Origin of the sequence: Fibrobacter sp. UWB16, assembly GCF_900215325.1 — a bacterium.
Lineage (GTDB): Bacteria > Fibrobacterota > Fibrobacteria > Fibrobacterales > Fibrobacteraceae > Fibrobacter.
The window spans coordinates 346,029-461,371 of sequence record NZ_OCMS01000003.1 but is presented as its reverse complement, the minus strand read 5'-3'; the positions used below and the strand labels follow the sequence as shown (position 1 = coordinate 461,371).

Annotated in this window: 71 protein-coding genes (2 of these 71 cut by a window edge); 31 read left to right on the top strand and 40 right to left on the bottom strand. The window is 48.9% G+C overall.

Annotation, left to right across the window (positions count from 1 at the left end):
- Window positions 1-989, top strand: partial view of an acyl-CoA dehydrogenase family protein gene (locus tag CRN95_RS11660; RefSeq protein ID WP_014545690.1) — the 3' portion only. Its footprint begins 724 nt before the window's first position; 989 of the gene's 1,713 nt are visible here — the last part of the coding sequence; its start codon lies off the left edge, out of view; it ends in the stop codon at window positions 987-989.
- Between the two features lie 83 nt (window positions 990-1,072).
- On the opposite strand, the gene CRN95_RS14845 is transcribed toward CRN95_RS11660, so the two are convergent.
- Window positions 1,073-1,225: a hypothetical protein gene (locus tag CRN95_RS14845; RefSeq protein ID WP_159462313.1), complete on the bottom strand. Its 153-nt coding sequence runs from the start codon at window positions 1,223-1,225 to the stop codon at window positions 1,073-1,075.
- A 427-nt stretch (window positions 1,226-1,652) separates the two neighbouring features.
- Between CRN95_RS14845 and CRN95_RS11650 the strand changes: the two genes are divergently transcribed.
- From CRN95_RS11650 to CRN95_RS11640, 3 genes are all read left to right on the top strand, one after another.
- A complete protein-coding gene (locus CRN95_RS11650) occupies window positions 1,653-2,528 on the top strand; it encodes a TIGR02172 family protein (protein WP_097020992.1) in 876 nt (291 codons plus the stop codon).
- Between the two features lie 2 nt (window positions 2,529-2,530).
- Entirely contained in the window at window positions 2,531-3,160 is a 630-nt protein-coding gene (locus tag CRN95_RS11645; protein ID WP_073424915.1) for a GNAT family N-acetyltransferase, read from the top strand.
- Window positions 3,161-3,231: 71 nt separating this feature from the next.
- Complete coding sequence (locus CRN95_RS11640; RefSeq protein ID WP_097020991.1) at window positions 3,232-3,870, top strand: DUF4230 domain-containing protein; 639 nt, start codon at window positions 3,232-3,234, stop codon at window positions 3,868-3,870.
- Window position 3,871: 1 nt separating this feature from the next.
- On the opposite strand, the gene CRN95_RS11635 is transcribed toward CRN95_RS11640, so the two are convergent.
- The 6 genes from CRN95_RS11635 to CRN95_RS11610 form a co-directional block, all read right to left on the bottom strand.
- Window positions 3,872-4,945: a hypothetical protein gene (locus CRN95_RS11635; protein WP_097020990.1), complete on the bottom strand. Its 1,074-nt coding sequence runs from the start codon at window positions 4,943-4,945 to the stop codon at window positions 3,872-3,874.
- 80 nt (window positions 4,946-5,025) lie between these two features.
- Window positions 5,026-6,126 (bottom strand): hypothetical protein, encoded by a 1,101-nt coding sequence (locus CRN95_RS11630; protein ID WP_097020989.1) that lies wholly within the window; start codon window positions 6,124-6,126, stop codon window positions 5,026-5,028.
- A 178-nt stretch (window positions 6,127-6,304) separates the two neighbouring features.
- Complete coding sequence (gene tsf, locus CRN95_RS11625; protein ID WP_014545687.1) at window positions 6,305-7,186, bottom strand: translation elongation factor Ts; 882 nt, start codon at window positions 7,184-7,186, stop codon at window positions 6,305-6,307.
- 1 nt (window position 7,187) lies between these two features.
- The gene (gene rpsB, locus CRN95_RS11620; protein ID WP_015731872.1) at window positions 7,188-7,928 is read right to left on the bottom strand and encodes a 30S ribosomal protein S2; all 741 of its coding nucleotides are present in this window, start codon (window positions 7,926-7,928) and stop codon (window positions 7,188-7,190) included.
- A gap of 204 nt (window positions 7,929-8,132) precedes the next feature.
- Window positions 8,133-8,942, bottom strand: a complete 810-nt coding sequence (locus CRN95_RS11615) for an alpha/beta fold hydrolase (protein ID WP_097020988.1) — start codon at window positions 8,940-8,942, stop codon at window positions 8,133-8,135.
- 12 nt (window positions 8,943-8,954) lie between these two features.
- Window positions 8,955-9,653 carry a DNA alkylation repair protein gene (locus tag CRN95_RS11610; RefSeq protein WP_097020987.1) on the bottom strand — a complete coding sequence of 233 codons (699 nt, stop codon included), beginning with the start codon at window positions 9,651-9,653 and terminating at the stop codon, window positions 8,955-8,957.
- A 149-nt stretch (window positions 9,654-9,802) separates the two neighbouring features.
- Here CRN95_RS11610 and CRN95_RS11605 point away from each other — a divergent pair, with 149 nt between their 5' ends.
- Entirely contained in the window at window positions 9,803-10,579 is a 777-nt protein-coding gene (locus tag CRN95_RS11605) for a hypothetical protein (protein ID WP_097020986.1), read from the top strand.
- Window positions 10,580-10,660: 81 nt separating this feature from the next.
- On the opposite strand, the gene ileS is transcribed toward CRN95_RS11605, so the two are convergent.
- Entirely contained in the window at window positions 10,661-13,846 is a 3,186-nt protein-coding gene (gene ileS, locus CRN95_RS11600) for an isoleucine--tRNA ligase (protein ID WP_097020985.1), read from the bottom strand.
- A gap of 359 nt (window positions 13,847-14,205) precedes the next feature.
- Between ileS and CRN95_RS11595 the strand changes: the two genes are divergently transcribed.
- Both CRN95_RS11595 and CRN95_RS11590 read left to right on the top strand, forming a co-directional pair.
- On the top strand, window positions 14,206-15,600 hold the full coding sequence (locus tag CRN95_RS11595; protein ID WP_097020984.1) for a sugar porter family MFS transporter: 1,395 nt from the start codon (window positions 14,206-14,208) through the stop codon (window positions 15,598-15,600).
- A gap of 113 nt (window positions 15,601-15,713) precedes the next feature.
- Complete coding sequence (locus CRN95_RS11590; RefSeq protein WP_097020983.1) at window positions 15,714-16,985, top strand: polysaccharide deacetylase family protein; 1,272 nt, start codon at window positions 15,714-15,716, stop codon at window positions 16,983-16,985.
- 220 nt (window positions 16,986-17,205) lie between these two features.
- Here the strand turns inward: CRN95_RS11590 and CRN95_RS11585 are convergent, their stop codons facing one another.
- Together CRN95_RS11585 and CRN95_RS11580 are read right to left on the bottom strand one after the other, a co-directional pair.
- Window positions 17,206-19,389, bottom strand: a complete 2,184-nt coding sequence (locus tag CRN95_RS11585; RefSeq protein WP_235003011.1) for a glycosyl hydrolase family 8 — start codon at window positions 19,387-19,389, stop codon at window positions 17,206-17,208.
- A 145-nt stretch (window positions 19,390-19,534) separates the two neighbouring features.
- Window positions 19,535-21,745: a response regulator gene (locus CRN95_RS11580; RefSeq protein ID WP_159462312.1), complete on the bottom strand. Its 2,211-nt coding sequence runs from the start codon at window positions 21,743-21,745 to the stop codon at window positions 19,535-19,537.
- A 306-nt stretch (window positions 21,746-22,051) separates the two neighbouring features.
- On the opposite strand from CRN95_RS11580, the gene CRN95_RS11575 reads away from it, so the two are divergent.
- Together CRN95_RS11575 and CRN95_RS11570 are read left to right on the top strand one after the other, a co-directional pair.
- Entirely contained in the window at window positions 22,052-23,581 is a 1,530-nt protein-coding gene (locus CRN95_RS11575; RefSeq protein WP_097020981.1) for an HD-GYP domain-containing protein, read from the top strand.
- 15 nt (window positions 23,582-23,596) lie between these two features.
- A complete protein-coding gene (locus tag CRN95_RS11570) occupies window positions 23,597-23,947 on the top strand; it encodes an Hpt domain-containing protein (RefSeq protein ID WP_097020980.1) in 351 nt (116 codons plus the stop codon).
- Window positions 23,948-23,999: 52 nt separating this feature from the next.
- Here the strand turns inward: CRN95_RS11570 and CRN95_RS11565 are convergent, their stop codons facing one another.
- Window positions 24,000-26,384 carry a hybrid sensor histidine kinase/response regulator gene (locus CRN95_RS11565; protein ID WP_097020979.1) on the bottom strand — a complete coding sequence of 795 codons (2,385 nt, stop codon included), beginning with the start codon at window positions 26,382-26,384 and terminating at the stop codon, window positions 24,000-24,002.
- A 116-nt stretch (window positions 26,385-26,500) separates the two neighbouring features.
- Window positions 26,501-27,649 carry an acyltransferase gene (locus CRN95_RS11560; RefSeq protein WP_097020978.1) on the bottom strand — a complete coding sequence of 383 codons (1,149 nt, stop codon included), beginning with the start codon at window positions 27,647-27,649 and terminating at the stop codon, window positions 26,501-26,503.
- 154 nt (window positions 27,650-27,803) lie between these two features.
- Here CRN95_RS11560 and CRN95_RS11555 point away from each other — a divergent pair, with 154 nt between their 5' ends.
- The gene (locus tag CRN95_RS11555) at window positions 27,804-29,321 is read left to right on the top strand and encodes an HD-GYP domain-containing protein (protein WP_097020977.1); all 1,518 of its coding nucleotides are present in this window, start codon (window positions 27,804-27,806) and stop codon (window positions 29,319-29,321) included.
- A 351-nt stretch (window positions 29,322-29,672) separates the two neighbouring features.
- On the opposite strand, the gene CRN95_RS11550 is transcribed toward CRN95_RS11555, so the two are convergent.
- The 12 genes from CRN95_RS11550 to CRN95_RS11490 all read right to left on the bottom strand — a co-directional run bounded on the left by CRN95_RS11550 (window position 29,673) and on the right by CRN95_RS11490 (window position 60,722).
- On the bottom strand, window positions 29,673-33,308 hold the full coding sequence (locus CRN95_RS11550; RefSeq protein ID WP_097020976.1) for a response regulator: 3,636 nt from the start codon (window positions 33,306-33,308) through the stop codon (window positions 29,673-29,675).
- A 409-nt stretch (window positions 33,309-33,717) separates the two neighbouring features.
- Window positions 33,718-35,487, bottom strand: a complete 1,770-nt coding sequence (locus CRN95_RS11545) for an endo-1,4-beta-xylanase (RefSeq protein ID WP_097021065.1) — start codon at window positions 35,485-35,487, stop codon at window positions 33,718-33,720.
- 349 nt (window positions 35,488-35,836) lie between these two features.
- Window positions 35,837-37,663 (bottom strand): endo-1,4-beta-xylanase, encoded by a 1,827-nt coding sequence (locus CRN95_RS11540; protein WP_088630396.1) that lies wholly within the window; start codon window positions 37,661-37,663, stop codon window positions 35,837-35,839.
- Window positions 37,664-38,092: 429 nt separating this feature from the next.
- The gene (locus CRN95_RS11530; protein ID WP_097020975.1) at window positions 38,093-39,970 is read right to left on the bottom strand and encodes an endo-1,4-beta-xylanase; all 1,878 of its coding nucleotides are present in this window, start codon (window positions 39,968-39,970) and stop codon (window positions 38,093-38,095) included.
- A 197-nt stretch (window positions 39,971-40,167) separates the two neighbouring features.
- On the bottom strand, window positions 40,168-41,826 hold the full coding sequence (locus tag CRN95_RS11525; RefSeq protein ID WP_097020974.1) for a carbohydrate-binding protein: 1,659 nt from the start codon (window positions 41,824-41,826) through the stop codon (window positions 40,168-40,170).
- A gap of 358 nt (window positions 41,827-42,184) precedes the next feature.
- Window positions 42,185-45,187 (bottom strand): glycoside hydrolase N-terminal domain-containing protein, encoded by a 3,003-nt coding sequence (locus tag CRN95_RS11520; protein ID WP_097020973.1) that lies wholly within the window; start codon window positions 45,185-45,187, stop codon window positions 42,185-42,187.
- 498 nt (window positions 45,188-45,685) lie between these two features.
- Complete coding sequence (locus CRN95_RS11515; RefSeq protein WP_097020972.1) at window positions 45,686-49,180, bottom strand: glycoside hydrolase family 2 TIM barrel-domain containing protein; 3,495 nt, start codon at window positions 49,178-49,180, stop codon at window positions 45,686-45,688.
- Window positions 49,181-49,456: 276 nt separating this feature from the next.
- Window positions 49,457-51,523: a family 43 glycosylhydrolase gene (locus CRN95_RS11510; protein ID WP_097020971.1), complete on the bottom strand. Its 2,067-nt coding sequence runs from the start codon at window positions 51,521-51,523 to the stop codon at window positions 49,457-49,459.
- 18 nt (window positions 51,524-51,541) lie between these two features.
- Window positions 51,542-54,139 (bottom strand): carbohydrate-binding protein, encoded by a 2,598-nt coding sequence (locus CRN95_RS11505; protein WP_097020970.1) that lies wholly within the window; start codon window positions 54,137-54,139, stop codon window positions 51,542-51,544.
- Between the two features lie 263 nt (window positions 54,140-54,402).
- Complete coding sequence (locus tag CRN95_RS11500; protein ID WP_097020969.1) at window positions 54,403-56,295, bottom strand: carbohydrate-binding protein; 1,893 nt, start codon at window positions 56,293-56,295, stop codon at window positions 54,403-54,405.
- Between the two features lie 240 nt (window positions 56,296-56,535).
- Entirely contained in the window at window positions 56,536-58,032 is a 1,497-nt protein-coding gene (locus tag CRN95_RS11495; protein WP_097020968.1) for a carbohydrate binding domain-containing protein, read from the bottom strand.
- A gap of 347 nt (window positions 58,033-58,379) precedes the next feature.
- Window positions 58,380-60,722 carry a family 43 glycosylhydrolase gene (locus CRN95_RS11490; protein WP_097020967.1) on the bottom strand — a complete coding sequence of 781 codons (2,343 nt, stop codon included), beginning with the start codon at window positions 60,720-60,722 and terminating at the stop codon, window positions 58,380-58,382.
- Window positions 60,723-61,053: 331 nt separating this feature from the next.
- On the opposite strand from CRN95_RS11490, the gene CRN95_RS11485 reads away from it, so the two are divergent.
- Entirely contained in the window at window positions 61,054-62,556 is a 1,503-nt protein-coding gene (locus tag CRN95_RS11485) for a prolyl oligopeptidase family serine peptidase (RefSeq protein ID WP_088630407.1), read from the top strand.
- 480 nt (window positions 62,557-63,036) lie between these two features.
- Here CRN95_RS11485 and CRN95_RS11480 read toward each other — a convergent pair whose 3' ends face one another.
- The 8 genes from CRN95_RS11480 to CRN95_RS11445 form a co-directional block, all read right to left on the bottom strand.
- Complete coding sequence (locus CRN95_RS11480) at window positions 63,037-64,677, bottom strand: sialate O-acetylesterase (protein ID WP_235003010.1); 1,641 nt, start codon at window positions 64,675-64,677, stop codon at window positions 63,037-63,039.
- Between the two features lie 199 nt (window positions 64,678-64,876).
- Complete coding sequence (locus CRN95_RS11475; protein ID WP_097020966.1) at window positions 64,877-66,499, bottom strand: sialate O-acetylesterase; 1,623 nt, start codon at window positions 66,497-66,499, stop codon at window positions 64,877-64,879.
- A gap of 74 nt (window positions 66,500-66,573) precedes the next feature.
- On the bottom strand, window positions 66,574-68,637 hold the full coding sequence (locus CRN95_RS11470) for a carbohydrate-binding protein (RefSeq protein ID WP_235003009.1): 2,064 nt from the start codon (window positions 68,635-68,637) through the stop codon (window positions 66,574-66,576).
- 608 nt (window positions 68,638-69,245) lie between these two features.
- Window positions 69,246-71,438 (bottom strand): carbohydrate-binding protein, encoded by a 2,193-nt coding sequence (locus tag CRN95_RS11465; RefSeq protein WP_097020964.1) that lies wholly within the window; start codon window positions 71,436-71,438, stop codon window positions 69,246-69,248.
- 186 nt (window positions 71,439-71,624) lie between these two features.
- Entirely contained in the window at window positions 71,625-73,847 is a 2,223-nt protein-coding gene (locus tag CRN95_RS11460) for a carbohydrate-binding protein (protein WP_097020963.1), read from the bottom strand.
- A 190-nt stretch (window positions 73,848-74,037) separates the two neighbouring features.
- A complete protein-coding gene (locus CRN95_RS11455) occupies window positions 74,038-76,266 on the bottom strand; it encodes a carbohydrate-binding protein (RefSeq protein ID WP_235003008.1) in 2,229 nt (742 codons plus the stop codon).
- A 122-nt stretch (window positions 76,267-76,388) separates the two neighbouring features.
- On the bottom strand, window positions 76,389-77,609 hold the full coding sequence (locus CRN95_RS11450) for a hypothetical protein (RefSeq protein WP_088630414.1): 1,221 nt from the start codon (window positions 77,607-77,609) through the stop codon (window positions 76,389-76,391).
- A complete protein-coding gene (locus CRN95_RS11445; protein ID WP_073424853.1) occupies window positions 77,606-78,472 on the bottom strand; it encodes a DUF4423 domain-containing protein in 867 nt (288 codons plus the stop codon). Before CRN95_RS11445 ends, CRN95_RS11450 begins: the two co-directional genes overlap by 4 nt.
- A gap of 370 nt (window positions 78,473-78,842) precedes the next feature.
- Here CRN95_RS11445 and CRN95_RS11440 point away from each other — a divergent pair, with 370 nt between their 5' ends.
- Window positions 78,843-79,334 carry a hypothetical protein gene (locus CRN95_RS11440; protein ID WP_141099855.1) on the top strand — a complete coding sequence of 164 codons (492 nt, stop codon included), beginning with the start codon at window positions 78,843-78,845 and terminating at the stop codon, window positions 79,332-79,334.
- Between the two features lie 69 nt (window positions 79,335-79,403).
- Here the strand turns inward: CRN95_RS11440 and CRN95_RS11435 are convergent, their stop codons facing one another.
- Complete coding sequence (locus CRN95_RS11435; protein ID WP_097020961.1) at window positions 79,404-80,594, bottom strand: FKBP-type peptidyl-prolyl cis-trans isomerase; 1,191 nt, start codon at window positions 80,592-80,594, stop codon at window positions 79,404-79,406.
- A gap of 72 nt (window positions 80,595-80,666) precedes the next feature.
- Here CRN95_RS11435 and CRN95_RS11430 point away from each other — a divergent pair, with 72 nt between their 5' ends.
- Together CRN95_RS11430 and CRN95_RS11425 are read left to right on the top strand one after the other, a co-directional pair.
- Entirely contained in the window at window positions 80,667-81,230 is a 564-nt protein-coding gene (locus CRN95_RS11430) for a hypothetical protein (protein ID WP_088630417.1), read from the top strand.
- Window positions 81,223-83,391: a PorV/PorQ family protein gene (locus tag CRN95_RS11425; protein WP_088630418.1), complete on the top strand. Its 2,169-nt coding sequence runs from the start codon at window positions 81,223-81,225 to the stop codon at window positions 83,389-83,391. Before CRN95_RS11430 ends, CRN95_RS11425 begins: the two co-directional genes overlap by 8 nt.
- Before the next feature lie 156 nt (window positions 83,392-83,547).
- Here CRN95_RS11425 and rsmG read toward each other — a convergent pair whose 3' ends face one another.
- A complete protein-coding gene (gene rsmG / locus CRN95_RS11420) occupies window positions 83,548-84,315 on the bottom strand; it encodes a 16S rRNA (guanine(527)-N(7))-methyltransferase RsmG (protein ID WP_235003007.1) in 768 nt (255 codons plus the stop codon).
- An 82-nt stretch (window positions 84,316-84,397) separates the two neighbouring features.
- On the opposite strand from rsmG, the gene CRN95_RS11415 reads away from it, so the two are divergent.
- From CRN95_RS11415 to CRN95_RS11395, 5 genes are all read left to right on the top strand, one after another.
- Window positions 84,398-85,735, top strand: a complete 1,338-nt coding sequence (locus CRN95_RS11415) for a hypothetical protein (RefSeq protein WP_097020960.1) — start codon at window positions 84,398-84,400, stop codon at window positions 85,733-85,735.
- Window positions 85,736-85,915: 180 nt separating this feature from the next.
- Window positions 85,916-86,305: a hypothetical protein gene (locus tag CRN95_RS11410; RefSeq protein ID WP_097020959.1), complete on the top strand. Its 390-nt coding sequence runs from the start codon at window positions 85,916-85,918 to the stop codon at window positions 86,303-86,305.
- A gap of 54 nt (window positions 86,306-86,359) precedes the next feature.
- A complete protein-coding gene (locus CRN95_RS11405; RefSeq protein WP_097021064.1) occupies window positions 86,360-87,058 on the top strand; it encodes an epoxyqueuosine reductase QueH in 699 nt (232 codons plus the stop codon).
- A gap of 26 nt (window positions 87,059-87,084) precedes the next feature.
- Complete coding sequence (locus CRN95_RS11400) at window positions 87,085-88,083, top strand: FISUMP domain-containing protein (protein ID WP_097020958.1); 999 nt, start codon at window positions 87,085-87,087, stop codon at window positions 88,081-88,083.
- A 76-nt stretch (window positions 88,084-88,159) separates the two neighbouring features.
- Window positions 88,160-90,610 carry a YgiQ family radical SAM protein gene (locus CRN95_RS11395; protein WP_235003005.1) on the top strand — a complete coding sequence of 817 codons (2,451 nt, stop codon included), beginning with the start codon at window positions 88,160-88,162 and terminating at the stop codon, window positions 90,608-90,610.
- A gap of 260 nt (window positions 90,611-90,870) precedes the next feature.
- On the opposite strand, the gene CRN95_RS11390 is transcribed toward CRN95_RS11395, so the two are convergent.
- Window positions 90,871-91,740 carry a 50S ribosomal protein L11 methyltransferase gene (locus CRN95_RS11390; RefSeq protein WP_097020957.1) on the bottom strand — a complete coding sequence of 290 codons (870 nt, stop codon included), beginning with the start codon at window positions 91,738-91,740 and terminating at the stop codon, window positions 90,871-90,873.
- A gap of 84 nt (window positions 91,741-91,824) precedes the next feature.
- Here CRN95_RS11390 and CRN95_RS11385 point away from each other — a divergent pair, with 84 nt between their 5' ends.
- A complete protein-coding gene (locus CRN95_RS11385) occupies window positions 91,825-92,883 on the top strand; it encodes a Fic family protein (RefSeq protein WP_097020956.1) in 1,059 nt (352 codons plus the stop codon).
- Between the two features lie 530 nt (window positions 92,884-93,413).
- Here CRN95_RS11385 and CRN95_RS11380 read toward each other — a convergent pair.
- The 3 genes from CRN95_RS11380 to CRN95_RS11370 are packed head-to-tail and all read right to left on the bottom strand — an operon-like array spanning window position 93,414 to window position 97,169.
- Window positions 93,414-94,418: a hypothetical protein gene (locus tag CRN95_RS11380; RefSeq protein ID WP_097020955.1), complete on the bottom strand. Its 1,005-nt coding sequence runs from the start codon at window positions 94,416-94,418 to the stop codon at window positions 93,414-93,416.
- A gap of 15 nt (window positions 94,419-94,433) precedes the next feature.
- Entirely contained in the window at window positions 94,434-96,599 is a 2,166-nt protein-coding gene (locus tag CRN95_RS11375; protein ID WP_159462311.1) for an AAA family ATPase, read from the bottom strand.
- A gap of 54 nt (window positions 96,600-96,653) precedes the next feature.
- Window positions 96,654-97,169 (bottom strand): hypothetical protein, encoded by a 516-nt coding sequence (locus tag CRN95_RS11370; RefSeq protein WP_097020953.1) that lies wholly within the window; start codon window positions 97,167-97,169, stop codon window positions 96,654-96,656.
- Window positions 97,170-97,586: 417 nt separating this feature from the next.
- On the opposite strand from CRN95_RS11370, the gene CRN95_RS11365 reads away from it, so the two are divergent.
- The 7 genes from CRN95_RS11365 (at window position 97,587) to CRN95_RS11335 (ending at window position 107,218) form a co-directional block, all read left to right on the top strand.
- A complete protein-coding gene (locus CRN95_RS11365; protein ID WP_097020952.1) occupies window positions 97,587-99,326 on the top strand; it encodes a class I SAM-dependent DNA methyltransferase in 1,740 nt (579 codons plus the stop codon).
- A gap of 12 nt (window positions 99,327-99,338) precedes the next feature.
- Window positions 99,339-100,490: a restriction endonuclease subunit S gene (locus CRN95_RS11360; RefSeq protein ID WP_097020951.1), complete on the top strand. Its 1,152-nt coding sequence runs from the start codon at window positions 99,339-99,341 to the stop codon at window positions 100,488-100,490.
- 9 nt (window positions 100,491-100,499) lie between these two features.
- Window positions 100,500-101,156, top strand: coding sequence for a hypothetical protein (locus CRN95_RS11355; protein ID WP_145993993.1), 657 nt, complete (start codon window positions 100,500-100,502; stop codon window positions 101,154-101,156).
- Complete coding sequence (locus tag CRN95_RS11350) at window positions 101,157-102,059, top strand: hypothetical protein (RefSeq protein ID WP_097020949.1); 903 nt, start codon at window positions 101,157-101,159, stop codon at window positions 102,057-102,059.
- A gap of 8 nt (window positions 102,060-102,067) precedes the next feature.
- Window positions 102,068-102,901 (top strand): hypothetical protein, encoded by an 834-nt coding sequence (locus tag CRN95_RS11345; protein WP_097020948.1) that lies wholly within the window; start codon window positions 102,068-102,070, stop codon window positions 102,899-102,901.
- 275 nt (window positions 102,902-103,176) lie between these two features.
- Window positions 103,177-103,644 (top strand): polymorphic toxin type 50 domain-containing protein, encoded by a 468-nt coding sequence (locus CRN95_RS11340; RefSeq protein WP_074209206.1) that lies wholly within the window; start codon window positions 103,177-103,179, stop codon window positions 103,642-103,644.
- Window positions 103,645-103,903: 259 nt separating this feature from the next.
- Entirely contained in the window at window positions 103,904-107,218 is a 3,315-nt protein-coding gene (locus CRN95_RS11335) for a type I restriction endonuclease subunit R (protein WP_097020947.1), read from the top strand.
- 144 nt (window positions 107,219-107,362) lie between these two features.
- On the opposite strand, the gene CRN95_RS11330 is transcribed toward CRN95_RS11335, so the two are convergent.
- Complete coding sequence (locus CRN95_RS11330; protein ID WP_015731915.1) at window positions 107,363-108,430, bottom strand: glucokinase; 1,068 nt, start codon at window positions 108,428-108,430, stop codon at window positions 107,363-107,365.
- A gap of 206 nt (window positions 108,431-108,636) precedes the next feature.
- On the opposite strand from CRN95_RS11330, the gene CRN95_RS11325 reads away from it, so the two are divergent.
- The 4 genes from CRN95_RS11325 to CRN95_RS11310 are packed head-to-tail and all read left to right on the top strand — an operon-like array spanning window position 108,637 to window position 114,875.
- Window positions 108,637-109,395 carry a 1-acyl-sn-glycerol-3-phosphate acyltransferase gene (locus CRN95_RS11325; RefSeq protein WP_097020946.1) on the top strand — a complete coding sequence of 253 codons (759 nt, stop codon included), beginning with the start codon at window positions 108,637-108,639 and terminating at the stop codon, window positions 109,393-109,395.
- Window positions 109,396-109,397: 2 nt separating this feature from the next.
- Window positions 109,398-111,851, top strand: a complete 2,454-nt coding sequence (locus CRN95_RS11320) for a ribonuclease R family protein (protein ID WP_097020945.1) — start codon at window positions 109,398-109,400, stop codon at window positions 111,849-111,851.
- A 3-nt stretch (window positions 111,852-111,854) separates the two neighbouring features.
- Window positions 111,855-112,766 carry a hypothetical protein gene (locus tag CRN95_RS11315; RefSeq protein WP_097020944.1) on the top strand — a complete coding sequence of 304 codons (912 nt, stop codon included), beginning with the start codon at window positions 111,855-111,857 and terminating at the stop codon, window positions 112,764-112,766.
- Window positions 112,767-112,790: 24 nt separating this feature from the next.
- Window positions 112,791-114,875: a histidine phosphatase family protein gene (locus tag CRN95_RS11310; protein ID WP_097020943.1), complete on the top strand. Its 2,085-nt coding sequence runs from the start codon at window positions 112,791-112,793 to the stop codon at window positions 114,873-114,875.
- A 6-nt stretch (window positions 114,876-114,881) separates the two neighbouring features.
- On the opposite strand, the gene CRN95_RS11305 is transcribed toward CRN95_RS11310, so the two are convergent.
- A protein-coding gene (locus CRN95_RS11305; RefSeq protein WP_097020942.1) for a hypothetical protein crosses the window boundary here: on the bottom strand, window positions 114,882-115,343 show its 3' end. Its footprint extends 465 nt past the window's final position; the window shows 462 of its 927 coding nt (coding positions 466-927); its start codon lies off the right edge, out of view; it ends in the stop codon at window positions 114,882-114,884.

The window sequence follows — 115,343 nt, the reverse complement described above, 5'->3', positions numbered from 1 at the left end:
GTGACGGTGGCGTTGACGTTCGCCGCATCGAAAACAAGCTCGGTATTCACGGAAGCCCGACTTGCGAACTTGTCTACAAGAACGCCAAGGCTGAACTCTGCGGCCGCCGCAAGTTCGGTCTCATCAAGTACGTGATGGCCCTCATGAACGGCGCCCGCCTCGGCATTGCCGCTCAGTCTGTGGGTATCAGCCAGATGGCTTACAACGAAGCTCTCGCCTACGCCAAGGACCGTAAGCAGTTCGGCCAGGCTATCGTGAACTTCCCCGCCGTCTACGAAATGATCTCGAACATCAAGGCTCGCCTCGATGCAGGTCGCGCCCTCTTGTACCAGACAGCTCGTTACGTCGATATCTACAAGTGCCTCGAAGACATCGAACGCACGCGCAAGCTCACCGACGACGAAAAGAAGGAACTCAAGCTTTACCAGAAGCTCGCTTCCGCTTGCACGCCGCTTGCGAAGGGCATGAACTCCGAATACGCAAACCAGAACAGCTACGACTGTATCCAGGTTCACGGCGGTTCGGGCTACATGCTTGAATACGCTTGCCAGCGCCTCTACCGCGACGCTCGTATCACCTCCATTTACGAAGGTACGACGCAGCTCCAGACGGTTGCAGCACTCCCGCACATCACCACCGGCAGCTACGGCCTCATGCTCGAAGAACTCGAAGCTATGGACGTTCGCCCGGAATACGAAAGCCTCAAGGCTCGCGCCAAGGCTATGGACGAAAAGTACAACGAAGCTATTGAATACGTGAAGTCCGTTGAAAACAACGAATTCACCGACCTCTGCAGCCGTCACTTGTACGAACTCGCCGCCAACTGCGTGATGACCCAGTTGCTCCTCCGCGACGCCACCAAGGCACCGGAACTGTTCGACAAGAGCATGAAGGTGTACCTGAACCTCGCCGAAGCCGAAGTCGCAAAGCACTACAACTTTGTGAAGAGCCTCCGCGTGGAATCGCTCGAAAGCTACAAGCAGGCTTAAGCCCGCAAGATGTCATCCCCGCGAAGGCGGGGATCTCCCTTTACAAAAGAACCTCGGTGATAAACCGAGGTTTTTTCTTTAATTCACAAATCGGAGAAAACATCTTCCATCGGTTTTCCACGGTCTTCTATAGCATCGGCATAACCGCGTTCCATTTTGCGTTCGAACTCTTCGTCTGTTTCTAATAGAGCATCGCAACGCAGTTCATCGCTTGTATTATTTTCAGCATCACTCATACAACAACTACTTGGGAAAATCCCTAAAATAAAAACGTCTCCCACTGGGACACATCAACGAGAGGTGCGGGGAGTCCTGTCGCTACAAATATACCCCCATTTATCATTACACGCAAGAGGGCTTGCATTACGAAAAGGCGCAGACTCAATTGGAGCAGCGTTGTTTCTTTTCTAGGGGCGGGTGGGCGGGACAAGCCGGGCGTTGCGGGCTGGCGTCTGAAGCCCGCAGTGGGGGTAGCGTAAGACCCGACGATGTGTTTTTGACAGATAGAGGCGATGCCCGCTCGGTGGCGGGCATGACATGCCGCATTTTGCACTTGTAAGTCGGGGCTGAAGCGAGGGGGATTCTTCCCCCTTCAAAAAAATTCCATCCCGCGCGCTATCATGCGAAAAATTGTATAGCTTTATAAATAGATGGAGAAATTTTATGGGAGCGAACAACGAATTTCAGAAGATTGATCTGAATGATTACATCCAGACGGGCGAAGGCGGGACTGCGCTCGCGTATACGCATAGGAACGGCAAATCGCTTGCAAAGTTGTACAATCCGGATTTTGACGCAAACACAATAAAAAATGAATTTTGGGCATCGCGGACGGCTTTCGAGTTGGGCATTTCTACACCGGAACCGTTTCGTTTGATTACAGACGGCAAGCGTTTTGGCGGGGAATACGAGCTCATTGAAGGCAAGCGTTCTTTTTCGCGAATCATTTCGCAGGAGCCCGAACGGCTAGAAGAGATTTCCTTGGAATTTGCACGCATGGCACGAGAGCTTCATGCGACAAAAGCAGATACTTCGCGGCTCAAGTCTTACAAGCAGATGATTACGCAGTTCTATTCCGAAAAGGTTTTTGTACCGGAAGACTACAGAAAGCGCATCCTAAAATTTTTGGATAAAGTTCCAGATACTGAGACTTGCCTCCATGGCGATTTGCAGATTGGTAATGCCATCACCGACGGAAAGAGGACTTTCTGGATTGACTTGGGTGGGTTCGGATACGGAGCTCCGGAATGGGACCTTGCACTTATGTGGAACTTGGCGCACATGCCAGATGCAGACAAACTAGACTTTCTATTTCATTTGCCGTCTGAAACGATGAAGGCCCACTGGAACATTTTCTTTTCGGCCTATCTCGGGACTAATGACAAACAGCAAATCGAAGAAGCGACCCGTCGGCTTCCGCTATTTGCTGCAGCGAAAATTCCGTACATGTTCGGAATAGCGTTCCATAAAAATGTGCCCGAGGAATTTTTCGCTCTTCTCACTCAGATGTTGGACCAGTCAGACACAGGTAAGGAGTAACCATGAAACTCGAATTCGGTTTACAGACTCGCGAGGAACTCGACGAGGCGAGCGCAATTATGGCCAGGGCATACGAGGATTACGACTATGTCACACTCTATTTCCGTGATGCAGAAAAAAGCCGAAAGGGGGTGCAGATTTTTATGAACTGCGTCCTAAAAGCAAATTATGGAAAAGCAGATTTACTGGCAGCGCATCGGGACGGCAAGCTGGTTGCCCGCGCAACACTGGAGGCACCCGGCTTCAAGAAACCTTCCGCATTCCAATACATCATACACGGTTTTTGGCGAGTATACCTTAACACGAAATGGAGCGAAATCAATGGATTCGTGGCCATGGACGAAGGCGCCAGCAAGCCCTGCCACGATTTTCAGAAATCAGGGCCGGACATCTGGTATCTCAGCATGCTCGAAGTAGACCCGTCTGCACAGGGGCAGGGCGTCGGTTCGCAATTTTTAACTTATATAGAAGATTATGTACGAGAACGCGGCGGCAAGCAGTTGGCGCTATTCACAAATTCAAAAGAAAACCTCGCTTTTTACAGCAAGCGAGGCTACGAGGTCTTCCACGAATGTGAAATTGAGCACGACGGCCGAAAAATCGGCAGCTGGAGCATGAAGAAGACACTATAGACGAAAGAAATGATGACAAGAAAAATCCGATGAGCTTTATCTTTCGCATCTTTTTTGCATAAATTTATAGCATGAAACCCGCTCTGAAAATAATTGCAATTTTGCTCATCATTTGCGTTACAAGTGTAACGACTGCGCTTGTCATGAAAAAGCTGTACTCCGACACAAAACGGACGAGCATCACAAGCGAGTTTGTGGAGCAGCAAATTAGCGAGATTTCGGAGCTTGCGACCCTCCACCACCACTACCGCAAAAACGCAAACTACCAAGACGCGAAAAAACTCCTCGAATACATGCCCGACTGGAGAATCAACAAATCCATCAAGGAATTTTCGCTTGTTTATCAGGGCGATGTCAAGCTGGGTTACAATTTGAAGGACATCAAGATTCTTGTCGAGCCGAACACGCAAAGCATTTTTATTTATCTGCCGGAGCCCAGAATTCTAAGCCACAGCATCGATTTCGAGAGCATCCAGATTCTTTGGGAAAAGCAAGGCTGGTTCAACAATATCCGCTTCGAAGACTTCAAGCAGTTCTTTATTTCTGAACAAAAGAAATACGAACAGGAGAACAGCGCCGAACTCAAGCGCAGAGCCCGCGAACACGCGATGAAGTTAATCCAGTTGCGGCTCGGGACAACCATCGAAAGCGGCTACAAGGTCAATCTGGAACAGCGCGACCACGTGCAAGAAATCCCGATTTCAGAATAAATCAATCTTCGCTTAATTCTGTCGGCTTTTCGCTGTCGAGAATGCACCAAACATCGCTCTGTCTATACCTATGAGGTTCAGGACGGCATAACCTTGCGAACATATATTTCGACAAGCCCATATTGCGTTGGATACATTTAGCGCCTTCGTTATAGTGCTCAATAAAGGCTCTACAAGATTCTGCCGGGGTTATCCCAGGGGCAGCTTTATAACCCAATTTGGTACAGGTTTCATTTTCAAAGATCCATGTCTTTTCGAAATCAGTGATTTTCAGATTGTATTTTTCAATGAAAATGGTATCCACATAGTCGGAGTTCGGATTTGCGCCGACAAAGGTCACCATTGAATCGTCCTCGAACCAGCTCTTTTTCCAGCCATGAATAGTCGTATCTTGAGCAGGCGGAACATAGCTGGGATTTTTCACTGTCCACTGAGTAATTGTAGAATCGGTCAGTTTATTCAGAATCAATAGGGATTCATACACTCCATAATAGAAGGTGTCTGCGCCAACCGTAATTTTTTGTGAGTAGGCATACTCATCTCTATGGCAGTCCCCCCATTCATAGGTAGAACAGTACTGATATTCAGTAAACAGAAGTGAATCATTTTGTTCGATAATTATATATTGATACGGTGCATTAGTTATATAACCACCGCCCAATTCTCCTTCCGGTTCATCGATGGTGTAGCAATAGCCATCATCTTCAGGCTGGACCCAGAAAGCGTCCTTTACTTTTTCGCCAAAGATTTCTTTAAAATAGGTCGAATCCTCATCTTCTAGAAGAGGTCCATAGTGATAAATATCGGGTTCAACGCCCGTGGTATCGAAAGGCAGCTTATCGAAATGCGTTTTTTTGGCAGTCGTATCTTGAAGAGGCAATTCCTCGGACGAGGAACTTTCAGTCACATTTTGCGAAGAGGAACTTATTACAGAGGCTTCAGAAGATGAACTTTCCGTGCTGACTTGCGGCAGGTTTTGTTCCGGAGCCTGAACCGAATTAGAATCATCATCACAAGCAAAAAGAGCTAAAGAGACAAGCCCCGTTACGGACAAAGACAAAAACTTTTTCAGCATAAAATTCTCCCGTTTCACAAAATATAATTTATTTAAAACTTTAATGGATGGGGCTAAAGCCCCATGACGCCGAGACTTTCCTATTCATCCGCGGTTGGCATTTCGCTATCGAGTATGCACCAGACGGTGTAATGGTCTATTTTACTTGGACGGCACAATCTAGGATAAACGCCTTTGGGAGTTTTCATGTTGCGGGCGGTGCAATCGACAAAACTATTGCGGTAATTTTCCCAGTCCTTGCACTGTTCCTCCGGAGTTCTCGCAGCGTCACGTACAAAATCTTCGGTCGTGCAAGTTTCATTTTCAAAAATCCATGTACTGCCCCAATCCGTAATAGTCAAGCCGTACTTTTTAATGGAAATTGTATCGACATAACTTGAATCAACTTTATTCGCAACAGATGTCACCATGGTATCTTTTTCGAAGACGCTTTTTTTCCATGTACTTGGCGTAGTTTCCTTGGGTTCATAAGACGGATTTGTGGCAATCCAAATAGTCATCGTCGAATCCGTCAACTGCGTTAGCTGCAACTGCTTTTCAGATACGCCAAAGTAGTATTCATCATCTCCGACCTTAATTTTTCGCGAGTATGCTTCCGCATTTTGGCACGATCCCCAAATTGGGACATTTCTGCAATTCCGGATATTCGAGAACATAAGCGAATCCTCTCGAACGACAAGTACGCAATTCGAAACATCACGAACGCCCATATAATCTGTAACGATTTTGCCGTTTTCATAAACATGCATGACCATGCAGTACGGATTAACTATTTCATCGGTCGTGATGAAATGTCCAAGGAACTGACCTGCTTTTTCTCTGGTTTCATTCGAGAATGTATCCGGGTCGATCGTATATTTTATAAGCTGAGGTCTGATTCCCGTCGTGTCAAAGGGAAGCGTTTCGGATACAGAGCTTTGCAATACAGATTCTTCGGACGAAGAGCTTTCTGCCACATCTTGCGATGAAGAACTTGCAGCCGAATTTTGTGAAGAGGAACTCTCCACTGACGTTTCGAGCGAAGAGGAACATATTTCAGAGGCTTCAGAAGAAGAACTTTCCGTGCCGACTTGCGGCGGGTCTTGTTCCGGTGCTTGGAACGAATTAGAATCATCATCACAAGCAAAAAGTGCGAGAGCGACATAACCCGTTAACGCGAAAGACAAGAACTTTTTCAGCATAAACTTCTCCTGTTTCACAAAATATAGTTTATTTAAAACTTCACTGGATCCTTCGCTACGCTCAGGATGACGCTGAAGTTCAATAAAAAAACTGGCCGCCCCGCGAGGGACGACCAATTTAATTTTCGATCTGGATCCTATCGCCTCTATCGAGGCTCCAGGATGACAGCAGGCGAACTTAGTTACCGCGTTCGAAGCGGATGAAGTTCACGACCTTCAAGCTGGTAAGGCCGAGCTGCTTTGCAACGACTTCCTGGAGGTAGTCCTTGACAGAGAGCTTCTTCGGGTTCTTTTCAGACATGAAGAATTCCTGGTCTTCGAGAACGATTTCCTTAAGGACCTTAGCCACGCGGCCATCAATCTGGCGCTGCATGAATTCAGGCTTGGTCTGCTTGCCAGAAGCTTCGATCTGAGCCTTGGCAATTTCCTTTTCCTTTTCGATCGTTTCAGCCGGAACTGCAGCATCGTTCAATGCAACCGGAGCGAATGCAGCGGCCTGCATAGCGATGTCCTTAGCAGCCTGCTTGAGAGCAGCTTCGTCAGCAGAGCCTTCGAAAGCGAGTTCAGTGATAACACCGATCTTGCCCTTCATGTGGCTGTAAACGCCAAACACGGAGTTCGGGACCTTCTTGATTTCTGCGAACTTGCGGAAGTCAATGTTTTCCTGAATCTTCACGAGGACGTCCTGGAGGCGGTCATTGATCTTGACGCCATCGACGACAGCGTTCTTGAGATCTTCGACGGAAGCGATATCCTGCGTTTCAACAGCCTTGGTGGCCATAGCAGCGAGGGCAACGAAGTCGTCGTTGTTGGAAACCGGTTCAGTTTCGCAGGTGAGTTCGAAAGCGGCAGCCTTGTCAGCAGTTTCGATAAGGTAAACGCGGCCTTCCTTAGCAGCCTTGTCTGCGCGCTTTGCAGCGACAGCAGCACCGTGCTTGCGGAGGAGTTCAACGGCCTTGTCCATGTCACCGTCAGTTTCGACGAGTGCCTTCTTGCACTGCATCATGCCGACGCCAGTCTTCTGGCGGAGTTCGTTAACGAGGGAAGCGGTAATCTGCATATTACTTGTCCTCGCCGTTGTCGAACTTCTTCACTTCTTCCTTGGATTCCTTCTTGTCAGCAGCGACGCGCGGCTTGACGTTAGCAGCGATGTAGTCCACAATGAGCTTGAGGGACTTCACAGCGTCGTCGTTTGCCGGAATCGGGTAGTCCACGAGGGTCGGATCGACGTTCGTGTCGCAGATGCCGATGATAGGAATGTGGAGACGGCGAGCTTCTGCAACAGCGATCTTTTCGTGAGCGAGGTCAGTCACGACGAGAAGGCCCGGGAGGTTCACCATTTCACGGATACCACCGAACACGTCGAGGAGCTTGGCGCGTTCACGAGTCTTGTCGAGGACTTCCTTCTTGGAGAGAGCCTGGAAGGTGCCGTCCTGTTCCATGGTGTCGATCTTGTCAATCTTCTTGATGGACTTGCGGACAGTCTGGAAGTTCGTGAGCATACCGCCCAACCAACGGTTGGTGACGGAGAACTGGTTGCAGGTAGCAGCAGCGTCGAGCACGCACTGACGTGCAGTCGGCTTCGTGCCAACGAAGAGCACGGTCTTGCCAGATTCAGAAATCTTGGCAGCAGCCTTAGCAGCTTCTTCGAGGAGGTCACGAGTCTTGGAGAGGTTGAGAACGTAGATGCCGTTCTTTTCTGCCAAGATGTACGGTTTCATTTTCGGATTCCAGCGCTGAGTCTGGTGACCAAAGTGGGAGCCTGCAGCAAGCAGATCTTCGACGGAAGGCAAATTAGCCATAGTATATTTTCCTTTTCGGTTGTTACTACCCGGACTGCAATTAAGCCACAAAGCGAAGTCAATATTAATTGTACCGCGCCACCGAAGCGACTCTTGCAAGCCGGTGATTGTTTACGCCCAGGCGATATTGTCTGGACGGGGGTAAATTTAGAAAAAACGAGTCAAGGGTTCAAGTGCGCAAAAACGGGAAAAGGGCGTTATAGCCTACCCCTTCAAGAATTCCAAAATCCTTGCACGGTAATCCGGAGCTTCGTCATAAGCTGCGTGGCCGTAGTTCTCGTAAACGTAGAGTTCCGTCGGCACACCATTTTTCTGGAGCACTTCGGCAATTTCGCGAGAAGCGATGACGCCCAAGACCTGGTCGAGTTCGGCACCCAAAACGAGCGTCGGACATTTGAGCTTTTCAAGTCCTGCAAAAGCATCGTATTCGAGGCAAGCGCAGGCAAGTACGCAGAAGCGAGCCATATCCTGTTCGGTCGCATTCGTATTCATGCGCATCAGGCTCTTTTTGTACTTGCGGATTGTTTCAGCAGAAAAAACTTTATCTATAAAATTCGAGCAAAGGGCTTCGATATCGCGAGCTTCGGCGAGGCGTTTCCATTCCGTCATCACCGCGCGAGACATATCGTTCAAGCGAGCAGCACTACAACCAAGCGCCAAGCGTTCAACCTTCTGCGGGTATTGTTCAGCAATGATTTGCGAAATCATGCCACCCTGAGAAATTCCAATGAAGCAGGCGCATTCAATGCCAAGAGCATCCATCGCTTCGGCAGTATCAGCCGCCATCTGTTCCATCGGATACGATTCACCGAAATTCTTTTTGCGATCGAACATGTAGACCGTAAAATCGTCTGCGAATATCTTGTACGAATCCACCACCATCGAGGCAAGGCCCATCGTACTCTTGAGACTCATCCCCGGTAACAACACGAGCGTACGCGCGCCTGTGCCAAACTTGAGGTAGTCCATTTCAAAATTGTCAGTTTTTACGGTCTGTACGGTATAATCAATCATATTTTAAAGATACTATAATTTTAAGGTTTTCAGATACGCTTTTTGCTCATCCGTGATGCGATAGCTTTCAATCGCCTTCTGGATAGTCTTGTTATGCGTCCATGTATCGAGCACATGTTTTTCAATGAACGGGAGTGTCGCCTCGTACTGCTTGGCAAGCGCAGTCGCAAAGAACCACGCGACCATCATGTTGAGATAATATTCCCCACTGCGGATTTTCGAAACCCATTTCAAAAATTTCGGGTCAAAGTCATCGTCTAAAAAGAACGACATCAAAGTTTCGATACCAAAGCGGACAGTGTAAACGTCCGTCACGGGAGCACTCATCCAACGTTCAACATCTTTCAAAAGTCGCTTGCGGTTCGCGGCCTTTGCAAAAACTTTCGGGCGCATCTGGTCGCAAGTTGCCCAGTTATCCACATACGGCAAGAACGCATCGATGTGCGACACGCAATCATCATAATCCTTGATTAGAGACAAAATAAACGCATGGATTTGATTTTCGTCGTAATACTTGTGCGGGAGCGTGGTCAAGAATTTTTCCACATCGGAGTGGTTAGCATATTCCTTCGCAATGGCGCGCAAGTCGGGAGTGCGCACGCCGATAATCGTCTTTGCATCCGTCGTCGGGATCAGCTTGCTATGGAAAGCCTTGAACTTCAAATCCTGTTTTGCGAAAAGTGCTTTTTGAATTTCGTTGATGATAGACATAAATTCTCCTCGAACCACAAGATAAAAATTTTCTGAAACGACATTTTATGACACTCGATATTTGTATATTAAGTTTTAGATTTATGCATAAATACACATACATGCATAAATCTAAAAAAAAATAGGATTACATTAGCAGGAGGCTTCCCATGACGACCATCAGAATAGACGACACAAAACCATTCCCCAACTTCTTAAAAGAATCGGAAAACAGACGCGAATCAGCCCTGGATTTCTTCAAACGCCAATCGAACGGCCTAAAGCTGATCAGTGATGAAATGGAACAGGAGAAAAAGGAACAAGACGAGATTCGCGAAATCCAGAAAAAAAGCTTCGAACGCAAGCGCAAGCTGTTCTATGACAATTTGGACCTTATTTTGCGGCATAAGGACGAAATTCTTGCATCACCTCGGTATGCAAATATCGACGTGCACTACGCCATCAAGGGTGGCGGTCTTTACGTGGGCCCACTACAGACTTCAAGGCGATTCTGCATCGCAGGCAGCATCGTTACCGTCAACCTCAGGTTAGCAACGCTCCTCCGCATTTGGGAAACCGACCAGTTCCGCGTGGACTGTTCATGCGGCGGGACCGCCCTTATCCGCAGCTTTACAGGTTCACCGCTTTCAGGAGGCTCGCAAGCAACATCGTATTGTCCCGAATGCAAAAAAGAAACGCGCGTTGCGAACCGCAATTTCGGCAAGTATTTCTGGTTTCTACAGACCAGACTTTCCGAAGATGTCGAAACTGTCGCGAAAGATTTCATCAGCAAATGGGCACTTGCCGAAGTAGAATACGAGAAGAAGATTGCCGAAGGCAAAACAATAGACCCGAAACCCGGAGCCGAATTTCACGGCGATGGGCAATACGGCAACCTAGAAACAATGATCCAAGAGCTCAAGCTTAAGGAGTTCGAGGAAGGTTAATTCATTTTTGCTAGACAAAGGAACAAAAAAAGAGGCGCCCCGTTTGGAACGTCTCTTTTAAATTGCGTGACTTTCGCCTTATTAAGCGCGGACCGTCGTGAAGCTAAATGCTTCCCCGTCGGCATCGTTGGCTTCGAGGCCATCGGCAGCGGCAGCCCAAGCAATCTTCACAGCTTGCGTCTCTCCGGCGATGTAAGCCTCGTTCTCCGCAACAGCCTGCTTGAAGACGTCACTTGCAGAGAACAGCGTCACTTCGATCTTGTCGGTGATGGCGTAGTTCTGGTCCTTACGGCGGTTCTGGATGCGGTTCACGAGTTCGCGGGCCACGCAGGCGCGGCGGAGTTCGTCCGTAATCTTCAAGTCCAGAGCCACGGTGAAGTGCTGGTTGGCTTCCACAGCCATACCGTCGGCCACGATGCGGTTGAGCATCAGGCAGTCGGCACCGACTTCACCAAAGTCGAACTTGATGGTTTCACCATTCTGCAGAGCCTTGATTTCATCGACGCTCAACGAATTCAGCTTAGCGGAAATCACCTTCATGTTCTTCGCGTAATCCGGACCCTTCGCCTTGATAGCAAGGAAGTTCGGCTTAGCGGAGAGTTTCACGAGCTTCGTCTCATCTTCGAGGAACTTCATTTCGCGAACGTTGAGTTCTTCGAGGATCAAGTCCTTCATCGTTTCAGCAACATTCTTTTCTTCGGTGCCGTGAGCAACCACCGTCATGCTAGCAATCGGCATACGGTTCTTTACGTTGTTCGTTGCACGAATCACACGGCCCATTTCGACCATGCCACGCACCATGGCGATGCGTTCCACGAGCTTTTCGTCCATGAGGGACTTGTCGGCGCTGGGGAATTCGCAGAGGTGCACGCTCACCGGAGCGTTGGCATCGACTTCGCGAACGAGAATCTGGTAGATTTCTTCGGCGAGGAGCGGGAGGAACGGAGCGAGAATCTTGGAGAAGTCTACGAGCACCTTGTACATGGTTGCGTAGGCGGCGTTCTTGTCGCCATCGTTTTCGGACTTCCAGAAACGACGACGGCTACGGCGCACGTACCAGTTCGTAAGGTCATCGACTGCGGCAATCACGGCGGGCACCACGTTGTACAGGCGATAAGCCTTCATTTCCACTTCGACCTTGGCAGCGAGATCCTGCAGCGTAGCAAGCATCCAGCGGTCAAGTTCATTGTCGCTCTTCACTTCCTGACCCGGCTTCCACGTGAGCTGGCCCTTGGCGGCGTCAGCATTGTGGTTCGAGACAAAGAATGCAACAGCGTTCCAGAGCGGCAACATCACCTGCTTCACGATGCCCTTCACGCCTTCTTCACTGAAGCGGAGGTCTTCGGCCTTCAATGCAGCGGAGTTGATCATGAACAAGCGAATAGCGTCGGCACCCGTGCGTTCGATAAGGTCGTTGGGGTCCGGGTAGTTGCGCTTGGACTTACTCATCTTGGAACCGTCTTCGGCCAAGATAATACCGTTCACAATCACGTTCTTGAATGCCGGCTTCTGGAACAAAGCGTTCGAAAGCACCGTCAGCGTGTAGAACCAACCGCGGGTCTGGTCAAGGCCTTCGGCAATGAAGTCTGCCGGGAAGCTGCGTTCCACGAGTTCCTTATTTTCAAACGGGTAATGGCGGCTTGCATACGGCATAGAACCGGATTCAAACCAGCAGTCGAAAACTTCCGGCGTGCGGCGGTAAACCTTGCCGTCCTTTTCAATCGTGAGCTTGTCCACAAAGTGCTTGTGCAAGTCGTCGAGCTTCACGCCGGTGAGCTGTTGCAATTCTTCGATAGAGCCCACGGCAATCATGTCGCCATCGTCGCTGAGCCACACCGGAATCGGCGTACCCCAGAAGCGGTTACGGGAAAGGTTCCAGTCGCGGGCGCCTTCGAGCCACTTGCCAAAGCGTCCATTCTTGATGTGGTCCGGCACCCAGTTCACGGTCTGGTTGTTTTCGACCATCCATTCCTTCAGAGTCTTGGTCACGCCGTCCTTGCTCGTGACAGGGGCGTCAATCTTCAGGAACCACGTCTTGAGGGCGCGGTAAATCAGAGGAACGCCGGTACGCCAGCAGTGCGGGTAGCTATGGACAATCACGTCCTGCTTGAACACGCGGCCCTGTTCCTTGAAGAAGCGGATAATTTCCTTGTCGGCTTCCTTCGCACCGAGGCCCTTCCACATCGGGACCTTGTCCGTGAACTTGCCTTCGGTATCGAGCGGGTCAAAAAGGCCGAGGTCGAGTTCAGCACCCTTCTGGAAGTCTTCTTCACCGAAGGAAGGAGCGGTATGAACGGCGCCGGTACCGTCTTCGGTACTCACGTAGTCGGCGGGGTAAATCTTGTAGTGGCGGGACAGCTGGTCCGGCGTCACGAATGCATCGGAAATGCGGGAAAGCGGTTCGTAGTCCTTGCCCACGAGTTCGGACCCCTTGCAGGTATCCACGATGTTCGGGTTCTTGAAGTAGGCGGCGGTACGGCTTGCGGCAATCCAGTACTTCTTTCCGTCCTGTTCCACCAGGTTGTAGTCCATGTCCGGGCCCACAACGATGCAGAAGTTGGAGTACAACGTCCACGGGGTAGTCGTCCACACGAGGATGCTCGTGTCCTTGAACTTGGCTTCGTCCGTGTTAAGCGGGAAGATGAGCGTCAGAGACGGGTCCTGACGGTCCTTATAGCCTTGGTTCGTTTCGAAGTTCGAAAGCGGAGTAGCGAGAGCCGGGCTGTACGGCTGGATGCGGTAGCCCTGGTAGATGAGACCCTTGTCGAAGCACTGCTTGAACACCCACCACACAGATTCCATGAAGTTCTTGTCCATGGTCTTGTAGCCCTTGTCGAAGTCCACCCAGCGGCCCATGCGGCGAACGGTCTTCTTCCATTCGCTCGTGTACTTGAGCACCTTGCCGCGGCAAGTTTCATTGAACTTGTCGACACCGAGCTTCTGGATTTCGGCAACGCCAGCGAGACCGAGTTCGTTCTGCACGAGAGATTCAATCGGAAGTCCGTGGCAGTCCCAACCGAAACCACGCGGAACCTTCTTGCCCTTCATGGTCCAGTAACGCGGAACGATATCCTTGATGGTACCGGCAAGCAAGTGACCGTAGTGCGGAAGGCCCGTTGCAAACGGAGGGCCATCATAGAATGTGTACGGTTCGGTTTCCGGACGGCTGTCAAGCGACTTCTTGAAACTTTCGTCCTTGTCCCACAATCCGAGCACGCGCTCTTCGATCTGCGGGAAGGTCTCTTCTTTCTTTACTTCACGAAACATGATTGAACCTCAGGGGCAAACACCCCACATTAAATTTTCGAGAGCAAATTTAGAAAATAGCAAAAAATACGGCAATGCGCCACCGTCCCAAAGCGGTCAAAAACAGCCCCACACCTCACCCCCATTACTCCAAAATAAATCCACATTTTTTGCAAAAATTTTGCGCATTGTAAGAAAATTATATATATCTATTTACAAATAGGACGGGAGCAGTGAAGCTACAACTTTCGACTTATGTAAGAAAACCGTTAGTCCTTTTTGGACTATCGAGATCAATTGTAAACCTTGAATTTACAATTTCTTGATAGCTATATTAGCGGCTAATCCATTTGAAAAAATCAAAAAACAGAGGTACGAAAATGGCAGTAGAAGACAATTACAAAGTTGGACATGTCATCATGATAACCCTTTCCGCCGCCATCGGAGGGTTCCTATTCGGTTTTGACTCGTCCGTGATTAACGGCGCCAACGTTGCACTTAAAGGTTACTTCAATTGTAACGACATGCAGCTTGGTCTTGCGGTTTCTCTCGCATTGATTGGCGCTGCCATCGGTGCATATTTCGCCGGCCGTCTGGCAGATAAATTTGGACGTGTACGTTGCATGCTCGCAGCGTCCGTCCTTTTCTTTATCAGTGCAATCGGTTCCGGTCTCCCGTTCACCATCTACGATTTCATCGCCTGGCGTGTCATCGGTGGTGTCGGTATCGGTGTGGCATCCATCATCGCCCCGATTTACATTGCCGAAACTTCACCGGCGCATTTGCGTGGGCGACTAGGTTCCATGCAGCAGTTCGCCATCGTTATCGGTATCTTCGTGGCGCTGCTTTCGAACTACATCATCGTCCGCATTTCGGGTTCCGCAAGCAACCTGATTATGGGCATTGAATCCTGGAAGGTGATGTTCTGGGTCGAAGCTATCCCGGCATTCCTCTACGGTGTCGCCGCCTGGCAGCTCCCGGAATCCCCGCGTTTCCTCGTGAGCAAGGGCCGTATGGAAGAAGCAAAGAAAGTCCTTTCCATGATTGCATCTGTGGGCATTGCTGAAAAGGCTCAGGAAATTGAAGACTCCTTCAAGACTCACAAGCCGGCTATGCTTTCAGACCTTCTCGAAACGGTCGCTGGTAAAAAGCGCATCGCTCCGATTGTCTGGGCAGGTCTCGGTCTTGCCATCCTCCAGCAGCTCGTGGGTATTAACGTGATCTTCTACTATGGTTCCATGCTTTGGCAGAGTGTCGGTTTCGGTGAAAGCGACGCCTTCCTTACGAGCGTGATTTCCAGTGCTATTAACTTGACCATGACTATCGCTGCTATTCTCCTCATCGATAAGATTGGTCGTAAGCCGCTCTTGCTCATCGGTTCTGCAGGCATGACGCTAACGCTTGGCATTCTCGCGTGCTGCTTCATCTTCGGTTCCGACGCAAGCGGCAACCTCGTTGGCAATAGCGGTATTTTCGCCCTCCTCGCAGCAAACTTCTACGTGGCATTCTTTGCCGCTACATGGGGTCCGGTGATGTGGGTGATGCTCGGCGAAATGTTCAACAACCGCATTCGTGCCGTGGCTATCGCAATATGCGGCCTTGCCCAGTGGGGTGCAAACTTCTTGGTCAGCTGGTCTTTCCCGGTTCTCGTCGGCAAGGACGGCATCGGCATTGGCCCGACCTACTTGATTTACACGACTTTCGCAGCAATAAGCTTTGTGTTCGTCGCCAAGTTGGTGAACGAAACCAAGGGCAAGAAGCTCGAAGCCATGTAATCACAAGATTTGCTATAAATCAGCCCATCGAAGGTCTCGGATTTTCCGGGACCTTTCCTTATATAACTATTTTGATTTTTATTGGGTATTTTAATTGTTGTTGGACTAGGATTATGAATTACAAAACATTAGCACTTACTTCTGGACTCGCATTCGGACTCGCAGGCATTACCATGGCAAACCCCATCAAAACCATTCCCTGGAACGGCCATGTCGGTGCCGTAAGCTTCACTTTCGATGACGCCCTCGAAAACCAAATTGAAAATCTAAAGCCTGTGCTAGACAAGCTGCCCGATGTGCATGTCACGTTTTTCCTCACTAGCATGGGAAGCGGCTATAGGCAAAAGGCCGACGGTTTTGCGGCACTCGCAAACAACGGCCATGAAATAGGCAACCACACCGAATCGCACGGACATTTGACTTCGATTAGCGACAACAGCGAATTGGAAAAAGAAATCGTCCAGTTCGCCGAAGACATCGAAAAGACACTCGCAGAGAACGGAGCCAAAATACACGTGATTTCATTCGCCACTCCGTTCTGCGAAAACAACGCCAAAGTTAAAGACATCATCAACTCGCGACACTTCATCAACCGCGACTGCGGTTGGCACGGTCGTAATGAATGGGACGTGGAACCGGACTGGTTAAGCCTCAAGGCCAAAATCTGGACGCGTTCAGGCGCCACGGTAGAAGAAATGCTATCGTCGCTTGACACGGCGGCCTTCATCGGTAACTTCGAAGGGGCGAATCCGTGGGATGTTCAAGTGAAAGGCGGTTCCTGGCTCGTCGTCTTGAACCATGGCGTCACGGACGACCAAGGCGACGATTACGCCATCGACCCCGCGGATATCGAAAAGCAATTCAAACACGCCATCGAAAACAATCTTTGGGTAGCCCCGTTCGGCACCGTAGGCGCCTACTACCGCGCCCACTTTATCGTCGATGCCGCAAAAGAGACTTCAACAGACGACGGCTTTACGGTAGAATGGGCCATTCCAAATGAGCACATGCCCGCAAGCATCCCGCTCCGCGTGAACATCGACACCAAAAGCGTTAGTGAAAATGCAATCGTAGAACAGGGCGGTAAAGCTATCAAGCGCGAAAGCGACGGCAGCTATGTTATCGAATTCACGGAAAAGAGCCTCAAAGTTCGAAAGCCAAAACCTGGCGAGAATCCCGATTCGGTAACGTCAATTCCGGGTTCAGCGACACGCGCACTTGCAACGGCCCCAAACTACACAAAGTACACGCTTTTTGACCTGAACGGGAATGATCTTGGGAACGTCAGTAGCTTTGAAGTGCCAGCGAAATTTCCAAAAGGCACATATATCATCCGCGCCGAAGCGGCCGGTCAAACGCCTTTAATCAAAAAAGTTCATCGATAGCCTTCTTGACCTAACGAAAATACAAGAAATAACTGGATCCTTCGGGCTTAAGCCCTCAGGATGACAGGCCGGAATGACAATGTGAAAAGAATTGTGTAAGACGCCCCCGGCACCCTTCGACTGCGCTCAGGGCAGGCTCCAGGATGACAGGCCGGGATGACAAAGCAAAAAGCCGAGGCATTCGCCTCGGCTTTTCGCTTTTTAGGAATTCAAAGTTGAATTACTTGACGTTGACGCGGTTCATTTCGGAACCAACGCGAACGATGTAAGAACCCGTGGTCGAGACGCGGACCGTCATGTTGCTGCTCATGAGCATGCCACCGGCAATTGCCTTGCCCTGCATGTTGTAGACAGCGAACACGCTACCAGCCTTAGCACCGTTGATTTCGACCTGCATGCCGTTTGCGCGGACGCTGAAGGTCGGCATCATGGAGACCTTGTAGAGGCTGACCGGCTTGATTTCCACGCCAGTGAGCTTGACCGGGTCAATAGCAGTCTTGCTTGCATCGAGGAATTCGATAGCCTTGATGGAGATTTCACCGAGGCCACCCTTAGCATCCTTGACTTCCCACTTGAGACCCTTGATCTTCTTGATGATTTCAACACCTTCCGGAGCATTGTTTCTGCTAACCCAGTCGAGGATATCGATTTCGAGGCCAGCACCAGCACCCTTGAAGCCGTAGTCGCTCGGGGTCATATCGTAGAGCACTTCCTTGTAGTCTTCAGAATTGTCGACATAAACGCCCGGTTCAGAACCAGCACCAGCATTTTCGACCTTCTTTTCTTCGTTTTCATCCGTGATGGTATTGAGGATTGCCATGCGGATCGGGCCAGTAGACTTAGCCGTCACGCGGATGTACTTAATGCCGAGAGCAGAGAAGTCCACACCGCAGCTCTTGTCCTTCTTGCAATCATCCTTCTTGAAGGAAACGGCGATACCAGCAGACGGATACTTGAGGGTACCAGCAGCGGCAGCTTCCGCAGTCCATTCCGGTTCCGGACCAATTTCCATAGAAGCACGAGCAATGACAGTGCCGTCATCCAATCTGTAAAGCGGAGAATCGCCAGAATCCGGGACCATCTTGGTTCCGATACCGAGCTTGTCGTGGTATGCACCCCAGTTCCAGAGACCAGAAACGCCCACAGTCGTATCACCGAATGCCATGTGTTCACCGTCGCCTTCCTTGATGGACGGAGCCTTGCTCGGATCCGGAGTGAACGGAGTGAAACCAGTGGTATTGTAGAGGTTAGGCATGTTACCCGTCACGAGGAGGAGGTAAATCATGTTCAAAGTTGCCGGATAGTACTTTTCACCGGCGACAGAGCCTTCACCGCAACCCTGAGCGGTAGAGCAGCTCTTCTTTTCCTTGAGAACCTTGTAAACGGTACCGAGATAAGTCTTTGCTTCAGCACTTTCGATAGAAGAAGTAGCGAGGCCAAGACCACCAGAGAACGTAGAAGAAACAAAGTTGCGAATATCGCTTTCATCAGCATAGTACTGACCGCCATCGTACTTATAGCCCGAATTTACACCACTAGCAGTGCGGGTTTCCGGGATGAGCCATTCCACAACTTTCTTGTTGAAAGCCTGAGCCTTGGTATCACCGTACCAGTAATAAGCCATAGCCATACGCCACGGAGTACGGGCAGCGTCATCGTAGAAACCGATATCGTTAGAAACGGCAGCAGACGTCAAAATCGGCTTGTGAGAATTCCAGTCGCACCAGTCCGGAACGAGACCAGTCTTAGAATCCTGGCAACCGTTCAAGTCAGTGTAAGCCTGGGAGATGACGCTAGACCAAGAACCGCCAGCAACATCCTGGAAGAGCTGGAAGTTAGCAGTCGTTGCATAGCTCGGGTTGAAACCGTCATTCCACTGGTTACCCGGCTTAATCTTGTTGCTTGCGATATCGTTGGAAGCAATCCAAGAAATGAGGGACTTACCTGCTGTGAGGTAAGAAGCGTCATTCCACTGCTTGGATGCCATCACGAGAGCAAGAGCAGCGTCGAAGTCAGCGTCAGATGCAGTACCAGTACCGCCGCTGCAACCGATACGCCAGTTCATACCGCCATTGGCACCAGCGCTGTTGCCAGTCCAAGTCTTATAAAGATTCTTGAAAACATCCTGATCGTCCATGTAGACGGAAATCAACATACCATATGCAATAGCTTCGGAAACAGTAGAGCAAGTTCCTTCCGGAGCGAGCACCCAACCATTGCTAGCCTGGTACCAAGCCTGTTTCCACAGCTTATAATGTTCCTTGATCATGTCCGTATCGGCATATTCAATGATATGACCGTGCGGGTACTTCATGTTCTGCGGGAACGGGAACTGTCCTGCAGCAGAAGCCGTCACTGCAGCAGCTGCAGCAACGCCAAACATAACTTTTGCCAAATTCTTCATATGAATTCCTTTTAAAAAAAAGATTTCACCCATCCAAGTTAAAAGATAGTTTGATAGCATATAAAAAATCAACCCTTCTTTTGTAAAAGGATTGACATAATGCGGTAAATCACATCAAAAGTGTTCTTAAAATGTTCCTAAACTACTATTTTTCGTTAATTTTTCTTTGCATTAAAGAATACATTGATTCAAAGACTTTCGCAACAACGATCGGCTTTGCCAAATGATCATCCATTCCCGCGGCCAACGACTTTTGCCGATCTTCTTCAAACGCATTTGCCGACACCGCAATAATCGGAATTTTCGCCTGCGGGAAAGCTTGGCGAATTGCCCGAGTCGCCTCATAGCCATCCATGACAGGCATTTGAATATCCATCAGGATACAGTCATAATAATCAGGGGCGTGTTCCTTGACTTTTGCCACAGCTTCCAAACCATTTTCGGCAATTTCGACCGTCATCTGCGCATCCTGCAAGAAATCCAGGGCGACTTCCCTATTAAATTCATTATCTTCAACAAGCAAGACGCGCTTACCTTTCAGGAAATCCCCAACTTCAACAGAATTGTGTTCGCAGCCGTCAATGGAAACATCGCTTTCGGTCGCAATCTTGAACTGGGTCCGCACACGTACAGTAGTGCCAAGCCCAACCTCGCTCTGGATGGAAATTTCAGCGCCCATCATATCGACAAGGTGCTTGACAATAGACATGCCAAGGCCAGTCCCTTGCACACCGCTCTGCGTCGAAGACTGCTCGCGAGAGAATTCATCATAGATGTGGTCCAAAAACTCCTTGGACATGCCAAGGCCATTATCGCTTATTTCAAAATCATATACAGCATAGCCATCGACTCGGCAAGGCAATTCCTCAATCGTAAAAACAACGCGTCCGCCATAAGGCGTAAACTTTTGGGCATTCGAAATAATGTTATATAGAATCTGGCGCAAGCTACTGACATTCGCTATTACAAATTTATTCTTGATGACCGAGAAATCCCAAATAAATGAAATATTCTTATGATTCATCATGGGCATGCAGCCCTCGCAAAATTCAGTCATGCAAGAGGTAATGTTCATCATGCGTTCTTTCAGCAAAACCCGTCCAGACTCAATTTTTGCCATATCCAGAACTTCTTCAATCAGCTGGAGCAAATATCCGCCCGAAATACGGATCTTTTTCAATGCATCCAAGACATCCGTCTTGTTTTCGAGATGGCGTTCGGCTCGTTCCGAATAGCCGATAATGGCGTTCATCGGCGTACGAATATCATGGCTCATGTTGAGCAAGAACTTCGACTTCGCCTCTTTAGCTTCTGCCGCAAAGGCTTCGGCATCGCGCAACCTGGAATCCAGCACTTCTTGACGATTTTTCAGTTTGCGCCTGACCGCAATCCAGACGAGAGAGGCAATCAGGGCTAGCCCAAGAATTCCCAAAACGGCACCAAACACGGCAGCAGCATGAGAGTGAATTCGCAAAAGCTCTCCGGAATAATTCGGCATACGGAACCCCGCATACTTGACTACATATTCACGCATGCTCTTTGGCGAAAGCATCAAAACGCCCTTTGTCAGGATAGACGCAACTTCACGTGGAGCATCACGCGGCACAGCGATACGCATCCCGTAAAGCAAACTATCGTAACCGTCGAGCACTAGGTCCCGCAAGTACAACGGAGTAAACACCCAGCCGTCATCGCCACCGGCCATGCCATAATGACCATCAAGGACAATATGCCATTTTTTTATTTTCGTCACATTGTCCGTATCGTTTGCCGCCGGTACCACAAATTCATATTTCAGGTCATGCGGACGCGCAATTTCAGCAAAAATATCTAAAAGGATTCCCTTGGCGACCCCGTTTTCTATGTAAGCATACGGAGCCTTGGCATTTTGTACGGTCACCTTGAGCGTTCTATTTTGGCGAAGAAAATCCTTCAAGTAAACACGTTCACGCTCGTTAAAAACTGAATACGCCAAATTTTCAGAGCCATAATATTTGAGGTAAAGCCTATTTTTCCAGTTCGGATCCACCATATCCATTTGGCGGATGCCATAATTGATTTCATCGAGCAGTACCTTATCGGACTTGCGGACGACGATATAATTGGAGTCCGGTCCCACCGGCAACGAATAGTCAAAAGGAGTTCCATCCTTAATTTTTTTCTGCGCCGACGAGACTAGATCAATTTCACCGTTCCGGAGCATCTCCAACATATCATCCCAGTTTTTGTCGTAGCCGACAAACTCGTAATTCAAGTCTGCAAACCGGGATATTTCGGAAAGCAATTCATAACCGTAACCACTTTTTTGGCCATTCGACAAGATTTCGTGATAGCCAGAATTAGCGAAAAACCCCACTTTTACAGATCGTGGAGAGGCGCATGCATAACTAACCAGCAGCAGGGCAAACAAAAAAATCAGTTTTTTCGCACGCATAAACATTAGCCCGCCTAAGCTTATTACATTTATATTACAATATATATACAATTTTTATATATATTGCAATACCGATTAATTTTGAATACTACAATTTGGTCTAATAAAACCTCAAAAACAGTGATTATGAGCAACAACCCCAAAGAAGTTATAATTTTCTTACGTTCCGTTTTTAAAATTATATACATTTAAAATGTATTGTATTTGGGAGCTAAAGGAATGTGTGGTATGGTTGAAAAGCGACCTCTTATACTGATTGTTGACGATGTGGCTTTAAATAGAGCCCTGTTATCGGACATACTCAGCGACAAATACAATATTATCGAAGCGGAAAACGGCAACGAAGCTTTGCTTTTACTCAGGGAAAAGACCTCTGAAATTTCGCTCGTGCTACTCGACATGGTCATGCCCGAAAAAGACGGCCTGGAAGTGCTCGCTATCATGAACAAAAACGGTTGGATCAATGAAATACCGGTCATCATGATTTCAGCAGAAAACGCACACGCCCTGATCGAAGGCGCCTACATGCTCGGAGTCACGGACTTTATTGCACGACCTTTTGACGAGATGGTTCTCAAAAATCGCGTGAACAACACCATCCGCCTGTACAAAAAGCAAAAAAGTCTCTCCGACCTCGTTTTAAACCAGATTTACGAAAAGACGCGCAACAACAGCATGATGGTGACCATGCTGAGCCATATCGTGGAATTCCGCAATGGAGAAAGCGGAATGCACGTGCTGCACATCAACACCATCACAGAAATGCTTTTGCGAGAGCTCCTGCACCGCACAAAAAAATACCAGATCAACAGAAACGACATCGGCATTATCTGTACGGCATCGTCCATGCACGACATCGGGAAAATCACAATCCCCGATGAAATCCTGAACAAGCCAGGCAAGCTCACGCCAGAAGAATTCAACATCATGAAAGGGCACACAATCAATTGCGCCCAGATGCTGAATGCAGTGCCGGTCGGTAACGACGAGCCCCTGATGAAATACGCCTACGAGATTTGCCGTTGGCATCATGAACGCTGGGACGGCAGGGGTTATCCGGATGGACTCAAGGGCGACGAAATCCCCATAGCGGCACAGATTGTTTCTATCGCAGACGTTTACGACGCGCTCACGAGCGAACGTTGCTACAAGCATGCATTCACTCACGAAAAAGCGCTCGAGATGATCCACAACAACGAATGCGGCGTGTTCAATCCGGTTTTGATTGAATGCCTTGATGCCATCGCTGACAAGCTTGTTGTCTCGCTCCAGACATTCGACTGGAGCAAGCAGGCAGACAAGGACTTTTTCTACATCGCCGATGCGATGATGAACGACCACAAGTACCCGATTTACAACCAAGCGTTTAGGCAGTTCATTGACGAGCGCAAGAAAAGCCACTTCTACGAGTCCATGATAAACGGCATTCTTTTTGAATACACTTACTCGCCTTCGGTCATTAAGCTTTCGCCAAAAGCATCACAATTGCTCGGGCTTCCAAAGACAATCGTTGACGAAGATGGCAACATAGGCAGCCTTGCACATGACGCAACAGCAGACGAAAACCTGTTGAAAATCAGGAAAATCCTGCACCGCAAAACCGCCCCCAAGGACAAGCCGGTCCTTATCAAACAAACTTTCAACATAGACGGCAAGAGTACCCCTTGCACAGTCAGGTTGCTTCAGATCTGGAACCAATCGACAAAAGAAAATCCCGTACTCGAATCCGCTTATGGACACATCGACATTTTACATTAAGGTTAGGATGAACTTATGACACTCTCTGAATTTTACAGCTCTCTCGGTGAATCGTTGAACGAAGTTCTTGAAAGACTCCGCATGGAATCTCGCGTTGCAAAATATTTGGGACTTTTTTTGAACGACCCGAGCTTTAACGAACTCAAAACAGCCTTTGCAAACAATGATGCAAAGACTGCATTCCGTGCAGCACACACGCTTAAGGGCGTTGCCGCCAATCTAGGGCTGAACAAGCTCTCCGCATCGAGTAGCGAACTCACCGAAGACCTGCGTCCGGAAGCATTCACCGCAAACTCGCAAGCACTCTTGGAAAAAGTCGAAGCGGACTACAATGTTGCAGTCAATGGGATAAAGCAATTGGAATAATTATTTAGATTCACTGGATCCTTCCGCTTTCAGCGTCAGGATGACGGAGACGTTATTTCTTGAGATATTTTTTTAACGAGTCTTCGAGTTGGGCAATGACGATGGGCTTTGCCAAATGTCCATCCATGCCCGCTTCAAGGGACTTACGACGGTCTTCATCAAATGCATTTGCAGAAAGCGCAATAATCGGAATGCGCTTGTCCGGGAACATCTTGCGGATGGTGCGTGTCGCTTCAAAGCCATCCATCACCGGCATCTGGATGTCCATCAAAATGCAATCGTAATAGTCCGGGCCTTTTTCTTTTAAACGTTCTACAGCGATAGAGCCGTCTTCGGCAGATTCTACGACGACACCTGCACTTTCCAAAATATCCTTGGATATTTCGAGATTCAGTTCGTTGTCCTCGACAACTAAAATCTTGAACCCTTCGAATGAAACAGGCTCTTCTTCCGAATGAGCAAAACGCACCTGTTCAACATTTTCGGGATGTTCCTGAATGCGCATCGGGATACGGATAGTAAACTTGGATCCCTCACCCACCTTGCTTTCCACTTCGATAGAGCCTTCCATCATATCGATAATGCGCTTGGTAATGGCAAGCCCAAGGCCAGTTCCCTGCTGCTTACTCACCGTAGAAGTCCGCTCGCGGGAGAACTCGTCAAAAAGGTGCTGCTGGTATTCGGCGCTCATGCCGATTCCCGTATCCTGAATGACAAACTGGTATAGTCCAAAGCCTTCGCGATCCGATGGGATTTGGCATACGTCAACAGTGACCGAGCCGCCCGACGGCGTATATTTCACCGCATTCGAAACCACATTGATAATCACCTGGTTCATGCGCAGAAAGTCTACATACACATAGGCATTCGTGATATCGTGGTGACTGAACTCGAAATGCACGTTTTTCTTTTCGGCAAGGGAACGGAGCATCGGAACATAGTCTTCGCCATTCTCGTTCAAGTTGACCGGATTCAAGTCCAGTTCCACCTTGCCGCTTTCAATGCGCGACATATCCAGCACATCGTTGATCAAGGACAAAAGGTGTTCACTCGAAAGTTTCGACTTGCTGAGGCAATCCAGCGCCTTGGCCTTGTCATCAATATTCTTGACCGCCATATCGGTAAAGCCAATCATCGCGTTAAGCGGCGTGCGGATGTCATGAGACATGTTGAAGAGGAACGCGCTCTTCGCCTTGTTTGCAAGTTCGGCTTTTTCAAGGCTCGCCATTTCGCGTTTTGTTTCGGCATCGACGCTATGGAAACCGGCAATTACATGGTTCTTGAAATTTTCGTCCTTGACAAATTTAATCTGGTAATAAACATCTTCACCATTGACCTGCAATCTGAAGTTGACGAAGTACATGTGTTCATGTTCGACCATGTCAAGTACTTTTGCAGGTTCAGTCGCGGCGCAGAACGATTCGCGATCGCTCGGGTGAACAACGGTATTAACAAGCACTTCCAGACGTTTACCGAAGTTGTCGATTTTGGACCACCCCGGAACCATCTCATCAAACATGGGGTCAAAGCGGTAATGCACCTCGGAAAGAGTCTCGTAATCCACGTACACCACGCAGCCGAAGTCATCGGACAAGCCTGAAATCACAGCCATGTCGCGGTTTGCAATCGCCTTGCGTTCGGCCTTGGCGGATTCCTCTTCATCGACGTTTTCAAGCGTCACGACGATGTGATTTTCTGAATCAGGAGTCTTCGCCGCTTTTAAACGGTAATATACTAGACGCCCGTCAAACGAAAAACGGAAAGAGACAGACACCGCTCGGTCTTTTTCCAAGCCGTGCAACAGCTTTTCCTTGTCTACAAAATTCTTGACTGCATCCCAGTCTTCCCTGTACACAACCTTTTCAAGAGCCTGTTCAAAACCCACAAAAAAGTCATTGCAGTTCTTGGCATCGAGAGTCTTCACGACACCTTGGGCGTTAAATTCAATGAACGAGTTGTCGTTGATATCGACGTAATAAATATTATCGAAACCATCGCCAAGCGTGTTTGCAATATCGGAATACTGGTCGAGTTCGCGCACGTGCATCTTGAATTCGACCTGTTCCGTCACGTCGGTGCAGCAGCCTTCAAGACGCATGCCGCGCGTGTACTTGTCATTGCGCTTGCCATGATTTTGCAGGAATATGACCCCGCGCGACTGGTGGTTCCAGGCGTACTCCAGTTCGGACATTTCACCGCGAGTCATCTGGTCCACAAATTCAGCATAAGCCTCGTAATATGAGAGGTCTACGTTATTGCACCATAAATTGTAGAGGTCTTCGGGGAGCGTTTCTTCAGGGAATCCAAGAATCTGGAGAAGAGCTTTATCGGCATACATTCGTGGAGGGTGACCTTCATCGACTTCGATCGTCCACAAGCCGACGCCTGCACTCGATAGAATCGCATGAGTCAATTCTGACGATTCAAGACAGTCCATGATTTGTTGATCCTCCAACAAGAATTCCCTTCCAACGGGCGTCTCCAGTCGCCCTAGTGTATAAAATACACATATTTTTAGGACTTGTTTGAGAAAAAACGAATAAAGTCTCGGATTTAGGCCTTTGCTTTTGCTTTTTTACGGCGCCAGATTTTAAATTCCATGTAAAGTGTGCTGACCGTATAGACAAAGAGGAGCAAAAGGATGGTATTCTTCGGACGGTTCAGGTTGCAAATGCCCCATGCAAATGTAATGATGGGCAGATGGATCAAGTACGGGTAGAAAGACGCACGGCCAACACGACGCACAAGCGGGATGCAGAAGAATCTCGCCAAGAAGCCCTTGCCCGAAAGAAGGCTCACCACAAACATGCCGTAAATGAAAATCGGAAGGCTGTGGTGGATAAAGTAATTATACCCAGGGTTAATATCAGGACGCATGAGGAAGAGGCTTCCGTAAAGTGCGAGGAGCAAAAGCGCCTGAGCAACGCCACTTACATAATCCTTTTTAAAGACCTCAAAAACGCCCTCGTTGTAAAGGCGGTAAAGCACCATGCCAAACAAATATTCAAAAACGCGTACAGGCGCAAACATGTGGAAAAAGCGGTACTTGGCATCGAAACCATCAAACCATAAATTGCCCGAATTGCCATATACAACCGCCCAAAAAATTCCCGGAACAAACACACCGCCAAAGAGAATCCAGAGCGTACGACGGTTCTGCTTGATAAGCCAACGGCTGAACCACGGCGTAATCGCATAGCAGAGGAAAAAGCTCGTAAGAGACCAGGACGGTTCATTCAACTTCATGCCAAGATCCGGGGCGATCGACCACGTGAGCGTTAGGTGCATGAGCAAGCTCCGCCACGGGTGGAACATCTTAGCTAATCCCGCCGAAGCACAATCACCAATTTCGGAAAACGCAGGCAAATGCGTGTAGCCACTCATCTTGAACACAATCAGCACAAACATGAGAAGCGTCATGAAGAAGTGCAAGCGGTAAAGTTTTGCGATGCGACTGAACATGAACGGGATCACCGGAATGCTGCGTTCCGGGTCGCTATACTTGCTTGCAAAGAGGAAACCGGCCAACACGTAGAAGATGCCCGCAGCAAAGGCAGGCGCCGAGATAATGGGCATCACCCACTTGCAATCGGACATGTACATAAGGGCGTTAGAACTGCCCAAATGGAGCATGACAATATTCAGGCTTGCGAGGAGACGGAGACCGTCTATTGCGGGGAAGTAATTTGCTGGTTTCGGCATTTCGAGAAAAATTTAGAAAAACATGGTGATTTTGCGCAAATGGAAGGGGTATTTTGATTTTTCAAGAGATAAAACGCCCTTTTTCGTTACATTTTTCTTAAATTAGAGAGGTACAACCACTTAAGAAAGAGAAAATAAAATTGGTGCTTCGACCATGAGCAACGAACGTGCAAAAATTTTGATTGTCGATGATGACGCCATGAACAGAGTCGTACTTTCGGATCTGCTCTGTGACGAATATGATATCATCGAAGCAAAAGACGGTGACGAAGCCATCGAGATTCTCGGTACAAAAGCCAAAGATATTACGCTTGTCCTGTTGGACATGATTATGCCCGGGCGCGATGGACTCGAAGTTCTCGAAGTCATGAACGATAAAGGATGGATCAAAGGAACCCCAGTCGTCATGATTTCGGCAGAGACATCTACGCCACAAGTAGAAAGAGCATTTTCGCTCGGCGTGACCGACTTTATTTACCGCCCGTTCGACCAGATGGTCGTGCAAACGCGAGTCCGCAACACAATCAATCTATACGTGAAACAGATGCAGCTTTCGGAACTCGTAACTGACAAGATTTACGAGAGAACTCGAAACAGCGACATGCTGATTTCCATTCTGAGCCACATCGTTGAATTCCGTAACGGCGAAAGCGGCCAGCACGTCTTGCACATCAAAAAGATTACCGATATTCTTTTACGCGCGCTCCTCAAGCGAACCAACGAATACAACATCACCGAAGAAGAAATCGGCACCATAGCAACGGCTTCTTCGATGCACGACATCGGGAAGATTACAATTCCTGACGAAATTTTGAACAAGCCAGGCAAGCTCACGAAAGAAGAATTCGAAATCATGAAGCAACACTCCATGAACGGCGCCAAGATGCTTGACGCCATCCAGTTCTTCAAGAACGAGCCTCTGATGAAGTTTGCTTATAACATTTGTCGTTGGCACCATGAACGCTGGGACGGCCGCGGCTACCCCGACGGCCTCAAGGGTAATGAAATTCCTATCAGTGCACAGGTTGTCTCTGTTGCCGACGTTTACGACGCACTTACTAGCGAACGTTGCTACAAGAAGGCGTTCAGCCACGAGAAGGCTCTTGAGATGATTCGCAATAACGAATGCGGCGTCTTCAACCCGCTCCTCCTGGAATGCCTCGGCGATGTCGCCGACACGCTGCCTAAGGAACTGAACGACCAACGCACGAGCAAGTTGAGCGATGCGGACTTTGCTAAAATCGCACGTTCCATTTTCGAAAGTACCGAAGACACAGAAAGCCACATTTTCCAGCAATATGTCAACGAGCGTAAAAAAAGTAAGTTCTTTGCATCACTGCAAAGAGGAGTTACGTTCGAATACACGTATGAACCGCCCCTACTCAAGCTTGAAGCAAAAAATGCAAAGGCATTGAGTTTCCCGAAGACTATGGTCGAGCCCGAAAACAACAGCGAATTCTGGAACATCTTCGGGCGCGAGAATTGGGATGAATTTGTAAAGTTGTTGCACGATCCGCAGCTGAACAATGATTCGTTTACGTTCAACAGCGAAATGCGAGTCAAAGGCGAAAAGCGCCCGTGCAAGATTAAAGTCCAACAGTGCTGGAATAGGCGCGACCCGGAGCACCCAGAGCTCATTTCGGTGTACGGGAATGTAGAATTTATTAAATAATGGCGATCCCGGCACAGAGGCCGGAATGACAACGGAGCCGAGCGATGCAGAAATATGCTTGCATGTTTCTATATCCGAGGCGAACAAGTCAAGCCCCGTTAGGGGAATGACATTGTAAAAAGCACGGGCATGACAATGCGCGAGAATTTATCCTAAGAATTTACGAAGGACTTTCTTGAGTTTTTCAACGTCAATATTAAATAATGGCGATCCCGGCACAGAGGCCGGAATGACAACGGAGCCGAGCGATGCAGAAATATGCTTGCATGTTTCTATATCCGAGGCGAACAAGTCAAGCCCCGTTAGGGGAATGACATTGTAAAAAGCACGGGCATGACAATGCGCGAGAATTTATCCTAAGAATTTGCGAAGGACTTTCTTGAGTTTTTCAACGTCAATGGGCTTTGCGACATGCTCGTTCATGCCAGCATCAATTGCCGCCTTGCGGTCTTCTTCAAACGCATTCGCAGTCATCGCTATAATCGGGACATTCTTGAAGTAATCGTCGCGCAAAGACCTAATCTGGCGAGTGGCTTCGAGGCCATCCATCACAGGCATCTGCACATCCATCAAAATCAAGTCATAGGCGCCCTGCTTTGCCATTTTGAGCATTCCTAAAGCGACACAGCCGTCTTCGGCACAATTAACAACAAAGCCCAATTCTTCAAGGACGCTTTGTGCAATTTCACGATTGAGCTCATTGTCTTCGACAAGAAGGATTTTCTTACCGACAAAATTCTCAGATTTAACGCACTCCACTTTCACATCGTCTTTCAGAACACCTGTGGCACGGGCCAAGACATCATGCATTTCCGTGAGGAATAGCGGTTTGCTTATAAACGCAGTCACACCCGCTTCGCGCGCACTTTTTTCAATGTTTGCACTGTCATAGGACGCCATGAGGATAATCGGATTATCGCTCCCCGGAATCATGCGCAATTGTTCCACGGCGTCAATACTTTCCATATCGAGCAACAAGTCGTCAAGAACAATGACTGAATAGCATTCGTGACGGTCAACAGCTTCTTTTGCACGCAGCACCGCTTCACGGCCATACATCGTCCATTCTGCGCGCATTCCCAAACGGCGCAGAAGGTTTGTAGCGCTGGAGCATGCATTGTAATCACTAGCGACAACGAGAGCGCGAGCATTCTGCAACGCTTCGAGATTCGTCAAATCCGCAGAAGTATCCTGGATTTTTAGTTTCAGATGAATGATGAATTCCGTTCCCTGATTAGGGGCGCTCACAACATTTATGGAGCCTCCCATCATATCAACAATTTTCTTGGTGATAGACATTCCAAGCCCAGTCCCTTGCGTCTTGGAAATCGTTGAAGTGCGTTCGCGTTCAAACGGTTGGTACAGGACTTTCAAGAATTCCGGACTCATGCCGATGCCATCATCCTTGACATGGAACTCGTACGTTCCCGTTTTTTCATCGCTAGCGGTCTGACGGACAAACACGTGGATATTACCGCCCATCGGCGTAAACTTGACCGCATTTGAAAGCAGGTTGATCAGCATCTGATGCAAGCGCAGCTTGTCACAAATAACAAGTTCGTTCTCGATATTGAACGTATCCATGTAAAGTTTTTGCTGTTTTTCACTCGCCTGACCTAAGACAATCGTATTCAGGTCATGCATGATTTCGGACAAGTTGCAGTTTACCTCTTCAAGGCGAATCTTGCCCGACTCAATGCGGCTCATATCGAGAATATCATTGATGAGCGAGAGCAAATGCGTACTCGAAACGACAGTCTTGTTCAAATAATTCTTGACCAGCACAGGGTCATCCAAATTATTCAGCGCAAGGTTTGTAAAACCGATAATGGCATTCATCGGCGTGCGGATGTCATGTGACATGTTCGAAAGGAACATCGTCTTTGCGTTGTTCGCCTTTTCGGCCTGCACAAGAGCCTGTTCCAGAAGTTTCTGCTGTTTCTCAAGTTCCTGCTTCTGTTCAGCAATCTTTGCATCCAGTTCCATCTTTTGAGCGGTTATATTGTCAATGAACATGAACGCCATAATAAAGGTCAACGGCACGCCATTTCTACGTTCCAGGACAAACGTCGTCACGCGACGCCATTCACCCTTGAGCGCACGGTAGCTGTACTCGCGCTTATCGACATCTGCCAAGTATGAACGCATAAAATCAACGTTCGCCATGTTTTCCCAAGTTTCGCGGAACTCCGGCAAGACCTCCTTGCTGAACTCAAGAATAGCGCTACTGTACTTGATAAAGCCGCCATAAGTTTTACCTTTCTCGTAAACCGCCGATTCACGGATACTGCGGACAGTATCGTCTTCGAGATTCACAAAATAAACGCCAAAATAATCTTCATAAAGCTTGCTATCAACATAGCGGTTTAGAATTTCGGCATCCTTGTCGGCAAAACAAACTACAACAGCACGCGGCGTTTCATTTTGCGAACCGACTTTCACGAACTTTATCTCGCTAAAACGGGTTCCTCCAGTATCGTATTTTCTGTAGTGCGCTATAAACGATTTTTGGCCTTCAAGCAATTTCTTGATATGTTCAATAGAAGCAAAATCACCAATTCTTTTCTTATCAAGTTCATGGACAAATCCATCGACATACGACTTGAACACTTTAGAATAACAATTATCGTGTTGATACAGCTTTCCGTAATTGACTTCGGCATAGTCGCTCACCGTGTAAGGAGTGAACGTATCCGTATCAAGATCAACATAGTAGACCGAGGTGAATTCCGTCGCAAGCACATTGATAATGTCGAAGTTGCGTTCCATGTTGCGTTCGCGCTCTTTACGGGCAAGGACTTCCTTGTGGATATTGGCAACAGCGATAATAATGTGGTCATCAGCAGCTTTGGACCAAAGGGCCTTAAGGCGGTAGTATTGCGGCTCGCCATTGACCATAAGCCTATATTCGGTTGAAAAGGTTTTGTCTCCCTCAAGCTGGGAGAGCAAAAAATCCTTATTCATGACCGAAGTCAACCGTTCAACATCTTGCGGGTAGATAATCTTCTTGATGTCTCTCGTACATTCTTCGAAAAAGTTTTGGCGGCTCATCAGGAGCTTGAGCTTGATATAGCTACTTTCCTGGTTGAACACGTCGTACGAATTGTCATTCAAGTTCACATAGTAAATAATTTCGTACTCAACGCTCAACGCATTTGCAATTTCGGAAAATTCGCGGTTCATCACGTCCGAACGTTTTTCTTCGTCGCGGTCTGCAATGCCAAGCACTACCACAGGCGATTTTTCATCGGAAACCCGGACGAATTTCATCTGGAAATAGCGGCCATCGCGATTCTTGTAGTCCACCTCGAAGTGGCTCTGCCTTGAAAACCTTTCGCGAATGCTCTCAATAGACGCCAATGTCAAGACTCGCTTGGCATCTTCGCTACTTACAATTTCTTTGGCATATTTCTCTAAAGCCTCGGAATAGAGCATCTCGCCGCGGAGCTCTTTTTCAAAAATGCGTGCCGTCTGCGACTTGACATAGGAATGCATTTTTTCCGAATCAAGATCGATGCGGTAAAGTGCATTGAATTCCATGGCAAGGGCCTGGATGACGCGGTAGCCTTCCTCGACCTTCATGCGTTTACGGATTTCGTCATCGACATTCAAGAAGCAGATGGCCATGTGGTCTTCATCGCGGCCACGGGTAACCTGGAGCTTGCAATAGCGTTCCTTGCCGGTCACAATTTCACGCACTACAAACGAGAAACTGCTTTCTTTTTTAAGGCGGCCACGGACATAAGCTACAGATAGCATATCCTTCAGCACATCGCGGTCATCGGGATGGACATCTTCGGAAATAAACTTCTGGAGGGCAGATACGGCATTTTCGCCATTGCCATACTTTTTTTCAAGGCCTTTTTTGCAATAGTAAACGACATACGAAAAATCCAGCAAATTGACATAATATGCGGAAATGAACTGTTCGTAAAATATTTCCGAGAACAGTTCAGCGTATGCAACCTGATTTTCACTATCACTCATAATTGCTCCCTTTCTGCAATTAATTAAAATACATCAATTTTATGGATTAAGGTAATATGAGCCCTAGAAAATCCCGAATTTTCAGTTTTTTTGCTTTTTGTCACACAACGAGAGGGAGAAGTCCTCCCCATACGCGGATCATGACTACTAAGCAGCATAGCTGCAAGTAGTCAAAGAGATCAAGTCGGGCATGACACATATGGCAATTCCGGAATAACGAGAATTCAAGAAATAACTGGATCCTTCGCTTCGCTCAGGATGACAGGCCGGAGTGATAGGCCGGGGTGACAGGTCGAGAATGACGTATTTCGGGGTGACACTGCAAAAAAAGAACCTTCGAGGGGGGAACCTCGAAGGCCTTTGGGTGTAATAGGCTCCCTATTGGGGAGTTATGGATTAGGAATTCTAGTTAGCGGGCGACACGGACCGACTTTACTTCACCATTCTTGACAGAACGGAGCATATAGACGCCCTGGACCTTGATGGCACTCGTGTTCTTGAGCGTTGTCACAGCTTCGTCCATGGTATAAGCACTCATACGACCGATACGAACACCATTCACGTCAAAGACGTAGTAGTCGCTGACTTCCGGGTATTCGTAGCGGATCTGAGTCTGGATAGCGATAGGCGGTTCATCACTATCGCCCTTTGTGAAGTTGATATAGTCGATATCGAAGTATTGTGCCGTCACATCCAAACGGAGAGTATGCTTACCGGCCGGGAGCGTCACCTTTTTCTTCACGTCAATGAAATCATCGTAGCTTGTGCCAGTCACATCGAATTCGCCGACAGACTTTCCATCAATGGAGAGCTTAAAAGAGCCTGATCCATTTGCGGCAACAGATGCCGTAGCCGTGTAGTCGCCCGCGTCCGCGATGTCGACAGAGTATTCCAGCCAATCACCAGTCGTATTATAGCCAACAATGTTTCCAGTCGCCTTCTTGTAGATATCGACATCCGCCGCATCGCTCTTGCGGTAATCGGAATCACCATGGTTTTCCGGGTCGCCATCGCTGTAAGTAACATTGCTTACGCCATCCGTTTCACCGACGCCGGTAATATCAAAGTCTTCAACTTCAATCTTGCCCGGGATTGCCAAAGCAGAGCCCTTGAACGGCTTGCGCGGCACCGGCTCAGGCGGGACATACGGAGCAAAAAGGCCCGTATTGTCCTTACCGTCCTTGAGGTGTTCCTTGAAATACTGCTTGAGCCAGGTCATTGCCGGACGGTCGCTACCATTCTTGATAAGACCGGAGTTTCCGTTCGTAGTCCAGGTAGCACCGTAGATGTAGCCCCAGAGGGTAATGCCCGCGACCTGCGGAGATTCCCAGAATGCGGGAATCTGTTCGGAGTAGCGCTGTTTCTGCTGGTTGTCGTTATCCGTACCGATATCGTATTCGGTAATGAAGAGCGGCATCGGTTCGCCCTTGGCATTCTTGACGCTATTCTGGATCTTGTTCAAGGCGCTCTTGAAATCGTTGGCGTTCATGTCGGTCAAGTCATGGGCCTGCTGACCATAAGCATCGACCGGAGCTCCCTGCTTCACGAGCTTGTTCACGAGGTCGATACCTTCGTTAATCTGCCACCTGAACGTGTTATAGTCATTATAGATAAGGATAGCCTTCGGCCAACGTTCGCGCGCCATCTTAAAGGCAGTCGCCACGAATTCGTAGTTGCCGTTATCGCCGCCGAGAGCAGGAATAATATTATTGTTTCTGCCATAACCGGAATGGTAGCTGCCACCCGACTTGATAGCTTCATTCACCACGTCAATCATTTCGAGATCGGGGTAATGAGCGGCAACGGCATCGAACCATGCGGTAATCGCCTTCTTGGTTTCGTCCGTGCTAAGGCCATTGAGCCAGTTCGGGTACTGGGAGCCCCACACAAGAGCGTGGAACTTGAACTTGCCACCATTCTTTTTTGCCCAGTTATAGCAAGCACCGCAGCCCGACCAATTGTAACGACCGCGAGTGCCTTCGATGGACGCCCACTTGCATTCGTTTTCGGCGGTAATCTGGTTCCAGTAAGTCCCGAAATCGGACTGAACCTGGCCGCGAGTTGTAATATTTCCTAGAAACTTTGCACCGCCATCGACCATGCCGGGGCCTGCAAACGAATTAACTGCTCCACCCATAAGTGCAGCATACAATATACCCTTAATGAAATTTGATTTCATTTCCAACCATCCTCTTAGGTTAGTACTCTAACACCACTATAAACTTATTCTCAGTTTATCCAAATAGGAGAAAATTTATCATTGCCAAAATGTCTAGATGGAGATGCCCGGTCAAGCCGGGCATGACAAAGTAATAGGAAGATTGAAAAACGAGATGGTGACCCCGGCACGGAGGCCGGGGTGACAGGCCGGGGGGACAAAGCAATCGCAAGTGTGTATGCCGCCCCCACCCGGAACGGAGGCCGGGGTGACAAAGTACAAAAAAAGAACCTTCGAGTGTTACCTCGAAGGCCTTTGGGTATTTAAGGCTCCCCGTTTGGTTTAGGGGAGTTATGGATTAGGATTCCTTTTAGCGAGAGATACGAACAGACTTCACAGCGCCATTCTGGACGGAGCGGAGCATGTAGATGCCGTTGTTCTTGACTTCGTTAGAGCTCTTGAGAATCTGCATGGCTTCGTTCATGGAGTATGCGTTCATACGGCCAAGACGGACACCATTTGCGTCGAAGACGTCGTAGCTGCCAATTCTCGGAGCCTGATACTGAATCTTCTGGTTGATGGAAATCGGCGGTTCATTGCCACCACCCGGATTATCGGCAACTTCGCCCTTCACAAAGTTGATGTAGTCGATGTCGAAGTACTGCTGGGTCACATCGAGGCGGAGCACGTGCTTACCGGCCGGGAGCGTCACCTTCTTCTTCACGTCGGAGAAGTCGTCGTAGCTTGTGCCAGTGACTTCGAATTCAGCGAGAGACTTGCCATCGAGGGAGAGCGTGAATGCGCCCGTGCCTTCGGTAGCAACAGAAGCGATTGCGGTGTAGTCGCCAGCTTCGGCAATGTTGATGGTGTATTCGTACCAGTCACCCGTAGTGTTGTAGCCGAGAGCAACGCCAGTAGCCTTCTTGTAAAGGTCTGCACCGGTATCCTTGCGGTAGTCGGAGTCGCCATGGTTTTCGGAATCGTCGCCATAGGATTCGTTGCTCGTACCGTCTTCGTTCTTGCCCTGGCCCGGCTTATCGAAATCTTCGACTTCAATCTTGCCCGGAACAGCGAGAGCTTCGCCCTTGAACGGTTCCTGCGGAACAGGGTCAACCGGAGTGAGAACACCAGTATTGAGGCCAGTCGTGTTCACGCCCTTGTTGCTCTTGAGGTACTCCCTCATCCACTTCAAAGCGGCGCGGTCCTGGCCATTCTTGACAATGCCGGAGCAGCCACTCGCAGTGCCGTTACAGTCGAGCCAAGTGCGACCATAAATGTAGCCCCAGATGGTAATGCCGGCAATGTGTTCGTTTTCCATGAAGTGAGAAATCTGTTCGGAGTAGCACTGCTTCTGGATATTGTCGTCGGTAGTTGCAATGTCGTATTCGCTGATGAACATCGGGGTCTGGGTCTTGTCCCAGATTTCCTTGAGAACACTCTTGAGCGTATTGATGCTCAAGCAGGAGCCACCACCACCAGTACCACCAGCGCCACCGCCCTGGCTCATCATGTCGTGGGCCTGCAAGCCGTATGCGTCAACCGGAGCACCGTTTTTCTTGATGGTCTGGATAAGCTGAATGCCCTGATCCTTGTTCCACTGAACCGTGTTATAGTCGTTATAAATGAGGATAGCCTTCGGCCAACGTTCGCGCGCCATCTTGAAGGCGGTCGTTACGAACTGGTAATTGCCACCATTATCGCCACCGAGTGCCGGAATGATGTTGTTGTTCTTGCCATAAGGAGAATGATAGCTGTTGTTGCCCGTGCGGATAGCTTCGTTCACCACGTCGATCATTTCGAGATCGGGGTAATGTTCCTTGACCGCATCGAACCAGGCGGTAATCGCCTTCTTCGTTTCGTCTGTGCTAAGGCCATTGAGCCAGTTCGGATACTGGGAGCCCCACACCAAAGCGTGGAACTTGAAGTGACCCCCGTTCTGCTTTGCCCAGTTATAGGCAGCATCGCAGGCACCCCAGTTGTAACGGCCACGAGTACCTTCGACGGAACCCCACTTACAGCCGTTTTCGGCCGTAGCCTGGTTCCAGAGCGCAGTAAAGTCTGAGCCGACACTATTACTCTGGGTAATGTTACCAATGAACTTGGCTGCGCCATCGGCAAGGCCTGGACCTGCGTAAGAACTTACTGCGCCACCCAAAAGTGCAGCAGCCAATAAACCTTTCAAACATTTTGATTTCATATTCCACATCCTCATAGGTTAAGAGTCCCATACAACCATTATAAACATATCTTTGTTTTTAAAAATTGCCCCAAAAAGTCCAAAATTTATCATTGACAAAATGTCCATAATGGAATTTTTACAAAAACATGTTTTTTAAGTTAAAACCTTTTAAAATTCCATTACTATTCAAAAAGTACGTCATGCGGGCGGGGCCCCAGCTCGGAGTTGCGAAGGCCGCACGGGCCCCTCCCTGCACCCTCCCCATCCTTGGCCGACGCTTTATTCTCACAACGACAATAAGCAATCATTTAATTACACAAAAATCTCGCATTATACCGAAAAAAAATGTTTTGTAATTAACGCAAAAAAAGGACCTTCGAGGGTGAGCTCGAAGGCCTTTGGGTATTTAAGGCTCCCCCATTCGGGGAAGTTATGGATTAGGATATTTTAACGGGTCACGCGGACGGACTTTACCATGCCGCTCTTGACGGAACGAAGCAGGTAGATTCCCTGGACCTTGATGGCGCTCGTATTCTTGAGGGTCATCACGGCTTCGTCTACGGAGTAGGCGCTCATGCGGCCGAGACGGACGCCGTTCATGTCAAAGACATCGTAATCGCTGAGAACCGGGTAATTCATGCGGAGGTTCGACTGAATGGCATCCGGAATTTCTTCTTCGATCGGTTCGGGGTCGGTAGCGTCCTTGCCCTTCACGAAGGTGAAGTAGTCCACGTCAAACCAGGCGCCGGTTACATCCATGCGGAGAACATGTTTGCCTTCCGGGAGAGTCACGTTGGCCTTGACCTTGTTGTAGTCGTCGTAATTTTCTTCACCTTCCTTGGCAGCGGGGACAGTAATCTTTTCGGTAAGCGCCTTGCCATCGAGAGAGAGTTGGAAGCTGGAGGTAGAACCCGCGGCAGCCACGGCGGCAAACATCGTGTAGTCGCCCGCTTCCTTCACGTTCACGGTCCATTCGAGCCAGTCGCCTTCACTGTTGTAGCCCACGATTACGCCGGTCGCCTTCTTGTAAAGGTCAACGCCCGTGTCCTTGCGGTAATCGCTATCGCCGTGATTTTCGGAATCGTCGCTATAGGACTGGTTGCTCGTACCGTCTTCGTTGACGCCCACACCCGGGATATCGAAATCTTCGGCTTCGACCTTACCCGGAATGGCAATCGGTTCTCCCTTGAACGGAAGCTGCGGTTCGGGTTCAACCGGAGTGAAGGTCACATCGTTCTTGCCCTTGCTCAAGTTCTTGGCGAAGTAGTCTTCGAGCCAGTTCATGGAAGCGCGCTTGCGGCCATCCTTTTCGATAAGGCCGGTGTTTGCAACCCAAGTAGAACCATTGATATAGCCCCAGATCGTGATGCCAGCAACCCACGGCGTTTCCCACATGAACGGAATCTGGTTTGCGTAATCGTTTTTCTGCTTGGTATCGTCGGCTTCGCCGATATCGTATTCCGAAACGAGGAGCGGGAGGCCCGTCTCGTTATGGATGCGGGTCATCTTGCTTTCGAAATCGGACTTGCTCATGCCCTTGCAGTCGTGAGCCTGCTGACCGTAGGCATCGACCGGAGCGCCATTCTTGACGATGGTCTGGATAAGTTCGATACCTTCGTTGATCTGCCAGGAGAGCGTGTTGTAGTCGTTATAGATAAGTACAGCCTTCGGCCAACGTTCGCGGGCCATCTTGAAGGCGTTCGTAATAAAGTCGTACTGGTGCTTGCCATTTACAACGCGGTCACCACCGAGGGCTTCGATAATGTAGGAGCCACCGCATTCGGTATCGTCGGTGCTGTGCCCTTCGGCACCTGCAGCAGGCTTGCCGTAACCAGAGTGGTAGTTGTTACCCGCCCAAATAGCTTCGTTCACCACGTCAATGTATTCGAGGTCCGGGAACTTCGCGGCAACGGCATCGAACCATTCGGTGATGTACTTTTTGGTGAGTTCTACGGTAATGCCCGGATTTTTCTTTTTGCAGAGGAAGTTCGGGTACTGGGAACCCCAAACGAGGGCGTGGAACTTGAAGTGGCGTTCGCCCGGTTTTTCCTTGGCCCACTTGTAGGCGCTTTCGCACTTGTCGAAGTTGTCCCAGGCAAACTTGCTTGTACCGCTGTTGCCGTTAGAAAGGGAATGGATGGAGCCCCACTTACAGCCGTTTTCGGGTGTAATCTGGTTCCAATATTGAGCAAAGTCGCTACGAATCTGGCCGCCCGTAGTAATATTGCCCAGGAATTTTGCACCGCCATCGGCAAGGGCAGCGTTAGCAACGGAGACAAAACCAGCAACGGCTACTGCAGCCAAAGAGAGAGACAGTTTTCTCATATACCTAATCCTCGTACACGGTTAATACCCATAACCATTCTAAACATATCCTCTTTTTGAGAATATGTTCAGAAAAAGCAATTACATATTATTGATAAAAAGTCCATAATGGAATATTCGTAATGGAGATGCCCGATCATCCCCGTCAAGCGAGGACAGGCGTCGGGCATGAGAGGCTTCGGCGGGCATGACAATGCTTACTTGATGCGGTGGCCGGTGAGGTCGAAGCGTTTGCCATTTTTCTCGACAAAGAGCTTGTTGTTTTGGACGCGGAGACGCGGGGAGGTGTTTTCGAGAGTGCGCACGGAGGAAGCGCGATTTGCGCGGATTCCGACGGTTTCTTCGCATTTTTCGCCTTCGCAGAAGCGAATATTGTCGATATTCACGTAATTGCCCACAATTTGCATCTTGAGGACGTGTTCTCCGGCTGCAATTTCACCCAATTGGGCTTGCACAGCGGTATAAGTCGACCAATCCTCGCCCTGTTTTGCGATGATGCCGTCAGAAACAGCCTTGTTGTCGATAAAGAGCTGCACGCCCGCCTTTTCAGAAGCCGTCGCCATTTGCACTTCGACAGTGAATTTCGCCGTTTTTGCCACATTGACGGTGTATTCGAGCCATTCGCCATCCTGCGTGTAGCCTAAAGCATAGCCCTTCGAGAGGTCTGCGGAATCTAGCGCAACAATGTCCACGGCGTCCTTGCGGTAAGCACCGCCTTCGTTTGCGGAAGACTTGTCGTAGAACGAGACGCGGCTACCGCCGAGGTCATAGTTTTCGGCTTCGATTTTACCAGGGATTGCGGCAGGCTTGCCTGCGATTGCTTTTCCATCCGCATCAAAACCGCCAAACGGGTCCTGTTGAGGAGGCGTTGTTTCAACAGTATCGGCCCAAGCCATTTGCATGCGGTCCACGCCAGACTGGTTCACAATCTGGAGCTTGGTATTTACACCCTCGCCACTGCGCTTGGTCATACTGTACCAGTCACCATCGCGGAGGCCCGGCCAGTAGAAACTGCCCATTTCCCATTCGCGGAGCTGATCGGACATGCCGCGGATGTAAGCCGTGAAGTAGTTGGTGGGAGCCTTGTTGTAATCCTGATAGTCGTAATGCACGCCCGCCTTGTCGCCAGGACTCATGGCGCCGCCCCATTCCGTGCAAACGGTGCGGTCAATGTACTTGCCAACCTTGCCCTTGAAGCTGTTTTTCCAACCCTGTTCGGTAGTGATGCTCATGTTCCAGAACGTGTATTCGTGAACGGCAAAGAGGCAGCCTTCAAAGCGCGGGTCGTCAGCGATGTCCGGAACGTTCCAAGCGAGGCCGGAGCCATCGAGCAAAATGTGGTCGCGCGGGACGTTCGGGAATTTCTTGAGCCATTCCGCATAGAGGTTGCGGAGATCCGTCTTGTTATACATGTGCGGTTCGTTGAAAATTTCAAAGTAGGCGTTCGGATGGTCGCCGTATGTTTCGACGAGTTTCGCCCACATTTTCCACCAATCGTCCATGTTCTTGGGCCCCGCAGGCTGCGCAGGGCCCCAGTAGCCCATAGCCACTCGACCATGTTCAAGAGCAGCATCCAAAGCACCCGAATACATGTCAAAAGCTTTAAGAATGGTCGGTTCGTTCACCGGCATGCGCACGCTGTTTGTACCAAGCACTTCCTGGAACTGCCCGACAATACGGTCGGCAATGGCATAAGCCGATTCATGATTGTCGGAAAGGCTTAAGCCCGAAAGTACGAGAACGTCCGAGACGAAGTTGTCGCGCTTATCAGCCCAATTGACGCCGCGGAATTGGCTTGTAACGGCGAATGAGTTTGCGCAAAGAAGAAAAGCTAAACCAAGAACTCTCTTTTTCATGAGATCCTCCCTTTTTTATTAACCTACTATCCCCACCCATAAATGTATGCTATTGGACGTGGAATGTCGTATGCGTGAATGCAAGTTGTTTTGTCAATTTATCAATAGGAAGAATCTGTAATTGCGAGTGAGGAGGAAAAAGAGATATCAAGAATTCACTGGATCCTTCGGCGTGGCCTCAGGATGACAGATGCCAATCCCGGAATATAAAGGTGACCCTGGAATAAATCCGGGGAGACATAACACGAAAAAGCCCGGGACTGCGAGAGTCCCAGGCTTTGTGAGTGAGGAGGAAAGTGTGTAAGGCGCCCCCGTCCCGGCACAAGGCCGGGATGACATAAAGTGCGGGGTGACAAGCTTAATGGACAGTGAGTTTCATGGTCTTTTGCATGGAGCCACTCTTGACGATGGCGAAGTACATGCCTGGAGCAAGAGGTGACGACTTGCCAAATTCAGCGAGGCCTTCGCCGTGGCCGCGCTGCGAGCCAATGAACTTGCCGTTCACACCAACAAGATGGACAACAAAGTCACTGGAGGCCGGAGCTGTAACCATCAGAGCAATGGATGCGTGAGAGTACGGCACGCGGCTTACGGAAAGCGAAGCATTATGCATTTTGGCCTGCGGGAGTGCCGTCAGATCAGACTTCAAATTATACCAGTCTACGTTGCCAAGGTAAGTGTCTTCGCCTGTGTACGTGAACGTGAGCTTTTGCTTGCCCGCCGGGAGCGTAATCTTCGTAGAAGATTCATACCAGTCGTTCCAGCCCTTAGACTTTGCCGGGTCCACAGAGAGTGTTCCGAGAATCTTGCCCACAGAATCCGTGACCGTAATGACACTTTCCTTTTCGGAGCCTGTTGCAACGCGACCCGTCAAGGTGTAACTGCCAGCCGTTGGGATATTCACGTAATACTGCGTCCAGTCGCCGTCATTGATCCAGCCGATGTTCGGAGTACCAACAGAATCTTCTTCAATCTGCACGCCGTCCATAGCGACATAGTTTTCAGCCTGAATTTTGTCTGTAATTTCGAGCGGTTCGAACGGAGCGTTCGTCACCTTGAGATTGCCATCGAATTCATAGACCTTGCCCGCAACCGTTGCAGTCGAGTACTTGTTAGAGCCGGACACGACATTCAATGTTCCACCAACGAGAGACTTGATAGCGACATACGTGAGCTTGCCACCCTTCCATGCCATGGAATCGATTTCAAAGCCGCCGCGAGCGCGAATTCCCTTGACCGTTCCGTTAGCCCACTGCGACGGAAGTGCCGGAAGAAGGTTGATTCTGTTGTTGTGGCTCTGCATAAGCATTTCGTTCACGCCAGAAACTGCACCGAAGTTACCATCAATCTGAAACGGCGGATGCGCATCGAACAAGTTATTGTAAGTCTTGCTCGGCGTGAGAAGCATGCGGATCATTCTGTAGGCGTGGTCACCATCGTGCATGCGCGCCCAGAAGTTGATTTTCCAAGCGAGAGACCAACCGGTAGCATCGTCACCGCGCTGTTGGAGCGTAACGCCTGCACCCTTGATCAAGTCCGGAGTTTCTTCCGGAGTAATCTGAGAACTCGGGAAAAGGCCGTACAAGTGAGAAATGTGACGATTCTTGTTGTTCGGATCATCCCAATCTTGGAGCCATTCCGTAATTTGTCCGTACTTACCCGTCTTTGTCGGTGGGAGGCGCTTGACGGTTGCTTCCATCTTGGCACGGACATCTTCGTCAACGCCGAGAATCTTGGAAGCTTCAATCGTGTAGTTCAAAACATCGCGGATAATCTGGTTGTCCATCGTCGGACCAAAGCAAACGTTATAGCCACCATGGTCATTTTCCGGGGAATCGCTCGGAGCGGTGACTAAATACTTGTTGCCCGTAGTCGGTTCTTCGACGAGGCTGTTCACGAAGAAGAGTGCGGCACCCTTCATCGTCGGGTAAACATCCTTGAGGTACGCCTTGTCCGTCGGATTGTAGAGGAAGTGTTCCCAAAGGTGGGTCGTGAGCCAGCCAGCACCTGTCGGCCAAAGTCCCCATGCACCGTCAATCGGAGCAGAGCGGTTCCAAAGGTCGGTATTGTGGTGTTCTACCCAGCCTTCATCCACGCCCCAGTGCACCTTGGCGGTCTTTTCGCCCTGCGGCACCATGGACTTGATTTTGTCAATGAGCGGCCAAACGCATTCATCAAGGTTGCCGGATTCTGCCGGCCAGTAGTTCATTTCGAGGTTGATGTTCGTGGTGTACTTACTACCCCAAATCGGGTTCGTGTCCTTGTTCCAGATGCCCTGCAAGTTGGCCGGCTGGCCACCCTTACGGGAGCTTGCGATGAGCAAGTAACGTCCATACTGGTAATGGAGTTCTACGAGAGAAGGGTCGTTCGTGGAATTGAAATTTTTCACGCGGGTGGAGGTGATGTCGCCTGCGCTCTTGTCGGCCGTGCCAAGGTCGAGTTTAACGCGGTTGAAAATGGCCTGGTAATCCTTGAGATGTGCTGCAAGCAAATCTTCATAGGACTTCTTGGCAACTTTCGACATGATATCGGAAGCGATGGCACCCGGATCACCGCTCACATCGTTATAAGACTTGAAGTTTGTAGCGGTCGTGAGGATAAGCGTTGCGCTGTTGGCTCCGTTCACCGAAATGTTCCCATTAGACACAGAAACGGTTCCGCCGTCCGTAACCACGGTCAAACGGTTCTGGAACTTGATGGAATTGACGGTAACATCGTAAATGAGCGTGTTGCCGCTGTTCGACATTTTATTATTGCGATGCGGAGTCGTCATCGTAGCGCCAAAGCTCACCGAGCCATCCTTGTCCGCAGAGAGATGCACGACAATCACATGGTCCGGGTAGCTAGCGAAATATTCACGGGTATGCTTGACGCCGCCCACTGTGTAGGTAGTCTTTGCGATTGCAGTCTTGAGGTCAAGTTCACGGCGGTAATTGGAAGAACCCTTGTGCGAAGTAGAAATCACAAGATCGCCCACCGGCTGGAAACTTGCAGGCCCCGGTCCAATCATGTACTGGCTCACGATGGATTCTGCCGTGCGATAGTCGCCACGCCACAAGGCATCACGGGCATCCTTTAAGTGACTTGCGGCACCCTGCTTGTTGTTGTCGCCCGGGCCACCTGACCAAACTGTACTTTCGTTGAGGCCGATGTAATCCTTTTCAACACCACCGTAAATAAGGCCACCCATGTAGCCGTTACCAATCGGAAGCGCGTTCGTGAATTCAGAACCAGCATCGCTATTATACCAAAGCGTAAGCGGATTGTCTGTCGTTGCGGCAACATTCGAAAAGGCTACGGCACAAACTAATGCCGCAGAGCCAAGGATTCGATGCGCTAAAGATTTCTTTGTTTCAAACATAGTGTACTCCTCAAATCCCACAAACAACACCATTTTCATAGATCCTATCGAGTTCTACGAACTCTCCAGGATGACAGTTTTCCCTTATAAAAAATACCCCTCGAAGAGGGGATTTCATATAGGTTTGGAATTCTTCTCATTGATTTTTTATCAATAGAAAAGGGTCTCATCGACCAAAAACCTTTTTGAATGCAAAATGCACGTCATGCGGGCGGGGCCCCAGCTCGGAGTTGACGCCTACGGCGTCAGCGGCTTCACTCGGTCATGTGCGCCTGTAAGCAGTCGCCCGCGACTCTCGTTTTGCACGCTACTGCGAAGACAATACCTTGGCCGACGCTTCCATTCTCTCGACGTTTTATTATCATCATTAAATTATTTAATAGTCTTTCTCGCTTACACCAACATATAAATCAACTTATCATTTTTCATACAAATAAAAAAGTCATCGCGAGGGGGTGTTGCGAGCCTCGCGATGACAGTTCTTCAATCGATTATTTCTTACTTCTTAACGGTGATGCGGAAAGCTTGGCCGCCGTTTTGAGACTTCACGATATACACGCCAGAATTCTTGACGAGCCCAGACGTAATCGCATGGAGGTCTTCGACACCGCGAGTCGTAAACGCACCAACCTTCTTGCCCTGAGCGTCAAAGACATTGTAGTTCTTTTCTGCGACAGAGAGGTCACGAATCTTGCCCGGGAGCGCTACAGGAATAAGCCCTTCCGTATCAGGATTTGCACCTTCCGTAATGTCCTTATCCGGCTGATTTTCGTAAATCTTATTGATTTCATCCAGGCCGTACTTAGCAGGCGGAATTTCCTTGTTCCAGCCAAAGTTCTTGAAACCAAGCAGCGAGTATTCTGTCGGATCGTTCAACTGCTTACGAATCGGAGCTATGCGGAACTTGTGAGAGTATTCGCGATTGGCATTCAGGCGGTAAGCGTTGAGCGGTTCGGCACCCCAGGAGTTGATGCCGCCGACACCCATCTGGTGCAAGTCCACACGGAGCGTGATATCCTTGTCGCGCTTGAGTTCCCACGGGAGCTTCACGTTGGTGAGCTGTTCCGGAGTGTAGTGCTGGGCGCTGAATTCCATGCGCGGGTTACCCACAACCATAAGGCCCTTGCCCGTCTTTTCGTTTGTAAGCGTAGCCCACTTGACATCGGTGCGCTGGCCCGTTTCGCCAATTTCCATGTACATGACGGTCATAGAGTCTGCATACGTCGAATAAAGTCCCATGAAGCTACCGCGGTTACGTCCGATGTAGTTTTCGTCCGGGCCACGTCCAAAGTAACGGACCTTTTCATAGCCGCCCGGAACCGTGAAGAGCGTACCCACGTTCGGCAAATAGCTCTTGGTGCCATCCGGGTTGAGCGTGTATTCCACAACGATATCGCCACTGCCGTAAACCGTGTACGTAAGCTTCATGCGGGTGCTGCCGACATCCGGGAAACCGAAATTGAACGTCACCTGCGTTTCGCGAGCGGAAACTTCCTTGACTTCGGAAGTGACAGAGCGGTTGTTGCTTGCCTTGCGCCATTCGCCATGGCCGCGTTCCATGTTGAAGCCCTTGTCGTTATCAATCGGGGCGCGCCAGAAGTTCGGACGGCCGCCGTTCTTGATAATCGTATCGCCATCAAGAACGTAGCTTGCAAGCGTACCGGACTTTTCGTCAAACTTAATCTTGAAATCAGAGCCTTCAATCGTGAGACCATTGTTCTTAGTGACCTTGTGGGCTTCCATGGAGCTCACGTCGATTTCGGTAGACCAGAGCTGTCCCAAGTCAATGCCGAACTGTTCGTGACCGATGCTGTAGCCAGCCTTTGCCCAGAGTTCATCTTTTTTGAGGCGGAAATCGATATCCAGGAAGTACTCGGCACCGACTGTCGTTTCAATCTTTGGCATGTCAATCGTTACGGTTTTCTTCTGGTTCGGACCGATGTTCATCTGGGAACCGTCAATCTTGCCTTCCTTAATCACCTTGCCGTTTTCCTTGATCTGCCAGAAGGCATCGAGGAAGTCGCCAAGATTCTTGTAGAGGTAACGGCTTTCAATTTCAATCTTGCCCTTAGCGGCGTCTACGTTATGGACGCGCACCTGGCTGTACTGGTACTTGACTTCCCACATTTCCGGCTGGATTTTACGATCGGGGAACACAAGGCCGTTTGCACAGAAGTTGTCGTCGTTCTGCCAGTCGCCCCACATGCCACCAAATTCAAAGTACGGAGTTCCCTTGTGACGGAGACCCTGGTCGATGAAGTCCCAAATGAAGCCACCGAAAGCACGCGGGTTGCCGTAGAAGGCATCCATGTATTCTTGCAGGTCGCCCACGGAGTTGCCCATAGCGTGCTCGTATTCGCACAACATAATCGGCTTGTTGGCATCCCTATAATTTTGAATTGCATCCGGACCGAAGTACATCCAGCTGTTCACATCGGCGTTGTTCCAGTCGCCTTCGTAATGCACAAAGCGAGTGGAGTCAATCTGGTGGGCGCGTTCACGTTCCGAGGCAAACACGTTACCGTTACCCGCTTCGTTACCGAGGGACCAGAGAATAATGGACGGATGGTTCTTGTCGCGCTGCACCATGGAATTCATGCGGTCCACAGCGGGGGCGCGCCAGTCGTCGCTATTTTTCGGAAGGTCGTTGTTGGCGCCATGGCTTTCGACGTTCGCTTCGTCAATCACGTAGATACCATACTTGTCGCACAAATCATACATCACCGGGTTGTTCGGGTAATGGGACATGCGGAGCGCATTGATATTGAAACGCTTCATGAGAATCACGTCTTTTTCCATGCGGTCGTAAGTGACTGCACGGCCATCATCCGGATCGAGTTCGTGGCGGTCAACACCGTGGAACTTCACCGGCATGCCGTTCACGAGCAAACGCGGAGCGCCGTTTTCTTTCTTGATTTCAATCTTTCTAAAGCCAACCTTGTTACTTTCAACCTGGATAATCTTGCCGGACCCGTCCTTGAACGTGAGCACTGCGGAATAGAGGTCCGGAGTTTCGGCAGACCAGCGCTTCGGAGAAGAAAGCGGGAGATCGAAATGCACGCTCTTTTCACCAGCAGCACCAATGCCAGAAACCTTCTGGGCAGAGGGCTTGATGACTTCGGCACCGGAAGCATCGTACAAGGAAAGCTCGACAGTGTATTCACCAGACTGCTTACCTGTAGAATTATAGACCCAAACGGTCGTCTTCAAGAGGCCATCTTTATAATTATTCGTGAGAGTAGCATCAATCTGGAAGTCCTGAATGTGGACCTCAGGCACTGCGTAAATATAAACGTCACGCATAATGCCAGAAAGACGGATAAAGTCCTGGTCTTCGAGCCAGGAGCCGTCGCACCAGCGGAACACCTGTACGGAAATGTTATTCTCGCCCTTGCGGAGGTACTTGTTGATATCAAATTCATGGCCCGTGAAAGTATCTTCACTATAGCCAACGTAATTGCCGTTCACCCATACATAATAAGCTGATTCAACACCTTCAAAGTGCAAACGGATACGCTTGCCATCCCATTTTTCGGGAACCGTGAACGTACGGCGATAATGGCCGACCGGGTTAAAGTCTGTCGGGGCATAAGGCGCAGAAACACGGTTGTTCTGGGACCACGGATAAATTACGTTCGTATAAATCGGATGGTCGTAGCCCAAAAGCTGCCAAGAACTCGGAACCTTGATTTTATCCCACTTGGAAACATCATAGTTGTCCTTGTAGAAATCATTGTTACGCTGGCTAGGCTTATCGACATGGTAAAATCTCCATTCGCCCGAAAGCGTCTGGTACCATTCCGAAGCGTGACGGTCGCCCTTCACAGCTTCTTCGACTGTCGTATATGGCATCGAAGTCACGTGCGGATTCAACCTGTTCACACCAAAAATTCTTGGCTTGCCATTCCATTCATCGTTGGGCTGGGCAAACAAAGATACTGCGGACAATAGTCCAGCAGACAAAACCAAAGACAAACTAGAACCAAAGTTCATAAGTCCTCCCTTATCATATTCCTAATTCAAAAATACCCCCAAAAACGAATTTTTTTTCACCTCTAAAACAAGGTTCTGTGGACATTTTATCAAAGGTCGAACGCGCAGGAAAGATTTTATTTATTGCGATTTGGAATGTTCTAATTCGAGATGTCAGGACTTTTTATGACAAAAAAAAATGGCGGCCCGGAGGTCGCCATTTTGGAATGTTACTGGATCCTTCGCTTCGCTCAGGATGACGTGGTCGCTAACGGGTTCAGGATGACACTTTCTGTGTCACTTCACGAGGACGCGGAAGGTCTTGGACTGACCAACGCTGCGGACCATGTACACACCCGGCACAAAGCCTGCGGCGCGGATGGACTTTGCAACGCTCTGACCGTTCACTTCAACATTGCCGAGGAACTTGCCGGTCATGCCAAAGACTGCGTAAATCTTTTCAGGGATCTGGAGTTCCACGCGAGATTTCGGGAGAGCAATCGAGCTTTCTTCGCAATCAAAGCCCATGCAGAATTTGAACCAGTCCACGTTCACGAAGTTCCCGACAATCTGCATTCTGAGTACATGTTCGCCCTTCGGGATTTCCTTGGTCTTTGCTTCAACCGTAGAATAATGATCCCAATCTTCGCCCTTTTCGGCCTTGATGACATCGGTAATTTCCTTGTCGTCAATGAAGAACTGGACGCCGACATCATCAGATGCCGTAGCCATGTTCAATACAATGGTGTATTCCGAAGCAAGCTGGTTATTGATGGTATATTCCACCCATTCGCCATCTTCGGTGTAACCGAGAGCGTAGCCCTTAGACTTGTCCGTAGAATCAATCTGCACGATGTCCACTTCGTCTTCGCGATAGGCGCCGCCCTTGTTTTCGCGGTCGTTATCGTAGAAGGCCTTGTTGTGACCACCGACATCGTAATCTTCCGCTTCAATCTTGCCCGGGATTGCAGATGCAACTTCCTTGAACGGGGTCTGCGGAACAGCAGTCTTTTCGCTTTCCATGTACCAGTAGTCGAAATCGAAACCACCCTGCTTGACAACGAAGAACAAGTCTTCAACGCCTGCAGCATCCTTCAAGTCGAAGGTGTTTTCTTGCCAGCTGGAGCTTGCCGGGATGTTCATTGTTGCAAGTGTTGCACCTGTTTCGGACTTAGCGTGGAGTTCAATCTTTCCACCATTGCCTCTCGTGCATACAATGATGCGGTCTGCGCCATCACCCATGTCCACGGAGCGAACCTTTGTATAGAAGTTCGAGCCCATGTTGGTGAGGTAGACGTTATCGCCCTGCTTTGCCACATGCTTGATGATGGTGTATCCACCGCTCTTGTCGACGTTGATGCCACCGACCCAAGACTTCGTTTCGGCTTCAACGCGAGTAAATGGGTCAAGGTTCTTGATCGGTTTCTTGACGCCATCATTCGTAGACTTGATGGTCGGAATCGAACCGTCAGCATTCCAGGTAAATTCTTCAACTGCAGTAGAACGGCTATAGCCACCGCCACTCACGTTCTTCTGGTTGTGATAGAAGAAGAAGCTACGGCCCTTGAAGTCAATGAGACCGGAATGGTTTGTGAACGCAGTCCCGTTGCCCTGATCCATGATGACGCCGCCCCACTTCCACGGACCCGTCGGAGAATCACTGGTGGAGTAAGAAATCTTTTCAGGCACGCCATGAGAAGCGTAAATCATGTAATACTTCTTATCGCGCTTGTGGATCCACGGGCCTTCTGTGTAAACGGAGTTTCCGCTCGGAGAGAATCCGCGACTCATGTCCGTCACCTTGATATCGCCATCGAACTCAATCATGTTTTCTTTGAGCTTAGCATAATAGAGCTTCGGGTTGCCCCAGTAGAGCCAAGCCTGGCCATCGTCATCAATCCAAACGGTCGGGTCAATGTAATCCCAGTTCGGGCCTGCGAGATGCTGTCCATTGCGCGCATCCTTGAACGGGCCTTCGGGCTTGTCTGCCACGGCAACGTTGATAGCGCGGCCACCGCGAGTCGATTCTACAGTCACGTAGTAGTAATACTTGCCATTGCGACGAACAACTTGAGCAGCCCAGTCACCGTTTTTCTTGGCATTGCCACCAAAGCTTTCATTCGTGAGGATGAGTTCGCCCATATCGGTCCAGTTCACCATATCGGTGGTGCAAGAGACGCGCCAACCGTGCATGGTAAAGAAGGAACCGCCTTCGTCGTTACCCGTGTACACGCAGACGGTATCGCCAAACACGACCGGAGCCGGATCCGGCGAATAGTACGTCTGGATAATCGGGTTTTCTGCAAATGCATTGGACGCAAAACCAAGTCCAAATGCGAACAAAAGTTTATTTGTAAGTTTCATAGTCATCCCACTCCAAAATTATTTTACCTGAATCATTTTGCCAAATGCCTTGTTCACGCTCTGGACAAAGTAGACACCAGACTTGAAGTTCTTTGCATGCATAGCCTGCATTACAGAGCTCGTTGTCGGCATGCCCATCACGCGGATGACGCCCATGTGCTGGCCACGGATATCAAACACGTTCAGCGTAGAGCTGCGAGAGATATCCATGTTCAAGCCATAACGGACATTCGGCTTGATGGAAATGATTTCATCCTTGGACTTGCCGAACTTGATCCAGTCGATGTTCAAGTAAGCGCCCGTGATGGCCACGCGAAGCACATGTTCACCAGCTTCAAGAGCGATCGTCTTGCCTTCGACAGTGCCATAAGTATTCCAGTCTTCGCCCTTCGGGGCAACAATCGTATCGCTAATCGCCTTGCCATCCAAGAAGAGCTGGAAGCTAGAGCCTTCGAGACCGGTAGCCACGTTAGCGAGGAACACGTATTCACCAGCTGTGACATTCACGGTGTATTCCATCCATTCGCCAGCTTGCGTGTAACCCACAGCGTAGCCCTTAGACTTGTCCGTAGAATCAATCTGAGTGATGTCCACGCCATCTTCGCGGTAGACGCCGCCTTCGTTCACAAAGTCCTTATCGTTGAAAGAAATGCTCTGGCCACCTTCATCGTAGTTTTCCATTTCGATGGTACCCGGGATTGTCATGTTGTCGACAAACGGAGCCTGCGGAACCACATTGGAGAAGTCCGGAAGCGGGATAGTGTTGATGCGATCCCCGATGTTCTTGAATTCGCCCTGAAGGCCTGCCGCTTCGGCAACAGAAGCGATGTAGCCATTGTTGTTCTTTTCGGTAAACTGACCCGGAGCGTTACGGCCAACGCCGCTCGGAGCGTTCTTGTAAGAGTTGTTTTCGACAGCAAAGCCACTAGAGCCTTCGTCAAGATAAATCGGCAAAATCCAGTAATCCGACCACTTGGACTGGGACATATCATGGATGTAGTTTTCCTTGATTTCGCTACCCGTGCCCTGGTTGCTCAATGTATAAATCGGACCGGAGTCGCAAAGCAAACGGGCAATGTGGTGGATGTTGTTCTTATTAATTTTGTTGTTCGTCATGGCTGTTTCGCTCTTGGTCCAGCCATAACCCACAGAGATACCGGAATAGTTTGTATAGGACACTTCGTTATTTTCGATGACGACATAACGCGGATACCCGGCGGCAATGCCCACAGCGCCCTGATGTTCATTCGTCACGTTTGTCACGAGGTTGTAACGGATTGTATCGCGGGTACTGATTTCGTCCTTGTCGGTCGGGTTGTACGGGATGTGAATTTCGGTCGTGGAGTCTTGAGAGAACTTGCCGAGCATAATGCCGCAGCCGCCGATTTCATAGAATACGTTGCCTTCAATCACGTCATCATTTGTACCAGAGACAAAGTCAAGACCAGTTGCAGCCATCTGCGTGAACGTGCAATTCTTGATTTTGAAATGGTGCGCATTTTCGACGCGGAAACCAGCATCCGGACGCCAGAGGAGGAACTTATTGCTGCCGAGGCGGCCATTTTCCGGGAGCACATCAATGTTGAACATACTTGCCTGCAAATCCAGGAAGCCTTCTTCGCTCGGACGCAAGAAATTGGAGTTTGCAAAGGTTATGCCTTCAAAAGACATGTAACCAACTTTGTTCTTTGTATCCTTACCGAGAATGCTGAAGAGCGTATTGACGCGCGGAACGACAACATTTGCGGTCGCCATGTTTTCGCCTGCGCGGGCCTTGTAATAAAGCGTACCGGTCGATTCGTCCAAGTACCATTCGCCCGGCTGGTCGATAAATTCGTAAGCATTTTCGAGGTAGTAGACCTGCTGCTTCGGCGGATTGCTCATGAAAGCCGTGCCAAGCATCGGGTATTTGCGCTTAAAGAGCTTTGTTCTTTCTGGGTCGCGCGGTTCAAGCTTTGTGACATTGCCGTTCTTTGTAGCCGATTCAAGGCGCAAAATGCTTTCGGCCCAGGCAATCATCAAGTGGATTTCAACTTTGTTCAAATTCTTCCAGTTGGCTTCGCCAATATCGCTGTTGTTGACGAGGAAGGCGCTGCCGGCAGAGTCCACTTTGTTCAAGCGGAAGAAGTTATGGTCGCCGTTATCGAGCAAGTTCGGCATACGCGCGCGAATTGCCTTTTTGCCGTTCACGTACATCTGGCGGAAACGGGCATCGACACCTTCGACCTTCCAGATATTGTTCTTTTCATCGTGAATCGTCCAGCCAGACATCGGGATACCGCCCGTAATAAGCGGAGTTTCGTTCGGATAGGCTTTATAGCGGACGTAGAAACCATCCTTACCGCCATCAGCCTCAGTAAAATTGACCGTAGACGAAAGCTGGTAGGTACCGCCACGGAGAATGACCGAAATATCGCCCGTCATGGTGCCGTTGATGGCGCGCACAGCCTTTTGTGCCTGCGTAATGGTCTTGAACGGGGCCTCTTCGGTACCCTTGTTGGAATCGCTACCATTGGGAGCGACATAGAAAGTAGCCTGATCAGCGGCTGTTGCAACTGTAGCACCCAGGAAGAGTGCAGAAACTGCGGCAAGATGACCAATTGTTTTGAAGCTCATACCTAACCTCACGTTTAAAAACCAAACATAGTTTGCCCTAACAACACTCTAAAATTATTCTCGAAAATGCGTTTTTTTCATGTTTTAAGGCGAGATATTGTGGACTGTTTATCCATAGCTATGAGAGGGTGGAATATTCTTTTTTAGAGTTAGGAATTACACAAAATGCCTCGCGGAAGCGCGAGGCATTTTGAATGTGTTTGTGAGGAGAAATCTCAATGCTGCCCCGGCACAAAGGCCGGGGAAACAACGCAAAGTGCTATTTAGCGAACGTTCACACGCTGGATTTGGTTACCCTTGACAGAGCGCACCATGTACGTGCCACGTGCATACCCAGCGTTCTTGAGCGCCTGCGGCATGCTAGCGCCATTCAAGTCCACGCGGCCGAGGTGCTTACCCGTTGCGCTGAACACGTTGTAGGAATTCTCGGATTCAAACGACGTGAGACGAGTTTTTGCAAGCCCAACCTTTTCATCAACGAACTCGATGTAGTCAATATCCATCCAGTCGCCGGTTACAGTAAAGCGGAGAATGTGTTCACCCTCGGTCAAGTTCACGTCGGCCTTGACCTCGTTGTATTCGTCATAATTGTCTTCGCCCTCAGTTGCAGCAGGAACCGGGATTTCATCAGTAATGTCCTTGCCATCCATGGAGAGCTTGAAGCTCGAAGTGCTATTGGCCGAAGCCACGGAAGCCTTCATGGTGTATTTTCCAGATGCGGCAACGTTCACGGTGTATTCAAGCCATTCGCCTGCCTGGTTGTAGCCAACAATGACACCGGTAGCCTTCTTGTAAAGGTCCACGCCAGTACCCGGGCGGTAATCGGAATCGCCGTGATTTTCTGTATCGCTTTCGTTGTAAGTGGTGTTGCCCTGACCCACGCCGTTCACATCGAAATCTTCCACTTCGATCTTACCCGGAATGTCAAGAGGCTTGCCCTTGAACGGTTCGCGCGGAACCGGCTTTAAAACCAAGCGGAGCAGTGCAGAACCATGAGCCGGGAGTTCAATAGAAACACTAGAGACCGGTCCCAAATCCTTCTTTTTCCAGGCATCGCGGACTTCTACTTCGCCTTCCACGCCAATGTCTTTAAAGTTGCATTCGACGGTCTGGGTAGAATTGTTGTTATTGAGAAGCGCCACGGCGATATCGCCATTTTTCAAAGGCTTGGTCCAAACCTGCTTGCCATTCTTGTCAGAAATGCGGTGGCCCTGAACGCCCAAGGAGTCCTGGTTAATGGCAATCATGTCCTTGTTCAGGTAGAGTTCCTTAGTCTCGTTGCTCATGTTGCGCACATCGGAACTGATCATGATGGGAGCAGCCATGATGGACCACATCGTCATCTGGGAGCGCTGTTCCTCGTAAGAGAGGCCTCTGTTACCTACTTCGAGCATGTCCGGGTCATTCCAGTGACCGGGCTTTGCAATCTGCCAATACTTGTTGTTCGCATCGATAATTTCGTAGACGCCGCGGTACCACGAAGTCGAAATCCATTCGGGACCAATGTCGAAAGTGGTGCGCCAGAGGTTAGCAATTTTCGGCATCCAGTCCTTGTATTCCCACATGCAAATGCTGAACACGATGTCGCGTCCGGAATTGCGGAGAGCGTTGGACATTGCAGTGTAATCTTTTTCCTGCGTTCTCGGATCCGAGTCGCAGTTATCGTACTTCCAGTAGTCAACGCCCCATTCAGCGAGCTTCTTGGCGTCCTGAACTTCGTGGCCGTTGGAACCACTTTCGCTTTGCCAGTTGCTATTGTAATGGTGGCAGGTGCGTTTGCCACGGTCGCCGTAAAGGCCAAACTTCAGGCCCTTCTTATGCACGTAATCAGCGATGGCCTTCATGCCACTCGGGAAAGTCTTCGGGTTGTTCTGGAGGTTGCCCTGGGCATCGCGCTTGGTGTCCATCCAGTTATCGTCAAGGTTCAGGTAGATGTAGCCCGCATCCTTCAGGCCGGAATTGACCATCGCGTCGGCAATTTCCTGAATCTGCTTTTCGTTGATGTTTTCGTGGAAAACGTTCCAGCTGTTCCACCCGAGCGGGGGCGTAAGCACCAAGCTATCCGGATGCGCAAAGGCCTGGGAAACCAATCCCGCTAAAGCCAAAGAAGCTAGCACTCCAAACTTGCGACCATTTTTCTTGTTCAAACCAAACATAAGCACTCCTGTATCCTAAGTATTAATCATCCCCAAACTAAAAATACCCCCTAAAAAACAAAAAAAAATAAAGGGATTACACATGTTCCTTTGACATTTTATCCACGATGGATAATTAGTTATTATTTATTAGTCAAGAGTCATTGGTTTCTAGTGGTTAGTTATTGAGAGATGTAAAAAAAGAGCGTCCCCGAAGCCAGGGAGCGCTCTTGGTGAGAGAGAACGAAACTTTTTAGCCTTTTACCGGTCAACGGGCAACATGAACGAACGTGTTTTGTTGCGCAAGATGTAAACGCCCTTGCCAAAGCCAGCATTTTTCATCGTTTTTTGGATGTTCGGCACGTCGTTTTCGATGATTTCGACAAATCCAAGGCGTTTGCCCGCGAGGTTATAGACACCGAACTTGCCGCTTGCCGTTTGGAGGCGGAGATATGGCGCAAGTGCAATTGTTCCCGGGTCCGGTTCCGCAATTTTCTTGAGCGTGACATTATCAAGCGTGAGCGTGCCTGTCGAGGCGCCCGCATTGAAGCTCAAGCGGGAATCCTTGTCGGTGGCGGCGGTCATCTGGAACTGGAAAGAATACTTCTTGGATTCCTTGCCGATTTCAAAATTCTTCTTTTCGGTGAGGTAGCTTGCCCACGGATCCGTGTGCTGTTCCACGTTTACTTCGAGCGTGCGAGAGGCGCCAGCGCTAGCATCAAAGCTCACTTCGTACCACTGACCTTTTTCGAGGTGCAAGTCGTGCTGAATCACCTGCACCTGGTAATTTTCCGTGCCGATGGCAGAAATGTCAAGCTGATACTTGCCATTTTTCACGTCACCTGTAGCAGCGGCACTGCCGTGAGTCTGTAAAGTCCAGGCCACGTCGGTCGAATCGAAGCCACCGTTGAAAATGCTGTCGCGGTCGGTCGGCACCTGAATTGGCGGCGGAAGCGAAGAGCCGTCCAGCGAATAATTCTTGACAAAATTCCAGATTTCAACGCTCGTGTTGACACTGACCGCCTCGTCCATGGAATACCAGTGGCCCTTGCCTGCAATGGTGAGCAAGCGGACTTCGACGTTATCCTTGCAGCCGCTCCAGACTTCGAGAGAGGCGGCAGAACCCGGCTTGCTTGATGGATACGGCTTTGTGACTTTGGAACTTGAAGAGCATTTTTGCGCAGAGACCCAGCCCTTGAGGGTATTCACGGTGCTGCTGTAATTTACCACGTCATCGGAAGTGCCGTGGGTATGCATAATCGGCATGGCGCGCTTGGGCGAGTTCACGCCACCGCCACCAGAAACCGGGGCAATGGCAGCAATCATATCGCCCATCTTGTTTGCCGCATGGTAGCTCATCATGCCGCCCATCGAGAATCCCGAAACATACACGCGATTTTTGTCAATGCCGTACTTGTTGTACATTTCGTTGATAATCGCCTTGAGGAAATTGATGTCCTTGTCGCCACCGATGTCCCAGGCCTTGTTTTGACCGTTCGGGAACACGACCACAAATCGTGCGGTATCGGCAATCGGCTCCCACTTGGCGGCGTTCTGCTGATACGGGGCATCCTGATTCATACCGTGCATCTGGATGATGAGCGGGCGGCCCTTTTCAATATTTTTCGGCGCATACACATTCATGGTACGGTTCGTGCCGTTCACATTAATGTTGTCTGCAAATGAAAAAGTGGTGAGACTCGCCAATACGGCAAGAGAAAGGACGCAATGCGCCTTCTTAAAAATTTTACCAAACATACCTCTACTCCTTGAGGTTTATTTCCCATTTTACCTATGAAGAAAATACCTTTTGGATTGGCGATTATCACTTAGCGGTAAACATTTTCCATTGCGGTTTTGACAATGGGTTGAGGGGATAAAATGTGTAATAGGGGTGTTTACAGAACACAAAAGCGGCTTGGATATACCCGCAGGAAAGCAAGCTTTCCGAGATGTGATTCTGGCCTCTTGGTTGTTCTGGAAATGTGTGATAGGGTGTTTTAAGAACACAAAAACGGCTTGGATATACCCGCAGGAAAGCAAGCTTTCCGCGGGTGCATCCAAGCCTTGGGGGTGTTTGAGGAACTATGAATTAATATGAAGAATTACTTTGTTACGGAGAGGCGGTGGGAGGTGCCGGTGGTGAGGGACTTGACGAGGTACACGCCGCTTTCCTTCACGAGGCTGTTCACCTTGCTACGCACATCAACGCTATTCATGGCATCGATGCGGCCGACAAAAGCACCGTTGAGGCTGTAGACGCGATATACCTGCGCGCCCTGCACACCGTAGCGGACAGCATTAGCAATACCGATAGGCTCGATAGGTTCCGGATCCTTAGCATCCGCACCCTTCACGAACGTGAAGTAGTCGATATCAAGCCAAGAGCCAACAACCGTGAAGCGGAGTACATGTTCGCCTTCCGGGAGTTTTACGTTTGCTTTTACCTTGTTATAATCGTCATAATTTTCTTCGCCGGAACTTGCGGCAGGCACCGCAATTTCTTCGGTGATATCCTTGCCATCCAAGGAGAGCTTGAAGCTCGAGGTGGAGCCCGCTGCAGCAACCGCAGCAAACATGGTGTAGTCACCAGCTTCCTTCACATTCACGGTATATTCGAGCCAGTCGCCTTCGCTGTTGTAGCCCACAATGACGCCAGTTGCCTTCTTGTAAAGGTCCACGCCAGTGCCCTTGCGATAGTCGCTATCGCCGTGGTTCTCGGAATCGCCATCATAGTAAGAGGAACCATCCTTGCCCTTGCCCGGCACGTCAAAGTTTTCAGCTTCAATCTTGCCCGGGATTGCATTTGCAGGGCAGTTTTCGCCTGCAGCACAGAACGGAGTCTGCGGAACAGGTTCAGAACCAGCGCCGTCGAGATAAATTTCATCGTTCACATCGGTACCGACCTTGAACCAGTCGAAGTCTGCATAGCCGCCCGCCTGCTTGGTCGCAAAGTTGAAGAGGCCCCAGCGCACGCCCACGAACATGTGGAGGTCATAATTGAGCTTCACATCGTTGCCAATCTTTTTCCAAGAGCTACCATCGGTGCTGTAATAGAAATATGCAGTACCACGGTCAATCGGCAAGTCAAAATCGATTCGCAGATAAACCTTGGAGTCCGAAAGATTTTCACTTGTTACAAGTCTTTCGCCATCCTTGTTTCCGCTGTACATCACAACCTTGTAGTTACCGCCATCTTTTGCAAGCGCGACAAAGCCCTTGTCATCCTGCAAAGCAACGAGGCCCGCCATATCGCCATCCTTCATGCCCTTGCCGTCAACAAGCGTACGGCCAGAACTCTTAGGACCAAAGGAACGCTGTGTCAAAGTGTTCTTTGCATTCACGACACGGCTATCGGTGCGGCCTGTTGTAATGCGGAAGTAACCCGGATTTGCAGACAAGCTCCAGTTTTTGTTATCGGGGTTATGGTTGAACTGCCATTCGAGAGCAAGTTCGCCAGATTCAAAATCGTCACTCGTGACCATGCCGTAGCCCGGGAGCGGAGATTCCGGCAAGTCGATTGTCGAAGGGGCCTTGGAGCCGCTCGTAGGCACTGGCCAACCGTCTTTCCATTCCATCGGCACCAAGTGCGACATACGGCCAACCGGGCCGGAATCGCGGAACAAAAGCGCATACCACTTGCCATCGGGAGTATCGAAAATGCCACCCTGCGCAACACCGTTATCAGAGAGGAAAACTCTTCCTGTATATCCGCTCAAGAGGTTCTTAGAACGGTAAACCACTTCGGTACGGCAGGAACCGTTCGGCCAAGAAATCGTGAACAGATAGTATTCGCCGTTTACCTTTTCCATGTGCGAGCCTTCCTGCTGCACGATATAGCCGCTCTTGCCGGTCGCCTGGTTCACGCTCACGCCGCCGAGCTTACCGCTACGGCCACCAGCCTTCACGCCGCTAGCGTCGTCGTTCAACTGCACGTAGCTAATCTGGTCACCACTGCCGTAGAACACCCACACGGTGCCATCGTCATCAAAGAACAAAGAAGGGTCATGGTAGAACGGGAGCTGCACTTCGGACCACTGGCCACTTTCCACATCGGCAGTCTTGTACAAATGAGTTTTGCCCGTCGTGTAAGACGGGGTCAGCACGTAGAAAAATCCCTTGTGGTAGCGGATGCTCGATGCCCAGGAGCCCTTACCGTAGGCATCCTTGCCGCCATTCAAATTCTGCTGGTCATTGTTGGCAAGCGTCTGGTAGGCATAACCCACAGTACGCCACTGCGCCAAATCCGTGCTCTTGAAAACAGGCACGCCAGGCGCAAAGTGCATGGTCGTCGTGACCATGTAATAAGCATCGTCAACACGGACAATGGAAGGGTCCGGGCTATCGACATACATGATCGGGTTATTAACCTTAACGGCTGCACTATTCACTACAGCAAAAGCAGCCAAAACCACAGCCGACTTCGCCATCTTACTAAACAATCCCATAATCACTCCTTTCCAACCAAGGCTAGATAAGATTAACAATCATAATTTATCCCATTTACATGGTTTTAACCCGCAATCGCACGCCCTTTTTATGGATTTTTTATCAATAACACCCCATTACAACCCCGAAAACGTGTCGAAAACCGCGCCTCTTTTGTAAAAATTCCTTTTCGCAATTTTCACAACGCTTTATAATTTTTCACAACACCATTTCGCAACACCTAAGAAACATCCATCTATATTTTGTACAGGTCTAGCGAAGTTCGGGGGATTTGGTTGGACCCGGTGGATGAATAGAGTTTGGAATGTTTAACTATAAAAAGGAGTCGCTATGACCATGTTTAAATCCATGGCATTCGCAGGAACAGTAGCAGCGCTTAGCTCTCTGTCTTTCGCTTGGAGTATCGATGGCACAATCACCTCAGAAGGTTCGGGCCGAGCACTTTCCGGCGTCAAGATTACATCGTTCAACTATGCGGGTATAGAATCCACATCAGGTGCAGACGGTACATTTACAATCTCTAACGAGAAAGCAGGTTTGCACTCCGCTATGGTAGCCAAGGCTTTCATCGGTTTCAGCAACAACATCATTACCATTTCCGGCGTAAAGGCCCAAACGATTACCGTGTCCGTGATGGATGCACTCGGCAAAGTTTGCGCCTCCAAGACGGAACATAACATCGACGGCTTTATGCAGGTCGACTTGAACAAGACTATGGCTAAGGGCGCCAAGTTCCTCCGCATTAACGCCGACGGAAACCGCGCTACCTACCAGATAGGCAAGACAGTCACCCTCATGAAGGAAGGTGATCCGCTGCCGTTCTTGCAGTTCTCACTGGAAGGCTACCAGAACGCCACCTACCAGGCTAAGGCCGAAGTTGAAACGGGCGTCATCGTCAAGATGGCCAAGGCTAGTGCTCAGTCCAGTTCTAGCAAAAAGATTGAATCTAGTTCTTCCGCAAAGGTTTCTTCTTCTAGCGTTGAAGAATCTTCTAGCAGCGCCAAGATTGAACAAATCATCGTTGACTGCGCCGGCAAGACGGTAAAGCCCGTAGATAGACAGAACATGGACGTGACCGTCGATGGCAAGAAACGTACATTCATTATGCACGTGCCGAGCGCCTACAAGGGTGACAAGCCCGTACCGCTCGTTATTGACTACCACCCGATTGGCGGTAGCGGTTCAGGCGAATTTGGCAGTTCTCCGTACAAGGCCAAGACTGACCCCGAAGGCGTAATCACGCTTTATCCGGACGGCACTGGCAAACCGGGTGGAATGGGTAACGGCTGGAACGTCGGCCCCTGCTGCTCCAACGACGATGACGTCAAGTTCTCTTACGCAATGATTGATAAGCTCAAAGAAATCGCCTGCATCGACCCGCAGCGCATCTACGCTACCGGCTTCTCGATGGGTGGCGGTATGAGTAACCACGTGGCTTGCATGATGTCCGATGTCTTCGCCGCAGTTGCTCCAGCAGCTATGGACTTGAACAAGACCAACAGTGCTCAATGCAAGATGTCTCGTCCGATTTCTGTCATCAACTTCCGCGGCACGAATGACCCGGTCTGCCGTTACCAAGGTGGCGATAGCGGCTTCAACGACGGTTTGAACTTCCTTGGCGCCGAAGGCACCTTCAAGTTCTGGGCCGAAAAGAACGGCTGCACAGGCTCTCCGACCAAGAACTCCAATGGTTGCCAGGAATACTCCAACTGCAAGGACGGCACGAAGGTCGTGCTCTGCACCAAGCAGGGCGGTGGTCACGACTACGGTGACGCTAGCATTGGCTGGCCGTTCCTCAAGCAGTTCACGCTTCCGGCAAGCTTCGTGAAGTAATAAATCAAATTTGATTTCATAATTCATCCTATAGACACTACAAATCGCTCCGAGTCCATCGGAGCGATTCTTTTATCTTGTATAGTTGTCAGCTACTGAAATTTTGAAAAACACCCCAAAACCAGCTTTTCCACATTCAAAACTACAGACAACGTTTAAATATTACGTGAAAGCCACGTATTTTCAAACCTTTTTCACGTAAATTTCACCATTTTCTAAAAATTTCATTTTTTTTCACACACCAACAGGCATTCAAACCACCGATTACTTTTTATAAATGCAGACCATTGCGCATTCTTGATAACGCGCCGCGATCTCCATCTCCATACGAAAAGAGCCCCGGCATTCGCCGAGGCTCCATAGGAGTCACACTAATTTTTCCCGTGTATTATTCTCTCATTTTATTAGCCGTAGATGAAGCCAAGAGCAACAGCGACGACAAAGAAGAAAGCAATTTGCTTTACGATTACCAACTCGTTTTTATTCATGTATCACCACCTTCTTGGTTAGAGATTTACTTCCGTTTTTGCGGACAAAGAACACGCCCTTTGCCTGCTTACGGAGTTTTGCGTTTTCCCTCACTAGATTCATGGCTTCGTTCATGCCCTTTGCGGTAAACGAACTCAGCTTAATGCCCTGCATGTCGAACACGCTATAGTTGCTTTCGGCTTCGGTCATGCTAAGGCGGATATTCTTAAGTCCGATAGGCGGCTGTGCGCTGATTTCCTTGAACTCAACATAGTCGATATCGATCCAGTCGTTGGTGATTTCAATCTTCAGTTCGTGTTCGCCCTTGGTGAGCGTAGCCTTGCCACCGTCCACTTCGGTAAATGTATCAAAGCCCTTGCCTTCGTTTGCGATTTCCGTACCGACCTTCTTGTCATCGATGTAGAGGACAAAGCTACCGGTTCCGTTTTCGCCAGCGACATTGGCTGTAATTCCGTAGTCGCCATCGGCTTCAACATTCACAGTGTACTTGAGCCATTCGCCCTTCTGGCAGTGGCCCACGGTAATACCCATGTTCGGCTGGTAAATGTCGACGTCATCCTTGCGGAGTTTGCCGCCTTCGTTACCCTTGCTTTCGTCATGGTAGGCTTTTTCGGCACCGCCCTTGTTGTAGTTTTCAGCCTGCACCTTGCCCGGGATAGCGATAGCTTCGGTGTACGGGCCATATTCCTCGGGCGGTTCATCCGGAACCGTAGACTGGCTCGGGTCCACAAGGTTTACCGGCGGAGCATCCGGATCAATCGTCTTGTCGATAAGCTTGAGCATTTCGGAGCAGTAGCGCTTGCCAAGTTCAATCACGCCCGCACGACCAAAGTGGTACGGATCCTTGCCGTTACCCTGCAAGCCCTTGGAAGAGGCAAGTCCGAACTTCTTGAAATTTTGCTTGAGCTGGGCAATACCGCCGTTTTTGCTAGAGCAGCAGTTCTGGCCTTCCTGGAGGAGTTCACCCGCCACGAACGGGACTTCGTTTTCGTCCAAGCCAAGCGCATCAATCACGTCCTTGTAGGTCTTGTAAACGGTCTTGCGCCAGTTGGCATCGGTACCGTCACTTTCGCCCTGGTGGAAGATGAAGCCCTTGATGACGCCCACTTCCTTTGCCTTCTTGGCAAGTTCCAGAATGCGTCCCGGAGGGTTGTTGTCGTAATCCTTGGGCCAGCCCCAGTTCATGATGTCCTTGCCATCGCCCCTGAAATAAGCTTCGTACTGGTCCTTGTCGAAGGCGCGGATGCTCACAGCACCGATGGCAACCGGGATAATGCCCACGGTCACGCCCGGCAAGGAATCGGCCATAGCGCGGCCAAAGTAGTCCGCCGGGGAGAGGTTTTCGAACGGATGGAACATCGGAGGAATTGCCGGGTACCATTCGCCCGTCTTGATAGACTGATTCGTCTTGCCGCTGCGTTGGCTTGCATTTGCATTGTGCGAAGCAAGCATGATAAAGTTCTTGGGCGGATTTGCCTGGTCCTCGGACGGTACGATATCGCCGTTGCCCGCCATGTTGGACTGCCCGTAAGCAATGTAAATATGGAAGTTCGGGTTCGGAGCCGCATTCGCCCCAACCGCAAACATAGAAAGCCCTGCAGCAACACCTGCATAGGCCAGGATTTTTTTCAATTCTCTTTCCACGCTCATTTTTATATCCCTTAATCCAAAATTTCTATAAAGAATCTACCCTAAAAATGCAGAAAAAGCTCAAATATATGCTCCATATAATATGGACGTTTTGTCAATGAATTGCGAAATTCGCTCAAAAACCGCATTTTGTAAAAAAAAGAGTCCTAGCATCCGCCAGGACCCTTCATGGAGTCTAGAATTATTCGAAAACGACAACCTTCTTGCTCATGAGCTTTGCGCCTTCCTTGCGGACAAAGAACACGCCCTTCGCCTGCTTGCGGAGCTTGGCATCCGTCTTGACGAGGTTCACAGCGTCGGCCATTCCCTTTGCGGTAAACGTCCCGAGCTTTTGGCCCTGCATGCTGTACACGCTAAAGTTGCTTTCGGCTTCGGTCATGTCCAAACGGACTTTCGCGATTCCTTCATAGGGCGGTACCTCGCCCAGTTGGCTGAACTGGATCCAGTCGATGTTCGCGTAATTGGCAGTAATTTCGAGCTTGAGCACATGCTTGCCCGCCTTCAAGGCGACCTTTTCCTTGACATCTATCATCTTGTAGGTGTCCCACTTGTTGTCGGCGGTCTGCGGCACGGAAACTTCATCCGTAATGGATTTTTCATCGATGTAAAGTTTGAACGCGGAGGTCGAATTGCCTGCGGCGACACTAGCCTCGATACTGTAATCACCATCAGCCTTGACTTCGACAGTGTATTCGAGCCATTCTCCAGTCTGCGTGTAGCCCAGAGCAACACCATCTGCGGTCTTGTACAGGTCAACGCCCGTATCCTTGCGGTAATCGCTATCGCCGTGGTTTTCGGAATCTTCGTCGCTAAACGAGGCATTGCTCGTGCCGTCTTCGTTCTTGCCGATACCCGGCTTGTCAAAATCTTCGACTTCAATCTTGCCCGGAATAGCAATCGCCTTGCCCTTGAACGGTTCCTGCGGAACAGGGTCCACAGGCGCCACATTGATGAGCTTGAGCATTTCTTGAGCGTAACGTTCGCCCATGCCGCGGTAACCCTGCACGGTAAAGTGGAGGCCGTCGCCCTTGCTGCCGTAGCCCTTGGAGCTTGCGACACCAAAGTTCGCGATGTACTTGGAAAGTCCACGAACGCGGCTGCTAAAGCCCGCACATGAACCACCATCGACCATTTCGCCCGCGACGAACGGAGTTTCTTCGGCTTTGAGGCCTAGCTGCTTGAGCATGTACTCGTAGGTTTTCTTGACAATCTGTTCCCAGTTGCTCATGCCGCCATCAGTTTCGCCCTGGTGGAAGATGATGCCCTTGATGACGCCCTTTTCCTGAGCCTTCTTGGCGACTTCAATAATGCGGCCCATGGCATTGCCATCGTTACCGTAAGCCTTGGCTCCGTTCTTCAGCCAGCTTTCCGCAGAATTGAGATAATTCTTGTAATCGTCCGGGTCAAACAAGCGGATACTCGTACCGCCCTGAGCCACCGGAATAATGCCAATCGTCACGTTCGGCAAGGAATCCGCCATGTGGCGGCCAAACCAGTCCGCCACAGAAAGCCCCTGATTACACTTGAACATCGGAGGCACCGCAGGGTACATCTCACCTACCGTCGGGCGACCGAGATTCGAACAAGACGTCGTCGCGAACATCTTGACACGTGGATGTTCCTTACCATCGATATTTTTGTCGAAGTTCGTAGCGTTACCTTCCATGTTCGATTGCCCGTAAGCAATGTAAATATGGAAGTTCGGGTCCGGAGCCGCATTTGCACCCGTTACCGCAAACATAGAGAGGCCTGCAGCAACACCTGCAATGCCCATCAGCTTTTTAAAGCTCATTTCCACACTCATATCTATCTCCCTTTTAACAAACTCTTAAAAAAACAGGAGCCAATTGCTCGGCTCCCGTTTTTAGGAATATGAAATTATTTTGCCACAGAAATGCGGTAGGATTTGCCACCCAGCGACTTCACAAAGTAAATGCCGTTCTGACGCACCACGCTCTTGGTCATGCGCTGGACATCGGCCCTGGTCGTAGCGAGGAACTTGCCCACGAGCACGCCGTTCACGTCAAAGACACTGTAATTTTCGGCTTCGGTCGGCAAGCGGAAATTAGCACCGCGCAAACCAATCGTCTTATCGTCCGGATCGGCAGCATCCTTGCCCTTTGCAAAGTTGAAGTAGTCGATATCGAACCAGGAACCCGTTACCGTCATGCGGAGGATATGTTCGCCAGCCGGGAGCGTTACGTTGGCCTTGACCTTCGTAAATTCATCGAAGCTCGTTCCCGAAAGTGCAACATTTTCAACAAGAGTTTTTCCATCCAAGGAGAGCGAGAATCCAGACGTCGAATTGCTCGTTGCGACAGAAGCGAACATAGTGTAATCGCCAGCTTCCTTCACGTTCACGGAGTATTCGAGCCATTCGCCTTCTTCGTTATAGCCGACCACATAGCCAGTAGCCTTCTTGTAAATATCGACACCCGTGCCTTCGCGGTAGTTCGTTTCGCCACGGTCTTCGGAATCGTTTTCGCTATAAGACTTGTTGCCCTTGCCCGTACCCGGAATGTCGAAGTTTTCGACTTCAATCTTACCCGGGATTTCAGCGACCTTGCCACCAAACGGTTCGCGAGGTACAGGATCTGCCGGAGTACCAACGCCCACGAGCGTCACGATGCAGTCCTTGTTGCTTGCATTACCAGCATCCATCGTAATCGTCACGGAGCCATTCTTGACCTCGACTTCGCCTTCATCCTTGGCGTTCTTTGCTTCGCTGGTGGTGTACATGTGGAAGGTCTGAACATCGGCGCCTTGCACCTTCACGGTTACAGTCTTGCTATTCTTGTAGTCGCGGTTCACGAGCACCACAATCACGGAGTCGCCATCGGCACTCTTGTAAGCACTTGCAAAGACTTCCTTTTCGGGATTTGCCGTTGCACCCACGCGGACCGCACCCGGGCGGACAAAGCGTGCGAACTGGCTCATCACATAACCGCGCTTCGAGACCTTGCCGATTTCGTTCTGCGGAATCTGGAGCTTGTTGCCAAAGTCCTTTTCCATAATCAGGCCATAGCAACGACGGATGTACCACCAGGTGTACTGATTGAAGTTGCCTACGACCATGGCGCGGTGAATTTCGTAAGCCACATCCATGGCGTTCACAGTATCGCGCTTGTTGGCGTTCGCCTGGTCACCCGTATTCGTAACCGTGCGCCAGTAGTTACCGCTTCCCTGGCTTTCGGTGTAGTGTTCCGTCATCCAGCGTTCGACCTTCTTCTGGTCAGCAAGGCTGTACTGGAAGAAGTTGTCCCCAGTCCTTCGGTCACTTGCGTAGAAGTGCGCACCGAGAATGTCCCAGTTCTTGAGGGCATTGGCATCGTTCAAGACCTTGTTGTAAAGATTCTTGTCGTAGCGGAACGATTCCGTCGAAATCACCTTCGCGCCATTCTTGCGCATTTTATCGGCGTAGCCCTTGGTGAAGTTGTAAATTTCGTCAGCGCTCCAGCAAGCCCATTCACCGCACCAGTCCGGTTCGTTACTGATGGAGATGGCGTACAGGGGAACACCCTGGTTCTTCATGTAATCATTAAAGCTATTCAGGTGGTCCACATACTTCTGGTAGTTCGAAGAAGCCATATGCTGGTTTTTGCCTGCATACGGAGAAGTCCACGGAGTTGCATACAAAATAAAGTCATCGCCGGCATACTTCTTGGCATACTTTGCCGCCTGCACTTCTTTATTAAAATCGCTGGAATTCGCGTATACCGGAATACGGAGCGTATTGAGGCCAATCTGGCCATCGCCCGTACCGAACGCAAGCTTGGCATCGGCTTCGGAAAGGCCGCTACCGCCTTGCCACTGGTTATGCACCATGCCACCAAAGCCACGAATGACCTGGTGTTCTTCGGTCACGTCAACGTTGACCGTCGAGGCAAAAGCAGGTATAGCAAAAGCCAAACCAAACGAAGCAATCTTCAGGACTTCACCCATACACTTCATAAATATCTCCCATAATTATCGCATGCCCTTTGCATGAGGGTACATTCTAAATTTATATCCCTCGCGCAATCATTTTACACCCCCAGAATAATTTTCCATTGTCAATTTGGTAATGCGTAGGTCGAGAGCCGCAACCGTAAATACAATAAATGCGTAGGCCGAGCGTCGCGGATGCACACAGTTGCGTAAGGCGAGTGATGCAGGATTGCTCGCAAGCCTATATCCGAGCCTAGCAACTGGCATTTGCACATAGTGCAAATGCAAACACCTCGGAACGTTCGTCCCGAGGCGTAATGGCACCATTCAGCGCCATTAGGGTGTGTGGTTTAGGAGGATCGTTTGGGCTTCAGGCGCCCTACAAGGCCGTAAACAATAGCCTATCGCAAACTCAAAAACATCCCAAATTTTTTGCCTGCAAAACAGCAAGGCTTTCCAATATGGAATTTAGAAACTCCAGACGCCCAAAAGGCATTTTTCCAAATATTTATCATTGACATTTTGGTAATGGGGGGGGGATTAGGAAAGTTGCGAGTCATTTGCAAAAACACCCCGGGGTGCCCGAGGTGTTCCTGTTATTTGGTTTCGGAATTATATGAATTTTATCTTGCGACAGAGGTCATGAAGGTCTTGTGACCGTCAACGCTCTTGAGCATGTAAACGCCCTTGTTGAAACCTGCACTCTGGAGAGCTTCGCCAGCCTTCTTTCCGGTGAGGTCCACAGTGCCAAGCAGCTTGCCGCTCACGCTATACACGCGGAATTCGCGGGAACCGCTCGTCTGGAACCTCACAGCGTTCCTGATTCCCATCTTTTCCACATCGCCAAGGGAGAACCAATCGACATTTACGTTGTCGCCCGTAATCACGAGACGAATCACGTGCGTGCCCTTGGTAAGTTTCGCCTTGCCTCCGTCAAATTCCTTATAGACGCTCCAGTCCTCGCCGGTCTGCGGAACAGTAATGGTATCGCCAATTGCCTTGCCATCGGCCAAGAAGCAGAAGCTTGCGCTTTCCATGCCAGTAGAAGCCGAGGCCTTAATCGCATAATCACCGTCTTCCGGGACTTCGACCGTATATTCGAGCCATTCGCCAGAAGCGGTATAGCCAATCGCCATGCCCGTACCGCCTTCGACAATGTCAACGCCCTGGTCTTCGCGGAACTTGGCATCGCCCTGGTTTGCCTTTTCGTTATCGCTGTAAGAATCCACATCGCCACCGCGGCCAACGCCCGGGATGTCATAATGTTCAGCTTCAATCTTTGCCGGGAGCGTCACAGCCTTTTCGCCATACGGTTTCTGCGGTTCCGGAGGAGTTGTGCCGCTACCTTCAAAGCCCCATGCCTTAATTGCCATCGTGGAGTCCTGAGAGCCCTTGAACACGAGGAAAATTTCATCTACGATGCCCTTGAGGCCGGTCACTTCGCAGGAATTTTCTGCAAAAGTGTTCTTGTTGCCGGTATTCTTGAGCGTACAAGTGCCAGCGAGCGTACCTGTAGCAGAGCCCGAATGAATTTCAATCTTGTTGCCATCAGCAGCGCTTGCCGCCTGAACCACAAAGCCCGTTGCCGCCGTACCAAAGTCCACGCCACTCACGCGAATCCAGGATTCCTTCGTGGAAAGCGGGAGCAAGAGGTGTTCTGCGACCTTGCCCGGAGTCCAGTTCGAACGGCTGCGGATGCCTTTCTGCTTGGAACTCGTGAGTGCCGGATACCAGTCATACGGATCGAAGTTTTCAATCTGCTTCGGGCCTTCCTTCGTGAAGGTCAGTTCCTTCATGGTACCGTCACCGTTGTAGAAAAACTCGTCAACACTCACGCTGCGGTGGAATGCCGGCACCGGATTCGGGCGACCATCATCGGCCGGGATCTTTTCGAGGCCGTCATAACCGTTGGCAATGCGGCGGTCATGATAAGCGACATACCAGTGGCCCTTGAATTCGGCTATACCATGGTGGTTGTTGTTATTTGCGTTGATGTTCTGGCCGCCAATGTTCGGGTTACCCATGAAAATGCCCTTGTATTCATAAGGACCCATGGGGTTCTTGGACATACCGTAGGCAATACGCAAGTCAGCCGTGCTGTAACTCAGGTAGTAATTGCCTTTGTACTTGTGAATATAAGAGGCTTCCATCGCCTTCGGACCACCAATCTTCAGGTGAGTCTTGGTGCTCACATCGAAGCCCTTCATGTCCTTGTTGAGCTTGTAGATGTTGAAAATGTCGTTATTGTTGTTATTTGCCGGGCGGCTATCGCTGCTACCGCCACCAAAGGTGAAGTAGCCTGTACCGTCGTCATCGAAGAAGATTGCCGGGTCAAAACACCAGCCAATGCCGTCGCAGTCCGCAAGACCGCCACCCCAGTTGTTGATGAGCTTCTTGTTGCCAGAGACCGGGTTTGTCCACGGGCCTGCAATGCTATCGGCACCGATAAGGCCGATACCGCCACCACCGCCATCCGGGAACACAATGTAAAGTCTGTGGTCATTCGGGTTCACCGCAATGCCAGACGCCCAGATATCGCCAATGCCATCGACCTTGCGGGCATCGTAAATGATACCGAAGTCGGTCCAGTTCTTCATATCCTTCGTGCGGAAACCGTAAAGGGCCTTGATATTATAGCCATTGGCATTCGATGCAGCAGGGTCATCCGAGTCGGTTATGACATAGAAATAAGTATCATCGGCAGCGGCACCCGGGTCCGCCAAATAGTGGTAACTCGAAATCGGGTTGTCTGCAAGCGCGCCCACACCAAAGCCCGCCAGCAAGCCCGCCATCGTTAAACGTTTCAGTAATCTCATTGTTCACTCCTTGGGATCGACCAAACACACCGCCATCCCGTTTTTTATAAAACTATCCTCAGAAAAGCCAAAAGACCCACGAAAAATCGTAGGTCTCATGGATAAAAAGTCAATAGTTACTAAAAAGAGATGCCCGATCCAGTCGGGCATGACAGAATGTCATTCCCCTAACGGGGCTTGACATCCTTAGCGAGTGGTGCGAACTCTTGCCACCGCGCCGTTGTGACGGTTACGGATGATGCAAACGCCCTGCACATTCCTGGACTGCGGATTTTCGCGCCACAGTTTCTTCGCTTCGTGGATATTGCGGGCCGTGAAGCTAGAAACCTTCTTGCCGGTCAAATCGAACACGTCGAAGTTTGCGACTGCATCTGCACCAAGCACCCTGAAGCCCTTGATACCAATCGTTTTGTCGTCCGGATCCGTAGCATTCTTGCCTTTAGCAAACGTCATATAGTCGATATCGAACCAGTCACCCGTAATGGCAAAACGGAGGATATGTTCACCGGCCGGGAGCGTCACGTTCGCCTTGACCTTGATAAAGTCATCCCAGCTATCGCCAGCAACCGGAACTTCTGCAATGGACTTGTCGTCAATGGAAAGCGTAAAGCTAGCCGTGGAATTGTCCGTAGCCACAGATGCAAACATCGTGTAGTCGCCTTCTTCCTTGACGTTCACGGTGTATTCGAGCCATTCGCCGGACTGGTTGTAGCCCACGACATAGCCTGTAGCCTTCTTGTAGATATCGACGCCAGTGTCTTCGCGGTAGCTCTTGCCACCATTTTCGATGCCATGGTCTTCGGAATCGTTTTCACTGTAGGACTTGATTTCGCTACCGCGGCCAGACCCCGGAATGTCGAAGTCTTCCATTTCAATCTTGCCCGGAATTTCCCAAGCCTTGCCACTAAACGGCTTCTGCGGTTCCGGCGGAGTCGTGCCGCTGCCTTCAAAGCCCCAGGCCTTGATAGCCATGGTAGAGTCCCTGTCGCCCTTGAACACGAGGAACAACTGCTTTACAATGCCCTTGAGGCCTTCAACTTCGCACTTGTTTTCGGCATAGGTATTCTTGTTGCCAGTATTCTTAAGCGTGCAAGTACCAGCGAGCGTACCCGTTGCAGAACCAGTGCGGATTTCAATCTTGTTGTTATCGGCAGCGCTTGCAGCTTCGACTGTGAAGCCCGTTGCAGCCGTACCAAAATCAACACCCGAAACGCGGAGCCAGGATTCCTTAGAGGAAAGCGGGAGCAACACGTGTTCGGCAGCCTTGCCCTGCACAAAGTTAGAGCGGCTGCGGATGCCCTTCTGCTTGGAGCTCGTGAGTGCCGGATACCAATCGTACGGGTCAAAGTTTTCAATCTGTGCCGGACCTTCATCCGTCACCTTCACCGTCTGAATGGTGCCGTCAGCATTGTAGAACATTTCGTCTACGGAAACGCTACGGTGATAGCCTTCGTTCGGTTTCGGCTGACCGTCATCGGCCGGAATAATTTCCAGGCCGTTATGGCCCTTGGCAATACGGCGGTCATGATAGACAACATAAGAGTGGCCCTTGAATTCGGCAATACCATGGTGGTTATTGTTGCCGTTGATGCTACGACCGTTCATGCTCGGATCACCGAGAATCGTACCCTTCCAGGTGTAAGGACCCATTACGTTGTTAGATGTGCCATAGTCAATCGTCGGAGCGCCCTGCTGCCAGCCAGTACTGTAAGAGAAGTAGTAAGTACCCTTGTGCTTGTGGATGTAAGAAGCTTCGAGCATTTTGCGGGTCGGCAAGTTGTTCACCTTCACGTGAGAACCGTTACCCACCGGAGCATTTTTCGCATCGTTCAGCTTGACGATATCAAAGTTGTCGGTATTCGGACGGCTAGTGCTTTCGCCGCCGCCCCATGTCACGTAGGTGGTTCCGTCGTCATCGATAAAGATACCCGGGTCAAAGCACCAGGAAACGCCATCGCAACCGATGATACCGCGACCACCGACAAGCTTATCCTTGCCCTGGCCCACAGCGTTTGTCCACGGGCCTTCAATTGCAGGCGCCTTGATGTAGCCAATGCCGCCACCACCGCCATCCGGGAACACGATGTAGAATGTACCGTTGTGGACGGCAATACCAGAAGCCCAGATGTCGTTAATGCCACTTACCTTGCGGGCATCGTAAATAATGCCGTAGTCGGTCCAGTTCTGCATATCCCTACTGCGGAATGCATAAAGGGCGTAAATCTTGTAACCGTTAGAATTGTACGGAGCCGGATCATCGGAGTCCGTGATGATATAGAAGTAATCATCATCGGCGGCTGCACCCGGGTCAGCCAAGTAGTGGTAAGTAGAAATCGGGTTGTCAGCGAGAGCGCTTACTCCAAAGCCCGCCAAGAGTCCAAACATCGTTGCTTTCTTAAGTAGTTTCATAACACTCCTTAGGATCGACCATACACCGTCAATCCATCCAATCTAAAAGTACCTCCAAAAAAACAAAACAGCCCTGAACACGCCAAAAGATTTATAGACAAAACGTCAACGAATCCGTAAAAATTTGGATGCAAAAAAGGTTTCTCGAAAGAGAAACCTTTTTTAGATGGATGTGTGTTTCTTGGAGATTCTAGCGCGTCATGCGGACCTTAGCCATCATGCCGTTTGCACGGTTGCGGATGATGCACACGCCCTGCACCTTAGCCTGGGAGCCTTCACGCAGCATGTTCTTCGCTTCGCTCATGTTGCGAGCCGTGAAGCTAGCCACCTTCTTGCCCGTCAAATCGAACACGTCGAAACTCTTGAGAGAGGTCGTTTCCAAGCGGAATCCCTTATGGAGTGCAACCGTCTCGTCGTCCGGATCTTTTGCATCCTTGCCCGCTGCAAACTGAATGTAGTCGATGTCCATCCAGTCGCCCGTAACGGTAAAGCGGAGGATATGCTTGCCAGCCGGGAGCTTCACATTCGCCTTCACCTTGCTGTAGTCGTCATAGTTTTCTTCGCCATCATTCTTCGGGACGGCAATCGATTCCGTAATGTCGTCGCCATCGATGGAAAGCTTAAAGCCCGAAGTCGCATTAGCAGAAGCTACCGCCGCAAACATCGTGTAGTCGCCTTCAGCAGCCACATCCACAGTGTATTCCAGCCATTCATCCGTTTGGTTGTAACCGACGACATAGCCCGTAGCCTTCTTGTAGATATCTACGCCAGTGCCTTCGCGGTAACTCTTGCCACCATTGCTTTCGGCACCGTGGTCATCAGAATCGTTATCAGCGTAAGAATCGTTACCTGCGCCATAACCCGGTTCATCGAAGTTTTCCATTTCAATCTTGCCCGGGATTGCCCAAGCCTTGCCGCCAAACGGCTGCTGCGGCTCCGGTTCGCGCTTCGTGCCCTGGAATTCCCATTCGAGAACGCCCATGGTAGAATCCCTGCCATTATTCTTGAACACGAAGAACACCTGGTCGACAACGCCCGTAAGGCCCTTCATTTCGCAATCGTTATCCACGAAGGTCATGTTATTGGCGGTCTTTGCAAGTTCGCAAGTACCGGCAAGGGTACCCGTTGCGCTACCCGTATGGATTTCAATCTTGTTGCCATCGCCCACGTTTGCGGCCTTGATGCGGAGGTTTTCAGCACCTTTACCGAAGTCCACACCAGTCACGCGGATCCAGGATTCGCTACGGCTCGTAAGCGGCAAGAGCACGTGCTTGACCGGCTGGCCCTTGGTCCAGTCGGTACGGCTACGGATGTTCATCTGCTTGGAGCTCGTCGTTGCCTTGTAGGTCTTGTACGGGTCAAAGTTCTTGATTTGCTTCGGTCCTTCGCGGGTGAAGGTGAGCTTGTTCATCTTGTCGCCATTCCAGGTGAGTTCGTCGATGGACACACTTCTGTGGTTTTCGTAGTTCGGATTTTCGGAACGCACGCCCGCCTGAGTCGTTGCAGCCGGGTGGTTATCAGAGGTCACCAAGCGACGATCGTGATAAACAGCATACCACTTGTCCTTGAACGGAGCAAAGCCCTGGTGGTTGTTACCACCTTCGCCATGAGCATCAGGCACAGAGCCAATTCCCGGAATGACCGTACCCACAAAGGTATACGGACCCCAAATATTGTTGGACATACCATAGTCAATAATCTGGCTACGGTTGTTGAAGCTCAAGTAATAAGTGTTACCCTTCTTGTGCAAGTAAGGAGCTTCGAAGGAGTTCGGCAAAGAGACCTTCTTCAGGGAATTCTTGTCGAAAGTAATCTTGCCATTGCTTTCGGTAAAGCTGATAATGTCAAAGTTGTTGCCATAGGGGCGGCTAGAGCTTTCGCCACCACCAAAAATCACGTAACCCTTACCATCGTCATCAATCAAGATGCCCGGGTCAAAGCAGTGAGCAATGCCGTCGCAACTACCAATCAAGCTACCGCCACCTGCAATTCTATTGACACCATGAGTTTCCTTAACCGGGTCGGTATAAGGACCATCGATAGCCGGGGCGGTAATCATGCCCACGCCGCTTGCACCATCGGGGTAAACAATGTAAACCTTGCCGTTCTTGACGGCAATGCCCGAAGCCCAGGTGTTGTTCGGATAGTTCCCGAATTCACGCCTGGAGCGGAAAATCATGCCGTGATCAGTCCAGTTCTTCATGTCTTCAGACGTGAAGGCGTAAAGGCCGACAATATCGTAGTTCCAGTTCGTCTGGTTGTTATAGTCATCCACATCGGTCAAGATGTAGAAGGTATCACCGTCAGAGGCGCAAGAAGGGTCCGCCAGATAGTGATAGCTAGAAATAGGGTTGTCAGCAAGCGCACTTACACCAAAGCCAGCAAATAAGCCCAGTGCAGCCAAACGTTTCATGTTCATACACACTCCTTCGGACCAGCCATACACCGCCAATCCATCCATTATTAATCTACCTCCAAACAACAAAAAAAGACCTGCAAAGCGATGCAGGTCCATTGATAAAATGTCAATAGTGGATAAATCTACTCTTCTTTCCGGACAACGCTCTTCTTCACAACCGGGGCGAACGGGTCAAAGATGCCGTAGCCAAAGACTTCGATATCGTCCACCCAGACTTCCGTATCCATAGCGCCGAAGATGCCAATCTTTGTGACACTGTCCTTCACCGCTTCCCAGCCGTAGTTACCGCCATTGCTGTCGGCCGTATCCAGTTCCGCCGGAATCACGGTAAACTGAGTCCAGACCGTATCCGCCTCGAAATGGCGCCAAGACTTGATATTATCGGAACTCGTCACGGAATCGTCATTCACGAACCTGTCGAACGAGAACGAAATTCGCGACGGAGTCGAGACGCGGACCCAGAAGCGAATAGAATCCAAATCGCTCAAGTTGACATAGCCACCCAGTTCACGACCGATAAGCGCCCAGTCCCACTGAGCCGCAGAATCGCGTTTACAGATAAAGTGAGCGGCCTTGCCTTCGCGACCAAAGCCCGCAGAATCAATATCAAAGCTGACCTCTGCATTAAGCGATGCTGCAGCGTCCCATACGCCGGGGCCATTTTCAAAGTCTTCAAATACAAAGTATTTCTTGACGTATGCGGAGTCGCCAAGGTAAAGGGCACTTTCACCGGACTGCGCACCGACGTCTGCCTCAATGCGGCCATATTCCGTAACCGAATCAGCGTCAGCATCGTTCACGAATGCGACAATCTCGACATTGCCGTTCGGCAAGGATTCAAATTCAAAGTAGCCCGTGGAATCCATCGGGACCTGGTAGTCCAAGCCTTGCACAGAAACGGTTGCAGAACGGCGGACCAACTGCGGAAGACCGACACGACCAGAGACCTTGGTCGGTTCAGAAACTTCGACTGTCAAAGGAGTCGTAGAATCCGATTCAACGTACGCTATCTTTTCAAAACCCTTCAAGTTCAAGGAATCACTACGAGCTTCAATCACGTAGGAGCCCGATGGAACATCGCGCAAAACAACGCGACCGTACTTGTCGGTTTCAAAGTGCAACTGGTAAATGGAGTCCGACCCAAGTTCGGAAGCACCGGACAAATAAGAATCAGGGCGAACAATAACGTCCATTCGTGCAGCAGGCGTGCCATCGGCCAACTGCACCTGTAACGCGATAGAGTTCTCAGTCTCCATCGACGATCCAGCAGTACGACCGCTATCGCAGGCGACATAGCACAGCGCCAATGTCGCCAACCCATATGTCCACGCCCGTTTAATCATTTTTTATCTCCTGCACCTTCCCCTACTATTATAGTATTTTCCGAAGCCCCTCCTTTACGGGCAACCGGATAAAAGGCCATAGAAAGCTGCATAACACGATCAGGATTCTTGGCTCCGTCTACTCTTTTTTGAACCAGACGGCGGAATTCCCTCAACATGTCGCCCAAATCCTCGAAGCAGGACTGGTCCACAGAAAGGGTCAGTGTAGAAATATTGCGTTCATTGACGGGGACGTTTTCAAGCGCATCGCTCGCAAGGCTAAGCACCTGGCGCTGGAAATTGCGCACAGCCTTGGCCTTTTCGGGGCCCCCTACTGTCAAATGGGCTTCGGTAAGCGCGAGCTTGCCCGACGCAAGCTTTTTCACGAGACCGACGCTCTTCAAAGTTTCAATGGCTTCGAGAGCCTGTTCCTCAGTGATCGGCGGGCAGATATCCTTAGCAATCTGCTTGACGTTTACAACGCCACCGTTCAATTCCAGGTAGGCGCGTACCGCAGGAATCCACCAGTTTTCGAGGAGTTTAAGTTCAGCAGCCTGCAAAGAATGGCGTTCCACGTCGCGGAGCGACAGTGCCTTCGCCATGAGTTCTTCGCGCTTAGTCTTATCCTTGCTGACAGCAGCAGAATAAAGGAGGTCGAAGTATTCGGCCTCGCGACCACTCAGCGCAAGGATTTCCTTTGCCGCAGGTAAAGCATGAGCAGGCAAGTGCTGCTTCTTTTGCAATACGCGATAGAGATAGCTGGAGTCTAGCCCGAGCTTATCACCCATCATGCGGTAGCTGTAGAAGGGCATCTCGACCTTGCGCCTGTCGTAGAATTCCTTCAAGAAGTCGCGGTAATCCGCTATGTCAGAAAAAGTAACCATCAATATCTAAAATATTTAAAACTTACCGCCGATGCCCTACTCTGTAAACATTTGGTATGGATATTTTGTCAACGGGGGGCGGCGGAGCCGCAGTTTCTTGAACTTCGGGAGGAATATAGTAATTAGACGAAAGAACGGGCTCCGCCCTATAGACGACAAATGCGTAAGGCGAGCGAAGCGGGACCACTTGTGAGACCATTTTCGAGCCTAGCATTGGGGATTAGAGCGTAGCGATAATCCAAAGACGAGAGAGAGAAGTAGACAGTAGACAGTAGACAGTAGGAAGTAGGAAGTGGTTAGTGGTTGGTGGTTAGGAATGCGTCATCCTGAACGAATGTGAAGGATCTAGTCAATTTATTACATTATGGGCATGAAATGCCCTCATTGCCATAAATCTATAGAAAACGAATCTCAGAGCACAAAAGACTGGAACTCGTTCGGTTACCAGTCCCCGTTAATAACTTGCCCAAAATGCAGCAAGGATTTTCTTTGCAAAGCCTTCCACGAACCCGCAGCGGAAGGCATCGACAAGAAATGGCTCAATGTCGGCATTCCTCTAAAACGCGCACTCATTTACACAGCAATTTGGGCCGTTTGCTGGGGTGCCATTTATTTTATTCCAAATTTAACAATTCCGGAAAAATTCAAAGTATTCCTATTAGGATTAAGCGGTCTTTTCATGCTGTATGGATTGCTCGATTGGTGGACTGTAATCCGCATCAAGTCAGGGAAAGAAGCCAAACTTCTGCTAAAACTCGTTCAAGAATCCGAAAAGCGCTTGCAAGACGAGAGCTATGCACGAAGGCTCCACAACTTAGGCTACAAAGTGCCGGAAAAATATTTGCCCAAGGATTTACAATAAAACGAAAAAAGCCCGACATTACGCCGGGCAAATAACACTTGTTTTTTATGGATTCTATCGGCTCAGCCGCTAGTCTTCCCCGAGGTATTCCACAGCGAAGATGAGCGTTGCGCCACCAGGAATCGGACCTGCACCGCGGCTGCCGTAACCAAGGCCAGGCGGCACCACGAGGATTCTCTTTTCGCCCGGGAGCATGCCCTGCACGCCGAGTTCCCAGCCGCGGATCACGTTACCCGCGCCAAGTTCAAATGCAAACGGCTGTCCGCGGTCGCGGGAGCTGTCGAACTTGTAGCCGTTCACCATCCAGCCCGTGTAATGCACAATCGCGCGGTGGCCAGAACAGGCCGGTTCGCCTTCGCCCTGCTTCACGACCGCATAGCGGAGTCCTTCGGGGCCGTTTTCATACTTGAGGAGAGTCGTATCCGGGAAGAAGTCCATGTGCTTTGCAAGTTCCGGATCCACATCGCTAGAGACCATCTCGACACGGAACACGAGCGTGGAGTTCGGCGGAATCATCGAGAATGCCGTAGCCCCATAGCCCATTGCCGGAGACACGCGCAACCAGCGGACACCGCCTTCGCGCATCCCTTCAAGACCAGTTTCCCAGCCCTTGATCATCTTGCCGGCGCCCATCACAGCTTCGAGCGGCTTGCCCAGATCCTTGGAGCTACCGAACTTGCGGCCAGAGAGGAGCCAACCCGTGTAATGAACCTTTATTACGTTACCTGCAACATTCTGTTTGCCATTGCCAGCCTTTTCGTCGTAAACCTTGAGCCCGCGGCCCATATCACGCCACTTGAGCTTTTCGATATCGGCAGGGAATTTGTCTGCTTCGAGCGGCTTTTCAGCATGAACAAGTTCAACAACGAACATCAAGTCGCTATTAGGCGGGATGCCTTCAAGAGAATTGTCGCCATAAGCCATCACGGACGGCACCGAGAGCTTGCGGACTTCGCCAACTTTCATGCCGACAAGTCCCTTGTCCCAGCCTTCAATCACTTGGCCCACGCCAACGGTGAATTCCAACGGCTGTTCGCTATAGTAGGAATTTGCAAAATAAGGAGCTTCGACCGTAGAATCGGTAGCGGCCTTGTTCACTGTAGCGCTATCGACGGCCAAGTAACCTTTATAATGGACCTTAATCAACTGACCTGCACGAATGGGCTCTCCACTGCCATCTTTGACCGTTTCTACCTTGAACGGAACGGCAAACGCGACACTACAAGCAAGCAACACTATAAAAAACTTTAATTTTGACATAATATCTCCTGTCTTATAAAATAGAAAATGCTAGTTTTTGAGAGTAAGGATTTATCGTAAACGGATTTAAATATGCTATCAATCATCATCGTCATTGCGATTGTGCTATTGTCCATCGTCCTCGCCGGTATCGGAATTTACGTGGGCATGCACAATTCCGATGAAAAAGAAGTCTCAAAACCGATTATCGACGTATCGGGACAATATGCCGCCATCGGACGCCCCGCCCGCGAGACGCTCACCGCCGTGAAGCCCTCCGAAGCATCGATCAGGGCTTGGCTTGAGACCCAGAACTTGACGCCAGAACAAAGGCTAGCATACATCGAGCAGTGGAATAGGACTCTCGAAGAAACAATCAAGACTATTGACGAAGGGGACAAGCAAGGTGTCGCGACTTACAGAATCGTGATTGGTCCCAAAGGCAAGAATTATTGTAAATTCGTCAGCGAGGAAAATTTCATCACCCGCGAACAGATTCGCAATCACGCGGAAATTTTACCACCCTACGTATTGGGCTGCGACTGTAAGCTTTTACCGAAACAGCCCTGGGAAAACCCGAGCAAGTCCGGATGGAAGGCTGTGATCCCGACACACGGAAACACATACAACGTCCCGGATTGGAGGCAACTTGCGTAAGTCACTATTATCTGCTATTCTTTTGGCACCGGCCATGGCGCTCGCCGCCGGTTCGGCCATTATCACCCTCCAGATGCCTGTTGGCGCTCGCCAGCTAGGTATGGGCGAAGTCGGAGCAGCACTCGCCGATGATGCAACCGCCATGTACTACAACCCGGCAGGTCTTGCATTCGGACCTCTAGCCGACGAATGGCGCAGCTCCTACAGCGCAGATGCGAAAAAGACGCCGTTCTTTACGCACATGGCATCCCGCTCCAAGAACGGATTCTTCGACAAAAGCGAACTTTGGGCTGGTACAACCCAGGGCATTCTCAAGTTCGACGGAGAACAGTGGGTCGACTACTACTCTGTCACGTTGCAGGGCAACGCCAAGATCAAGGACGCCGTCCGCACCTACATCGGAACCGAACGCGGCCTCGATGAATACACCCGAGTTGTGAAGGCTTTCAACGACGTGAAGAACGCCGATGACGAATCCCACGTGGTCGAAGTCAAGATGCCTTGGAACCTGGTCGTCAAGGACACCATTACAGCAGTCCTCTACGAGAGCCTGACCGAAAAGCTCTGGGTCGGAACTCCGAAGGGTCTCTTCCGTTTTGACGGCAAGGGCTGGAAAACATTCGACAAGGAACTCGGCGAACATCGTGTGACCGCACTCGCCAAGCAGGGCGCCTCGCTTTGGATCGGTACGGACAACGGCCTTTTCGTCTACCGCAATGGCGCCTTCGAACAGAAGGGCAAGGTTCTCCCGAGCCAAAAGATTAACGCACTCGTCTGGTCCGAAAACCGCAAAGAACTTTACGTGGCAGTCGATGGTGCTGGAGTCGCCCGCCTCACCCCCAAAAAGAGCGCCAACGACAAGGACCGCTGGAGCCTGTTCAACCAGGAAGACGGCATCATGGACTTGAATCCGACAGCTCTCGCCGTCGATAGCTCGGGCCACGTCTGGGCAACCCACAAGGGCGGTCTCTCCCACTTCACGCTCCGCAAGTGGGAACAGGTGCAGTTTGCCAACAACACTGTAAACGATGTTTCCGTGGACCGCAAGGGCGCCATCTGGATTGCAACCGATCTCGGTGTCTGGCGTCACCTGCCGGACTACGCCACCGCTAGTGGCCGTAAGGCAGAACTCGAACGCAGCTCCAAGGAAGATCCAGAAGCCACCAAGCGCGATGACGAATGGACGCACTACCACCAGGGCAACGGCCTTTCGACCAACAAGGTCTGGGCAGTGCTCCCCGAAGGAAACGACGTGTGGTTCAGCACCGCAAACGGCATGGAACAGTACAAGGACGCTGACTACCAGCTCACGGCCTTCTACGAAAAGCTTTTGCCTGTTTTGAACATTCCGGACCTTTACCACCTCTACGGCGGTATGACCATTCCGCTGAACGACTGGGGAACGCTCGGTGTTCATGTGAACTTCGTCTCGTTCGGTTCGACAGTCGTTTCTGGCGACCTCGACGCCGATGACCTCGTGGCCTACAACAGTTCCGAAATCGTCGGTGGCGTGAGCTACGGTACCCGCTTCCCGAACGACTGGGGCCTCGGCCTCTCCATCAAGTTCTTCTATTCTGACCTGAGTTCTGGCGCATCCGCCGGCGAAGAAGAAGCGACCACGTTTGGTTACGCATTCGACATCGGCGTTTTGAAAAAGAACTTCATCGTGCCGAAGCTCAACATCGCACTCGTTCTTGCAAATATCGGTCCGAGCGTGTACTACGTGGACAAGACGATTGAAGACCCGATTCCGCTCACTTGGCGCTTTGGACTTTCTTACGAAATTCTTAGCATGGCCGATTACAAGTGGACCGTCGCATTCGACTACAACCGCGAAGTCGTGATTGACGATGACAAGGGCGATCCGGAACCGTTCTACATCGCCTGCTGGAAGTCGATTGTCGATCCTGAAGACCAGACCGTTAATTCGTTCCTTCAGGGCGTATTCAACTTCGGTACGGAATTCATTTATTCTAACACGATTGCGCTCCGTCTGGGTTACCTCTATGACCGCATGGGCAAGCGCAACGAAGTGGACTTCGGCGTGGGCGTGATGCTCTCCGACGTTCTCCAGTTCGACTGGGCAACAATCAAGAACGTGGGCAAATCGGACGGCGTACGCGACGGCCAGATGAGATTCGGTTTGCTATTTAAGTTCTAGGCTGCTAGTTATCAGTCATTAGTCACTGGTCATTAGTTAAAACTTGGCGGCTTCGCCGCGTTACAACGAACGAAAAAAGTCAGGTGATGAACCTGACTTTTTTTCATTTAGAAGTCATGCCGGAACAGAGTCCGGCATCGCCATTTTAAAACCGCCCTATTCCACGCGTTCGAGGATAATCAGCGCGCGGTCCTGAGTGCTGTTCGGGATGGTATAGAAATGCTTCCCGACAAACTTGTAGCCGAAATCTTCTGGATAAAACGTCTTGAGTTCGTCCGCTACGGCAGGGCCCTTCATGAAGAACACGCGACCACCAACCTTGAGGGAATTTGCGATACGCGGGAGCGTCTTTTCCATGAGTTCGAACGCGCGGCTAATCACGCCATCGACAGGGATCGTCATGCTGCGGCTCGTGACCTTATGACCGAACACGTCAATTCCCTTGAGGCCCATCTTTTCGATGACCATGTTGAGGAAGTTGATGCGGTTCGGGCGCGGTTCGCACAACGTAAGGCGAATGGACGGATTTACAATCTTGAGCGGTATTCCCGGGAAACCGGCACCGCTACCGACGTCTATCATGCGGGCAGGCCACTTTGGCACGTAAGCATTGATGAGCGTGCAGTCGGCATAATGGCGTTCCACCATCGTTTCAAAAGCATTGAGGCGAGTCAAATCCTGGTCATCGTTGTTTGCACGGAGCAACTGATGGAATTCCCAAATCTGCTTGAGCGTCGGTTCCTGGAGTTCCACACCGTAGTAATGCAACAGCTTGTCGAGCCCAGCAAGCGAGGGCGTCACGCGCTTTCCGTTAAACAGCGGAAACTCGGTGCGAGGAGCCTTCATGTGAGGAATAAAGTCCTTGCCAAGCGCACTGGCGCCACCACGGGGTTTAGAATTTTTTGACCAAGATGAATTTGCCATATCTCAAAAGTTAGAAAAGTTTTGCAATAAAAATAGGGTATAAAACCTCCGCTCGTGCGTGTATATATAGTGGAGGTATCGCTTGAAAAAAATACTTTTAATATTTGCGTTCATAGTTTTCACGACAAGCACAGCAGCAGAAGATCCCGCCCACGCCCCATTTGACGCCGCACAAGTCTTTGAATGGTGGGACGACGGCATCATCACCGCCGAAGAAGCCGACGAAATCTTTTCTAGACTCGAAGAAGAGAACTACGACGAAGCGTGCCTGCTTGCCGAAGTCTACGCGCAAGAGCCATGTTCAAAGCCCGCGCCATCCAAATCAAAGCAACCGCAAAGCGCGCAAAAAACGCCAACCAAAATTCCGCATGGTCACGCATCATGGAAAGGCAGGTACGATTCCGACGGGCACCTGAAAAAACGCCACGAAGAATTGCAAATCCAATTCTACTACTTCAAATTACGTCTCGGTTCGCAAGAACTCCTGTCTTACCATCGCGACAAGTCCGAAGCTTATTTCGGACAAATTTCTACAATCGAATTACACAGCCATATACCCCTTGATACTTTATGGGGTGCTGCCCTTTTCTACCCCATTGGCAAACTAAGATTCGGAGCATTCATCGACTCCAGCAAAACGATCAATGCGCATATCGGTTTCAAGCCGAATCGCGAAAACGAACTTGATGCCACATTCTGGAAGTTTACTGATGCAGGCGCCATCGCCTTGCAAGCCCGCACAACGCTCGGGCAAATTTCCACATGGTACCAGTTCGGGCAAGACCGCCCCCTCGTCAAGATCCAACTGCAAAGCGTCAAGAAACATCTTTCATGGAAGACCACCGCCTACCTCCACGGAGACAGCATTCCACAAGGTCTGAACTTGAGCAAGGGCATCACCGAAAACTGGCTTTGGGCATCTCAAACCATCACTGCCAGGTGGCCCGAGACATTGAACACAGAGTTTTCCTTCAAGGCCCGCCTCCTAAGCCCTACTGCAACAGATTCCGTGAGCGCCCGATTCAAGGCAACCCTCACCTCAGGTCCAGAACAATTCCGTCCAAGCTTAAGCGTGACCTGCCTCGAAGCAAGCGACAATTGCAATACAACCGAATGGAAAGGGGCCGTAGAATCCACCTGGGAACCATTTTCGTTCAAGGCGGGCACGAAATTTCGCTACGACCGCAACCCCAAGCCTCCACGAATCGAACTCGGCGCCACCTACCGTTCAAGCACAGCCTTAGCCAAATTGACCATCGCATTCCCCGAAACCACCCCCGCCAAAGGCTTTTCTGTCCAAAACGAAATCAAAGTCGATGCAGAACCGCTCGGCTGTGATTTCGCATTCGCGTTCAAAAAGACCAAAACCAAACCATTCAAGCCAAATTTCGCCCACATCCAGGCAAACTTCAAATTTTGAGACATTTTGTCCCAACGCCCCCCTTTTACATAGGGGTGGACACAATTGTAACCACAAATTTTTGGAATATTCTAATCTATTCCCTTTAAGAAATCTATTATTAATAATACCCAAACACTCTCAGACTCCTTTAGGTTACCTCCTTTGCCTGAAGGAGTCCTTTTTTTTATCTTAAGAGATATGTTTTACATAGCTGCAATTATCGGATCCATTGTCTTTTTGCCCTCCATCGCATTGAACATCGCCCTTGCGCTCGGAGCGCCGCTTGGCATGTACGCCATGAATGGTCGCCACAAGGTCGTGCCGCAGGAGGTCCGCAAGGCATTCATTTTGCCGATTATCATGCAATTTGTGGCCCTTTTTACGATTCTGAGCGCCGGGCATGTGCTCCCGGAAACGATTCCGTTCGGGATTGTGCGCATTCTCGCCTTTTTCTATTCCGTTTACCTGACATTCTACACGGCAACCGTATTCTTTAGCCTGAGCGCCAAGGAGCGCCACGTCATGGGGCCGCTTGCAATTGCCTCGACCATTTGCTTCTGGATTACTGCTTTTGGCACTTTAAGCTAGGAGTAATATATGGCCGAAAAGGATCAAACGCACATTGTTCAGCGCGAAAAGGAGATGCCCCCCCGGAATAAATCCGGGGTGACAGAAGTCGGGCATGACAAAGGCCATCCCAAGCATAATTACCAGCGCGACCTGGATTTCATCATTCGCAGGCTTGAGCGCACGGGCGAAGTGCCGACGCTTTTGCTGCACGCTTGTTGCGCGCCATGTAGCAGCTACACAATTGAATACCTTTCGCAGTATTTCAAGATCACACTTTTCTATTACAACCCGAACATCGCGCCCGCCGAAGAATACCAGCATCGCGTGAACGAAATCAAACGTTTTGTCGCGGAGTTCAAGACAAAGTACCCAGTTACGCTCGTCGAAGGCGAGTACGACCCGAAAAAATTTTACGATGTCGCCCGCGGTCTCGAAAAAGAACCCGAAGGGGGCAAGCGCTGCCGCAAATGCTTTGAGCTCCGCCTTGCCGAATCAGCGAAACTTGCCAAGGAACTGAACTGCGACTACTTCACGACGACGCTCACCATCAGCCCGATGAAGGACGCCCAGGTCCTCAACGAGGTCGTGCAGGAACAGTGCGACATCTACGGCATCAAGCGCCTTCCGAGCGATTTCAAGAAGAAGGGCGGCTACAAGCGCTCCATCCAATTGTCTCACGAATACAACCTTTACCGCCAGAATTTCTGCGGGTGCGTCTACTCTATGCGAGAAGCGGAGGAACGCGAATTGAAGAAAGAGCGTGACATTTAGAGCTTTATTATATATAATTCTATAGGATGCATAGAATTTGGATTTACGTCATGGCATTTATCGGGGGGATCGTCGCTGCATGCAGTAACGACGTCACCGGAGCACATGACGAAAACAATTCTTCAAGCGATACCGACATCGTTATCATAGAACTGTCATCCTCTAGCAAAAGCTCTTCGAGTACTTTTTTCCATTCGAACAAGACCGACATTTTCTTTTTCATCAAAAGTTCATCATCGACAGAGCCATCGTCTTCAAGCAAAGAAAAAAGTCCGTCAAGCAGTTCCAAGACGGCCAAGTCCTCATCCAGTTCCAAGGAAATTTCCTCTAGCTCAGAACCGCCCGAATCTAGTTCGAGCGCAAACAAGCCCAAATCGAGCGCATCACTCCGTTTTTACGACTGCGACAAATACGACTGCGTCACGTTGGACTATCTAAATCCAGAAATCTCTTACGGCGAACTTTTGGATAAACGAGACAACAAAGTCTACCGCACTCTCTTTATCAGCAATCACATCTGGACGGCGCAGAACATGAACTACGCCGTAGAAACAGACCCGTCAACAAGCTGGTGCTACAACAAGAAATCTGAAAACTGTAAAAAATACGGAAGGCTCTACACTTGGGAAGCTGCACAGAAAGCTTGTCCGGAAGGCTGGCACTTGCCCACAGTCGATGATTGGAAAGAACTCCTTGAAGAGCAATCCTGCCACACAGAACGTTTAGATGATGGCACCTGGGCTTACGATTGCGCAGGCACAAAATTAAAAGCGACGGATTCCTGGGATAGCAAAGAAGAGGAGAGAGAAAACGCCCTTGGTTTTTCTGTCACTGGTGCAGGCATACTCTTCGACGAGATCGACGTCGGCCTCAATGAAGCTACATTTTTCTGGTCTGCAACGGACACGCTCTCGTTATACGCCTTTGCCGCCTTATTCCAAGACAACGAAAACACAACACTCCTTGGTGCAACCGAAAAAGAGAACGGGTATTCCGTCCGTTGCATCAAAGGGAAAGCGGAATAAGACGAAAATAAATTTCACAAGTGCGCGCGTTTTCTATCTTTAGGCTTATAAACTTTTTAACCCCATAAGTTCCATTATGTACGATCCTCGATTTTTACCCATTTGCAAAGAAGACCTGGACGAACTCGGTTGGGATTACGTTGACGTGATTATCATCAGCGCCGACGCTTACGTGGACCACCCCTGCTTTGGGCATGCGGTTGTCGGGCGACTTTTGGAACATGAGGGTTTGCGCGTTGCGATTTTGCCGCAGCCGAACTGGCGCGATGACTTGCGCGATTTCAAGAAGCTTGGAAAGCCGAGACTTTTCTTTGCGATTTCGAGCGGCATGGATTCCATGGTGAACCACTACACCGCCGCAAAGCGCCTCCGCAGTGACGACGCCTTTACACCGGGGAACAAAGCCGGCTTCCGCCCGGATTATGCGACATACACGTACGCCAAGATTTTAAAGAAGCTCTACCCCGATGTGCCATTGCTCATTGGCGGTCTCGAATCGAGCCTTCGCCGCGTGACGCATTACGACTACTGGAGCAACAAACTCAAGCCGAGCATTCTGTTCGATACGCAGGCCGACATTCTCGTTTACGGCATGGGCGAAAAGCCGCTCAAAGAAATCGTTCGCTTGCTCAAAAAAGGTGTTCCGTTCTCGAGCCTGAATTCCGTTCCGCAAACCGCCTACTTGGCGCCCAAGGGAAATGTCCCGAAGAACAGCAAGTGGGAAGACTTGCGACTCTACAGCTACGAAGAATGTTTGGAAAGCAAGAGGAACCAAATCGAGAACTGCCGCCGGGTGGACATCGAATGTAACAAGTGGTTCCAGCACCGCATTCTGCAAGATGTCGCCGAACAGACCGTGGTGATTAACCCAGCGTACCCGCCGCTCGAATACGGCGAACTCGATGAAAGCTTTGAATATCCCTACGCCCGTGAACCGCACCCGCGTTACAAGAAACGCGGCAACATTCCGGCGTTTGACATGATCAAGTTCAGCATCAACACGCACCGTGGCTGTTTTGGCGGTTGCAGTTTCTGCGCCATCAATGCGCACCAGGGCAAGTTCATCGCAAGCCGTAGCCGCGAAAGCATTCTGCGCGAAGTCGAAATCGTGACGAATATGGAAGGCTTTGCCGGAACGATTACAGACCTTGGCGGGCCCAGTGCGAACATGTACAACATGCGTGGCCGCGATCCGAGCCGTTGCCAAAAGTGCGCCCGTGCAAGCTGCCTCACGCCCAAGATTTGCGACAACATGGACACGCACCACAAAGAAATTTTGGAGCTGTACCGCGAAGTGCGCAACCATCCTAAAGTGAAACACCTGTTCATCGGAAGTGGCGTTCGTTACGACATGCTCTTGCAGGAGACGGATGACGAAGAACTCCGCAAGGACCACGAAGAATACGCCCGCGAACTCATCGACTACCATGTGAGCGGCCGATTGAAAGTGGCGCCGGAACACACAAGCGACGCCGTGCTGAAACTGATGCGCAAGCCGAGCTTTACGCTGTTCCACAAGTTTAAGGAATTCTTTGACGACGAATGCAAACGCATCGGCAAAAAGCAACAGCTGATTCCGTACTTTATCAGTAGCCATCCGGGATGCACCGAAGCCGACATGGCTGAACTCGCACTCGAAACAAAGCAATTGGGTTTCCAGTTGGAACAAGTGCAAGACTTTACGCCAACGCCGATGACCATTGCCACCGAGATGTTCTACGCCGAAATGACGCCGGACGGAAAACCGCTCTTTGTCGCCAAAACGCCCGAAGAAAAAGCAAACCAGAAGCAGTTCTTCTTCTGGTACATTCCTGCAAACCGCCCGCACTTGCGAGAAGTTTTGGAACGCCTCAAGATGGGTAAGGTCAGCCGTTTGTTGCTAAGCCGTACTGCAATGGCGGAGGGCAAGGAATACTTCCCGAGCAAGGAACGCGAGCAGAACGAAGACTTCCGCAACCGCGAAATGCAAAAGCGCGACGAACGCACGAATGCGTTGCGCCCCAAAAAAGAGAAAGTCAAGAATCGTTGGCGAGATGAAGGGTGCGAAGATCGTAACTTTAATGAAGGTCGCGAATCGTTTAGGGAGCAGCAGAACCCGCGCGGGTTCCGCGAGAATCGCGAAGGTCGCTTTAGTGAAAGTCGCGGAGACCGTTTTGAACGTAATGGAGAAGGTCGCGAGAATTGGCGAAACGAGAATCGCGACCGCTTTGGCGAGAATCGTGGATTCAGCGAGAGTCGCGACCGTTTTGAACGCGATGGAGAACGTCGCGGATTCCATAGGGATGGCCGCGAAGATTGGAGAGGTAATCGCAGTGGAGACAGCCGCGACTTTGACCGCCGTGACAACGCATTCGATAACCGCCGCGGAGACAATCGCTTTGATGATCGTCGCGGGAACCAGCAGAATGCGCCGTTCCGCGAACACCGTAATATCGAAGACAAGAACCGCTTCAACAGCGGTGAGATAAACCTCGCCAGCCGCCGTTCACACGGTAAGGGATTTAAGAAGCCAACGTTTAAGAAGTAGCAGCGGGACCGCCGCAGTGGGCACAACGCGTCATTCTGAGCGAAGCGCCAGCGAAGTCGAAGGATCCAGTTACAGTTCTACTAAAAACGGCGATGCCGGCACAAAGGCCGGCATGACATATTAATTAAGCGAGCTTGGCTGCAACACTCGCCTTATGCGTTTGTCTCCTTTCCGGCTCATTTAGGAGCGTGCAAGCACGCTCCACCATTGCAATCTCACTTCGTGAGATTGCAAAACGCCGAGGCTCGGTCATGCCCAAGCTACGCTTGGTCGCGACTCTCGCCTTTTGCGTTTGTCGCCAAAACACTCCACCACTCCCCTTTTTCACGTTCGACGGAGACTTTAAAGCCGGCTTCTTCGAACCACTTGAGGATGTAATCCTTTTCAGTGACAAGCTGACCGCTGATGATGAGTTCGCCGCCTTCGGCGAGCAAGTCTTCGATGTCGTCGCGAAGCGGCCAAAGTTCACTGCGGATCATGTTGCAGAGAATCACGTCGAACTTTGTTCCATCCTTAAACGCATCCAGGAATCCGAGCACGCAGTCACTTTCACCAAAACCATTGCGTTCAAAGTTTTCCGCAATGCAGGGAATCGTGAGCGGGTCGATTTCCGTACCCACAGCAAGGCTTGCGCCCTTGCGACGAGCAAACATCGCGAGGATTCCCGTACCCGTACCGATGTCGAGAACCGTCTTGCCCTTGAAATCAATATTTTCCATGAGCGCAGCACAGCTACTCGTCGTCTCGTGTTCGCCCGTGCCAAATGCAGTCTTTGCCTCAAGTTCCAAGACAACCGCTTCAGGATCTTCCGGCGTGAACTCCACCCAAGGTGGACGCACCCAAAGGTGCTCGCTCACAGCCACCGGCTGCGCACGGTCACGCCACCACTTGTCCCAATCCTTTGCAGGCTCCTCCGTCACCGTGAAGTTGTACTGCGGAAATTCCGCCACGATGCGGTCACGTTCCGCCTTGTCGCCCGTGTAAAAACAGAACTCCGTGCGGCCAACGGTCACCGGGTCGAGTTCTTCGAGCGTCGCAACACCCGCCTCGAAAAGCAGGTAGCTTGCAATTTCATATTCTTCATCGGGACAATTGCCCTCAGCCTTGTACCAAGTATCAATTTTCTGCATAGTTTAAATTTATCAAATTCAACGGAGCATTGAAACGCGCGCGCCAAATAACGCCGGAAAAAGAAATATATTTGAGAAAAGACCATGCTTTACATCCACCAATTCCCAGACTGGACGCGGTTCCGCTTCGATTCTCCCAAGGTGCTCCAAGCGCTTGGGCAGACGCGCCTTGAAGAAGGCAAGCTCATCGGAATCATGCAAATCTGCGGACTCAAGGACATCGAAGCAAAACTCCTCGCCGAAGACATCGTTGCCAATTACGCCATCGACGGCTACACACTGGACACGGCAAGCACACTCGCCGAAGTGGAACTCAAAAGCAAAGGCTCGCAAAACTACATCAAGAACTATCTAGGCGCCATCCAAAACGCCTCGCAGCCACTCACCGAAGAACGCCTTTTCAACTGGCATTCCGCGATGGGTCAGAACAAAGTCTTAAAGTTCCGCGAATCACCCAGCGAAGTGCAAACGACCATTGACGCGACCGCCCCCGATTTCGCTCCCAAGACGCTCCATTTTGTAGGCCCGAATCCGGAACGCCTTCAAAGCGAAATGGAAAACTTTTTATCGTGGTTCGAAAGCGCAAATATAGATGGGGTGATTAAGGCCGCAATTGCACATTTCTGGTTCATCACGATCCGCCCCTTCGCCGACGCAAATGGCAGACTCGCCCGCGCCATCACGGCGATGCAACTCGCCCGCACCGAAAACACGACGCATTGCCAATACGCACTAAACAAACAAATTAACACTCACAAAAGTGAATACTTCAAGATTCTCGCACGCACGCAGGCCGCAAGCGGTGACCTCACCGAATGGATTTTATGGTTCCTGCAAATGATGCGAGACGCCATCAAAGATAGCGAACAGCTTTTCGCCTCTGAAATCAGCCGCATCCAATTCCGCAGCGCCCACGCCAACGACACATTCAGCGCCCGCGAACAGCAGCTCATCGACGAAATCATGGCAGGCAGCCTCGCGCAGCCCTTTACCGCAAAAGAAGCCGCAGCGCTCTTCAACGCAAGCCACGACACCGCCCTCCGCGAAATACAGAGCCTCATGGACAAAGGAATCCTCGAGACCAATAAAAAAGGCGGTCGTAGCATGCGATACAGACTGAAGAATGAGCGAGAGGAAGGGTAAGGCAAGGAATGCACGACCATTCGGGTTCGTTTTGAACTATTAAGTATTTCTTAATAGTTGCACATTTTTGCATCGTAAATAGAAGAATTCATCGCAACAATCCTGTTTAATACGACGCTATTGTGCCGCAGATGCACGAAGTCCATCTTTTTAATTCTCAGTTTAAAAAAGATCTTGTATAAGTAAAATACAAAAAATCCTGCGTAACGCAGTCTGCTTCTATGAAGAAACAATTGAAAGCGACTATTTAGGCCGCTTCTATGAATTGTTTATCGACAACTCTACCGACAATCTACATCTGTTGCACGAACAAGGTTTTATCCTCCGCGAAATCGATATACTTTCTAGTGTGTCCAAAAACCAAGTGGCATGATTTCTAAACGCCACACAACAAACAGTCGAGACATCCAAACCTCACAAGAACGGAATTTCGCAACGAAAACGACGCAATCTATACGCTAAAAGAATTGATGAAAAAAACTTGCGGATATTTATAAAAAAGGTGAAGAAAAGGTGGTATGGGGGTAATATTAAACAAGCCCCAACTGTTTTGCCACATCTTGCTTCATTTTGGTTAAGGGCCTTTTATGAACATCTTCTACACAAGGATAAAAACCATGAACAAATCGAAATAAATCCTTTTCAGGACAATGCGCAAATTTATTTTTCATCCATTGTTGCAATTGCCCAACAAAAGATTCATTATATATTCTCACTTTCCAAATCAGCTCTTCAACTTCATCATTTAAAAGTTTGTAAATCTCATTAATGCAAAAAACTTCTTCATGATTTTTTTTCAAACCACGTTCCTTGCTATTTAGTTCAATATGTATTTGGTCCGTATTTAAATTCAACAAATAGTTCAAAAGACTTTTTTTATCTAATAAAAATACAAACGGATTTATTTTTTTGTAAAAATCTGTGTACAAATTAAATTTTCCATCTTTCTCTTTTTTCCATAAATTACAAAAGCCACATGACGGTTGAAGATTAAAAAAAGTTATTGACAAAAAGGGATATTTTGATTTCGCCCAAAAATGATCCAATTGATATCGACCCTTCAATTCAACTTTATAGTTGCCATCATCTAAATAAGAAATTTTATTTGCGGATAAAATATATTCACTATTGCAATTTACACAGGTTTTGATGCCCAGTCTTTTTATAAAAGGAACTATTATTTCATCACGAACATTTTTATACGCCATCGCATCTTCTACCATTTTATGGAATTTTATAGTCGTACCTTTTTTCCATAAGGTACTATCCATATCTATTTTTTTCGAAAAAGAAAAATACCGAATCCAATAATACTTAAAATATTTAGGATGCAAGACTACTAAAGAATCATACAGTTTAATTATGTTTTTTAGGTATTTTACATACAATTTCCAATTTTGTAATTGCGATTTTTTTATTTCATCTATTTCTTGTTCCAGCGTCAATTTTGTCGTTTTTTTTAATTTTGATATTATTTCATTTGAATATTCATCAGCAATCGATTGTATTTTTGGAGTTATAAGAATTCTTCTCATTGTAGGTCCTGTAAATTACGATTCTTTTATCTGCCGTAGCACATTTTTTATCATTTCATCACCAACAATTGTTTCAAGAAATGAATTAGCCCATTTTTCAGTCCATTCAGGAGTTGCAGAACTATTTGGATACAACTTAGTCTTTTTATTTATAAAAAAATCACTTAAAGACTTTATTTTACTTTTTGCAAATTCTCCAACAAAACCTTTATCTCCAGTACCCAAAAAGAAACTATGGTACAGCAAATCATTAATATTTGAACCAAATGTAATCAATTCATCGACATCAATCTCATTTCCATCTTGCAAATACAAAATATTACTGTTAGGAATATCAGAAAGAATAAACGGGGAATGAGTCAATATGATGATGTTTATACAACATCCACCACTTTCATACCAATTTTGCTTCATTGAGACTATCAAATCAAGCATTCGAGATACAAATTGTCGCTGAAAATCTGGATGAAAGCACATTTCAGCTTCATCAAAAATCATATTAACGCATCTGTACTTAGGATGGAATCTTTTTTTTCTATTTATATAATACTCTCTTTTTGCAGAAAGAATATTTTCAATATGATAAGAATGAATGGATATGGTTTCCAGTAATTGCAGTTCTCCAGAACTTAAACCATTAAAGGGAAGAACATCTTTTTCTTTTTCAAGAAATAATTCATAGTGAAAAAGTGAGGGCGGAAGAATTCGGTCAATCCAAACAGGATCCGTAAACTCTCGAATTTTTTCTTTCTTATATTCCGTGAAAGGGCCCGACATTTCATTAATATCGATTTTCCTCCCTTCTTTTTTTGATTGCTCAATTTTAGCACAACACTCTTCTATCCATTCATCGGATAATTCATCAAAATATAATTCACCATTGTATAAGCAATCTTTAGCAAAAATCCTGTCAACAGCTTCATTAGACAATTTAAGGAACCAAATAGTTCTCATTATTTTTTTTGTAACATGGGACTCTTTATCATTCAGTGCAACAATCAAATTTCCAATTCCACCATTAAATTCAATCATAGGTTTATCAAATTTTTTTTCTAACGTCACAACATTTTTATAGCCTAAAAAAGAATCATACTTATTCACAATCGTTATGATTTTAAGCTGTAAATAGAGCATTGCTCTTTTTTTATAATCATGATAATCGGTTTCCTTACTAAGCTCGAAATGATTTTTAAGTATTTCAGCGAGTTTCCAATTAATTATTTTTAAGCACATTTCATCTGATTGAAACTTTTCATCAAATTGTTTTTCTTCATCACCTTTTAGTTTCCATATTTTCTTTATTTTATTTTTTAAAAACGACTGTCTTAACTCTATTCTTAAATTATAGTATGTATAAGGTTTGAAATAAATAGACCCTTTTTGTTTAGCCCAAAGAAACAATGCCGCAACCCTATCTTTAGAAAGAGCCAGTTCATTTGTAATATCAATATTTCCGTTATTTCTATAAGGATTTAATACAATAGATCGAATATAGCCATCATTTTTATGAAAGATACTATTTATCCAAACATTATTCACTGCATCTTCTTTTTCTATTTTTCTATCCCTACCAGATTCAAAAACATAAACATCATGGATATAATTTGTCGGAATGAATGACTGTAGAGAATAGTTACTTACTATTGTATAAAAAAAATCTTCAATTAAATTTGCAATTCCTTCATCTGTCATTAGCGAAACTAGTTCATGTTCACTAATTACAAAATGCGCTTTAGAAACAATTTTGCAATTTTCTACGCTATAGTCTCTACAGAATAAATCAAGGATCAAACCTTTCGATTCTAGTATATATATTTTCTTTCCAATAGAAAAATAAACCCTAACAAATAAGCCTGGAACATAATAAAGCGATTCGGCACCAGGGCGTTCATTATCATGCCCACGTTCAAACATGTAAGAAAAATTGTTTATAGCAATATAAATAAGTTCCATCAAAGAACTTTTACCACTTCCATTCTCGCCAACTACAGCTTGAACATTTATATGTGGTCCAAAAAAATTTTCATCAAGCGCTCTATGCGTATTTATACGAGGTTCTTTCTCATTTTGGTCATGAAAATAAAAATCATTAAGAAAATATCTTCTTGATTTAAGTCCTTTAAACAAGTTTTCATCACATTCTCCAACCTTATTTTTTTCTTTAATTGGAATTTCATCCATTGATATCTTTTCAATGCAATTGATACTAAAAAGCATATCTATCCTTATTCCATATTAAAATTTCAAGCTTTTCTTCAATTCAGAAACAGCTTTTGACGGCTTGCCAATTTTAGTTTCACCATATATACCAGCAATAGACCACTTAGGAGCAGTTTTCTTTTCATTCAATAAATTTTCATTCGCTCTTTTCGCTTGAATTATTAAATAGCTTTCAATTTCATCAATGATTTTTTTCATATCAGCATTAGATTGAGGAGTAATAAAGAAAACCCTTAACCCCTTTTTCGAAGTTGTATTTATAAATTGATTAAGAAGTACCCTTTTATGAGGTGTAAATATTTCATTCTTAAACGCAACATTCGTCTTGCCAACATAAATTGGAGTTGAGCCTCCTGCCACACTATTTATAAATACATAGCATCCTTTTTCATCGGCCATCCCACATTGATCCCAAAAAACATTCATTTTTTCCTTGCAAGCAACCTGAAAATATTGGGATTTTCCCTTCTTTGTTGAGATTTTATCAAGCGGCACAGAAAAAGGGCCATGTACATCAAAAGAATATGACATATTTACCTCATAATAGATTTCGTTTTACTTCCTTTTAGAGTAATATAACATAAAAAACATCATTTAACAAAAAATCTGATAAATGACTCATTAATTATGCCTAAATTTATTTTAAAAACGAAAAATACACCATTTGCACTTACAAAATGCAATCAATTTAAACGTATCAGGGTCAACTGTCATCTTGTAAATTTTCATCTCAGGATTGAGTAATCATGTGGGTTTCATAATTTCATTCTGAAAATATTCTGCTGTATTAATACCAAGATAGAGCGAAAAAGTACTCCGAGGATACAACCTAATATAAAATTTATTCAATATACCTTTTTTCCCTTAAATGCACATGACACCTCAAAAAAACACTCCCCAATCTCCCCTCAAATAATCTATATTCCTCCCAAATACTCGAGACCCCCTATGACTGATATTGAACTCAAGAATTTGAAAGATCGCCTTTGGCATTCCGCAGACATTCTCCGCGCTGGAGCGCATCTCGCCGCCAATAAATACGGCCAGCCCATTCTGGGCCTAATCTTCCTGCGCTATGCGGATATTCTTTACAAACAGCATAAAGACGAAATCAACGCTGAGTTCGAAAAGCTCAAGGGCACCCGTCGCGCACGCACGCTCAAAGAAATCTCCATCGAAAAGTGCGGTTTCTACTTGCCGGAATGCGCCTACTTCGACTTTATCAACGACGCTCCGGACGACGCCAAGAAAGCGACTCTTGTTAAACGTGCAATGAAAGCCATCGAAGACGAAAACGAAAAGATGGAAGGCGTCCTTCCCAAGGATGTTTACGCGCAACTCGTTCCCGAAGAAGAGCCCGATTTGCTTTCGAAGATTGTCCGCATATTTAAGGACATTCCCGAAAATATCAGCATAGACCTGTTCGGCGAAATCTACGAATACTTCCTGGGCAATTTCGCTTTATCCGAAGGCAAGGACGGCGGAACATTCTACACGCCAGCGACAGTCGTGCGTTACATGGTCGAAGTCCTGCAGCCAAGCGGTCACGACAAGAAATTCCTTGATCCGGCTTGCGGTTCGGGCGGTATGTTCGTGCAGGCGGCCCGTTACATGCACAAGCACAACAAGAGCGAAGAAGATGACACAATGTCTTTCCGTTGCTACGGCGTGGAAAAAGAGCCCGACACGGTCAAACTCGCCAAGATGAATTTGCTCCTGAACAATGTCCGCGGCGACATCACCGAAGCAAACTCTTTCTACAGCGACCCCTACAACGCATTCGGCGCATTCGATTACGTGATGGCAAATCCCCCGTTCAATGTGGACGAAGTTGTTGTCGATAAAGTCAAGGAAGACGAACGTTTCAGCACCTATGGCGTTCCTAGAAACAAATCTAAGGCAGGCGGCAAAAAGACCTCGGACAAGAAAGAAACCGTCCCCAACGCAAACTATCTGTGGATTGGCTACTTTGCGACGGCCCTGAATGAAAACGGTAAGGCAGCTCTTGTCATGGCGAATTCCGCAAGCGATGCCGGCGGCAGCGAACTCGAAATCCGCAAGAAGATGATTGAAGAAGGCGTCATCAGCCAGATGGTCACCCTGCCCTCGAACATGTTCAACTCGGTCACGCTCCCCGCGACGCTCTGGTTCTTCGACAAGCAAAAAGCGGGCGGCAAGAAAAAAGACGAAATCCTTTTCATCGACGCACGAAACGTGTTCACCCAAGTTGACAGGGCGCACCGCAAGTTCAGTGATGAACAAATCAAAAACCTCGCCATCATCAGCCGCCTATACGAAGGCGACACGCAGGCGTTCAAGGACTTGGTCAAGGAATACAAGGAAAACCTCAAGAACGCTCCCGTAAACAGCGACAACAAAGAAGTCAAAATCAAGGATTATTGGCAGGCACAAATCAACTGGCTCACCGAACGGTTCCCGGACGGAAAATACCAAGACGTAATCGGCCTTTGCAAGGTCGCAAAAATCGAAGGAGAAGACGGAATCAAGGACCAGGATTATTCGCTCAACGCGGGCCGATATGTGGGCGTTGTCATTGAAGACGACGGCATGACCGCCGAAGAATTCAAGGAAACGATGCTCGGACTGAATGACGATTTCGCTAAGCTGAGCGCCGAAGCAAAGAAACTGGAAAAACAGATTGCAGAGAACATGAATGCGTTATTTTAGGGAAAAATAAAAATGGAAATATTCTCTATAAATGACATATGTGAAATAAAAAGTGGAAAAAGAATTCCTCTTGGCTTTGATTTTGTTAATTATAAAACATCACATCCCTATATACGAGCAAGGGATATAAAAAATGGCAATATAAACACAGAAGACTTAATATATTTAGAAGAAAATACATATAACAAAATAAAAAAGTATATCATCAATGAAAACGATATTGCAATAACCATAGTTGGGGCATCCATTGGTGATATAGGATTTGCGCAAAAGGATGTTGATGGATTTAATTTAACAGAAAATGCAGTCAGATTAACACGATTCAACGGCAAAGCCAATAGCAAATACATTTATTATTTACTAAATCAAAAGCAATACAAAGAATTAATGCAAACCATAGCAGGTGGAGCTGCACAACCAAAACTCGGAATATACAAAATACAAAAAATAAAGGTTTGTTTGCCTCCCCTTCATAATCAAGAAAAAATCGCATCTGTACTTTCCGCCTACGACAACCTGATAGAAAACAACATCAAACGCATCAAAATCTTGGAACAAATGGCGGAGAATCTTTACAAAGAATGGTTCGTCCACTTCCGATTCCCCGGCCACGAAACTAGCCCCATCGAAAACGGGATTTCCAAAGGTTGGACAATAGAAAAACTTGGGAATGTCTCGAACATTTCAACGGGAAAATGCAATCGAGAAGACGCAGAAGAAGACGGCGAATACCCGCTTTTTGATAGATCCCAGGAAATAAAGAAAAGTAGCGAATGGATAAAAGATTGCGAGGCGATAATTGTTCCAGGAGAAGGAACATCTTTCATGCCAAGGTACTATTGGGGAAAATTTAATCTACACCAAAGATGTTATTGTATTGAGCCTAAGGACAACACCATTGGAAAATTTCTCTTTTTCGTTTTAAAATTGAACAGAAAATATTTCCTGTCTGTGGCAACAGGTGCAACAGTACCTTCACTGAGATATAATAATTTTGCAAAAATGCAATTTGTCATGCCGCCGAAGAAACTCTGTCAAAAATTTAATGAAATTGCAAAAAATAATTTTGCAATGGTTGATTCATTAAAAAAGCAAAATGAAAACCTCATAAAACAACGCGACCTGCTCTTACCCCGCCTAATGAGCGGAAAACTCGCCGTATAGGTAATTATTATGGCAAAAATGGTTCTTGACTTACAGCAAGCATGTCTTGACGAAAAAGTATCTTGCTATTACCTGCTACTCAAGGCATACGCCATTGCCGAAAAATTGTCTATCAAAGACATGGCAGAATTCTGTTCTAATGAAATGACCGGATACAAGAGTGATGACACGACTCAATTACCCTTATATCGTCAAATCATAATTTATACAGAAGCTTTTGATGTCAATTTCCAACGATGGGTTCCCATATCACTTTCTTCAGAGAATCCCATAAACAAACGAAATGTCATTGAACCTATCACAGAAATAGAAAAATTAAGCTTATCAAAAACTGAAACCTTAGAAATTCGCCCCACTGCAGAAGTTCAGCAAATAATCTTTGAAACAACAAATATGCCTAAAGCAATGAACATCCATCATATCGTGTCTATTGCTCAGCTAGCTTCAATCCCACAAATTGTTCGCAAACTCGTTTTAGATTGGGCTCTAAAGTTGGAAAAAGAAGGTATTCTTGGAGACAATCTTAAATTTTCTAGCGAAGAACAAAGTAAAGTTAAAGATGTTCCCTCTATCCAAATCATCATCAATGGTAATGTTTCAAATTCAAATCTTGCCGGCGTGTTAAACGATTCTATTTCAAGCATCCAAACGCAAAGGAAAGAATAAATGTCAAAGCTGGTTATAGAATTACAGAAAGAATGTTTAAATCCGAAATGTTCGTTTAGCGATCTTTGTCAAAAGGCATATTTTATTGCTCGTAAACTAGATCAAGATGAAATGGTAGAATTCCTAAAAAAAGAAATTAATGGTTATCCCACCTCTAAGGAAGTCCCTGAATACAGAAATGCAAATGTCTTTTTCAAGGCTAGAAACCCAATGCGAGGATGGATACCTATCCAGCTTCCATCAAAAGGAACTTTTGAAGAATTATCAACATGGCCAATCACCATGTCAATTAGCGAAATTCAAACCGCCGTTGATAATAAAGACTTACAAACAATTTCAATGATTATTCCCCTTGAATTGCAACAGTTTCTTATTGAGGCAGCTCGCATTCCAAATCGTTATGAAATAAAAATGTTTTTTTCGAAAACTCAACTAGTGAGAATTCTCAATACCATAAAAAATCAAATTCTTGATTGGGCTCTTAACTTAGAACAGAAAGGTATTCTCGGAGAAGATTATGAATTTTCTACAAAAGAAAAGGAAATCGCCAAAAATATGACCATTATAAACAACTACGGAAACATTAACGGATCAAACGTTGTTGGATCAGCCATCAACTCCACTCTAAACGCAAACGGAGTAAAAGAATTTGATTACGAAGGGGCCAAAAAGCTTCTTGAATCTATAAAAGAGCTGATAAAAGCACCTTCAGTTGATGAAAATGACAGAAATCTTTTAAATACACAAATTGAAAAAATTGATCAAAAAATCAATCAAAAAGATTCTAAGTCTATCGGAACATTACTCAACAGCTTGGGCGTCTGGGCACAAAGCATAACTTGTAGCGTCATCGGCTCAGACATTTACAATAAAATTGACGCTTTCCTCAAAACAATTCGATAAACATATCCATGTCCATCGCAAAACTTATAGAAGATTTCATCACCAATAGTGCAAAATCGTCAACCCCTGTTGCCGATTTACTTGAGCAAGCCCGTACCATAGCCGACCTTATTGATGACAAAAAATTCGCCAAATTTTGCGAAAGGGAATTAAACGGATATGCAGAAAATGAAAAACTTTCCGATTATCGTCAGGTAAATGGCACTTTGGACATTTGGTATGATGGTCCCTTAATTAAAGCAGATGCCAAAAGATATGCAGTTGGCAATCCTGTTATCATTCCCTGCTGGAATCCAATCAAGGATATATCTAGTATTGTTGCTAGTGGAAAAGATTATGTATCACCAGTACAGGATGATAAAAATATTCGAGATTATAAGAACCGAACTGTTATAAAGTTATTTTTCCTTCAAAGAATTGAAAACGAAGTCAGAAAAAAAATTAACGAATGGAAATCGTCAAAAATCAAAGAAGGAAAGTTTTCCTTGAATTCGGATAAGGGAACTCCAATTATAAACAACTACGGAAACATAAATGGATCAAACTTCATCGGCTCGATGACGAATTCTTCTGCAACAATCAACAATAATAACAGCTTTGATTTCAAAAAAGTTTCCGACTTAATAGAGCAAGTTTTGCAAAATATCGCAAGCTTACGCCTAACAAACAATCAGGAAGCCGAATTAAAGTCAGACCTTGTCGAAATCAAGCAAATGGTTACCCAAAAAGATGAAACAGGTGTTCGCAAGCTACTGCATAAAATAGAAGCCCTTTGCCAAAACATTACCGGAAGTTTGGTTGCCTCAGGCATCATTTCTCAAATCAGTCAAATCTTAGAATAAAAGCAAGAGCAATACGAAGCCCCTTGCCTAGTCTCTTTTAAAGTTGTATATTCTTTCCCGATCGCACCCATCCTGCCGACACCGATAAATTCAGGGCAGGTAGTTTCACTCTCTGCTTGACGCCGACCTCCCTTTGTTCGCTCGACAGGCTCACAATTCGAGGCAGCATACACCCTATGGGGAAACTGGCCCCCTGGCGATTAACGTAGAGCACCCCCACATTCCGTGGGATCATCAATCTGTCATTCAACAGGTTTGTGAACTGGTGTTCTGCAATGGATCTATACACAACAATAGAAAAACTAATCGAGCAAGCTAAAGCAAGGGGAATCTATTCAGAACACGAACTATATGTCCTGTGGCCCACTTTTTTAAAAGAAAATCTCTCAAAACGCATAAACCCAGAATGTCAGAAAAAACATATCGTGGGTACAAAAACTTTTGAAAACTACAACAGGGTTTCCAAAGCTAAAGGATTTGCCGGAGCTGCCTATTTCGATTTCAACATCGATGTTTATAAAATCGTGCAACAATCTATCGGGACGGGCCTAGTCGTTTTCGACAAAACCGGAAAAATCAAAGAAGAAATCGTCAAATTCAGCAACGATATAGGCTTTGCCGGTTGCGAAGAGCTTGTAAGGACGAATGTAATATCGATTCGATATGCCAAGAAAGGCATTCACGCGACACCGGTCCATCCTATAAAATACGAGGACACCATAAACTTCCTCAAAAGTCGCTGAATGCCCTATATACAAAAAAAACATCGGTAACCTTCCAGCGACCCGGCATCACCAGCCGGCGCGTGTTTTCCGATGCTTTTATAATAATATACATTCTTATTTAACGAAAGTCAAGAGCAGCATAATTAGCCTTTCCAAAGTGGAACATTCCAAAGAAACCGAAATTCAGCAAATTCATTTTCGCAAAAGAAAACTAATCATTAACACTCGTAGCATTTTTTCTATGGGTGTTTATTTATATTTAAATCAGAGATTTAAAATGAAGTCCTTTATTTCTGAAGACGATATTGAACAGGCAATCCTGAAAATGCTGGAGGCAGCCCCTTACAGCTATCAGGTTGTTCGTTGCGATCCGTCTCCAGAAAAAACGGAAGACCTCAATGATGGTACGGGCAGGGCGAATAAAAAGCAATGCGTTTTGCCTATTATTTTGCGGGAATCACTCACGAGGCTCAATCCGAACATTCCTTCGGACAAGCTAGACGAGATTGCACACGAACTGTCACGAGACTATTCCGGTACAGATATCACCGCAACCAACTACACGCTCTACAAAAAGTTGCGTGATGGCGTCCGTGTGAAGTTCATTAGGGATGGCAAGTCAGATTTTGACGATGTTGCCTTTATCGACTTTGATAATCCCGAAAACAACACGTTTACCGCAGTATCGCAGATGTGGATTCAGGGACGGTTCAATTACCGCCGCCCCGATGTTTTGATATTCGTCAATGGTTTGCCGCTCGTCTTTATCGAACTGAAGAACAGCACCGTCAAAATTGAAGAAGCCTACAACAAGAACTTGACGAGTTACAAGAGGGACATTCCGAATCTTTTTGCACTCAACCAGATTTGCGTACTTTCGAACGGTTGCGAGACAAAGCTTGGTGCTTTCAACGCCAGCTACGACTATTTCTTTGAATGGCTCAAGTCTAGCGAAGACGATAAAATTGACCGCAAGTATATCCGTGGCGAAGGCGTCAGTGCCGAGTACATGGTCAAGGGATTGCTGAACAAAGCAACTCTTATCGACTACATCGAAAACTTCATCTTGTTCGAAAATCAGTCCATCAAGATTATCGCCAAGAATCACCAGTTCATGGGTGTGAACAACTTGTGCGAAGCGGTCAAGAACCGCAAGGAACTAGACGGCAAGCTCGGCGTTTTCTGGCACACGCAAGGGAGCGGCAAGAGCTATTCAATGGCAATGTTCGCCCGCAAGGTTAATCGCAAGTTCCATGGGAATTTCTCTTTCGTCATCATCACTGACCGCGATGATCTCGATACGCAAATTCACAAAAACTTTATGCGTACCGAAATTATCGGACCCAAAGACGAATGCCAACCTAAAAACGGCGAACAACTTCGTGATTATTTGAGAGGAAACAAGCCTTTCATCTTCACGCTGATTCACAAGTTTGGTTTCGAAAAGCCAAAGAAGAAAACCGAATCGTCTGCTAATGAAGCCAGCGAAAAGAAGGTTCCCGTCTATGGCAAAAAATATCCGGTACTTTCGACCCGTGACGACATCTTTGTCTTAGTAGATGAAGCGCACCGCACGCAATACAAGACCTTAGCCGAAAACATGCGAACGGCGTTGCCGAACGCAAACTTCATTGCGTTTACAGGCACGCCATTACTCGGCAGCAAACGCCTTACAAATCAATGGTTCGGCGATTATGTTTCGGAATATAACTTTGCACAATCCGTAGAAGACGGCTCCACTGTCCCGCTGTTTTACAGTCGGCGCGTTCCCGAAGTCGGTCTCCAGAATAACTTCCTCGATGATGATGTCGTCACGATTATCGAAGACGAAAACCTCAACGAGGCCGAAGCGAAACTGTTGGAGAATTCCAGTTCTCGCATTTTGGAAGTCATCAAACGCGAAGACCGCCTCGACAAGATTGCAAGGGATATCGCCCACCATTTCCCGCGTCGCGGATTCCTCGGCAAAGGTATGGTTGTTTCCGTCGATAAGTTTACCGCCGTAAAGATGTACGACAAGGTTCAGCACTATTGGAAAGAAGAAAAGAAGGCGCTGACCATCGAACGCAATAATGTCGTCAAGGATAGCGACGATTACAATCGTTTAACCGCAATCTTGAATTACATGGACAAAGTCGAGATGGCGGTTATCGTTTCAGAAGAAGCGGACGAAGTTCAAAAATTCAAGGCACAGGGTTTGGATATCGTCGCCCACCGCAATAAGATGAATGCGATTACCCCCGAAGGTAAAGATATCGAAGATCGGTTTAAAGATCCAAACGACAATTTGCAATTGGTCTTTGTCTGTGCCATGTGGCTTACCGGTTTTGATGTAAAGAGTCTCAGCACGCTTTACCTCGACAAACCCATGAAAAATCACACGCTGATGCAAGCTATCGCAAGAGCAAACCGCGTATTCCCAGGGAAACCATGCGGCATCATCGTGGACTATGTAAACGTATTCAAATTCATGAAGCAAGCCTTGGCCGCATACGCCATTGGCGATGACGGAAGCGAATTCCCGGCCAAGAACATCGACGAACTAATTGGCTACATTGATGCCTGTATCGAAGAAGCCCACAAGTTCCTTTTGGAACGAAACATCGATCTTTACAAGATTGTAGAAAATGCTTCTACATTTGACAAGTTGGATGATATTCGCGAAACGTATAACAAAATCATCGCGATTGATGAAGATTCCGAAAAGTTCAAAGTCATTTTGAACACCTTGCTGAATCTTTACGAAGCATCGAAGCCAGAAATTTTTGAACGCGACTGGAGTAATCCGATTTTCAGTGCACTCATCTATTTGCACGGACAATTTTTCCGCCTTATAAACGACGAGAAAATTGAAAAGGCTCGCAAACGCATGGGCGACCTTTTGGATAACAGCGTTTCATCGGAAAGCGTGAAAGTTGATGGAGCAACCGAACTCCGCGAGAGCTCTAGAAACGGAATATACATGCGTGGTTCCAAACTGATTGACCTTTCTAAAATTGATGCCGAAGGTTTGCGTAAAGAAATCAAGCAGGCAAAGTACAAGGCCGTCGAAATCAACGACATGAAGGAATTCATCGAAAAAGCCTTGCAACAGATGATCAACAGGAACGTCACTCGCATCAAGTTCTCCGAAAGGTTCCGCAATATCATCAACCGCTACAATGCAGGCGGAACGGAAAATGAAGATTATTACGAACAGTTAATCAAGCTTGTCGAAGAATTGAAGAAAGAAGATTCCCGTGCAAGCACGATGGGCCTTTCGGACGAAGAATTGGAAATTTTCGACTTGCTCGTGATGGGCAAAAAACTCACAAATGCACAAGAACAAGAAGTTCTGTTGACATCAAAAGCTTTGTACAAAAAGTTGAAAGACAACCGTCAAAAGATTCTTGTTGTCGATTGGTATAAGGACGAGCAGACTCGTGCCAAAGTCAAGAGTACCATCGAAGAAGTTCTGGATGCACCCAAATCACCGCATTTACCGGACTGCTACGATATCGATTTGTTCAATGCGAAAAGCAATTTGTTATTGAACCATTTTATCGATATGGCGGTACAGGGTTACGGCTGGGCCCGCGGCGTGATTTCATAAAAAAACTGGTAGTTTCCAAAATGGAAACTACCACTCTAAAGGCGATGCCGGAACGGAGTCCGGCATGACAATTCAATGTTCGCGCGGTTCTTCGCGCATTCTCGGCATGCTTTTTGCGCACGCCGCACGTTTCACAACGTCCGTTTACTTCTGCAAATTCAAACTTGCATTAGCAGCTCCGTACAAACTAATGCTATAATCCTTGATGAGGTACACCGGGATCTTGTTCAAGAGCGGGCGGATGTTCGGATTGTAGTTCTTTTCGAACCAGGTCATGAACAAGTTATCGCGTTCGAGCCAGCGGAGGTCCTTCTGCACCGTGCCACCTGCGAGGTAGAAACCGCCGAGCGGGAGGAACAACGTGCAAGCGTCGCTAGCGAAGCGGGCAAGCATCTTCACGAACATGCGCATCATTTCGGCAGCCACCGGATCGGTATCGCTTGCGCGGCTGATGTACTTCGGGCGGTCGTGCCAATCGGTTTCTTCAATCTTCTTGAAGGCATCGTTCTGCGGTACGCCCTTCGTGTCGCGCCACCATTCATAGAGGTGAGCAAGGCCCATGCCAGAGACGAGCGGTTCAACGCCCGGCACGGTGCCGATGCGCTTTTCCATGTAGTCGCGGAAGTCCTGAGTTTCCTTGTCGAACGGAGCAAACGTAGAGTGACCACCTTCGGAGCAAGCCGGGATGTACTTCTGACCGTCAAATGCGAGGAAGCCAACACCCATGCCCGTACCCGGGCCAATCACAGCCTTCGTTGCAGCCTGCGGCTTTGGTTCGCTACCGTCGGTGTGCTTGAACTTGAGGATCTGTTTCGGGTCATCGACGTCGAGAGTCGGGATGCCATAGCTAATGGCCATAAAGTCGTTAATCACGAGGGTCGGGATGCCGGTTGCATTCGTGATGGCATCGCCGTCGACGCACCACGGGAGGTTCGTCATGACGCACTTGTTGTTTGCCACCGGACCTGCGGCGCTGATGCAGATGTGGGACGGCTTCAAATCCGCGCGATTTTCGATTGCTGCCTTGAGCGTTTCACGGATCGGGGTGTCAAGTCCTTCAATGCACTGGCTCGGGCAAACGGTTTCGAGAATGAGCGTAAACTTGCCATCCTTGTAGCCCACAAGACCAAGGTTCGTATTCGTACCACCGATATCACCCGCCAAAACGAGACGGTCAAACTTTGCATCGGGATTAAGCCATTTAATTTCCATAATTTAAAACTCCATGTTTTACGTTCAGGAATATAGTTTTTTCTCAAGGAAATAGGAGATTCCCGATTAAATCGGGAATGACAAGTGCGTATTTATGCGTATGTAACAAAAACAACCGATTTACTCCGCTCAAAAAATATACATTAAGCCCATAGGGACCTATTTATATTGAGTAGGCTTCAGTTCACATTTAACAAGTAGAGAACATGCGCGCTATTCTTGCACTCTTTTATTACATCGTCGTTTTCACTATCATGGTTGTTGCGGGTATCCCCTACACCCTCTATTGCGGTATCCGCGGGCACTGGGAAAACTGCACCAAGATTTGCACTTTCGCCTTCAGGAACATTATTTTCAAGCTTTTCGGCATTAAAGTCGCGGTCAAGGGGGCAGAAAACATTCCAAAGGGCGTAAACTACGTCATCGTCGCCAACCACCAGAGCTTTTTGGACATCAACGTCGTCTGGCATTCCATCACGTCGGCGTCATTCATGGCGAAGGCAAGCCTCTGGAAAGCGCCCGTATTCGGCTGGGTCCTGAACCGCTCCGGCAACATTCCTATCCACACGAACCCGCGCAAAAACGCAGGCCTCGGCAAAATCCTCAAGAAACGCCTCGAAAGCAATTACAACATTGTCGTGTTCCCCGAAGGCCACCGCAGCGAAGACGGGCACATGTTCAAGTTCCAAAATGGAATTTTCCGTTTGGCAAAAGAACAGCACTTTGACATTTTGCCAGTTACATTTATCAATACCGGAAAGATTCTCCCGAAGGTCAAGTGGGCGGTCTATTCCGGCACCGTCGAGATGGTCGTTCACCCGCTGATCCGCTATGAAGATTACGCCGAGAAGCCGATGGCCGATCTCCGCGACGAAACTCATGATCTTATTGAATCCGCTATGCCGTACAAGCAGGCGGAACTTGCCGCAGCAAAAGAAGCGGTCGCAGAAAACAAGGAGGCTTAATTATGGCTAAGGAATTACCGAGCGAAGAACAAATTATTGCAATCCTTCGTGACGAACCTATGGTAGGGAGCCAGCTCCGTAGCGCTCTCGGCCTCCCCAAAAAACAGAAGATGGCTTTTAAGCAGCTCCTCGCCGACATGATCGAGCGCGGTGTTCTCAAGCGTTCTGCCCACAAGGAATACCAGCTGGGCGATGGCGAACCGCTCGAAGACAAGCGCGAAAAGCGCCGCAAGAAGCTTGCAGAGCAGGGCGTCGAAGACAACCGCCGTCCGGGCGCTCGCAGCCGCCGTCAGACCGAAAAGGATTCCGGCACACGCGTGAAGCGCGGCATTCTGCACCAGACCGGTGACGAAGACTGGCAGGTGACCGAAATCGATACCGGCAAGGTGTACGAGATGTGCCACCGCAGGCAGGCGCCGGGCAAGGAAGGCGAGACCATCAGCTTCACGCTTTATCCGCACCCAAAGCTCAAGCACAGCTACTTGGCAAAGGTGGACCGCTCTGCCGAAATCATGAACGTGACTTGGGACGAAGTCAAGACAAAGTTTATGGAAGAGAGCAATCTTCCGAAAGGCTTTAGCCCCGCTATTGAAAAGTACGTGGCCTCCATTACAGAACCGACCGAAAAGGATTTCAAGGGCCGCGTGGATTACCGCAAGCTCGACATTCTCTGCATTGACCCCGAAGGCGCCATGGACCACGACGATGCGATCAGCGTGGAACGCAAGCCGAATGGTGGATACAAGCTCGGCGTACACATCGCCGATGTGAGCTACTACGTGCCCGAAGGTTCGGACCTCGACGAGGAAGCTCTTGAAAGAAGTTATACGCAATACTTGCCGTGGACGGCAGTGCCGATGCTCCCGGAAAAGCTTTCGAGCGGCGTTTGCAGTTTACACGAAGGCGTAGACCGCTGCGCATTCACCTGCATGATCGACCTGGACAAGGACGCAAATGTTCTCGGTTGGGATTTCCACCGCAGTGTCGTGAACATCACGAAGGGCATCACGTACCAGCAGGCCGTGAAGATGATGGAAGAAGGCGACGATTCCATCAAGGCTCTCGCCGAAGTGACGGCACTCCTCAAGAGGAACCGCACCAAAGATGGCTTGCTCGAATTCCAGACAACTGAATACGGCTGCAAGTTTGACGAGAACGGTGAACCGGTCAAGATTTTCCCGCGCGAACACGACGATTCCAATTCTTGGGTCGAAGAGTGCATGCTCATCGCGAACAACTGCTGCGCGAAAGAACTCAAGCAGCGCAAGCTGCAAGGCATTTACCGTATCCATGAAGCTCCGGACACGAAGGACATCATGGAACTCTATTACATGTACCCGGACCTGTTCAAGGACGCTCCGGTGATGTTGCGTGACTTGGGCAAGCCGCGCAGTGGCGATACGAACTTGAACCCGGTTGCTTTCAAGCTTTACGAGCACTTGGTCAAGCGCGCTGCTGGCGACGAGACTCTCACAAACCGCATTTTGCGCAGTATGCAGAAGGCGCATTACGATTCCAACAGCTTCGGGCATTTCGCCTTGAACTGGCAGGATTACAGCCACTTCACTTCGCCGATCCGCCGTTATGCCGACCTCTGGTGCCATCGTGAACTCGCCCGCAAGGGTAAGGAAATCGACGCCGAACGCGTGAACAGCGTGATTGAAGTCTGCGATTTGATTTCGGCAAACGAAATCAAGAACATGAAGGTGGAACGCATCTCCATCAAGGTGTGCAGCTGCTGGATTTTGAAGAGCCGCATTGGCGACAGCTTCGAAGCAAACGTAACAGGCATCGAAGAATGGGGTATCTACGTTTCCATCGACGATCCGATTGCCGAAGGTCTTGTGCGCTACCGCGATATCGCAGGCGACGACTTCTATGTGTTCAACCCGGATCAGGGTCTTGCATTTGGCAAGCGTAGCGGCCGCACCTTCCGCCGTGGCGACAAGGTGATGGTTCAACTCCTCAGAGTTGACCCATTGCGCGGTCAGGCAGACTTCAGCATCACCGAAAAGCTGAGCCCAGAACCGAAGAAGCGCCGTACCCGCGAAGATACCGAACGCGACATTCGCAATTTCAATGAACGTGCAGACCGCGCTGCGGCCGCCGAAGCACTCGGCTATGTGAGCCAGCCGGACGAAGACGACGATTACGAACCGGAATACGTTTCTCGCGGTCGCCGTGGACGTCGCGATTTCGACGGTCCGATTTTTGAACGCACCGGTCGCGATTCTCGTGAACGTGGCGGTTTCCGCAAGGGCCGTGACGAATTCGATGAAGGTCGCCGTTCCGACAAGCGTGGGAAACACGGTTCTGAAAAGCGCAGCGGTCGCGACTCCCGTGAATTCGGCGAAGGATTCCATGTAGCCAGCGAACCACGCGAAGCAAGGCGTGGCCGCAGATCTAGTGAAAAAGGTCGCGGACGCAGCAGCCGCGGAGGCCGCAGAGGAAGATAGTTGATGGACGCATGCAATAAAGTCGCCCTCTATGCCAGTTACCAAACCGGGGAAGACCTCCCCGGCTATGTCCGCTTTGCGCTCAAGCATCTCGCCGAGACCGACTTCAAGGTCGTCCTCCTCACGAATCGCCGAACGCTTTCGAACGATACCTACGATTTTTTGAAGGAAAACCACATCGAGCTTTTCCTCACTGAAAATCGCGGATTTGACTTTGGCATGTGGCGGCGTTATTTGCAACTGCAAGCGAACCGCACCGACGCAGCCGGCAACTACGTTCCCGGCGTCATCACGCGCGATGTGGAGCGCCTGCTGCTCATCAACGATTCCATCGTCTATTACAAGAACAAGTTCAAGGAATTCTTTGAACGCGCCGAACAAAGCAATGCCGACGTCGTTTCGCTCACAAGCAATGACGAAATTGCGCCGCATCTGCAATCGTTCTTCTTGTACATGAAACCCGCCGCACTCGGCGTGTTCTTCTTGCACATTTTCGAGACTCCCGAGCAGACCGAATTCTACGATGTCACGCGAAAGCTCGAAGTCGGCTTGAGCGAAAAATTCACCGAAGCCGAAGTCATCATGGAATCTCTCTACCACACGGAACGCCCCGTATTCTTCGCATACGACGAGCTCATCCAACAAGGCGCCGGTTTCGTGAAGCGCAAGCTTCTGGAACGCCGTTTCAACTACGAAGAAAAGAAACACTTCGTACGCCACCACGCCTACGATGCGCTCAACAAGGACTACACCGCACTCATTCTAGAAGCCGGGCTAGACGCCGATTTTGACGAGAGTTGGCTCCCGAAAAGCAACGAGACTAAAGTCGAGCGCATCAAGGACTTTATTTGGGAAAAAGGTTTCCAGCTCGTCGGCTTCCCCGCTAAACGCTTGATTGACAAGCTGAAGAAATAGGAATATCAACAAAGCAGGAGAAAAATGACAAAATTCAATTTAACAACGATTGGTTTTGCCGCTTTGTTGGCAACAGGATGTGGTTCTGACGAAAATCCGACAAACAGTTCAAAAGAAAACATTCCTAGCACGCCCGCTTCAGCTTTCGATTCCTTGATTGTCCAAAGCGCAGCCAATTTGCCCGCTTGCGATGCAGGCCGTGAAGGTCGTGCTTTCTTTGTGCAGAACGAGAACTTGCCGCGTCTTTGCGTAAAAGGCATATGGCGCAGTGCTGCAGACACCACAGATTTTAGCATCACATGCAGCGACGGATTTCTGCATGCGGTAAACAAAGTTACGTCACTGCCAAACGGTACAATCATCGGCAGCCCAGACACCGTCTTTATCGAAGGATTCATTTCTCCGATGACCGGTATTGCACAAAAAGGGCCGTTCGTCTTTGGCACAAGCGTTACCGTCACCGAAGCAAGCAAGGATTTCAACACCGAGACTTATCAAAAAGCGGAAGGCTGCATTTTCACCAACGACGGGCGCTACACCTTTAACGACGTCCATTCGAATTCCAACTGCGTGAAAATCAGAGCGACCGGTTTTTATCGCAACGAAGTGACAGGCAGAATTTCGAACAACCCCATCACACTTGCCGCAAAGACATGCTCGCCCGCACATGCGAACGTGAACATTCTCACGCACATTACCATCCCGCGTATCGAGCAGCTCACGATGAACCACATCGACTTTGTCGAAGCCAAAGCGCAGGCGGAGCGCGAAGCATTTGCCGCATTCGGGATTGACACGGTCATGCTTTATTCGCAGCCGTACTTCACCGACGGACGCACAGACAAGCCCGTTGCCGAAGATCTTGACATGTTCGGGAATAGCGAATACAGTGCCGCACTGTTTGCCATCTCCGCCATGATTCAAGGCGAGCGCAGCGAGAACGACATGATGAATCTCGCAAACAATCTCGCCGAAGACCTCAAGGGCGATGGCATCTGGAACGACCAGAACTGGAAAATTCAAATTGCCGACTGGATCGTAGGCTTGGATACAATCTGGAAATACAACGACATCCGCAATAACGTTTCATCATGGGGCATGGGCATTCCGAATTTCGAACGCTACATGCGCGCGTTCATCCCCATCGCTTACGGATTCGGGCCATGTACTGATGCAAACGCAGGGCAGGTCACGTACGTCAATCAAGGTCAAAGCGCACTATTCGCAAACGACTACGAGCACGCGGACCATTCAACCGTGCGATTCATTTGCGACGCCAATACCAAGGAATGGCGCATTGCGCAACCCATCGAAAAAGACACCGCAGGATTCGGCCCCGGCGAATACAACAAGGAAGTCCGCGAAGGTCGTGTGAACCACGACAACTTTTACATCTTCGAAACCGCCACAAACGCCTGGCGACTTGCCACCCCGCAAGAAGCCGACGGATTTACGGACCTCGTTGAAGTTTACGCAAACCTCAAGCCCAACGAAATAGCCGTCTTCATAATCCGCCATAGCGAGCGCACCGGAGACACAAGCCCCACAGGCCACTTGACCGACAATGGTATAATTTACGCCAACAACTTAGGCAAACGCCTTGCAATGGTCGCCAAGGAAGATTTTTACTACGGCTACTCCGGTTACACACGCACGCAAGAGACCTGCGAAGAAATTGCAAAGGGCAAAGGCCAACTAAATTATACGCTCAACATTCTCCCGTACATGGACGGAGCCTGGTACGTGATGGACGCCGACAAAGTTAGCGAATACACGACATCGGTTGGCGGTGGTTGGGATTTGTATTCCAGATACGCATTCGCAGGAGAATTCCAGGACGCATTTTACGATCTAAGCATCCGCAGTGAACAGTTGCTCAAAGACAACATTCTTGCAAATCTCCCTGCGATGAAGCGCGTCAGCATTATGTGTACACACGACTTTTTGGTCGTGCCTCTCCTCGCCTACGTGACCGAAGGGCATGCCAACGTGCGCTACCACGAAAAAGGCCGCTGGGTCAATTACATGGGCGGTGTTGCCATGATCATTGCACCAGACGGCTCTATTCGTTATGTTCCCGTAAAAGGTCTTGAATCGGGAACGATGTAATCTATTTTAGATTTTCCACATCACGCCAAACGAAGGCACAATGCTGAAGTAGCCAACGCCATCATCATGGATGTTTTCGGTACGGGTGTAATCATCCTTTGTGTATCTCACAGCAGATTCAGCATCGGTATAAGCCACCCAGCGGCCACCAACACTTGCAAAGAGGCCCACGCTTTCATTCAGGGCGAACCTAGCCATCACATCGCCACCAAGGGTAAGGGAAGAGAACGATTCAAGATAATCGCGATCAACATTCCCAAGTTCGCTATGCTTCATCTTCTTGGATTCCGTTATAAAATTCGCATATTCAAATCCGACAACGGCGAATCCAGAAAGCAGGAGCTTTTCACTGTTCACGAAACTATAACCTGCACCAACTTCGAAAGTGCTGAACGAACCGACCTGCCAGCCCTTCGACGGATAAAACGGAATTTTCTTTGCAGTCGCAATACCCGCCGAGATAGAAGC

Bases quoted from the DNA above. Each gene is read 5' to 3' on its own strand.
- CRN95_RS11395 (WP_235003005.1), top strand. From the start codon at position 88,160: ATGTACGATCCTCGATTTTTACCCATTTGCAAAGAAGACCTGGACGAA.
- CRN95_RS11390 (WP_097020957.1), bottom strand. From the start codon at position 91,740: ATGCAGAAAATTGATACTTGGTACAAGGCTGAGGGCAATTGTCCCGAT.
- CRN95_RS11520 (WP_097020973.1), bottom strand. From the start codon at position 45,187: ATGTTTGAAACAAAGAAATCTTTAGCGCATCGAATCCTTGGCTCTGCG.
- CRN95_RS11385 (WP_097020956.1), top strand. From the start codon at position 91,825: ATGCTTTACATCCACCAATTCCCAGACTGGACGCGGTTCCGCTTCGAT.
- CRN95_RS11370 (WP_097020953.1), bottom strand. From the start codon at position 97,169: ATGTCATATTCTTTTGATGTACATGGCCCTTTTTCTGTGCCGCTTGAT.
- CRN95_RS11550 (WP_097020976.1), bottom strand. From the start codon at position 33,308: ATGAGTGATAGTGAAAATCAGGTTGCATACGCTGAACTGTTCTCGGAA.
- rsmG (WP_235003007.1), bottom strand. From the start codon at position 84,315: ATGGCAAATTCATCTTGGTCAAAAAATTCTAAACCCCGTGGTGGCGCC.
- CRN95_RS11470 (WP_235003009.1), bottom strand. From the start codon at position 68,637: ATGGGTGAAGTCCTGAAGATTGCTTCGTTTGGTTTGGCTTTTGCTATA.
- CRN95_RS11500 (WP_097020969.1), bottom strand. From the start codon at position 56,295: ATGTTTGGTTTGAACAAGAAAAATGGTCGCAAGTTTGGAGTGCTAGCT.
- CRN95_RS11540 (WP_088630396.1), bottom strand. From the start codon at position 37,663: ATGAAATCAAAATGTTTGAAAGGTTTATTGGCTGCTGCACTTTTGGGT.
- CRN95_RS11320 (WP_097020945.1), top strand. From the start codon at position 109,398: ATGGCTAAGGAATTACCGAGCGAAGAACAAATTATTGCAATCCTTCGT.
- CRN95_RS11610 (WP_097020987.1), bottom strand. From the start codon at position 9,653: ATGTCTATCATCAACGAAATTCAAAAAGCACTTTTCGCAAAACAGGAT.
- CRN95_RS11405 (WP_097021064.1), top strand. From the start codon at position 86,360: ATGCCCCCCCGGAATAAATCCGGGGTGACAGAAGTCGGGCATGACAAA.
- CRN95_RS11645 (WP_073424915.1), top strand. From the start codon at position 2,531: ATGAAACTCGAATTCGGTTTACAGACTCGCGAGGAACTCGACGAGGCG.
- CRN95_RS11630 (WP_097020989.1), bottom strand. From the start codon at position 6,126: ATGCTGAAAAAGTTCTTGTCTTTCGCGTTAACGGGTTATGTCGCTCTC.
- rpsB (WP_015731872.1), bottom strand. From the start codon at position 7,928: ATGGCTAATTTGCCTTCCGTCGAAGATCTGCTTGCTGCAGGCTCCCAC.
- CRN95_RS11400 (WP_097020958.1), top strand. From the start codon at position 87,085: ATGCATAGAATTTGGATTTACGTCATGGCATTTATCGGGGGGATCGTC.
- CRN95_RS11330 (WP_015731915.1), bottom strand. From the start codon at position 108,430: ATGGAAATTAAATGGCTTAATCCCGATGCAAAGTTTGACCGTCTCGTT.
- CRN95_RS11560 (WP_097020978.1), bottom strand. From the start codon at position 27,649: ATGCCGAAACCAGCAAATTACTTCCCCGCAATAGACGGTCTCCGTCTC.
- tsf (WP_014545687.1), bottom strand. From the start codon at position 7,186: ATGCAGATTACCGCTTCCCTCGTTAACGAACTCCGCCAGAAGACTGGC.
- CRN95_RS11430 (WP_088630417.1), top strand. From the start codon at position 80,667: ATGCTATCAATCATCATCGTCATTGCGATTGTGCTATTGTCCATCGTC.
- CRN95_RS11475 (WP_097020966.1), bottom strand. From the start codon at position 66,499: ATGAGTGTGGAAATGAGCTTTAAAAAGCTGATGGGCATTGCAGGTGTT.
- CRN95_RS11410 (WP_097020959.1), top strand. From the start codon at position 85,916: ATGTTTTACATAGCTGCAATTATCGGATCCATTGTCTTTTTGCCCTCC.
- CRN95_RS11570 (WP_097020980.1), top strand. From the start codon at position 23,597: ATGACACTCTCTGAATTTTACAGCTCTCTCGGTGAATCGTTGAACGAA.
- CRN95_RS11450 (WP_088630414.1), bottom strand. From the start codon at position 77,609: ATGATTAAACGGGCGTGGACATATGGGTTGGCGACATTGGCGCTGTGC.
- CRN95_RS11525 (WP_097020974.1), bottom strand. From the start codon at position 41,826: ATGAAAAAGAGAGTTCTTGGTTTAGCTTTTCTTCTTTGCGCAAACTCA.
- CRN95_RS11375 (WP_159462311.1), bottom strand. From the start codon at position 96,599: ATGGATGAAATTCCAATTAAAGAAAAAAATAAGGTTGGAGAATGTGAT.
- CRN95_RS11380 (WP_097020955.1), bottom strand. From the start codon at position 94,418: ATGAGAAGAATTCTTATAACTCCAAAAATACAATCGATTGCTGATGAA.
- CRN95_RS11595 (WP_097020984.1), top strand. From the start codon at position 14,206: ATGGCAGTAGAAGACAATTACAAAGTTGGACATGTCATCATGATAACC.
- CRN95_RS11345 (WP_097020948.1), top strand. From the start codon at position 102,068: ATGTCCATCGCAAAACTTATAGAAGATTTCATCACCAATAGTGCAAAA.
- CRN95_RS11530 (WP_097020975.1), bottom strand. From the start codon at position 39,970: ATGAGAAAACTGTCTCTCTCTTTGGCTGCAGTAGCCGTTGCTGGTTTT.
- CRN95_RS11490 (WP_097020967.1), bottom strand. From the start codon at position 60,722: ATGGGATTGTTTAGTAAGATGGCGAAGTCGGCTGTGGTTTTGGCTGCT.
- CRN95_RS11545 (WP_097021065.1), bottom strand. From the start codon at position 35,487: ATGAAATCAAATTTCATTAAGGGTATATTGTATGCTGCACTTATGGGT.
- ileS (WP_097020985.1), bottom strand. From the start codon at position 13,846: ATGTTTCGTGAAGTAAAGAAAGAAGAGACCTTCCCGCAGATCGAAGAG.
- CRN95_RS11605 (WP_097020986.1), top strand. From the start codon at position 9,803: ATGACGACCATCAGAATAGACGACACAAAACCATTCCCCAACTTCTTA.
- CRN95_RS11505 (WP_097020970.1), bottom strand. From the start codon at position 54,139: ATGAGCTTCAAAACAATTGGTCATCTTGCCGCAGTTTCTGCACTCTTC.
- CRN95_RS11635 (WP_097020990.1), bottom strand. From the start codon at position 4,945: ATGCTGAAAAAGTTTTTGTCTTTGTCCGTAACGGGGCTTGTCTCTTTA.
- CRN95_RS11510 (WP_097020971.1), bottom strand. From the start codon at position 51,523: ATGAAACTTACAAATAAACTTTTGTTCGCATTTGGACTTGGTTTTGCG.
- CRN95_RS11555 (WP_097020977.1), top strand. From the start codon at position 27,804: ATGAGCAACGAACGTGCAAAAATTTTGATTGTCGATGATGACGCCATG.
- CRN95_RS11350 (WP_097020949.1), top strand. From the start codon at position 101,157: ATGTCAAAGCTGGTTATAGAATTACAGAAAGAATGTTTAAATCCGAAA.
- CRN95_RS11575 (WP_097020981.1), top strand. From the start codon at position 22,052: ATGGTTGAAAAGCGACCTCTTATACTGATTGTTGACGATGTGGCTTTA.
- CRN95_RS11335 (WP_097020947.1), top strand. From the start codon at position 103,904: ATGAAGTCCTTTATTTCTGAAGACGATATTGAACAGGCAATCCTGAAA.
- CRN95_RS11465 (WP_097020964.1), bottom strand. From the start codon at position 71,438: ATGAGATTACTGAAACGTTTAACGATGGCGGGCTTGCTGGCGGGCTTT.
- CRN95_RS11315 (WP_097020944.1), top strand. From the start codon at position 111,855: ATGGACGCATGCAATAAAGTCGCCCTCTATGCCAGTTACCAAACCGGG.
- CRN95_RS11485 (WP_088630407.1), top strand. From the start codon at position 61,054: ATGACCATGTTTAAATCCATGGCATTCGCAGGAACAGTAGCAGCGCTT.
- CRN95_RS14845 (WP_159462313.1), bottom strand. From the start codon at position 1,225: ATGAGTGATGCTGAAAATAATACAAGCGATGAACTGCGTTGCGATGCT.
- CRN95_RS11365 (WP_097020952.1), top strand. From the start codon at position 97,587: ATGACTGATATTGAACTCAAGAATTTGAAAGATCGCCTTTGGCATTCC.
- CRN95_RS11455 (WP_235003008.1), bottom strand. From the start codon at position 76,266: ATGAACATGAAACGTTTGGCTGCACTGGGCTTATTTGCTGGCTTTGGT.
- CRN95_RS11310 (WP_097020943.1), top strand. From the start codon at position 112,791: ATGACAAAATTCAATTTAACAACGATTGGTTTTGCCGCTTTGTTGGCA.
- CRN95_RS11360 (WP_097020951.1), top strand. From the start codon at position 99,339: ATGGAAATATTCTCTATAAATGACATATGTGAAATAAAAAGTGGAAAA.
- CRN95_RS11445 (WP_073424853.1), bottom strand. From the start codon at position 78,472: ATGGTTACTTTTTCTGACATAGCGGATTACCGCGACTTCTTGAAGGAA.
- CRN95_RS11585 (WP_235003011.1), bottom strand. From the start codon at position 19,389: ATGAAGAATTTGGCAAAAGTTATGTTTGGCGTTGCTGCAGCTGCTGCA.
- CRN95_RS11590 (WP_097020983.1), top strand. From the start codon at position 15,714: ATGAATTACAAAACATTAGCACTTACTTCTGGACTCGCATTCGGACTC.
- CRN95_RS11565 (WP_097020979.1), bottom strand. From the start codon at position 26,384: ATGGACTGTCTTGAATCGTCAGAATTGACTCATGCGATTCTATCGAGT.
- CRN95_RS11460 (WP_097020963.1), bottom strand. From the start codon at position 73,847: ATGAAACTACTTAAGAAAGCAACGATGTTTGGACTCTTGGCGGGCTTT.
- CRN95_RS11440 (WP_141099855.1), top strand. From the start codon at position 78,843: ATGAAATGCCCTCATTGCCATAAATCTATAGAAAACGAATCTCAGAGC.
- CRN95_RS11325 (WP_097020946.1), top strand. From the start codon at position 108,637: ATGCGCGCTATTCTTGCACTCTTTTATTACATCGTCGTTTTCACTATC.
- CRN95_RS11650 (WP_097020992.1), top strand. From the start codon at position 1,653: ATGGGAGCGAACAACGAATTTCAGAAGATTGATCTGAATGATTACATC.
- CRN95_RS11340 (WP_074209206.1), top strand. From the start codon at position 103,177: ATGGATCTATACACAACAATAGAAAAACTAATCGAGCAAGCTAAAGCA.
- CRN95_RS11435 (WP_097020961.1), bottom strand. From the start codon at position 80,594: ATGTCAAAATTAAAGTTTTTTATAGTGTTGCTTGCTTGTAGTGTCGCG.
- CRN95_RS11515 (WP_097020972.1), bottom strand. From the start codon at position 49,180: ATGAACTTTGGTTCTAGTTTGTCTTTGGTTTTGTCTGCTGGACTATTG.
- CRN95_RS11640 (WP_097020991.1), top strand. From the start codon at position 3,232: ATGAAACCCGCTCTGAAAATAATTGCAATTTTGCTCATCATTTGCGTT.
- CRN95_RS11495 (WP_097020968.1), bottom strand. From the start codon at position 58,032: ATGTTTGGTAAAATTTTTAAGAAGGCGCATTGCGTCCTTTCTCTTGCC.
- CRN95_RS11355 (WP_145993993.1), top strand. From the start codon at position 100,500: ATGGCAAAAATGGTTCTTGACTTACAGCAAGCATGTCTTGACGAAAAA.
- CRN95_RS11615 (WP_097020988.1), bottom strand. From the start codon at position 8,942: ATGATTGATTATACCGTACAGACCGTAAAAACTGACAATTTTGAAATG.